The 112,825-nt window shown below is 64.6% G+C and carries 101 protein-coding genes, 3 tRNA genes and 1 pseudogene (1 of these 105 only partly in view); 48 read left to right on the forward strand and 57 right to left on the reverse strand.

The features are described from left to right. Positions 1-264 precede the first annotated feature (264 nt). The 4 genes from rlmB to C7440_RS15810 all read left to right on the forward strand — a co-directional run bounded on the left by rlmB (position 265) and on the right by C7440_RS15810 (position 3,158). Positions 265-1,020 carry a 23S rRNA (guanosine(2251)-2'-O)-methyltransferase RlmB gene (rlmB, locus tag C7440_RS15795; RefSeq protein WP_017523733.1) on the forward strand — a complete coding sequence of 252 codons (756 nt, stop codon included), beginning with the start codon at positions 265-267 and terminating at the stop codon, positions 1,018-1,020. A 20-nt stretch (positions 1,021-1,040) separates the two neighbouring features. Continuing rightward, entirely contained in the window at positions 1,041-2,276 is a 1,236-nt protein-coding gene (locus C7440_RS15800) for a cystathionine gamma-synthase family protein (protein ID WP_116519263.1), read from the forward strand. 319 nt (positions 2,277-2,595) lie between these two features. After that, positions 2,596-2,937 carry an HU family DNA-binding protein gene (locus C7440_RS15805; protein ID WP_257215377.1) on the forward strand — a complete coding sequence of 114 codons (342 nt, stop codon included), beginning with the start codon at positions 2,596-2,598 and terminating at the stop codon, positions 2,935-2,937. A gap of 145 nt (positions 2,938-3,082) precedes the next feature. Then, positions 3,083-3,158, forward strand: a tRNA-Val gene (locus C7440_RS15810). Positions 3,159-3,288: 130 nt separating this feature from the next. On the opposite strand, the gene C7440_RS15815 is transcribed toward C7440_RS15810, so the two are convergent. The 4 genes from C7440_RS15815 to C7440_RS15830 all read right to left on the reverse strand — a co-directional run bounded on the left by C7440_RS15815 (position 3,289) and on the right by C7440_RS15830 (position 7,756). After that, positions 3,289-3,807 carry a hypothetical protein gene (locus C7440_RS15815; protein WP_116519214.1) on the reverse strand — a complete coding sequence of 173 codons (519 nt, stop codon included), beginning with the start codon at positions 3,805-3,807 and terminating at the stop codon, positions 3,289-3,291. A gap of 86 nt (positions 3,808-3,893) precedes the next feature. Continuing rightward, positions 3,894-4,466, reverse strand: a complete 573-nt coding sequence (locus C7440_RS15820) for a hypothetical protein (RefSeq protein WP_017523729.1) — start codon at positions 4,464-4,466, stop codon at positions 3,894-3,896. A 237-nt stretch (positions 4,467-4,703) separates the two neighbouring features. Then, entirely contained in the window at positions 4,704-5,852 is a 1,149-nt protein-coding gene (locus C7440_RS15825) for an ABC transporter substrate-binding protein (protein ID WP_017523728.1), read from the reverse strand. 47 nt (positions 5,853-5,899) lie between these two features. Further along, on the reverse strand, positions 5,900-7,756 hold the full coding sequence (locus tag C7440_RS15830) for a feruloyl-CoA synthase (RefSeq protein WP_116519215.1): 1,857 nt from the start codon (positions 7,754-7,756) through the stop codon (positions 5,900-5,902). A 100-nt stretch (positions 7,757-7,856) separates the two neighbouring features. Here C7440_RS15830 and C7440_RS15835 point away from each other — a divergent pair, with 100 nt between their 5' ends. From C7440_RS15835 to C7440_RS15865, 7 genes are all read left to right on the forward strand, one after another. Continuing rightward, positions 7,857-8,324: a MarR family winged helix-turn-helix transcriptional regulator gene (locus C7440_RS15835; protein WP_116519216.1), complete on the forward strand. Its 468-nt coding sequence runs from the start codon at positions 7,857-7,859 to the stop codon at positions 8,322-8,324. 132 nt (positions 8,325-8,456) lie between these two features. Next, positions 8,457-9,269, forward strand: coding sequence for an energy transducer TonB (locus C7440_RS15840; protein WP_371743499.1), 813 nt, complete (start codon positions 8,457-8,459; stop codon positions 9,267-9,269). A gap of 8 nt (positions 9,270-9,277) precedes the next feature. Beyond that, on the forward strand, positions 9,278-10,312 hold the full coding sequence (locus C7440_RS15845; RefSeq protein ID WP_017523724.1) for a MotA/TolQ/ExbB proton channel family protein: 1,035 nt from the start codon (positions 9,278-9,280) through the stop codon (positions 10,310-10,312). Between the two features lie 2 nt (positions 10,313-10,314). Beyond that, a complete protein-coding gene (locus C7440_RS15850; protein WP_017523723.1) occupies positions 10,315-10,815 on the forward strand; it encodes an ExbD/TolR family protein in 501 nt (166 codons plus the stop codon). Positions 10,816-10,891: 76 nt separating this feature from the next. Next, on the forward strand, positions 10,892-11,566 hold the full coding sequence (locus C7440_RS15855) for a response regulator transcription factor (RefSeq protein WP_017523722.1): 675 nt from the start codon (positions 10,892-10,894) through the stop codon (positions 11,564-11,566). Between the two features lie 49 nt (positions 11,567-11,615). Next, entirely contained in the window at positions 11,616-12,671 is a 1,056-nt protein-coding gene (locus C7440_RS15860; RefSeq protein ID WP_017523721.1) for a sensor histidine kinase, read from the forward strand. 34 nt (positions 12,672-12,705) lie between these two features. After that, a complete protein-coding gene (locus C7440_RS15865) occupies positions 12,706-14,592 on the forward strand; it encodes a potassium transporter Kup (RefSeq protein ID WP_017523720.1) in 1,887 nt (628 codons plus the stop codon). A gap of 198 nt (positions 14,593-14,790) precedes the next feature. On the opposite strand, the gene C7440_RS15870 is transcribed toward C7440_RS15865, so the two are convergent. Continuing rightward, positions 14,791-15,279 carry a hypothetical protein gene (locus tag C7440_RS15870; RefSeq protein WP_017523719.1) on the reverse strand — a complete coding sequence of 163 codons (489 nt, stop codon included), beginning with the start codon at positions 15,277-15,279 and terminating at the stop codon, positions 14,791-14,793. Positions 15,280-15,729: 450 nt separating this feature from the next. Here C7440_RS15870 and C7440_RS15875 point away from each other — a divergent pair, with 450 nt between their 5' ends. Both C7440_RS15875 and C7440_RS15880 read left to right on the forward strand, forming a co-directional pair. Beyond that, entirely contained in the window at positions 15,730-17,826 is a 2,097-nt protein-coding gene (locus C7440_RS15875) for a TonB-dependent receptor domain-containing protein (protein WP_026067794.1), read from the forward strand. Between the two features lie 2 nt (positions 17,827-17,828). Next, positions 17,829-18,596, forward strand: coding sequence for an SAM-dependent methyltransferase (locus C7440_RS15880; protein ID WP_017523717.1), 768 nt, complete (start codon positions 17,829-17,831; stop codon positions 18,594-18,596). A 36-nt stretch (positions 18,597-18,632) separates the two neighbouring features. Here C7440_RS15880 and mnhG read toward each other — a convergent pair whose 3' ends face one another. The 11 genes from mnhG to C7440_RS15935 form a co-directional block, all read right to left on the reverse strand. Beyond that, positions 18,633-18,956, reverse strand: coding sequence for a monovalent cation/H(+) antiporter subunit G (mnhG, locus tag C7440_RS15885; protein WP_017523716.1), 324 nt, complete (start codon positions 18,954-18,956; stop codon positions 18,633-18,635). Further along, positions 18,953-19,234, reverse strand: coding sequence for a K+/H+ antiporter subunit F (locus C7440_RS15890; protein ID WP_017523715.1), 282 nt, complete (start codon positions 19,232-19,234; stop codon positions 18,953-18,955). The genes mnhG and C7440_RS15890 overlap by 4 nt, the downstream gene beginning before the upstream one ends. After that, positions 19,231-19,716: a Na+/H+ antiporter subunit E gene (locus C7440_RS15895; RefSeq protein ID WP_017523714.1), complete on the reverse strand. Its 486-nt coding sequence runs from the start codon at positions 19,714-19,716 to the stop codon at positions 19,231-19,233. The genes C7440_RS15890 and C7440_RS15895 overlap by 4 nt, the downstream gene beginning before the upstream one ends. Continuing rightward, positions 19,713-21,317, reverse strand: a complete 1,605-nt coding sequence (locus C7440_RS15900; RefSeq protein WP_218940706.1) for a monovalent cation/H+ antiporter subunit D — start codon at positions 21,315-21,317, stop codon at positions 19,713-19,715. The genes C7440_RS15895 and C7440_RS15900 overlap by 4 nt, the downstream gene beginning before the upstream one ends. Before the next feature lie 23 nt (positions 21,318-21,340). After that, positions 21,341-21,685: a Na+/H+ antiporter subunit C gene (locus C7440_RS15905; protein WP_017523712.1), complete on the reverse strand. Its 345-nt coding sequence runs from the start codon at positions 21,683-21,685 to the stop codon at positions 21,341-21,343. Then, on the reverse strand, positions 21,685-24,621 hold the full coding sequence (locus C7440_RS15910) for a monovalent cation/H+ antiporter subunit A (RefSeq protein WP_017523711.1): 2,937 nt from the start codon (positions 24,619-24,621) through the stop codon (positions 21,685-21,687). The genes C7440_RS15905 and C7440_RS15910 overlap by 1 nt, the downstream gene beginning before the upstream one ends. Positions 24,622-24,681: 60 nt before the next feature. Next, positions 24,682-25,089, reverse strand: a complete 408-nt coding sequence (locus tag C7440_RS15915) for a YbaN family protein (protein WP_116519219.1) — start codon at positions 25,087-25,089, stop codon at positions 24,682-24,684. 90 nt (positions 25,090-25,179) lie between these two features. Next, positions 25,180-26,247 carry a sulfate/molybdate ABC transporter ATP-binding protein gene (locus C7440_RS15920; RefSeq protein ID WP_026067793.1) on the reverse strand — a complete coding sequence of 356 codons (1,068 nt, stop codon included), beginning with the start codon at positions 26,245-26,247 and terminating at the stop codon, positions 25,180-25,182. Positions 26,248-26,249: 2 nt separating this feature from the next. After that, entirely contained in the window at positions 26,250-27,155 is a 906-nt protein-coding gene (gene cysW / locus C7440_RS15925; protein ID WP_017523708.1) for a sulfate ABC transporter permease subunit CysW, read from the reverse strand. Position 27,156: 1 nt separating this feature from the next. After that, positions 27,157-28,020, reverse strand: coding sequence for a sulfate ABC transporter permease subunit CysT (gene cysT, locus C7440_RS15930; protein WP_017523707.1), 864 nt, complete (start codon positions 28,018-28,020; stop codon positions 27,157-27,159). Positions 28,021-28,200: 180 nt separating this feature from the next. Then, positions 28,201-29,241: a sulfate ABC transporter substrate-binding protein gene (locus tag C7440_RS15935; RefSeq protein ID WP_116519220.1), complete on the reverse strand. Its 1,041-nt coding sequence runs from the start codon at positions 29,239-29,241 to the stop codon at positions 28,201-28,203. 216 nt (positions 29,242-29,457) lie between these two features. On the opposite strand from C7440_RS15935, the gene C7440_RS15940 reads away from it, so the two are divergent. The 3 genes from C7440_RS15940 (at position 29,458) to C7440_RS15950 (ending at position 31,009) form a co-directional block, all read left to right on the forward strand. Beyond that, entirely contained in the window at positions 29,458-29,838 is a 381-nt protein-coding gene (locus tag C7440_RS15940; RefSeq protein ID WP_017523705.1) for a DUF4870 family protein, read from the forward strand. 123 nt (positions 29,839-29,961) lie between these two features. Next, positions 29,962-30,492 carry a hypothetical protein gene (locus C7440_RS15945; RefSeq protein ID WP_116519221.1) on the forward strand — a complete coding sequence of 177 codons (531 nt, stop codon included), beginning with the start codon at positions 29,962-29,964 and terminating at the stop codon, positions 30,490-30,492. 79 nt (positions 30,493-30,571) lie between these two features. Then, entirely contained in the window at positions 30,572-31,009 is a 438-nt protein-coding gene (locus tag C7440_RS15950; RefSeq protein ID WP_017523703.1) for a nucleoside deaminase, read from the forward strand. 180 nt (positions 31,010-31,189) lie between these two features. On the opposite strand, the pseudogene C7440_RS15955 reads toward C7440_RS15950, so the two are convergent. Continuing rightward, positions 31,190-31,988, reverse strand: a pseudogene (locus C7440_RS15955) (NYN domain-containing protein); the annotation flags it as partial. A gap of 156 nt (positions 31,989-32,144) precedes the next feature. On the opposite strand from C7440_RS15955, the gene C7440_RS15960 reads away from it, so the two are divergent. Next, positions 32,145-34,085: a cytochrome c/FTR1 family iron permease gene (locus tag C7440_RS15960; protein ID WP_116519222.1), complete on the forward strand. Its 1,941-nt coding sequence runs from the start codon at positions 32,145-32,147 to the stop codon at positions 34,083-34,085. A 39-nt stretch (positions 34,086-34,124) separates the two neighbouring features. Here the strand turns inward: C7440_RS15960 and codB are convergent, their stop codons facing one another. Both codB and C7440_RS15970 read right to left on the reverse strand, forming a co-directional pair. Continuing rightward, positions 34,125-35,333, reverse strand: coding sequence for a cytosine permease (gene codB / locus C7440_RS15965; RefSeq protein WP_017523700.1), 1,209 nt, complete (start codon positions 35,331-35,333; stop codon positions 34,125-34,127). Next, complete coding sequence (locus C7440_RS15970; RefSeq protein ID WP_116519223.1) at positions 35,326-36,537, reverse strand: MFS transporter; 1,212 nt, start codon at positions 36,535-36,537, stop codon at positions 35,326-35,328. The genes codB and C7440_RS15970 overlap by 8 nt, the downstream gene beginning before the upstream one ends. A gap of 99 nt (positions 36,538-36,636) precedes the next feature. Between C7440_RS15970 and C7440_RS15975 the strand changes: the two genes are divergently transcribed. The 7 genes from C7440_RS15975 to C7440_RS16005 all read left to right on the forward strand — a co-directional run bounded on the left by C7440_RS15975 (position 36,637) and on the right by C7440_RS16005 (position 46,628). Beyond that, the gene (locus C7440_RS15975) at positions 36,637-37,761 is read left to right on the forward strand and encodes an AI-2E family transporter (RefSeq protein ID WP_017523698.1); all 1,125 of its coding nucleotides are present in this window, start codon (positions 36,637-36,639) and stop codon (positions 37,759-37,761) included. Positions 37,762-38,148: 387 nt separating this feature from the next. After that, positions 38,149-40,452 carry a TonB-dependent receptor gene (locus C7440_RS15980; RefSeq protein ID WP_017523697.1) on the forward strand — a complete coding sequence of 768 codons (2,304 nt, stop codon included), beginning with the start codon at positions 38,149-38,151 and terminating at the stop codon, positions 40,450-40,452. A gap of 109 nt (positions 40,453-40,561) precedes the next feature. After that, entirely contained in the window at positions 40,562-41,242 is a 681-nt protein-coding gene (locus C7440_RS15985) for a Fe2+-dependent dioxygenase (RefSeq protein WP_026067789.1), read from the forward strand. After that, positions 41,239-42,357 carry an alpha-hydroxy acid oxidase gene (locus C7440_RS15990; protein ID WP_040548591.1) on the forward strand — a complete coding sequence of 373 codons (1,119 nt, stop codon included), beginning with the start codon at positions 41,239-41,241 and terminating at the stop codon, positions 42,355-42,357. Before C7440_RS15985 ends, C7440_RS15990 begins: the two co-directional genes overlap by 4 nt. A gap of 85 nt (positions 42,358-42,442) precedes the next feature. Then, the gene (rlmD, locus tag C7440_RS15995; RefSeq protein ID WP_116519224.1) at positions 42,443-43,777 is read left to right on the forward strand and encodes a 23S rRNA (uracil(1939)-C(5))-methyltransferase RlmD; all 1,335 of its coding nucleotides are present in this window, start codon (positions 42,443-42,445) and stop codon (positions 43,775-43,777) included. 293 nt (positions 43,778-44,070) lie between these two features. Then, positions 44,071-45,231 carry an ABC transporter substrate-binding protein gene (locus C7440_RS16000; protein WP_017524568.1) on the forward strand — a complete coding sequence of 387 codons (1,161 nt, stop codon included), beginning with the start codon at positions 44,071-44,073 and terminating at the stop codon, positions 45,229-45,231. Then, positions 45,231-46,628 (forward strand): amidase, encoded by a 1,398-nt coding sequence (locus tag C7440_RS16005; RefSeq protein WP_116519225.1) that lies wholly within the window; start codon positions 45,231-45,233, stop codon positions 46,626-46,628. The genes C7440_RS16000 and C7440_RS16005 overlap by 1 nt, the downstream gene beginning before the upstream one ends. A 12-nt stretch (positions 46,629-46,640) precedes the next feature. Here C7440_RS16005 and C7440_RS16010 read toward each other — a convergent pair whose 3' ends face one another. The 12 genes from C7440_RS16010 to rrtA all read right to left on the reverse strand — a co-directional run bounded on the left by C7440_RS16010 (position 46,641) and on the right by rrtA (position 61,357). Then, on the reverse strand, positions 46,641-47,468 hold the full coding sequence (locus C7440_RS16010; protein ID WP_116519226.1) for an ABC transporter ATP-binding protein: 828 nt from the start codon (positions 47,466-47,468) through the stop codon (positions 46,641-46,643). Continuing rightward, positions 47,465-48,385 (reverse strand): ABC transporter ATP-binding protein, encoded by a 921-nt coding sequence (locus tag C7440_RS16015; protein WP_017524565.1) that lies wholly within the window; start codon positions 48,383-48,385, stop codon positions 47,465-47,467. Before C7440_RS16015 ends, C7440_RS16010 begins: the two co-directional genes overlap by 4 nt. Before the next feature lie 7 nt (positions 48,386-48,392). Beyond that, entirely contained in the window at positions 48,393-49,268 is an 876-nt protein-coding gene (locus C7440_RS16020; RefSeq protein ID WP_017524564.1) for an ABC transporter permease, read from the reverse strand. After that, a complete protein-coding gene (locus C7440_RS16025; RefSeq protein WP_116519227.1) occupies positions 49,261-50,265 on the reverse strand; it encodes an ABC transporter permease in 1,005 nt (334 codons plus the stop codon). Before C7440_RS16025 ends, C7440_RS16020 begins: the two co-directional genes overlap by 8 nt. 81 nt (positions 50,266-50,346) lie before the next feature. Next, complete coding sequence (locus tag C7440_RS16030; RefSeq protein ID WP_017524562.1) at positions 50,347-51,873, reverse strand: ABC transporter substrate-binding protein; 1,527 nt, start codon at positions 51,871-51,873, stop codon at positions 50,347-50,349. A gap of 130 nt (positions 51,874-52,003) precedes the next feature. Next, positions 52,004-53,554, reverse strand: a complete 1,551-nt coding sequence (locus C7440_RS16035; RefSeq protein ID WP_051019275.1) for a serine hydrolase — start codon at positions 53,552-53,554, stop codon at positions 52,004-52,006. A 60-nt stretch (positions 53,555-53,614) separates the two neighbouring features. Next, the gene (locus C7440_RS16040) at positions 53,615-54,670 is read right to left on the reverse strand and encodes a tellurite resistance/C4-dicarboxylate transporter family protein (protein WP_116519228.1); all 1,056 of its coding nucleotides are present in this window, start codon (positions 54,668-54,670) and stop codon (positions 53,615-53,617) included. A 77-nt stretch (positions 54,671-54,747) separates the two neighbouring features. Beyond that, complete coding sequence (locus tag C7440_RS16045; protein WP_165832622.1) at positions 54,748-56,739, reverse strand: clostripain-related cysteine peptidase; 1,992 nt, start codon at positions 56,737-56,739, stop codon at positions 54,748-54,750. Positions 56,740-56,954: 215 nt separating this feature from the next. Beyond that, positions 56,955-57,857 (reverse strand): patatin-like phospholipase RssA, encoded by a 903-nt coding sequence (rssA, locus tag C7440_RS16050; protein ID WP_116519230.1) that lies wholly within the window; start codon positions 57,855-57,857, stop codon positions 56,955-56,957. A 9-nt stretch (positions 57,858-57,866) separates the two neighbouring features. Next, positions 57,867-58,892, reverse strand: coding sequence for a patatin-like phospholipase family protein (locus C7440_RS16055; protein WP_116519231.1), 1,026 nt, complete (start codon positions 58,890-58,892; stop codon positions 57,867-57,869). Positions 58,893-58,937: 45 nt separating this feature from the next. After that, positions 58,938-60,782 carry a hypothetical protein gene (locus C7440_RS16060; RefSeq protein WP_116519232.1) on the reverse strand — a complete coding sequence of 615 codons (1,845 nt, stop codon included), beginning with the start codon at positions 60,780-60,782 and terminating at the stop codon, positions 58,938-58,940. After that, positions 60,779-61,357, reverse strand: coding sequence for a rhombosortase (rrtA, locus tag C7440_RS16065; RefSeq protein WP_243410950.1), 579 nt, complete (start codon positions 61,355-61,357; stop codon positions 60,779-60,781). Before rrtA ends, C7440_RS16060 begins: the two co-directional genes overlap by 4 nt. An 89-nt stretch (positions 61,358-61,446) precedes the next feature. Between rrtA and C7440_RS16070 the strand changes: the two genes are divergently transcribed. Continuing rightward, the gene (locus tag C7440_RS16070; RefSeq protein ID WP_116519234.1) at positions 61,447-61,797 is read left to right on the forward strand and encodes a two pore domain potassium channel family protein; all 351 of its coding nucleotides are present in this window, start codon (positions 61,447-61,449) and stop codon (positions 61,795-61,797) included. A 60-nt stretch (positions 61,798-61,857) separates the two neighbouring features. Here the strand turns inward: C7440_RS16070 and C7440_RS16075 are convergent. Continuing rightward, positions 61,858-61,933: transfer RNA gene (locus C7440_RS16075), tRNA-Ala, on the reverse strand. 89 nt (positions 61,934-62,022) lie between these two features. On the opposite strand from C7440_RS16075, the gene C7440_RS16080 reads away from it, so the two are divergent. Both C7440_RS16080 and argG read left to right on the forward strand, forming a co-directional pair. Further along, the gene (locus C7440_RS16080; protein WP_083851229.1) at positions 62,023-62,862 is read left to right on the forward strand and encodes a nucleotidyltransferase family protein; all 840 of its coding nucleotides are present in this window, start codon (positions 62,023-62,025) and stop codon (positions 62,860-62,862) included. 32 nt (positions 62,863-62,894) lie between these two features. After that, positions 62,895-64,229, forward strand: coding sequence for an argininosuccinate synthase (gene argG, locus C7440_RS16085; protein ID WP_116519235.1), 1,335 nt, complete (start codon positions 62,895-62,897; stop codon positions 64,227-64,229). A gap of 194 nt (positions 64,230-64,423) precedes the next feature. Here the strand turns inward: argG and argF are convergent, their stop codons facing one another. Beyond that, positions 64,424-65,359: an ornithine carbamoyltransferase gene (argF, locus tag C7440_RS16090; protein WP_017523692.1), complete on the reverse strand. Its 936-nt coding sequence runs from the start codon at positions 65,357-65,359 to the stop codon at positions 64,424-64,426. A gap of 116 nt (positions 65,360-65,475) precedes the next feature. On the opposite strand from argF, the gene C7440_RS16095 reads away from it, so the two are divergent. Next, the gene (locus C7440_RS16095) at positions 65,476-65,802 is read left to right on the forward strand and encodes a DUF3579 domain-containing protein (RefSeq protein ID WP_116519236.1); all 327 of its coding nucleotides are present in this window, start codon (positions 65,476-65,478) and stop codon (positions 65,800-65,802) included. Here the strand turns inward: C7440_RS16095 and C7440_RS16100 are convergent. From C7440_RS16100 to C7440_RS16145, 10 genes are all read right to left on the reverse strand, one after another. Next, positions 65,799-66,788, reverse strand: coding sequence for a 2-hydroxyacid dehydrogenase (locus C7440_RS16100; RefSeq protein WP_116519237.1), 990 nt, complete (start codon positions 66,786-66,788; stop codon positions 65,799-65,801). The genes C7440_RS16095 and C7440_RS16100 overlap by 4 nt on opposite strands. Positions 66,789-66,947: 159 nt before the next feature. Continuing rightward, positions 66,948-67,211 carry a 30S ribosomal protein S20 gene (rpsT, locus tag C7440_RS16105; protein WP_017523689.1) on the reverse strand — a complete coding sequence of 88 codons (264 nt, stop codon included), beginning with the start codon at positions 67,209-67,211 and terminating at the stop codon, positions 66,948-66,950. Between the two features lie 63 nt (positions 67,212-67,274). After that, on the reverse strand, positions 67,275-68,831 hold the full coding sequence (murJ, locus tag C7440_RS16110; RefSeq protein WP_116519238.1) for a murein biosynthesis integral membrane protein MurJ: 1,557 nt from the start codon (positions 68,829-68,831) through the stop codon (positions 67,275-67,277). Between the two features lie 6 nt (positions 68,832-68,837). Next, positions 68,838-69,596: a 3-hydroxyacyl-CoA dehydrogenase gene (locus C7440_RS16115; protein ID WP_017523687.1), complete on the reverse strand. Its 759-nt coding sequence runs from the start codon at positions 69,594-69,596 to the stop codon at positions 68,838-68,840. Between the two features lie 57 nt (positions 69,597-69,653). Further along, entirely contained in the window at positions 69,654-70,307 is a 654-nt protein-coding gene (gene adk / locus C7440_RS16120; protein WP_026067787.1) for an adenylate kinase, read from the reverse strand. A gap of 141 nt (positions 70,308-70,448) precedes the next feature. Further along, positions 70,449-71,213, reverse strand: a complete 765-nt coding sequence (gene kdsB / locus C7440_RS16125) for a 3-deoxy-manno-octulosonate cytidylyltransferase (protein ID WP_017523685.1) — start codon at positions 71,211-71,213, stop codon at positions 70,449-70,451. After that, on the reverse strand, positions 71,210-71,446 hold the full coding sequence (locus C7440_RS16130) for a Trm112 family protein (protein ID WP_017523684.1): 237 nt from the start codon (positions 71,444-71,446) through the stop codon (positions 71,210-71,212). The genes kdsB and C7440_RS16130 overlap by 4 nt, the downstream gene beginning before the upstream one ends. A 33-nt stretch (positions 71,447-71,479) precedes the next feature. After that, complete coding sequence (lpxK, locus tag C7440_RS16135) at positions 71,480-72,583, reverse strand: tetraacyldisaccharide 4'-kinase (protein ID WP_116519239.1); 1,104 nt, start codon at positions 72,581-72,583, stop codon at positions 71,480-71,482. Next, on the reverse strand, positions 72,580-72,987 hold the full coding sequence (locus C7440_RS16140) for an ExbD/TolR family protein (RefSeq protein ID WP_017523682.1): 408 nt from the start codon (positions 72,985-72,987) through the stop codon (positions 72,580-72,582). Before C7440_RS16140 ends, lpxK begins: the two co-directional genes overlap by 4 nt. 12 nt (positions 72,988-72,999) lie before the next feature. Continuing rightward, a complete protein-coding gene (locus C7440_RS16145) occupies positions 73,000-73,617 on the reverse strand; it encodes a MotA/TolQ/ExbB proton channel family protein (RefSeq protein ID WP_026067786.1) in 618 nt (205 codons plus the stop codon). 523 nt (positions 73,618-74,140) lie between these two features. Between C7440_RS16145 and xseA the strand changes: the two genes are divergently transcribed. From xseA to pcaF, 3 genes are all read left to right on the forward strand, one after another. Continuing rightward, the gene (gene xseA / locus C7440_RS16150) at positions 74,141-75,484 is read left to right on the forward strand and encodes an exodeoxyribonuclease VII large subunit (RefSeq protein ID WP_040548571.1); all 1,344 of its coding nucleotides are present in this window, start codon (positions 74,141-74,143) and stop codon (positions 75,482-75,484) included. 69 nt (positions 75,485-75,553) lie between these two features. Next, positions 75,554-76,132 carry a superoxide dismutase [Fe] gene (sodB, locus tag C7440_RS16155; protein WP_017523679.1) on the forward strand — a complete coding sequence of 193 codons (579 nt, stop codon included), beginning with the start codon at positions 75,554-75,556 and terminating at the stop codon, positions 76,130-76,132. 26 nt (positions 76,133-76,158) lie between these two features. Next, a complete protein-coding gene (gene pcaF, locus C7440_RS16160) occupies positions 76,159-77,364 on the forward strand; it encodes a 3-oxoadipyl-CoA thiolase (protein WP_017523678.1) in 1,206 nt (401 codons plus the stop codon). A 125-nt stretch (positions 77,365-77,489) separates the two neighbouring features. Here pcaF and C7440_RS16165 read toward each other — a convergent pair whose 3' ends face one another. Both C7440_RS16165 and C7440_RS16170 read right to left on the reverse strand, forming a co-directional pair. After that, on the reverse strand, positions 77,490-77,960 hold the full coding sequence (locus C7440_RS16165; RefSeq protein WP_017523677.1) for a DUF192 domain-containing protein: 471 nt from the start codon (positions 77,958-77,960) through the stop codon (positions 77,490-77,492). 31 nt (positions 77,961-77,991) lie between these two features. Continuing rightward, a complete protein-coding gene (locus C7440_RS16170; protein ID WP_017523676.1) occupies positions 77,992-78,237 on the reverse strand; it encodes a cold-shock protein in 246 nt (81 codons plus the stop codon). Between the two features lie 175 nt (positions 78,238-78,412). Here C7440_RS16170 and clpS point away from each other — a divergent pair, with 175 nt between their 5' ends. The 5 genes from clpS to C7440_RS16195 all read left to right on the forward strand — a co-directional run bounded on the left by clpS (position 78,413) and on the right by C7440_RS16195 (position 85,206). Continuing rightward, complete coding sequence (gene clpS, locus C7440_RS16175; RefSeq protein ID WP_017523675.1) at positions 78,413-78,736, forward strand: ATP-dependent Clp protease adapter ClpS; 324 nt, start codon at positions 78,413-78,415, stop codon at positions 78,734-78,736. 381 nt (positions 78,737-79,117) lie between these two features. After that, positions 79,118-81,436 carry an ATP-dependent Clp protease ATP-binding subunit ClpA gene (clpA, locus tag C7440_RS16180; RefSeq protein ID WP_017523674.1) on the forward strand — a complete coding sequence of 773 codons (2,319 nt, stop codon included), beginning with the start codon at positions 79,118-79,120 and terminating at the stop codon, positions 81,434-81,436. 53 nt (positions 81,437-81,489) lie between these two features. Beyond that, on the forward strand, positions 81,490-82,815 hold the full coding sequence (locus C7440_RS16185; protein ID WP_017523673.1) for a paraquat-inducible protein A: 1,326 nt from the start codon (positions 81,490-81,492) through the stop codon (positions 82,813-82,815). A gap of 14 nt (positions 82,816-82,829) precedes the next feature. Next, entirely contained in the window at positions 82,830-84,518 is a 1,689-nt protein-coding gene (locus tag C7440_RS16190; RefSeq protein ID WP_017523672.1) for a PqiB family protein, read from the forward strand. A gap of 64 nt (positions 84,519-84,582) precedes the next feature. Next, a complete protein-coding gene (locus tag C7440_RS16195; protein WP_017523671.1) occupies positions 84,583-85,206 on the forward strand; it encodes a PqiC family protein in 624 nt (207 codons plus the stop codon). Between the two features lie 29 nt (positions 85,207-85,235). Here the strand turns inward: C7440_RS16195 and dut are convergent, their stop codons facing one another. Next, on the reverse strand, positions 85,236-85,697 hold the full coding sequence (gene dut, locus C7440_RS16200) for a dUTP diphosphatase (RefSeq protein WP_017523670.1): 462 nt from the start codon (positions 85,695-85,697) through the stop codon (positions 85,236-85,238). A gap of 129 nt (positions 85,698-85,826) precedes the next feature. Continuing rightward, complete coding sequence (locus tag C7440_RS16205) at positions 85,827-86,750, reverse strand: MBL fold metallo-hydrolase (RefSeq protein ID WP_017523669.1); 924 nt, start codon at positions 86,748-86,750, stop codon at positions 85,827-85,829. Positions 86,751-86,968: 218 nt separating this feature from the next. Here C7440_RS16205 and C7440_RS16210 point away from each other — a divergent pair, with 218 nt between their 5' ends. From C7440_RS16210 to C7440_RS16230, 5 genes are read left to right on the forward strand one after another with little or no spacing between them, the layout of a single operon-like run. Next, complete coding sequence (locus C7440_RS16210; RefSeq protein WP_051019230.1) at positions 86,969-87,988, forward strand: TRAP transporter substrate-binding protein; 1,020 nt, start codon at positions 86,969-86,971, stop codon at positions 87,986-87,988. Further along, positions 87,989-88,507, forward strand: coding sequence for a TRAP transporter small permease (locus tag C7440_RS16215; protein WP_017523667.1), 519 nt, complete (start codon positions 87,989-87,991; stop codon positions 88,505-88,507). After that, positions 88,504-89,829 (forward strand): TRAP transporter large permease, encoded by a 1,326-nt coding sequence (locus C7440_RS16220; protein ID WP_017523666.1) that lies wholly within the window; start codon positions 88,504-88,506, stop codon positions 89,827-89,829. The genes C7440_RS16215 and C7440_RS16220 overlap by 4 nt, the downstream gene beginning before the upstream one ends. Before the next feature lie 12 nt (positions 89,830-89,841). After that, the gene (locus C7440_RS16225) at positions 89,842-90,036 is read left to right on the forward strand and encodes a 2-hydroxymuconate tautomerase family protein (RefSeq protein ID WP_017523665.1); all 195 of its coding nucleotides are present in this window, start codon (positions 89,842-89,844) and stop codon (positions 90,034-90,036) included. 25 nt (positions 90,037-90,061) lie between these two features. Further along, a complete protein-coding gene (locus C7440_RS16230) occupies positions 90,062-91,300 on the forward strand; it encodes a LysR family transcriptional regulator (protein ID WP_017523664.1) in 1,239 nt (412 codons plus the stop codon). 51 nt (positions 91,301-91,351) lie between these two features. Here the strand turns inward: C7440_RS16230 and coaBC are convergent, their stop codons facing one another. From coaBC to C7440_RS16250, 4 genes are read right to left on the reverse strand one after another with little or no spacing between them, the layout of a single operon-like run. Next, positions 91,352-92,554 (reverse strand): bifunctional phosphopantothenoylcysteine decarboxylase/phosphopantothenate--cysteine ligase CoaBC, encoded by a 1,203-nt coding sequence (coaBC, locus tag C7440_RS16235; RefSeq protein ID WP_017523663.1) that lies wholly within the window; start codon positions 92,552-92,554, stop codon positions 91,352-91,354. 43 nt (positions 92,555-92,597) lie between these two features. After that, positions 92,598-93,140, reverse strand: a complete 543-nt coding sequence (gene lspA, locus C7440_RS16240) for a signal peptidase II (RefSeq protein WP_017523662.1) — start codon at positions 93,138-93,140, stop codon at positions 92,598-92,600. After that, complete coding sequence (ileS, locus tag C7440_RS16245) at positions 93,133-95,967, reverse strand: isoleucine--tRNA ligase (protein WP_026067784.1); 2,835 nt, start codon at positions 95,965-95,967, stop codon at positions 93,133-93,135. Before ileS ends, lspA begins: the two co-directional genes overlap by 8 nt. After that, the gene (locus C7440_RS16250) at positions 95,957-96,922 is read right to left on the reverse strand and encodes a bifunctional riboflavin kinase/FAD synthetase (protein ID WP_017523660.1); all 966 of its coding nucleotides are present in this window, start codon (positions 96,920-96,922) and stop codon (positions 95,957-95,959) included. Before C7440_RS16250 ends, ileS begins: the two co-directional genes overlap by 11 nt. Before the next feature lie 45 nt (positions 96,923-96,967). On the opposite strand from C7440_RS16250, the gene purN reads away from it, so the two are divergent. From purN to C7440_RS16270, 4 genes are all read left to right on the forward strand, one after another. After that, complete coding sequence (gene purN / locus C7440_RS16255) at positions 96,968-97,642, forward strand: phosphoribosylglycinamide formyltransferase (protein WP_017523659.1); 675 nt, start codon at positions 96,968-96,970, stop codon at positions 97,640-97,642. A 164-nt stretch (positions 97,643-97,806) separates the two neighbouring features. Further along, positions 97,807-99,045 carry an RsmB/NOP family class I SAM-dependent RNA methyltransferase gene (locus tag C7440_RS16260; RefSeq protein ID WP_100224154.1) on the forward strand — a complete coding sequence of 413 codons (1,239 nt, stop codon included), beginning with the start codon at positions 97,807-97,809 and terminating at the stop codon, positions 99,043-99,045. Positions 99,046-99,197: 152 nt separating this feature from the next. Continuing rightward, entirely contained in the window at positions 99,198-100,409 is a 1,212-nt protein-coding gene (locus C7440_RS16265; RefSeq protein WP_017523657.1) for a DesA family fatty acid desaturase, read from the forward strand. Then, a complete protein-coding gene (locus C7440_RS16270; RefSeq protein ID WP_116519240.1) occupies positions 100,406-102,709 on the forward strand; it encodes a UvrD-helicase domain-containing protein in 2,304 nt (767 codons plus the stop codon). The genes C7440_RS16265 and C7440_RS16270 overlap by 4 nt, the downstream gene beginning before the upstream one ends. A 430-nt stretch (positions 102,710-103,139) precedes the next feature. Here the strand turns inward: C7440_RS16270 and C7440_RS16275 are convergent, their stop codons facing one another. The 6 genes from C7440_RS16275 to C7440_RS16300 form a co-directional block, all read right to left on the reverse strand. Then, positions 103,140-105,065: an ABC-F family ATP-binding cassette domain-containing protein gene (locus C7440_RS16275; RefSeq protein ID WP_116519241.1), complete on the reverse strand. Its 1,926-nt coding sequence runs from the start codon at positions 105,063-105,065 to the stop codon at positions 103,140-103,142. After that, positions 105,062-105,958 carry a 50S ribosomal protein L3 N(5)-glutamine methyltransferase gene (gene prmB / locus C7440_RS16280; protein WP_116519242.1) on the reverse strand — a complete coding sequence of 299 codons (897 nt, stop codon included), beginning with the start codon at positions 105,956-105,958 and terminating at the stop codon, positions 105,062-105,064. The genes C7440_RS16275 and prmB overlap by 4 nt, the downstream gene beginning before the upstream one ends. Next, positions 105,955-107,100 carry a succinyl-diaminopimelate desuccinylase gene (gene dapE / locus C7440_RS16285; RefSeq protein ID WP_116519243.1) on the reverse strand — a complete coding sequence of 382 codons (1,146 nt, stop codon included), beginning with the start codon at positions 107,098-107,100 and terminating at the stop codon, positions 105,955-105,957. Before dapE ends, prmB begins: the two co-directional genes overlap by 4 nt. Continuing rightward, complete coding sequence (gene dapD / locus C7440_RS16290; RefSeq protein ID WP_017525125.1) at positions 107,100-107,921, reverse strand: 2,3,4,5-tetrahydropyridine-2,6-dicarboxylate N-succinyltransferase; 822 nt, start codon at positions 107,919-107,921, stop codon at positions 107,100-107,102. The genes dapE and dapD overlap by 1 nt, the downstream gene beginning before the upstream one ends. Before the next feature lie 53 nt (positions 107,922-107,974). Continuing rightward, a complete protein-coding gene (gene dapC / locus C7440_RS16295) occupies positions 107,975-109,180 on the reverse strand; it encodes a succinyldiaminopimelate transaminase (protein ID WP_116519244.1) in 1,206 nt (401 codons plus the stop codon). Between the two features lie 39 nt (positions 109,181-109,219). Then, positions 109,220-109,304 (reverse strand) — tRNA-Leu (locus C7440_RS16300). 224 nt (positions 109,305-109,528) lie between these two features. Between C7440_RS16300 and tig the strand changes: the two genes are divergently transcribed. The 3 genes from tig to clpX all read left to right on the forward strand — a co-directional run. After that, a complete protein-coding gene (gene tig / locus C7440_RS16305; protein WP_017525127.1) occupies positions 109,529-110,842 on the forward strand; it encodes a trigger factor in 1,314 nt (437 codons plus the stop codon). Further along, entirely contained in the window at positions 110,843-111,505 is a 663-nt protein-coding gene (gene clpP, locus C7440_RS16310) for an ATP-dependent Clp endopeptidase proteolytic subunit ClpP (protein ID WP_026068069.1), read from the forward strand. Between the two features lie 92 nt (positions 111,506-111,597). Next, positions 111,598-112,825: the 5' portion of an ATP-dependent Clp protease ATP-binding subunit ClpX gene (clpX, locus tag C7440_RS16315; protein ID WP_017525129.1), read on the forward strand. Its footprint extends 77 nt past the window's final position; only the first 1,228 of its 1,305 coding nucleotides appear in the window; its start codon is at positions 111,598-111,600; its stop codon lies off the right edge, out of view.

The raw sequence follows: 112,825 nt of genomic DNA on the forward strand, positions 1-112,825 counted from the left end.
CGGGGCTGGCCGGCAAGCCTGGCTGGCCCCCGGCGCGGCCAGGCATTTCGCCTGGCGCTGGCGTTCGCCGGCATCCGGCGGCACCCGATGGCATGCGTCGGCCTCCCCTCGGCATCCCAGGGGCGCGAGGCGTGGCTGGATCATCGTTGCGCGTGGCGCATGATGCATCTGTTCCGGGCGCATTCCGTGCCGTTCGCAACAGATGCTTTCAGGCGAGGAGTAAAATTGCCTTGAGCCCCTCATTGTTTTTCCAGAAGGAACCCCATGTCCTCCCAACAGGTCCTGGCCGGCTTTCACGCCGTCACAGCGCGGCTGCGCCATGCGCCGGCCACCATCCGGCAGTTGTATGTCGAGGCCTCGCGGCGCGACAAGCGCATGCAATCGCTGATCGAGCAGGCCCAGGCGGCGCAGGTGCGCGTGCATCCGGTGCCGGCCGACAGGCTGGACGGCCTGGCGCGCGGCACGCGGCATCAGGGGGTGGTCGCCCTGGCCGATGCCAATGCGCTGGCCACCGATGTGGACGAACTGCTCGACGGCTTGGAAGAGCGGGGCGAAACGCCCCTGCTGTTGCTGCTTGACGGCGTGACCGACCCGCACAACCTGGGCGCCTGCCTGCGCACCGCCGATGCCGCCGGCGTGCATGCCGTGCTGGCTCCGCGCGATCGGGCAGTGGGGCTGGGCGCCACCGTGCAGCGCGTGGCCTGCGGCGCGGCCGACACCGTGCCCTACATCATGGTGACCAACCTGGCGCGCACCATGCGCCAGCTCAAAGAGCGCGACATCTGGCTGGTGGGCACCGACGACCAGGCCGAGGGCGGCATGCACGGCATCGACGGGCGCCGTCCCATGGCCTGGGTGATGGGCGCCGAAGGCGAGGGCATGAGGCGGCTTACGCGCGAAACCTGCGACGAGCTGGTGCGCATTCCCATGCAAGGCGCGGTGGAAAGCCTGAACGTCAGCGTGGCCAGCGCCGTATGCCTTTACGAAACAGTGCGCCAGCGCACGACAAGCAATCAATGACCAAACGACAACGCAACGCCATGGCTAACAACGGCTTTACCACCACACTCTTGCATTCCGACCGCCGGTCGACCATCGAGCACGGCGCCATCCACAAGCCCCTGCATCCTTCCTCCGAGTACGCCTATGCCGACTCGCGCGAGCTTGCGGCGGTGTTCCAGGGCAAGGCCGGTTTTACCTACGCGCGGCAGGGCACGCCCACCACGGGCGCCCTCGAGGCCAAGATTACGCAGATGGAAGAGGGCGTCAGCACCGTCAGTTTCGCAACCGGCATGGCGGCGCTCAATGCCACCTTCTTCACCTTGCTGCGCCAGGGTGATCATCTGATTTCCAGCCAGTACATCTTCGGCAACACCAACAGTCTGCTCAGCACCCTGGCCGAGCTGGGCGTGGAGGTAACCCTGGTCGACGCCACCGACGCCGCAAACGTCGAGGCGGCCCTGCGCCCCGAGACCCGCATGGTGTTCGTCGAGTCCATCGCCAACCCCGGAACGCAGGTGGCCGACCTGAAGGCCATCGGAGACTGGTGCGGCCGGCAAGGCCTGCTTTACGTCGTCGACAATACCTTGAGCACGCCCTGGCTGTGCCGCGGCAAGGACGTGGGCGCGGGCCTGGTCGTCAATTCTCTTTCCAAGTACATCGGCGGCCATGGTCATGCCCTGGGCGGAGCGGTGACCGATACCGGGCTGTACGACTGGTCGGCCTATCCCAATATTGCCGATGTCTATCGCAAGGGTTCCCCCGGCGGTTGGGGGCTGACGCAGATCAAGAAAAAGGGCCTGCGCGACATGGGGGCCACCTTGTCCGCCGATTCCGCCCATCGCATCTCGGTGGGGTCCGAAACGCTGGCCCTGCGCATGGAGCGAAGCTGCAGCAATGCGCTGGCGCTGGCCCGGGCCCTCGAGGCGCATGCCAAGGTTGCGCGGGTCAGTTATCCGGGCCTGGCCTCTCATCCCCAGCACGAGCGGGCCGGCCAGCTGTTCGGCGGACGCTATGGCGCCTTGCTTGGCGTCGAACTGATCGACGGCATCGACGTGTTCGATTTTCTGAACCGCCTGCGTGTCTTCGTGCTGGCGACGCACCTGGGCGACACGCGCACGCTCGTGCTGCCCGTGGCGCACACCATCTACTACGAGATGGGGCCCGAGCGCCGTGCGCTGATGGGCATTGCCGACAGCATGTTGCGCATTTCGGTGGGCATCGAAGACGAAGACGACATCATCGGCGATTTCTGCCAAGCGCTCGAATCAATGTAAACGCTTGGAATGCGACGACGCATCGACCAGGCGCCTAGTGTCGCTTTCGGGCTCTCCCTGGCCCGAAAGCGCTCATGCGGGCGCAGCGGCTTTCGCGCAAAAGGCATGAAGATTTTTTGTCCTGCGGCGTGGCCTGGAAATTTACATTTCTTAAACCGATTGTTTGAAAAAAAGTGAGCAATCGTGCGGGTTCTGGGCGTTTTTCCCCTTGACACCGCTTTATTTCAAAGGCTTAATACGCGTTAGCCGGTAGGCAGCGTCTTTACTGACATTCCCGCCAGTCAACAGTGGTACCTGCACGCAAACGTGCTGTATTTTTTTGGTCAAAAATGCCGGCCCAGGGCGGCTTGCCCAGGCCGGTCATAATAATTTTCAGGGGTATACCTTAATGAACAAAACCGAGCTCATCGAACATATCTCCACCAAGGCCGACCTCTCCAAGGCCGACGCCGGCCGCGCCCTCGAAGCCTTCATCGGCGCCGTCAAGACCACCCTGAAAAAGAAGGGTTCGGTCACCTTGGTCGGTTTTGGCACTTTTGCCGTTTCCGAGCGCGCCGCCCGCACCGGCCGCAACCCGCGCACCGGCGAAGCCATCAAGATCAAGAAGGCTCGCGTGCCCAAGTTCCGTCCTGGCAAGGCCCTGAAAGACGCCGTCAACTAAGCGTTTGCGTGCCTTGGGCCAGCGGGCTATAATCCTTAGGCTTTTTTGGCACGAAGTGGCCCCAAAAAGGCGAACCTGAAAGAGGTTCGCACGGCAATATCGCCGGGCAAACACGTTGTGTGTTTGCCCGATGCAGATGGCCCCGGGGTGCTTAGCTCAGTTGGTAGAGCGGCGCCCTTACAAGGCGTAGGTCACAGGTTCGACCCCTGTAGCACCCACCACAAGCTTCAAGAATCAAGGGTTTATGAGTTCATCTCATAAGCCCTTTTTTCTTGCGCGCTTGACCATGCGCGGCGCGCCTTGCGGCGGTTTCCCGCCAGCCGCGAATGGGCTTTAACCCGCCAATGGGCATTAACCCGAGACGCCCAGACGGGCCGTGCCCGAACAAAGCGTCATGCCCAGCGCAAGCCGGCCCTCGTCTCGAACCAGAAGATGGACGCAGTCGGCCTCGACTTCTGCGGTGAGGCGGCTGCGCGTTTCCTGGCCTTCGCGAGCCGGCGCCTGCGCCACGATGTGCTCGCGCCAGGTCACCTTGACCGTGGCCGCGTCGGTGCCGTGGGTAACGACGTCGCGCAGGTTCATGTCCAGCGAATAGTCGGCGATGCCTTCCTTGCCGGCGGCGCCGAACATGCCTCCCAATTGCAGTATGTCTTCCTTCTGAAGCGTCATGGCGATGCTGCCCGTATGGACGCCGTCTTTCTGGACGCGGACGTCGACCTGAAAGCTGGCGCCGTCGGCCACGTTGGTGTCGGTCCATTCGGCAATCATGCGCGGATCATAGTCGTGCATCAGTCCTTCGGCCTCTTCACAGATGCGCTGCAGATACTTTCTCACGTCCTCGGTGGACAAGCCCTGTCTTTCCTGGTTCATGATGTGCTCCTTGAAGCGTGGTCATGCATGGGCCGTGTAGCGCTGCGGCCCACGGCGGCCGTTGCGGCGCTGCGGCCTGCATGGATCTATCCGCCTTGCGCGTCGCGTTCGCCTTGCTCTACCGCTTCTTCCAGCTCTTTATCGGAGAGCAGGCGCGTGTCGGGGTCGGCGGTGTGGCCGCCCGGCGGAGAAAAGCGCAGCTTCTCCATGTAGGGCGTGGGCTTCTTGCGGCGATAGTCGGCGAACTCCTTGGCATAGTACTGGCGGGCCTGCTCGGTCGTCCTGGCGCCGGTGGCGATGTCGTGCATCAGGTTCAGGGCCAGGAAGTTGGCCTGTTCGTCGTGGCAGCGCGCCGACACCTCGCCTTCGGTGCGGTTGATGACGACACTGCCGTCGAAGGCGCAAACGTCTCGCGCCTTGTCGATCGGAAAGCGGTAATCGATGACCGATTCCACCGAGTCCAGGTGCGGCGCGGGAAAATTATGCTCATGGACCTGTCGCGAGGCGACGATGCGTTTCCAGGGGCCGGGCTTGTGCCACGTCACCTGGCTGTCGTTGACCTCATCGGGTTCGCCGTACTGGTCGACCACCAGTTGTGCGGCCTCGCGCGCGTCCTTGGGCCAGTCGGCAATGGCTGGGGATAGGGGTTTGCCTTCCATGACGTCCTCCGGTGTAGAAATAGAGAGAGCAGGCAGACGAGCCAGCAATCGGCATTCCACGCATCAGTGGAAGCCTACATGGGCAGGGTTCCACGGCCGCATCAGGGCGGCCAGGCCTCGCAAGAGGGAGAGGGGGGAGGGGAGCGGTGAAGCGGCGGGATAAAAGCGGCGCGGCCCGCGAAGCGTTTGCTTCGCGGGCCGCGGCTTCAAGCGACGTGAGGCTGCTTGCAGAGAGGCTTAGTCGGCCGCTGCGAAGGCGCCGTCCTTGATGGTAAGCATCATCTGGGCCTGCTTGTCGAAGCCGAAGTGATCGTCCTTGGTGTAGGTGATGACGCCCTGGGTGATGGGAATGCTGCCTTGCGTCTCGAGCGCGTCTTTCAGGGCGGTGCGGAACTCTTGCGTGCCCGGCTTGCCTTTTTGAAGCGCCACCGGCACCACCTTGTCGAGGATCAGGTAGGCGTCGTAGGCATGTGCCGCAAACTGGTTGCGCGAGCCCTCGCCGTTTTTCTTTTCGTAGGCGTTGACGAAGTCTACCGCGATCTTCTTGGAGGGATGGGAATCGGGCAGGCCCTCGGGCAGCACGGCCAGGCCCGAGACGACGAAGGAGCCCTCGACGGCCTTGCCGCCCAGGCGGATGAGGTCGCGCGAGGCGGCGCTGTGGGTCTGGTAGATTTTGCCCTTGTAGCCGCGGTCGACCACGGTGGTGTGCGGCATGGCGGCGCCGCTGCCCGAGGCCACGATCAGGATGGCATCGGGATTGGTGGCGATGGCCTTGAGCGCCTGCGCGGTAACGCTGGTGTCGGCGCGGGCGTAGCGTTCGGCGGTGGTGACCTTGATGCCCGCCTCGTTGGCCAGCTTGGTCAGGTCTCGCAGCCAGCTTTCGCCGTAGGCGTCGTTGTAGCCGATGAAGGCGAAACTCTTGACGCCGTGTTTTTTCATGTGGTCGATGACGCCCCCGGCCATGACGGCGGTGGATTGCGGCAGGCGGAAGGTCCAGGTGCCCTTACCCTCGGGGAACTCGGCCGGCGCGGCTGCGAGCTGCACGGTCTGGCCCTCGGCGGCGGCTTCGCCCATGGCGATGGCGGGCGTGGTGGTGCTGGAGCCGATGATGACGTCGACCTTGTCTTCGGAAATGAGGCGCTGCACGTTTTTCTGCGCCTTGGCCGGGTCGCTGCCGTCATCGAGGGTGATGAACTTGACCTTTTCGCCGCCCACTGTTTCGGGCCACAGCGCAAAGCCCGTGTTCACGGGAATGCCCAGCCCGGATGCCGGGCCTGTAAGCGACAGCACGACGCCGACGGTAAGTTCGGCCTGGGCGGCGGGCAGGGCGCCCAGGCTGAGCGAAGCGGCCAAGAGCGTTGCGCGCCAGATTTTCTTGCTTGTCATTCGATGTCTCCTAGAGGTTGCCGTGGACGTGTTTGCCGCTGGCGTTGTTATGAATGCTGGACCGGCCTGAGAACGCCGGGGTCGGTTTCGTTGTAAAGGGCGTCGACCAGCGGCGCGCGGTGGCTCAGCACGGCGCGCTGGTTGATCGAGCCCTTGTCGGTGATTTCGCCGCGGTCGAGCGAAGGGGGCTCGACCAGCACCAGGCCGCGTGCGATTCGGGTGGAGCTGCCCGTGCCAAGGCCGTGCAGGCGCGTGACGAGCTGCTGGAAAAAGCCGCGCACCGGCTGGCTGGACAGCACGGCTTCGGCCCCGGCGTTTTCGGGCAGGCCCGACAGCACCCGGCACTGCGCCAGGTTGGGAATGATCAGCACGCCGAGTTCGCGCCGGTTGTGGCCCGTGATGACGGAATCTTGCAGATAGGGCGCGCCCTCGCGCGCGACCTGGGCCCGCAGGGGGCCCACGTTGACCCAGGTGCCGGTGTCGAGCTTGAAGTCTTCGGCCACGCGTCCGTCGAACACGAAGCCTTGCCCCGGGTCGTCGGGATCGAGCCACTTGACGGCGTCGCCCGAGCAGAAGAAGCCCTCGTCGTCGAAAGCCTCGGCGGTTTTTTCGGGTTCACGCCAGTAGCCGGGCGTGACATTGGGGCCTTTGTAGCGGACTTCGACCTTGTCGCCATTGGGCACCAGCTTGAACTCCATGCCGGGCAGGGGGTGGCCTATCTGCCCGGCCAGGGCGCGCTCGTCGAGCACGAACATGGCCGAGGGAGAGGTTTCGGTCATGCCCAGGCCGGTCGTCATGACGATGCGCTCGCCGCAGGCTTTTTCGGCCGTGGCATGGAGCTTGTCCCACACGGGCTGGGCCAGCGCTGCGCCCGAGTAGAACTGCATTCTGACGCGGCTGTAATACATAGTGCGCAGGGCTTCGTCGGCCTCGAGCGCGTTGGCGATTTTTTCCCAGCCGATGGGCACGTTGAAATACACGGTGGGCGCGATTTCGCGCAGGTTGCGCAGCGTGGTTTCCATGCCCTGGTCGGTGGGCTTTCCTTCGTCGATGTACAGCGTGCCGCCGTTGTAAAGCACCATGCCCAGGTTGTGGTTGCCGCCAAAGGTGTGGTTCCAGGGCAGCCAGTCGACCAGCACGGGAGGCTCTTGGCTAAGAAAAGGCCAGGCCAGCACCATCATCTTGAGGTTGCTGCACATCATGCGCTGGGTGTTGATGACGGCCTTGGGCAGGCTGGTGGAGCCCGAGGTAAAGAGGAACTTGACGATGGTGTCGGGGCCCGTGGCGCGCTGCGCGGCATCGACGGCCGGGGTGGCGGGCGTGGCCATCAACTGGCTGAAGGGCGTGCAGGGCCGATCGATCTGTTCGGGCCGGGTAGAGGTGATTTCGATGTCGGTGCCGATGGTGGCGCGTATGGCGTCGCCATAGGTCTGGGCGTCGGAAACGAAAACCAGGCCGGGCGTGACCACCTCGAGCACGTGGCGCAGTTTCTCGTAGTCTTTGGAAACCAGGGAATAGGCGGGCGAGATGGGAGAATAGGGCACGCCCGCGAACTGGCAGCCCAGGGCGAGCAGGGCCTGCTCGATGTCGTTGCCCGAAAGCATGAGCACCGGCCGGTCGGCATCGAGCCCGCGGTCGAGCAGGGCCTGGCCGATCTGGCGCGCCGCCTGCAGGGCCTGGGCGTAGCTGATGCGGCGCCAGGGGCCGTGGCCCGGTTCACGCTGGGCTATATAGGTACGCTCGGGCGCCTGCCCGGCCCAGTGGATGAGCTTGTCGGTAAGGCGGTCGGGAAAGCCGCCCAGCGGCTCTGGCGAGCGTACATAGGTGTATCCGTTGTCGCGCGTCAGGACTTCAATGTTTTTGGGGCCCAGGGCCACACTGCGGTAACGCGGTGCTGTCTCCATGATACTTTGATGTTTTCCAATAATTCTTTGAAGATTAATATCAAGTAACCTGATATTGAGCTTATACTACACGTCGAGATACCTGCTGACAAGCCCGTCCATGATCCAGAAAAACCCTCAATTCGCACAGACCTGGCCCCAGCGGCCCAATGGCATCGCCTACCTCATAGGCCGCCTGGACCACGTGTTGAACCGCCGCATCCGCGACGTGCTGGCTCCGTGGGACGTGACCGCCGCCCAATACACGGCGCTCTCGGTATTGAACAGCCATGGGCAGCTGTCGAATGCGCAGTTGGCCGAGCGCTCCATGGTGTCGCCGCAGTCGGCCAATGAAATGGTCAAGCTCATGGAAACGCGGGGCTGGATCACCCGCGAGTCGGCGGCTTCGCACGGGCGCATCATCAATATCCGCCTTACCCGCAAGGGCGAGACCCTGCTTCGGCAGTGCGACACCGCCGTGGTGCAGGTAGAGCGGGCCTTGCTGGCCGAGCTGGACGAGGCGCAGTTCGGCGCTTTGCATGCGCAGCTTCGCCTGATGATGCGCGGCCTCAGCGGCCTGACGCTTTAGGGTTTTCGCGACCCCCGCAATCCGACGCAAAAAAGCCCGCGCATATATTGCGAATAGTTCGCATTCCTGCTATTCTCCTCGCTTACCCGGATGATTTCATCCGCGGGCGTCCTTTACCTTGTCGTTGGATTCATGTCCCGTTTTCGTGTTGAGCCTGCCCCTCGCCCCGCGCTGACCAAAGCAGCAGCGGTCACATGCGTTGCCGGGTTGCATTTTGCCGTGCTGGGTGTCATTTTGGCGGCTCCCCAGAAAACCGAACTCACGCTGCCCGAGTCGATGGAGATCCAGTTCGTCGAGATCGGTCCCGAAATCGTCGATACGGCCCCCGAAGAAGAACCTGTCGAAGAGGTCGTGCCGCCCGAGCCCGAGCCTGAAGTCATCCCAGAGCCCGAACCCGAGCCCGAGATCGAACCAGAGCCCGAGGTCGAGCCGGAACCGGAACCCGAGCCCGAGCCCGAGCCCGAGATTGAACCCGAGCCCGAACCCGAGGCCATCACGCCGCCCGAGCCGCCTCCGCCGCCTCCCAAGCCCAAACCCAAGCCCAAGCCGAAACCCAAGCCTGCGCCCAAGCCCGTCGAGGCCCCGCCCAAGCCGGTGACGCCGCCCAGCGGCGCGGCAAGCACCGTGGCCACGCCCAAGGCGCCCACGCCCGCGCCCGACAACAAGCCTCGCCACATCAGCCGCGTCGACTACCTCGGTAGCCGTCCCAACCCGGAATATCCCCGCGCTTCGCTGCGCCGGGGCGAGAAGGGCAGGGTCGTGGTACGCGTGCTGATCTCGCCGCAAGGTTCGGTCGTGAACGCGACGGTGCAGTCTTCGTCGGGCTACGAACGCCTGGACCAGTCGGCGGTGCGTGCAGCCAAAACCGCGCGGTTCAAGCCGTATACCGAAAATGGCGTTGCGTATCCCGCACTGGCCGATATCCCATTTGACTTCGTAATCTAGGAACCAGCATGTTCAACATAGTTCAAGGCGCATTGCATGTACTGGCGCAGGTCGCAGGTTCGGCCCAGGAGCCCGCGGCGGCTTCGCAGGCCGCCGGTGCCGCCTCTACCGCGGCCCCCCTGACCGACGCGGCCAACTCCGCGGCCAGCGCGGCTTCGTCCGCCGCCGATGCCGCGGGCTCGGCCGCTTCTTCCGCCATCGACGCGGCCACGGCCGCGGCTCCGGCACTGACCGACGCCGCCCACTCCGCGACCACCGCGGCCACCAGCGCGCCGCCCTTGCTGGACGCCACGGTGCAGCAGCTGGCCGACGGCGGCATCCTGCATTTCGTGGCGCAAAGCGACATGATAGGCAAGTCCCTGTTCGTGATCCTGATCCTGATGTCGCTGGTCAGCTGGTACCTGATCTTCGTGAAATCGTTCACCAACTGGCGCGTCAATCGCCATTCGGCGCGCTTCCTGCGTCACTTCTGGGCTTCCAGCTCGCTGGAGGAAGTCGAGAACGAAATCAGCACGCATGGCGCCTCCGAGCCTTTTGCGCACGTGGCCAGCCATGCCATCCATGCGCGCAATCATCACGCCAAGTACGGCGCCATGAAGCTCGAGGAAAAAGGCTCCACCGGCGCCTTCGTCACGCGCACCATCCGCAAGGTCATCGATGAAGAAACGGCCAAGCTCGAAAATGGCCTGACGGTACTGGCTTCCATCGGTTCCACGGCCCCGTTCGTGGGCCTGTTCGGCACGGTGTGGGGTGTGTACCACGCGCTCATCGGCATCGGCCTTTCCGACGGCGTTACCATCAACCGCATTGCCGGCCCGGTCGGCGAAGCACTGATCATGACAGGCCTGGGCCTGGCCGTGGCCATACCCGCCGTGCTGGCGTACAACACCTTCGTGCGCAGCAACCGCGTCTACCTGGCCCGCCTCGACGCGTTCGCCCACGACCTGTTTACATTCCTGTCGACCGGCCAGCAAGTGGCCGAGAACCGGGGCAAGATCCGCGGCCTTCCCGCCGCCGCGGCGGCTGCCCGCAAAGGTGAATAGCCATGGCCTTCGGCAGCTTCGACAACAAGAGCAACTCGCACGCCATGTCCGAGATCAACATGGTGCCGCTCATCGACGTGATGCTGGTGCTGCTGGTGATCTTCATCATCACGGCCCCGCTCATCAGCCACTCCATCAAGATCAATGTGCCGCAGGTTTCGGCCGAGCCGGTCGAGCAAGAGCCCAAGGTCATCGACCTGGCGGTCAATGAGCAGGGCCAGATGTTCTGGAACGAGCAGCCCGTGCTGCTCGAAGAACTGACCCCCCGGCTCAAGCAAGAGGCGGCCACCGATCCGCAGCCCCAGCTGCGCATCCGGGCCGATCTCAACACCCGCTACGAGATCCTGGCTGAAATCATGGGCAGCGCCCGCTTGTCGGGCCTGAAGCGCGTCGGCTTCGTCACCCGGCCCTCTGAAAACAGCGCTGCGCCGGCCGGCGAAGCTGGCGAGTCCGCCCCAGGCGCCACGGCGCCTTCGGCCGCCCCGGCCGCGCCAGACAGCTGATCGTCAGAATTGTAAAGGGCCCGGAAAAAAGCCGCCCTCCGCCAACGGGCGGCGCTGTTCGATATAGAATCACGGCATGCGAGTTCTAGTTATCGAAGACGACGCCACCCTGGGTTCCGCCTTGCAAGAATTCCTTGCCGGCCAGGGCTATGCCGTCGATTGGCTCAAAGACGGCGAGCACGTCCCGGGCGCCGTGTCGGCGCAGTCCTACGATCTGCTGCTGCTCGATCTCAACCTTCCGGGCATCAGCGGGCTCGACGTCCTTCGCCAGCTCCGGCGCGAGGGCGAACAAGTCCCGGTGCTTGTCCTTACCGCCCGCGATGCGGTCGAAGACCGCGTGGCCGGCCTCGACGCCGGCGCCGACGACTACGTCACAAAACCCTTCGAGCTGGCCGAACTGGCGGCGCGTGTGCGCGCCTTCGCGCGGCGGCGCACGGGCCAGGCCCAGCCCCAACTCGAGGCCGGCCCCCTGGTTTTCGATACAGTCAACCGTGAAGTGCGCGCCTCGGGGCGCCGGCTGGCGCTCTCGGTGCGCGAGCTGTCCGTGCTTGAAATGCTGATGGGGCGCGCCGGCCGGGTCGTAACCAAGCGCCAGATCGTGAATTCGCTTTCGGCCTGGGACGCCGACTTCAGTGAAAACGCGGTCGAAGTCTACGTATATCGTCTGCGCAAGCGCCTTGAAGGCACGGGCGCCTCCATACAGACGGTACGCGGTTTCGGCTATCTGCTCGATGTCGAAAACGCCTCCTAGCAACGCCGCCCCAACGCATCAAAGCTTGGCAAAGCGTCTGCTTCTATCCATGCCGCGCGGCTCGCTGGCGCGCCATCTCATCCTGCGGCTTCTGCCGCCGGTGCTGATTCTGGTCGCACTCGACCTGACCATCACCTGGCTCGTCACCACCCAGATCCACCTCGAGGTCTGGCTGCTGCGCGACATCTTCTGGGCCATGCTGCTCAGCCAGTTCCTTCTGGTGTTTCTGTTTGCCTGGGTACTGATCTCGGGCGTGCGCTCCAGCCTGCGCTCCATCAACCGGCTCGCCGACGACATCAAGGAACGCTCGCTCGACGACCTGCAGCCGCTGGATCCCCAGGGCCTGTCCACCGAGATCGTGCCGATCGTGGCGCGGATTAACGATCTGCTGAGCCGCCTGGACGATTCCGTGCAGGCCCAGAAGCGTTTCATCGGGCATGCCGCCCATCAGCTGCGCACGCCGCTCAGCGGCCTGAAGCTGGAATGCGAGCTGATGCTGGCTAATGAGCTGCCGGATGACGTGCGCCGCCGGGCCGAACGCATCAAGGCCGTGACCGACCGCATGATCCGCCTGGGCGAACAGCTGCTGGTGCTGGCGCGGGTGGACGAGTCGGCGCGCCCGCAAGACACTTTCGAACGCATCGACCTGGCCGAATGGGTGCGCATGAATGGCGCCGATTGGCTGCCCCGCGCACGCCAGCAGAAGGTCGAGCTGCAGCTGGCGGCTCCCGACGAGCCGGTATGGGTCGACGCCGACCCCTTGCTTCTTGCCGAGCTGCTGGGCAATCTCATCGACAACGCGCTGCGCTACGGGGGGCCGGTGCGCAATATCAGGCTGCAGGTCAATGCTACGCCGCCTGCGCTGCAGGTCGAGGATGACGGCCGGGGCATCCAGCCCGCCGACCAAGAGCGCGTCTTCGACGCTTTCTACCGTTCGCCGCAGTCCGAGGGCTCGGGTTCGGGCCTGGGGCTGGCCATCGTGCGCGAGATAGCCCAGGCCCATGGCGCATGGTGGAGCCTCGCCAGCCGGCCGCAACTGCAGGGCACGCGCATCAGCATTGTATTTCCGGGGCCGCGCATAGGCGCCAATCTGAACAGGCAGTGAACATGGCTTATCGCATCATCAAGAGGCAGGCATCATGAGCGCTTCGGCTGGCGCGCAGTCCACACGTCCGGGGGCCGCCCTGCTGATAGGCGCGCTGGGCGTGGTGTACGGAGACATCGGCACCAGCCCGCTCTATACCGTGCGCGCGGCGCTTTCCGGCCTGCCGGGGGCGGGCCGCGACGAGATCCTGGGCGTGCTCTCGCTCTTGTTCTGGATGCTGATGTTCGTGGTGTCGCTCAAGTACGTCACCATGATCTTGCGGGCCGACAACCGCGGAGAGGGCGGCACCCTGGCCCTGATGGAACTGGCCGTGCGCGGGCTGGAGGGGCGGCGGCGCTGGACGGTGGTGGTGCTGGGTCTCATCGGCGCCTGTCTTTTCTATGGCGACAGCATCATCACCCCGGCCATCTCGGTCATCTCGGCGGTCGAGGGCATAGGCGTCGTTTCCCACACGCTGGACGGCTGGGTAGTGCCTGTCGCCATGGCGCTGATCATCGGCCTTTTTGCCATACAGTCGCACGGCACCGGGGCCATGGGCAAGCTGTTCGGCCCCATCATGCTGCTGTGGTTTCTGGTGCTGGGCGTGCTGGGCGGATGGCGCATCATCCAGACGCCGCAGATATTGCACGCGCTGAACCCGTGGTGGGCAGCTTCGTTCGTGGCCCAGGCCCCCTGGACGACTTTCATCCTGCTGGGCGCCCTGGTGCTGGCCCTTACCGGGGCCGAGACGCTTTATGCCGACATGGGGCATTTCGGGCGTTCCGCCATACGGCGTGTATGGTTCGGCGTGGTGCTGCCGTCTCTGGTGCTGTGCTATTTTGGCCAGGGCGCGCTGCTGCTGGCCAATCCGGCGGCCATCAAGAACCCGTTCTTCCTCCTTGCGCCGGGCTGGGCCCTGTGGCCCCTGGTGATACTGGCCACCGCGGCAACCGTCATCGCCTCGCAGGCGGTCATTTCCGGCAGTTTTTCGGTCACCCGCCAGGCCATACAGCTTGGTTTCTGGCCCCGCATGAACATTCTCCATACGTCGGCGCGCGAAGAAGGGCAGATCTATCTTCCGCGGGTCAATATCGCGATGTGCCTGGCCGTGCTGGCCCTCATCGCCGTGGCCCAGTCGTCGCAGGCGTTGGCGGGCGCCTACGGCTTTGCCGTCACGGGCACCATGCTGATGACATCGCTGCTGGCCTTCAGGGTGCTGCCCGGCCGTTCGCGCGGGGCGCGGCGCACATTGTGGCTGGGGCTGCTGGTGTTGTTCCTGGCATTCGACGTGCTGCTGTTCACTTCGAACACCCTCAAGATCGCTGCGGGCGGCTGGGTACCGCTGGTGCTTGGCGTGTGCCTGTTCACCCTGATGCTGACCTGGAAGCAGGGCAGGCAGCGCATACACGACACGCTGGCGGGCGACCAGCCGCCCCTGCGTGAATTCATGCAGGGCATCGAGCAGTATCCGCCCACGAGGGTGGCGGGCACTGCGGTGTTCATGAGCATGATCGTCGACACGGTTCCCCCCGCGCTGCTGCACAATCTGAAGCACAACAAGGTGCTGCATGAGCAGGTCGTCTTCCTTACGGTGCACAGCGCGGGCGTGCCCTATGTGTCGTTCAGCGAAAGGTATCGCCTTGAAAGGCTCAGCCGCAGCAGCTGGCAGGTGGTGGCCCGCTGGGGGTTCAAGCAAGAGCCCAACGTGCCGCAATTGCTCGAGCAGATCGCCCAGGAGCACCCCGAGCTCGATCTGGAGCCCATGCAAACTTCCTACTACCTGTCGCGCCAGACCATCATCGTCGTTCGCAGGCTGCCGCTGCTCTTGCGCTGGCGTCGCAGCTTGTTTGCCTTCATGGCGCGCAACGCCAGCCGCAGCACGCGGTTCTACAAGATTCCCCCCAATCGTGTGGTCGAGATGGGCATGCAGATGGAACTCTAGGGCGCCGAGCCTTGGGACGGCCCGGCGGTAGAAAAGCCCCCACGCCACGCAGGCTAGCGCCTGCTCGCTGCCCCCCGAGGGGGCGTTTTTGTCGGGGGCGCCGAGCCTTGGGACGGCCCGGCGGCAAAAAAAAGCCGTCCCGCAGCGGGACGGCCTTGAGTGCGGGGTTCAGGCCAGGCCCGAACCCGCATGAGGGGGTTATTGCGTGGTGCCGGCCCGGGGCAGATTGCGCACCGATGGGTCGACAGTGACGGGCGTGATGATGTTGGTCTGGGTTTGCGTGCCGCCCGGAATGCTGATTTCGGTGGTGCGAAGTATGCCGCCCCCGGCGACGCTGCCCTGGATGGTGGTGTTGGAGCCTTCAGACATCTGCTTGATGCACGACTCGCGCATGTCGGCGGGCAGGCGTTCGCAGCGCGCGGTGGCGTTGGCCTGAATGGCTTGTTCGTTCTGGGTTATCAGGCGCTGCCGGCGGGCCTCTTGCAGGGCCGCTCCGGCCTCACGCTTGCAGGTGGCCATATCCTGGCTTGTCTGCCCGGTCCTGCAGCGTTCCATATCTTGGCGGTACTTGGCTTCGAAGTCGGCGATGGAGCCGTTGGCGGCGAAGGCGCCTGCGGAGAAGAGGCAAGCGCCCAGCGTGCAAATGGCCAGAACGTGTCGACGCGGTGTTGCAGAACGATGATTCATTATCAACTCCTTTTTTTGACTGACGCAGCCACAATGACTGGTAGGCGGGTATTGCTGGAGATCAGTATAAAAGAATGCCCCTGGCGTTTCGTAACTAAATGTTTTATTGCGGCCAGGCCAGAGGCTGGGAAACCAGCAAATTTTGTGCCGCCGGACGGCGCCAGCCTGTGCGGCGGGGCGTGGACATGCGCGGGTTCGTCGGGGAGCGGCCGAGCAGTATTGCCCGGGCCCGGCGTGTCAGGGCGTTGTTACATATCGATGGGATTGAGGCTGGTTAATACCGAAACGGGGGAAGGCGCCGAACTTCGGCGGTGCTCGAGGCGAGGGGACCGTGTTGATGGCGAGCCCGCTTTGACGGGGTGTTGTCCGATATTTAAATGTTATGTTATAACATAACAGTTTTGTGCAGAATGCATGCGCAACCCCCTTCACCCTTTCGCAGGAGCTTTCATGAGACCCACCCCCCGACCGTTGACACTGGCTTTGATCATGGCGTTCGTGTCGTCGGCCAGCGCGCAGACCGTGGTGTCCGACACGCCGCAGGAACCCGCGGCGTCCAGGACATCCGCCGCGCCCAAGGCACCCGTCGAGGGCCTGTCGCCCATCATCGTTACCGCGAATCCCCTGGGCCTGGACAGCGACAGCCTGACAGTGCCCGCCAGTGTGCTGCAGGGCGAGCGCCTGACGCTGCAAAGTCGGGGCACTCTTGGAGAGTTGCTGCAGAACGAGCCGGGCGTACACGCGGATACTTTTGGCGGCGGCGCCAGCCGGCCGGTCATAAGAGGACAGACGGCGCCGCGCGTCAAGGTGCTGAGCGATGGGTCCGAGATCGTGGACGCCTCGGGCGTTTCTCCCGACCATGTGGTCACCGCCGACACCATGCTGGCGCGCCGCGTCGAGATCCTTCGGGGGCCGTCGGCGCTGCTGTATGGGGGCGGCGCCATTGGCGGCGTCGTCAATGTGCTGGACAACAAGATACCCACCGAGATCCCTGAAAACGGCCTGAGCGGATCGGCCGAGCTACAAGGCTCCACCGCGGCAAGGGAGCGTGCCGGCGCAGTGGGATTGACGGTGGGCGAAGGCAACGTCGCCGTGCATGTGGAAGGGGCACGGCGCCGCGCCGACGATTATCGCGTGCCCGACTGGACCGACAGCCGCGTGGCCAATTCCAACGCCGACAGCACCACCGGAAGCGTGGGGCTGTCTTTCATCGGCAGCCGGGGCTATCTTGGCGCGGCCTACACGTATCGCGAAGACGATTACGGCCTGCCCGGCCACAGCCATGAATACGAGGACTGCCATCCCCACGGATCTTCCCTGCATTGCGGGGGGCACGACCACGATCATGAGCATGATCACGAACACGACCACGATCATGAAGGGCACGCGGCCACGGCCCATCTGCGCAGCGACCGGCTGGATGTGCGGGGCGAGCTGCTCGATCCGTTTGCAGGTTTTTCCTCATTGAAGTTTCGAGGCGGCTATACGGACTACCGGCACGACGAGCGCGACGATGGCGAACTGGGCACCACCTTCACCAATCGCGGCTACGACGGCCGGCTCGAGCTGCGCCACAAACCGCTGGGCGGTTGGGACGGCGTGATCGGCCTGCAGACGTCGCGCTACGATTTTGCGTCTTTCGGCGGTTCGGAAGACTTCATCCCCAAGACGCGCACGGATTCAACAGGCATATTCCTGCTTGAGAGCTACGAATGGAATGACTTGCGTTTTGAGCTGGGCGCGCGTCACGAGTGGCAGACCGTCGACCCCGACAGCGCCACGCTGTCCAAATATGACGGCAACGCCACTTCGCTGTCGGCCGGAACGACATGGAGCTTCACGCCCGGCTATGCCGCCTCGCTTTCGGTGTCGCGTTCGCAGCGCATGCCCAATGTGCAAGAACTCTTTGCCAAGGGGGTGCATTTTGCCACCCTGACGTATGAAAGAGGCAATCCCGACCTGGGCAAAGAGACCGCGCGCACCATCGACCTGGGCCTGCGCAAGACCGACGGCGACCTGCGCTTTTCGATCAATGCCTTCCTGAGCCGGATCGATGGCTACATCTACGGCAAGACACTGGACCAGTACGAAGATTTCCGACTGATCGAGTACACGCAAGGCGATGCCTCGTTCGCCGGCCTGGAGGCCGAGGTTTCCTACCGCGTGTCGCCCCATGTGTCGGTGTCCGTGTTCGGCGACTATGTGCGCGGCAAGCTGCGCGACGGCGGCGGCGACCTGCCGCGCATTCCCGCGGCCCGCGTCGGCGTGCGCAGCAACCTCGATTGGGACCGCTGGAGCGGTTTCGTGGAATACACGCAGGTGCTGCGCCAGAACCGCATTGCAAGCTATGAAGAGGCCACGTCGGGATACGGCATGCTGGGCGCCGGCGTATCGTATTCGGGTACCATGGCGGGCACCGATTATCTTCTTTACCTGAAGGGCAGCAATCTGTTGAACAAGCTGGCCTACAACCATGCCTCGTTCATTTCCCGGGCGGCGCCCATCCAGGGCCGCAGCGTCATGGCCGGGGTCAGAGTCGAATTTTGAGCATGGACAGTATCCCATTCAAGAACCTGTACGACCTTGTGCGGCACATGCACGGCGGCTTGCCCTGGGGCCGTGTGCTCGACGCCGGCACGGGGCGCGGCTCCATGTCGTGGCTGCTTGAACAAGAGACCGCCGGCTGGACGGCCGTGACGGGCGCCCAGAGCATGGCCGACGACGTCAAGCGCCTTGTCGGCGATGCCATGCGCGAGCACGATCGCCTGCTGGTCGGCAACTGGATGGACCCCGAGCTGCTGGCGGGCGAGCAGTACGACACGGTGCTTGCCGACTACCTGGTGGGCGCCATAGAGGGGTTTGCGCCATACTGGCAAGACCGCATCTTCGCCCGCCTGCGTCCCATGGTGAGGCACAGGCTTTATGTGGTGGGTCTGGAACCCTATGTGCCGTATTCACCCACGGATCCGGCCGGGCGCATAGTGTGCGAGATAGGGCGGCTGCGCGACGCCTGCCTGCTGCTGGCGGGCGACCGGCCCTATCGCGAATACCCGATGGACTGGATCTTGCGGCAGCTGCGGCTGGCGGGTTTCAAGCCGGTGGATACCCGGCGCCTTGCCATCCGCTACGGCGAAAGATTCATCAACAGCCAGCTGGACATGTGCGACCAGCGCCTGCTTCGCCTGGGCGACCGGGCGCTGGCCACCGCCATGTCCGAGCATGTGGCGCAATTGCGCCAGCGGGCGCTGGCGCTGGCAAAGGCCGAAGGGGGCTTGCGCCACGGCCACGACTACGTCATTGCGGCCGAGCCCGCCTGAATTGCCTCGCTTTGCGGGCCTGGCCGCGAAGCCGGCTCAGTCTTCGCGGACCGGCCGGCGGGCGTCGCGGCGCAGGGCTGCCTGCATCAGCAGGATGGCGGTGACGGGCGATACGATGACCAGGAACATGATGATCAGCAGCTCGTGCACCACCGGACGATGCGCCAGGGTGGATGCAACCAGCACGCTGGTCAGCACGACGCAGCCGGCGCCCATGGTGTTGCCCAGCGTAACCGCGTGCATGCGCGAATAAAAGCGCCGGAAGCGCAGCAGGCCGGCCGAGCCGATGAGCGTCATGGTGCCGCTAAGCACCAGCAGCAGCGTGCTGGGTATGGTGACCCATAATGGAAGGTCGTTCATGGTTCGATTACCTCGCCTCGCAACAAGAACTTGGCCATGGCCGTTGAACTGACAAAGCCGAAGATGCTGATGATGACGGCGATGTCGAAATACAGGCCGGTTTGATACTGCACGCCAAGCACCAGAATAATGAGCATGCCGTTGATGTACATGGTGTCGAGGGCCAGCACGCGATCCTGCGGAGTGGGGCCGCGCAGCAGCTGCACCGTGGCGATGCCCAGCGCGATCGCGAAGCAGCTCAGGGCATAGGTGCCGGCCCAGAACAGAACGGTGGTCATTCGAATATCTCCATCAGCAGGCTTTGATAGCGGTTCTGCACCAGCTCGATCCAGTGGTTCTCGTCCTTGAGGTCGAGCACGTGCAGCGTGAGCGTGTTGGTTTCGTCGGAGTAGCCCGACCAGACCGTGCCGGGCGTATACGTGATGATGCAGGCGAGCGCCGCCCTGGCATGGGGGTCGCGCAGGCTGAGCGGGATCTTCATGAAGCCGGGCGTATGCGAGTCGGCGCCCAGGATGATCAGGCGGGCCACGGCGAAGTTCGAGTGGATGATGTCGGACACGACGCGCGCGGCGAGCTTGATCATGAGAAGCGGGCGCTTGGGCCGCGAACGCACGGGCCGCAGCGCCATGGCCGCCCAGGCCAGCAGCAGCGCCAGCACGGTGCCCGTTGCCAGATGCCCCGGCGAGACCGAGTTGTTCAGCAGCAGCCAGATGACCAGCAGCACCGCCGGAAGCACCAGCCAATACAGGACATTCTTCATGGCATGCCCCCCAATGCACGCACGGGTTGATGAGACATCACCGCATCAATATAGGATTGCGGCCGGTCGAGCAGCAGCGCCGTTTCTTCGAGAAAATCCATGACCGGGCCGGCCCAGATCGCCAGCGCGATACAGCTGAGCAGCAGGAGGCTTACCGAGCCCGCCTCGCTGACCCGCAGGCGGGGGACCACGATGTCTTCGGCGGTCCAGAACAGGCGTATGCCTGTGCGGCTCAGGGCAATGATGCCGGCCAGCCCCGAAAGCAGCACGGCGGCGACCAGTGTCCAGGCAGCCAGCGAGGGCGTGTCGGTGGCCGAGGTCTGCAACGCCGCCGACAGCAGGGAAAGCTTGGCGACGAAGCCCGGCAGCGGAGGCAGGCCCGCGACCAGCAGCGCGCAGCAGAAGAAGGCCATGCCCAGAAAGGCCATGGCGGCGGGAATGGCCACGCCCACCACATCGTCCGAGCGGTCGGGCGATTCGGGGTCGTCGAGATCGAAGGCTTCCAGGCTGACGGCCAGCACGTCGGCGCCGAAGCTACGGGTGCGTTCGATCATTTCTATCAGCATGTAGAAGGCGCCCAGGGCCAGGACCGAGGTAAGCAGGTAGAACAGCGCCGGACCGGTAAGCGCGACACCCGGCATGCCCAATGCCGCCAGCAGCGTGCCCGAAGACATGATGACGCAATAGCCGATGAGCCGCTCGGCCTGCTGGGTGGCCAGGATGCCGATCGCGCCGAAGATGAGGGTGGCCACGCCCAGGGGGAACATCCATTCTCCGCCGAAGGCGGCGGGCGCCCCCGTGGGCAGCAGCAGCGAGCCCAGTCGCAGCAGGGCGTATATGCCCACCTTTGTCATGATGGAGAACACGGCGGCGACCGGGGCGCAGGCATGCCCATAGGCGTTGGGAAGCCAGAAGTTGAGCGGCCAGGCGGCGGCCTTGGTCAGGAAGGCGATGCCCAGGATGGCCGCGGCCGCCTCGAACAGGCGCCGGTCGGCGCCGGTAAGCTGGCCCGCGCGGATGGCCAGGTCGGCCATGTTGAGCGTGCCGGTCACCCCGTAGATAAGAGCGATGCCGATCAGCAGCAGGAAGGAAGCAGCCAGGTTGGTGGCAATGTAGTGCAGGCCGGCCGTAACCCGCATTTCGCCCGTGCCATGCAGCATGAGCCCGTACGAAGCGCCCAGCAGCACTTCGAAGAACACGAACAGGTTGAACAGGTCGCCGGTCAGGAAGGCGCCGTTCAGGCCCATCAGCAGCAACTGGAACAGCGGCAGGAAGTGCACCCCGGCACGCTCCCAGCGGGCCGTTGAGTAAATGAGGGCCGCCAGTCCGAGTATGGAGCACAGCAGCAGCATGACCGCCGCCAGGCGATCGGCCACCAGCACGATGCCGAACGGGGCCGGCCAGTCGCCCACCAGGTACACGGCGATGTTCTGCGGCCAAAGATCGGGCATGTGCCCGGTTGTCATCAGAAGCAGCTGATAGGCCACGAAGATCTGGAACAGCACCGAGGCAAAGGACAGCGCCAGGCGGGTTTTGCGGCGGGATTCTTTGAGCAGGACCAGCAGTGCGCCCGCCATCAGCGGCGTCGCGATGGGAAGCATGGGCAGATGTTGCAGCCAGCCGTTCACAGATCGGCCTCCCTGCCATCGACGTGGTCATTGCCCGCGAAGCCCCGTGATGCCAGCAGCACCGCCAGGAACAGCGCCGTGGTGGCGAAGCCGATGACGATGGCGGTAAGGACCAGGGCCTGGGGCACCGGGTCGGTGTACAGCAGGGGGTCGATTTCGCCGGACTTGTCGATGACGGGCGCGGCGCTGACGCGCAGCCTGCCCATCGAGAAAATGAAGAGGTTCACCGCATAGGCCAGCAGGGAAAATCCGATAATGACCTGGAACGTGCGCGGGCGCAGGACCAGCCAGACCCCCGAGCCGGTCAGCACGCCGATGGCGATGGCAAGAATGATTTCCACTAGCTTGCTCCAGAACTTGAGGTTGCGGCGCCTGCCGCCCCGGCGTGCGGCACCTTGCGGCGAAAGCGCAGCGACTGGTGGGCCAGGGCGACCAGCATCAGCACTGTTGCGCCGATCACCAGCATGTACACGCCCAGGTCGAAGAACAGTACGCTGGACAGGTGCACCGTGCCGATCATGGGCAGGTCGAAGTCTCCGACGAGGGCCGACAGGAAAGGCCGCGACACGGCCCAGGCCGAGAGCGCCGCGCAGCCGGCGACCAGCAGGCCCAGCGCGATCCACTTCTGGGGCCGTATGCTTTGCCTGGATTCGACCCAGACCACGCCGCCCACGATGTACTGCAGGATGATGGCGGTGGCCATGATGAGGCCGCCGACAAAGCCGCCGCCGGGAAGATTGTGGCCGCGAAGCAGGAAGAACAGCGACACCAGTACGGCCATGGGCAGCAGCAGCCTGGCCAGGACGGCGGGTGCCTGCATATTGCCGCGGGGCAGGTCGGCTTCGGGATCGGGCTCGGGCTCGACATGGTCGAGCGATGGGTTGTTGGCGCCCTGCTGGCGTCGCAGCGGGCCGTCCTTGATGCTTTCGGGCGGCGGACGGAAGCGGCGCATCAGGGCGAAGACGGTCAGCGCGACGATGCCCAGCACGGTGATCTCGCCCAGCGTATCGAAGCCCCGGAAGTCAACCAGTATGACGTTGACGACGTTGGAGCCGTGTCCTTCGGGCAAGGCATTGAGCAGGAAGAAATCAGAAATGCCCTGGCCGGAGGGGCGTGTCATGACGGCATAGGCCAGTGCCGCCATGCCCGCGCCCGCCGCCACGGCGACGGCCAGGTCGCGGCCGCGCCGAACGACCGTGCGGGCGTTGAGCGGGGCGCTGCCGTCGTCGGCTTCGATGCGGGGCGGCAGCCAGCGCAGGCCCAGCAGGATCAGCACCACGGTGACCACCTCGACGGCGAGCTGGGTAAGGGCCAGGTCGGGAGCCGAGAACCAGGCGAAGGTGAGCGCCGTGGCAAGGCCCGCGCCGCCCGACAGGGCCAGCGTGGCCAGGCGGTGGAACTTGGCCTGCCGCGCCGCGCCGATGGCGCAGGCCGACCCGGCCAGCCACAGCGTGATGAAGAACAGGTTGGCTTCGGTGCCCAGTTCGGGCTGCAGCCATCCGCCGCGCATGAGCGGCAGCAGGGCCACGACAAAGGTGCCCGCGGTAATGACCAGCAATTGCCGTTGCAGGCCCGGCGAGTAGAGCAGGTTGAGCAGCGTGGCCGACAGCGAGTCGATGCCTTCCATCAGCAGCTCGAAGCTGCGGCGTCCGTCGAAACGGTAGATGAGGGGCGCGCGTCCCGGCTTGACGTAGTTCTGGTGGCGCAGCAGATGCATGAGCAGGATGCCGCCCGCCAGTGCCGTAAGGCTCATGGCCAGCGGCAGGTTGAAGCCGTGCCAGATTTTCAGGTCGTAATGCGGCGTGGCGTCGCCCAGTATGGAGAATGTGGCCGACTCAAGCAGCGGGCCCAGGGTGTACATGGGCAGCATCCCCACGACCAGACAGGTAAGCACCAGCAGGCCGCTGGGCACCAGCATCCAGAAGGGCGGCTCGTGCGGCGAGCGCGGCAGGTCGGTGGCCTTGGGGCCATAGAACACTTCGAGCACGAAGCGCAGCGAATAGGCGACGCTGAAGGCGCTGGCCACCACCGCCATCAGCGGCAGCCCCGATTCGATGACGGGCCCGTGGCTGGCCAGCACGGTTTCGGCGAAGAACATTTCTTTGGACAGGAAGCCATTGAGCAGCGGCACGCCGGCCATGGAAGCCGCGGCCACCACGGCCAGCGTGGCCGTAATGGGCATGGCCTTGCGCAGGCCTGAAAGGCGCCCCATGTCGCGCGTGCCGGTTTCGTGGTCGACGATGCCCGCGGCCATGAAGAGCGACGCCTTGAAGGTGGCGTGGTTCATCATGTGGAAGATGGCGGCGACCAGGCCCAGGCGGCTGTTGAGCCCCAGCAGCAGGGTGATGAGGCCCAGGTGGCTGATGGTGGAATAGGCCAGCACGCCTTTCATGTCTTGCTGGAATATGGCCGCATAAGCCCCAAGCACCAGGGTGCACAGCCCCGCGCCGCCGATGATGTAGAACCATTCGTCGGTGCCCGCCAGCACCGGCCAGAAGCGGGCCAGCAGGAACACGCCGGCCTTGACCATGGTGGCTGAATGCAGATAGGCCGACACGGGCGTGGGCGCGGCCATGGCGTTGGGCAGCCAGAAGTGGAAGGGGAACTGGGCGCTTTTGGTCAAGGCGCCCAGCGCGATCAGCACCAGTATGGTGGTGTACCAGGGGTGCTGGCGCACCATGTCGCCCGAGGCCAGGACGATGTCGAGGTCGTAGCTGCCCACGACGTGGCCCAGCATCAGCACGCCCGCCAGCAGACAGAGCCCGCCCGCGCCCGTGACCGTAAGCGACATGCGCGCGCCGCGCCGCGCATCGAGGCGGTGGTTCCAGTAGGCGATGAGCATGAAGGACGTGAGGCTGGTGAGCTCCCAGAACACGACCAGCTGCACCAGGTTGCCGGACATGACGACGCCCAGCATCGAGCCCATGAACAGCAGGAAGAAGGAGAAGAAGCGCGGTACGGGGTCTTGCGGCGACAGGTAGTAGCGCGCGTACAGGACGATGAGGGCGCCCATCAGGGTGATGAGCATGCCGAACAGCCATGCGTAGCCGTCCATGCGCAGGTTGAAATCTATGGGCAGCCCGCCCGGGATCCAGGGGGTGGAGAACTGGACGACCTGGCCTTCGGCGATGGCCGGGTAGTGCAAGGCCGTGAGGACGGCGCACGCGAGGGCGATGGCGCCCGAAAGCCAGGCCTCTATATTACGCGCATTGGAAGGCAGCGCGACGGCGATCAGGCTGCCTATGAACGGCAATATGAGGATGAGGATCAGCGACATTCGGCTTGGGGCGGGTTGAAGGAAAAGACCGCTCTAATGATACGATATTTTTCTATGTGTTCAGCGCGGTGTTTGATCATTGATTTGCCGTGAGCCGCTTGGGCCCGGCCTTTGCAGGGTCTTCAGGCCCAGGGCCAGGTAGGCGGTCACCCCGATGCCCATCAATGCCAGCGGTATTCGCAGTGCCAGCGAGGGCAGCATGTATATGGAATACGACAGCGAGACCCACATCACGGCGATGGCGGTGAGCTTCACGCGCAAGGTGACGCCCTTGCGCTCCTGGAAGTCGAGCAGGTAGCGGCCGAAGACGCGATTGCCGGTCAGCCAGCGGTACATGCGTTCAGAGCCGCGCATGAAGCAGGCCGCGGCCAGCAGCAGGAAGGGCGTGGTGGGTACCAGCGGTATGGCGGCGCCTATTACGGCCAGGGCCAGCGCGATGCAGCCGACAACGTTGAAAAATATCTTCATGCCGCCCGGTGGGGAAGTGTTTTGTGTTTAGGCTGGGTGTTTGCCTTTCATCCCGTACTTTATCAGGCGGATTGCTTCAGGAATACTTCCTCAGGCGGCCTGCTCCAGGAAAACTTCCATGCGGCGCGGCTTGAGCAGCAGGCGGTCGCCGGTCTTGGGGGCCAGCGCGCGGTAGGCCTCGCTGGGTATGAGCGCCTGCAGCAGGCCCGTGCCGTCTTCGCGCTGGAACTCCAGCTGGGCGAGCGGGCCGATGGCGTTGGCGTGCAGCAGGCGCGCCACGATGCCTTCTTCGCCGGGGCGGTAGGGCGTTACGTCGAGCTCGTGCGGGCGCACATAGCCGACTCCGGGCAGGTCGTGCACCTGCTGGTGTTCGGGGGCCCGCAGAGAGATGGGGCCGGCGTGCAGCACGCCCTGGTGGACGCGGCCTGCAAACAGGTTGACGTCGCCCAGGAAGCCGTAGACGAAGGGCGAGGCGGGGTTTTCGTAGACTTCGGCGGGCGGGCCCACTTGTTCTACGCGGCCCTTGTTGATGACGACGACCTGGTCGGCCACTTCCAGCGCTTCTTCCTGGTCGTGGGTGACGAAGATGCTGGTGACGTGCAGTTCGTCATGCAGGCGGCGCAGCCAGCGGCGCAGCTCTTTGCGCACCTTGGCGTCCAGCGCGCCGAAAGGCTCGTCCAGCAGCAGCACGCGGGGCTCGACGGCCAGGGCGCGGGCCAGCGCGATGCGCTGGCGCTGGCCGCCCGAAAGGCTCGAGGGATAGTGGTCGGCCAGCCAGTCGAGCTGCACGAGCTCGAGCAGGTGCTTGACGCGCTCGCGGATCTTGGCCGCCGGCAGGCGCTGACTGCGAGGCTTGATGCGCAGGCCGAAGGCGATGTTGTCGAACACGGTCATGTGGCGGAAAAGGGCGTAGTGCTGGAACACGAAGCCCACTTGCCGCTGGCGCACGTGCTGGTGCGAAGCGTCTTCGCCCTCGAGCAGCACCCGGCCGCTGTCGGCCTGGGCCAGGCCGGCGATGATGCGCAGCAGGGTGGTCTTGCCGCAGCCCGACGGCCCCAGCAGGGCGGTCAGTGCGCCTTGCGGAAAGCTGAGCGAGACGTCGTCCAGGGCGACGAAGTCGCCAAAGCGCTTCTTGATGTTGAGGACTTCGATACTCACGGTCATGACTCCTGTCGTAATTGCGGCAGCGCCGCCTGGCCGTCGCGCCATTCGATATAGGACTTGAGCGCCAGGGTGGCCAGGGCAAGCAGGGCCAGCAGCGAAGCGACGGCGAAGGCGGCGGCGAAGTTGTATTCGTTATAAAGAATTTCCACGTGCAGGGGCATGGTGTTGGTTTCGCCGCGTATGTGGCCCGACACCACCGACACGGCGCCGAACTCGCCCATGGCGCGTGCATTGCACAGAATGACGCCGTACAGCAGGCCCCACTTGATGTTGGGCAGGGTGACATGGCGAAAGGTCTGCCAGCCCGAGGCGCCCAGTACGACGGCGGCCTCCTCTTCTTCCGTTCCCTGCGACTGCATCAGGGGAATGAGCTCGCGGGCAATGAAGGGGAAGGTGACGAAGACGGTGGCCAGCACGATGCCGGGCACGGCGAACAGGATGCGGATGTCGTGTTCCTGCAGCCAGGGCCCGAGCCAGCCGTGGGCGCCGAACAGCAGCACGAAGATCAGGCCCGATATCACCGGCGAGACGGAAAAGGGCAGGTCTATCAGGGTGATCAGCAGGCTTTTGCAGCGAAACTCGAACTTGGCGATGAACCAGGCGGCGCAGACGCCGAAGACCAGGTTCAAGGGCACGGCGATGGCGGCGGTCAGCAGGGTGAGCCGTATGGCCGACAGCGCGTCGGGCTCGACGATTGCCGCCAGGTAGGCGTCCCAGCCCTTGCGCAGGGCCTCGGCAAAGACGGCCGCCAGCGGCATGAACAGGAACAGGGCCAGGAAGGCCAGCGCGATGGTGATGAGCAGACGGCGTACCCAGCGGGGCTCTGCCAGCGCCGATGGAGCCTGGTCGAGGCGGCCGGCAACGGGCCGGAGCGCCGGCAGTGCGGTGGTCGAGCTGCTCATGTCAGGCCTCCGGCGCCAGGCTGCGCCGGCGCGTCCAGGCTTGCAGCAGGTTGATGGCCAGCAGCACGGCGAACGCCGTCAGCAGCATGACCATGGCGATGGCCGTGGCGCCCGCATAGTCGTATTGTTCAAGCTGGGTGACGATGAGCAGCGGCGTGATCTCGGACACCATCGGCATGTTGCCGGCGATGAAGATCACCGAGCCGTACTCGCCCGAGGCGCGCGCGAACGCCAGCGCAAAACCGGTAAGCAGGGCGGGCAGTATGGCCGGAAGGATGACGCGCAGGAACACCTGCAGGCGGTTGGCCCCCAGGCTGGCGGCGGCCTCTTCGAACTCGCGGTCGGCTTCCTGCAGCACGGGCTGCACGGTGCGCACGACAAAGGGCAGGCCGATGAAGGTCATGGCCACTATCACGCCCAGGGGCGTGAACGCCACCTTGAGGCCCAGGGGCTCGAGCTGCGAGCCTATCCAGCCATTGGGAGCATAGAGCGCGGTAAGCGCGATGCCGGCCACGGCGGTGGGCAGGGCGAAGGGCAGGTCGACCAGGGCGTCGATCAGCTTCTTGCCGGCGAAGTCGTAGCGTTCAAGCACCCACGCCACCAGCGTGCCAAAGACGACGTTGAGCGCTGCGGCCAGCAGCGCCGCGCCGAAGGTCAGGCGGTAAGAGGCCATGACGCGGTCGCTGGTGGCGGCCTTGACGAAGCCTTCCCACGACATCGTGAAGGTATTCAGGAAGATCGCCGAAAGCGGAATCAGGACGATGAGGCACAGGTAGAACAGGGTGAAGCCGCCGGTAAGCCCGAATCCGGGCAGCACCCGGCCTGGGCGCCGGTCTCTGAAACTGAAGGGTAAGGCGATCTGCATGGACGATGATTGAAAATAAAGCGCGACGCTCAATATGGTTGCATTGCCGCGCCGCGGAAGGAACGATTAACTTCGCATGTACAAAGACGCGATAGGCATAAACACCAGGGCAGGGGTGCGCCCGCGGCCCACGACGCGTGTGTCGGCATCGCGTCCCCGGGCCGCCCGGCGCCCCGGAAATTACTTGCCCGGCTGGTAGATCTGGTCGAACACGCCGCCGTCGGCAAAGTGCTTGGCCTGCGCTTCTTCCCAGCTTCCGGCCACGTCGGCAATGGTGAACAGTTCCACGGCGGGATACTGGCTGGCGTACTTGGCGGCGACCTCCTTCGAGGTAGGACGGAAATAGTTCTTGCCGGCGATGTCCTGGCCGACGTCGCTGTACAGGTACTCGAGGTAGGCGTTGGCGACTTCGCGCGTGCCGCGGCGGTCCACGGTCTTGTCGACCACGGCAACCGGCGGTTCGGCCAGGATGCTGATCGGAGGCGCGACGATCTCGACCTTGTCGGGGCCCAGTTCATTCAGGGCCAGCAGCGCCTCGTTCTCCCAGGCCAGCAGGACGTCGCCTATGCCCCGTTCAACGAAAGTGATGGTCGATCCGCGCGCGCCGGAATCGAGCACGGGCACCTGGCGGAACAGCTTGCCCACGAAGTCGCGCGCCGCGGCTTCGTCGCCGCCCGATTTCTTCAGGGCATGGCCCCAGGCGGCCAGGTAGTTCCAGCGGGCTCCGCCCGAGGTCTTGGGGTTGGGCGTGATGACGGAGATGCCCGGCTTGAGCAGGTCGTCCCAGTTTTGGATATGCTTGGGATTGCCCTTGCGCACCAGGAATACGATGGTCGAGGTATAGGGCGAGCTGTTGTGCGGAAGGCGTTTTTGCCAATCTTTGTCGATCAGTCCGCGCTGTGCGATGGCGTCGATGTCGGGGGCCAGCGCCAACGTGACGACGTCGGCGGCAATGCCGTCTATGACAGTGCGCGCCTGCTTGCCGGAGCCGCCATGCGATTGCTTGACCTGCACGGTATCGCCCGTTTTCTCCTGCCAATGCCTGGCGAAGGCTGCGTTGAATTCCTGGTACAGCTCGCGAGTGGGGTCGTACGAGACGTTCAGCAGCGAGACTTCCGCGCCCTGGGCGGGTAGCGCAGCGGCCAGGGAAAGCGCTGCCGCCTGAACAAGGCGGCGCAGAGCGAGGGAAAGGCGGGGCGGGTTCGAGGCTTTGTCGTTCATGGTGCTTTCATGCCGGAGCTAGAGTTGAATGAACGTCCAGCTTATGGGCAGGGCCTGCGAAAGTGAACGAATGCTTTCTTACTTGCAAAGACCGGAACGGCATATACAGAGAAAAGACAAGACGGCGCGCTCTTGCCTTGCTAGCATTACGCCTTGCGGCATGCGTCCGCTATCGATCAACGTACGCGCTGACAAAAGCGCGGGGGAAACGTACACATGAACGACAACGACACACAGCTTGCGCAGGCCGCCGACTCCAGCCAGGGCGGCCCCGGCAAGGACTCGCTCAAGACAGTGGCCATGGTGGTCTACGCGCTCGAGGCCGTGGGCTATTTCGTCGGCATCACTGCCGTGGTGGGTGTCATCATCGCCCACATAAAAATCGGCGAAGCGCGCGGCACCTGGCTCGAATCGCATTTCCGCTGGCAGATCCGCACCTTCTGGTATTCATTGTTGTGGGGCATCGTGGGCGTCGTGCTGCTGGCCGTCATGATCGGCTATCTCGTCCTGCTGGGCGTGCTGGTCTGGAGCATCTATCGCGTTGCCAAGGGCTGGCTGCGGTTGATCGACGGCAAGGCCATGTATACGGCGACCTGACGCGCCGGACATTGCCCGTCGCCGGGCCGGGCTCCCTGGCACCGTTTCCGCCCTGGGGGCGGCGGCTCGGGTCACCGGCACGGCAATTGCTGCCTGTGCGCGTCTCCCCCTTCGGAGGTGCCCATGAGCTGGCAGGCATTGTTTGGCGAGCGCGCCACCACCAAGATCGCGGCCATCTACGACACGCGCGACGCGGCTTCCGGCGCCGCGGACGTACTAAGCAGCAAGGCGGGGCTGGCGCCCTCGCAGTGGATGCTGGTGGCGCCGCACGAGCAGGGCTTTGCGCGCAAGCTCGAGCCCGAGACGCAGGGCATTGCGCGCACAGGCATACGGGCGCACCTCATCCTGGGCGCCCTCGGTCTGCTGGCCGGCGTCGCGTTGTGGGTCCTGCTGTACGGCCTGGCCATTCCCTTCATCGTGTCTTCGCCTTGGGCCAGCGCCGCCGTGATCATCAGTTTTGCTACCATAGCGGGCATGATGACAGGTGGCCTCGTCATGGCGCGCCCCGACCACCAGATCGTCATTCTCAAGGTCAGGCAAGCGGCCGAGCAGGGCAGGTGGTCGCTGGTGCTGCATCCGCGCAATCCCAGGCAGTGCGACGCATTGATGAAGGAATTGTCGGAAGCGGGCACCGAGGTCGTGCGCACCGTCTAGGCGGCGCAGGCTTGCGCAATACTGTTCTTGGGCAGGTCGAATCAACACCAGGGCGCGGCTCAATCACCAGGAACGCGCAATGGATGCCTTTCTTCAAGCCGCCATCGATGAAGCCCGCCAGGGCCTTGCCGAAGGCGGCATCCCCATCGGTTCGGTCATCGTCCATCAGGGCCGCATCATCGGACGCGGGCATAATCGCCGCGTGCAGCAGGGCAGCGCCATCCTGCATGGCGAGATGGACGCCTTTGAAAATGCGGGCCGCCAGCCGGCCAGCGTCTATCGCGAGTCGGTGCTGTACACCACTTTGTCGCCTTGCCCGATGTGCACGGGAGCCATTCTGCTTTATGGCATTCCCAAGGTGATCGTGGGCGAAAACCAGACGTTCATGGGCGACGAAGCCCTGTTGCGCGAACGCGGGGTGCAGGTCGAGGTGCTGCAAGACGCCGATTGCATCGCCATGATGCGCGGCTTCATACGCGACAAGCCAGAACTCTGGAACGAGGACATCGGCGTCTAGGGCCGGTATTTCCGTCCTGCAGCCGGGCACGGCCGCGGCAGCCCTAAGAAATGCCCTCGGCTTTGGCCGGCTTCTTGCGCGCTGTTTTACGCGCAGGCGGCGATGGCTGGGCGGCGTCGGCGCTCTTGGGCGCCTTGGCGCTTTTGCGGGGCTTGTTCGCGGGCTTGGCCGGGGCGGGCGGCCTGGAAACATAGGCGCCCGATTTTTCGTCGCGCCCTACGTCGAGCAGGCCCTGGGCCTGCGCTTCGTCGAGCACGCTGCCAAAGGCCTTGAACCCGTAGTACGACTCGTTGAAGTCGGGCCTGCGCCGCTTGATGGCCTGCTTAAGGGTCGAGGCCCAGATCTTGTCGCTGTCGCCGCGCTCTGAAAGCAGTGCCTCGAAGGTGTCGACCACGATGGCGATGGCCTGGTCGCGCCGGCTTTGCTGCTTGTCTTCGGACGATTGCGGGGTCTTGGCTACTGCTTCAGGCGCTACGCCGGCGGGCTTGCGGGCCGAGCGGGTCTGGCGTACCAGGTCGTCGTAGAAGATGAATTCGTCGCAGTTGGCTATGAGCAGGTCGGAGGTCGACTGCTTGACCCCCACGCCTATGACCTGCTTGGCGTTCTCGCGCAGCTTGGACACCAGGGGCGAGAAGTCGGAGTCGCCGCTGATGATGACGAAGGTGTCGACGTGGGCCTTGGTATAACAGAGGTCAAGGGCGTCGACCACCAGGCGGATGTCGGCCGAGTTCTTGCCCGACTGGCGCACGTGCGGAATTTCGATGAGCTCGAAGCTGGCTTCGTGCATGGCCGACTTGAAGCTTTTATAGCGCTCCCAGTCGCAGTAGGCCTTCTTGACGACGATGTTGCCCTTGAGCAGCAGCCGCTCGAGCACCAGCTGTATGTCGAACTTTTCATACTGGGCGTCGCGCACGCCCAGGGCCACGTTTTCGAAATCACAGAAAAGCGCCAGGCTGGCGCTGTCGTTTTGGTGGGCCATGCGGTTGCTCCGGCGTGGATGTGCGAATTGCAGCCATGATACCGTTTTCAGTGTACTGTCGGGCAGGGCGGCCGCCGTTCAGCCTGCCGTTAGTTGGTTCGCGTATAGTAATGGCGGGAATAAGTCTCGTTTACGCAATAAATTTCACGGAGCATCATGATTCTGGCCGGGTTTGGGGTAAAGGCGGTACGCGTTCTTGCGTGCCTGATGATGGTTTTTGCCGGCGCATCGGCATATGCGCAATCCGGCGGGCAGGGCGCCGACGCACGCCAGTTGTGGCAGTTGCTCGACTATGTCGCGGTCGATTACAGCGGTGCCGTGCAGGGTGGCGAAGTCATCAGCGAAGGCGAGTATTCCGAAATGCTCGAGTTCACCCAGACGGCGGCGGCGCGCCTGCAGGCTTTGCCCCCCACCGAGTCCAAGGATGAGATCGCCTCTCTGGTGCAAAACCTGGGGCAGGCGGTGCGGGACAAGGCCGACGCGGCTCAAGTGGCCGAAATCGCCCACCAGGCCAATGCCTTGCTGCTCAAGGCCTATCCCATGCCCGTGGCGCCCGATCATGTTCCCGACCTGCAGGTGGGTGCGCGCTTGTATGCGACGCACTGCGCTTCCTGCCACGGCGTGGGCGGCGATGCGGACGGCATTGCCGCGGCGGGGCTCGACCCGGCCCCCATCGCCTTCACCGATGCCGATCGCGCGGCGTCGCGCAGCGTGCTGGCGCTGTATCAGGTCATCTCCCAGGGCGTCGAGGGTACGTCCATGGCCTCCTTCGCCGCGCTTTCCGACGACGAGCGCTGGGCCTTGGCGTTTTTTGCGGGCGGCATGGCCTATGACGACGCCATGCGCGAGCGGGGCCGCGACATCTGGAACAACGACCCCAAGGCCAAGGCGCTGTATCAAGATCTGGCCGCCGTCGCCACGACGAGCCAGGCCGAGGCCGCACGCACGCTCGATGCCGATGCGGCCCGCGACCTGACCGCCTTCCTGCGTGCCGAGCCTGCCGTGGTCGCCGCCGCGGAGCAGTCGGGTGTTTCTCTGGCCCGGCAGCGCCTGGCCGAAAGTCTCGCGGCCTTGCGCGCGGGCGAACATGCCGCGGCGTCGTCGCTGGCCCTTTCGGCCTATCTCGACGGATTCGAGCCGATCGAACCCATGCTCCGCGCGCGCAATGCCAGCCTGCTGACTGAAGTAGAAGACGCCATGCTGGCCTATCGGTCGGCCGTCGGAAGCCGCGATGTCGCCGCCGCCGAGCAGGTGGCGGGCCGCCTGGATGGCCTGTTCGCCCGCGTGGACGGCGAGATGGGCCAGTCTCAGGCGGCGCCGCTTACCACCTTCCTGGGCGCGCTGACGATATTGCTGCGCGAAGGCCTGGAAGCCCTTCTCATCGTCATCGGCATCATCGCTTTCCTGAAGAAGGCCGAGCGCCCCGACGCCCTGAAGGCAGTGCATGCCGGCTGGGTGCTGGCTTTGGTGGCGGGCGCTCTCACCTGGGTGGCGGCCACCTACCTCGTTACCATCAGCGGGGCCAGCCGAGAACTGACCGAGGGCCTGGGTTCGTTGCTGGCAGCCGTGGTGTTGCTGGGCGTCGGGCTGTGGATGCACCAGAAAAGCGCGGCCGGCCGCTGGCAGGAATACCTGCACCGGAAGGTGTCGGGCGCGATGAGCCACCGCTCGGCCTGGGGCCTGTTCGCCCTGGCCTTCATCGCGGTGTACCGCGAAGTGTTCGAAACCGTGCTGTTCTACTCGGCCCTGGCCACCGACGGCAACGGCGGCGCCTTGCTGGCGGGCTTTGCCGTTGCGGTTGCGCTGCTGGCCATCGTCGCCTGGATATTGCTGCGCACCAGCGCCCGCATGCCGATAGGCAAGTTTTTCTCGCTGACCTCCATCCTGGTTGCCCTGCTGGCCATCGTGCTTGCGGGCAAGGGGGTGTCGGCCCTGCAGGAGGCCGGCTGGATAGACGTTCTGCCCGTGGCCGCGCCGCGCATCGAGATACTGGGCGTGTATCCCACCCTGCAGACGCTGGCTGCGCAGGCCATCGTGCTGGCCATCATCGTGGTGTGCTTCGCCCTTCAGCGGCGCAAGGGGGCGGGCAGGGCATGACAGCGCAAGGCGCCGGACGGCGGCCTGGAACGACGATGCTCAGCGGCGCAGGCGCGTCAGCAGGGGGTAGGAAAGCAGGGCGCCCAGCACGGCATTGACGGGCACGATGCCGGGCAGCCAGCGGCCGCAGGCAAGGCCCACCGCCACGGCCGCGATGGCCGCGGGGTTGAGCGCCACGACGTCCGTGGCCGGATAGTGCCGGTAGCGCCCGCGGTTTACCAGGTAGTCGGCAATGATCACGCCGCCTATGGGCGGAATGGCGGCCGACAAAAAGCTTAGCCAGCCCACGAAGTGGTGGTACAGCCACATGGCCGCAAGGGTGCCGGCAAGGCCGTTGAACACCGCCAGCACCCGGCTCGACAGGCCCGTGATGTTTGCAAAGCCCAGGCCCGAGGCATACAGCGCATTGTCGTTGGTGGTCCAGATGTTCAGGCCCAGCACCACGATGGCGGGCCAGATCAGGCCCTGCATCATCATCACGTCGCTGATGTCGGCCTGGCCCGTTGCGGCGGCGCCGGCCGCGCCGAAGATGAACATCAGCGAATTGCCGGCGAAAAAGGCCACCAGGCACACCACCACGGCCATCATGGCGCTGCGGCCGAACCGGACGAAATCGGCGGTAAGCGTGCCGGCGCTGATGAACGACCCCACCACCAGGGCGATGGCGGCCTCCAGCGGCATGGGGTCGCTTGCGACGCCGGCGCGCAATGCGTCCAGCCCTCCGGCCTGTTCAACGGCCAGCCACACCGAATAGCTTCCCAGCAGCGCGATGGCGGGTACGGCGACCACGGACAGCGCGGTCAGCCCCGCGATGCCGAAGTACACGGTAAGGGTCATGAGAATGCCCGAGATTGCAATGAGCAAGTGGGTGTCCCAGCCCGTGGCCTTGGCCACCGGAATGGCGAACATGGCCACGCCCACGCCGAACCAGCCCACTTGTGTGCCGCCCAGCAGCAGCGAGGGCAGCCACGAACCTTTGACGCCGAATGAATAATGGGCAAGCAAATGGGTGGACAGGCCGGTGCGCGCGCCGATGTATCCGAGCGCGGCCGTGTAGATGCCCAATATGAGATTGCCCGCCACGACGGCCTGGAAGAATTCGTCGAACGAGAGCCCCGCGCCAAGTGTTCCTCCGGCCCACATGCTGGCCGAGAAGAAGGTCAGGCCCAGCATGACGGCGCTAAGCGCCAGCGTGTTTCGGCGTGCCGAAGCCGGCACGGGGCGCCGGCTGAAGTTGGCGTCATCCATGCGGGCGCTCCTGGGCCTTGCGATGGCGCTTTATGGAGCGTGCCAGCCATAGGCCCAGGAGCGGAAGCGCCGCCACGCTGGGCAGGAAGGCCAGGCGGGTGCCCAGGCTTTCGAGCAAGAGGGCGATGATGCTGACGCCTATGGACTGGCCCAGGAACAGGCTGCAGGCAAATAAGGATACGGCGGTGCCGCGCGCCAGGGGAGCCATTTGCGTGGCGTTGGCCTGCAGGGTGTTGTGGATGAGGTAAAAGCCGAAGCCGGCGATCGCGCAGGCGGGCATCGCCCATCCCCATGAGGGCGCGAAGGCCAGGAGGCCGTACGCGGCGGCCATCAGGATGCTGCCGCATACCACCATGCTCTGTTCCCCCAGCCGTGTCACGATGCGGCGGGCAAACAGGGTGTAGCCCAGGCCGCCCAGGCCGTACAGCACCACTACGCCTCCGGCCATGCTCAGCGACAGGCCGAAATGCTTGTACAGGTGCACCGGGATGAAGACGAAGGCGCCATAGGCGAAGCAGCCCTCTATCAGGGCCGCAATCAGTATGCGGCGGGCCCAGGGGGTGCGCAGCACCAGCATTAGCTGGGCGGCATAGCTTTTGTTTTCCTTGCGGCTTGCCGCACTGGGCGCGGGAGGCAGGTCGCGCACCATGAGCGCCGTGGCCGCGCCGAACAGCAGGACCAGCAGCACAAAGGCGGCGCGCCAGCCCAGCGTGTCGGCAAACACGCCGCCCGCCCATTGGCCGGCGATCATGCCCAAAATGGTGGCCGGCAGGAACTTGGCCAGCTCTTGCTGCCTGCGCGTGTAGGGTACCGAGTCGCCGATATAGGCCATGCTAAGGGGAATGATGCCGCCCGCCGTGGCGCCCGCCAGAAAGCGCAGCCCGATCAGCACCGAGAGGTCGGGCGAGAAGACCAGGGCCAGGTTCAGAACGGCCGAAACCGCCACGGCCAGGCAAATTACACGTTGTTTGCCGTAGCGATCGCCCAAGGGCCCGTAGACCAGTTGGAAGACGCCATAGGCAATGGCGAACATCGAGACCGCCCCGGCTGCGGCGCCGATATCCGCGCCGAAGTAATGGGCCAGTTCGGGTAGCAGCGTGTCGCAAAGCCGCATGCTGGCCATGCTTGCAAACCCTGCGCAGGCGACCAGCCAGAAGTAGCGTCTATAGGAGGCGGATGCGGTTTGGTCTTGAGGATCGGACACCGCCGGATCTCCTGTATTCGCGGACAAGGCGTAGTGTATCGCTATATGTCCGGCCGGTTTTTGGTTTAACCTTACGGCAATCCTAACGCCTCCCTCATCATGCAACCCATCCTGCCCGCCTATCTCATCACACGCTGGCTGCTCGTGCTCGTCATTCTTGCCGGGCTTTATTTTCTTCGTGGTTTCCTGGTTCCCGTCCTGGCCGCCCTGATCATATGCCTGGCCAGCTGGCCCCTGTACCAGCGCCTGCTGCGCCGCTGCGGAGGGCGCGACGCGCTTGCCGCCAGCCTGGCCCTGGGCATAGTCATCCTGGTCCTCATCATTCCGCTGTCCTTGGCGCTGAGCTTTGCCGTGCAAGAGGCCAGCAGCTTCATACGCTGGGCGCTGGCGGCCAACCGCGACGGCGTGCCCGTGCCGCTCTGGCTGCTCGAACTGCCCCTGGCGGGTGAATGGCTCGCCCGTCACTGGGTCACCTACCTGGGCGAGCCTCATGCGCTGGGCGAGCTGGTCGAGATGGTCAGCGGCGAGCATCTGGGCAACATCTACCGCATGCTTCTGTCGGCCACCGGCGACGTCTTCCGCCTTCTGCTCACCGTCATCTTCATGCTCATCGTGCTGTTTTTCGTCTACAAGGACGGCGCGCGCATCCGCACCCAGCTCGACGTCGTTGGCGAGCGTGTGCTGCCCGGCCGCTGGCAGCGCTTCTCGCGCATGGTGCCGGCCACCATCAACTCCACCGTGACCGGCATGGGGCTGATCGCCTTGGGCGAGGGCGTGGTGCTGGGTGTGGCCTATTGGGTGGCCGGTGTGCCGTCGCCGGTATTGCTCGGCGTGGTCACGGGTTTCATGGCCCTGATCCCGGGCGGCGCGCCGCTGTCCTTTACGCTAGTGTCGCTGTATCTGGTCGGCTCGGGCAATGCCATGGCCGGCCTGGGCCTCTTCCTGTGGGGCACGGTCGAACTGTTCATCGTCGACAAGACCCTGCGTCCCCGCCTGGTGGGCGGTCCGGTCAAGCTGCCTTTCCTGCCCACTTTCTTCGGCCTGGTGGGGGGAGTGCAGACCATGGGCTTCGTGGGCCTGTTCATCGGCCCCGTGCTGATGGCGCTGCTGGTCGCCATCTGGCGCGAATGGACACTCGAAGAGCGCGAGGAAGTTCCCGAACTGGCCGACGCGGGGCAGGAAGCCCCCACGGCCACGCTGCGCGCGGAAGAAGCCGGCCGCTAAGCCGTCAACGAGCGTCTTCCGGGACGCGCCCGTCCGTGGCCTTGATGGTCGCAGACTATACGGCCGGCACCCGACGGGCGTGCAACAGGGGCCTGGCTCATCCACCGTCCGTTCCGAGCGTGGGGCATGCATGCCCTCCGGCGGATTCGTGTCTTGGTTATTTCTGTCCGCGAAATGCAGTGTGCTCTTCGTCGCGTATCTGTGTTGAAGCAGTATTGAATGTCGGTTTTCTGCGACGAAGTAGCCGTTTTTCTTCAAGTGCGCCGGATTTTTGCCTTACAAAGCTGACATTTAGTTGACTATGTTATTAAGAATGATTACTGTTCATGATCGCGGGGCACGCGCCCATGGGGCGTGGATTTTCATATCAATAACAGGAAACCATTCATGGTCAAGAACTCTCAGCACTCTTCCCAACGTTTCAACCTGCTGTATCTGGCCGTATGCGGTGCGCTGGCGGTGCCCGCAACGGCGGCGGCCCAGGACAGCGGGGTATCGCAGCTGGCTCCGGTCCAGGTTCAGGGCACGGCGCCGGCATTCAAGCCCGAGGCCGTGCAGTCGGTCAAGTTCACGGCGCCGCTGGTAGACACGCCGCAAACCATCAATATCGTTCCCTCCGAGGTCCTTCGGCAGCAGAACGCGCAGTCCCTGCAAGAGGTGCTGAGCAATGTGCCGGGCGTTACGTTTTCTTCCGGCGAAGGCGGCGCCGGATGGGGCGACATGATGACGATACGCGGTTTCTCGGCCGAGCAAAGCATCACGGTCGACGGCGTACGCGAAAGCGCCCTCAGCACCCGCACCGACACATTCAACCTCGAGCAGGCCGAAGTCTTCAAGGGCACCGGTTCGATCGAGTCAGGGGTGGCCGCCGTGGGCGGTTCGGTGAACCTGGTTACCAAGACCCCCCGGCTGGACAGCTTCTACAACTTCCATGCCGGCGTGGGCACCGACCATTACCGGCGCACCACGGCCGACCTGAACCACCAGGTGGGCGATACCAGCGCATTCCGCCTGAACGCCATGTGGCACGAGAACGACGTGGCCAAGCGCGGTGGCTCCGACTACGAACGCTGGGGCATTGCGCCATCTTTCAGTTGGGGCCTTGGCACCGATACCCGCATCACCGCCATGTATATGTACCAGAAGGACGACAACACCCCCGACTGGGGCGTGCCGGTCAATCGCAGCGGCCATCGCATGAACGGCATCTCGCGCGAGTACTGGGGCCAGTTCGACAATGTCGATACCGAACAGACCGAGCACAGCAGCGCCACTTTGCGCGTCGAGCACGATTTCAATGCCAAGACCTCTATCCGCAACCAGACGCGCTGGTCCGAAACCAAGCGGTTCACTTTGCTGAACACGGGTGGCCGGATGCTGAACGCGGTCGGCGCGACCGAAGCCGGACAGCTCATTCCCGCACCCGGCAGCAGCAATTATTGGGGCTACGACAGTGCCGGCAACGAGGTCTATCCCACCGGCTACCTGGCCGTGAACCGCCTGCGGGGCAACGTCAATTCCTACAAGGGCAGGATCTTCGCCAACCAGACGGACCTGAACCTGGATTTCCACACCGGCAGCGTGCGCCATCAGATGGTGACCGGGGTGGAGTTCTACGAAGAAAGCTACCGCAAGGATCCTCGCAGCTACAGCGTTCCCAGCTTCATCCCCGACCGACAGGCCCTGGTCATCGACGTCAGGAACCCGATCACCCATTACGACGGGCCGTGGACGACCCTGGATTACACCGACGAAAGCGGCGCCAAGGTCACCAATTGGGGCTTGTACGTCTATGACCAGATTTCGCTGAACGAAAACTGGGAAATCGCAGCCGGCGTGCGCTACGATAAATTCAAGGTCAAATGGTACGACAGCGACGGCAGCCGCCTTGCCGATGAGCAAAGCGACGGTGTATGGAGCGGTCGCCTGGGTGTGGTCTACAAGCCGGTGCGCAACGGCAGCATCTATCTTTCATACAGCCAGGCATCCCAGCCTTCCGCCGCCGCAGCGGCTTCGCGTAGCGGCGGCGGCAGTGCCGACGCCAATTACTCACCTGGCAAGGCGAAGACCTGGGAACTGGGCACCAAATGGGACGTGCTAGAGAACAAGCTGGCGCTTACCGCGGCTGTGTTCCAGGTCGAGCGCAGCAACCCCTCCGATACCGACGAACTGGGCCAACCCACCCAGCGCAGCGGCAAAGAGCGTGTGCGCGGAATCGAACTCGGCGTTGCAGGAAACCTGACGCCCAAGTGGTCGGTATACGGGGGATGGGCCTTGTTGCGCAGCAAGATCCTCGAGGACGAAGCAGACCCCATGCAAGAGGGCGGCAAGATGAAGAACGTGCCCGACATGACTTTCAATCTCTGGAGCAACTACTCGTTCGATCATCAATGGGATGCCGGCGTGGGTGCCCAGTACATTGGCAAGCGCCGCTTCACGGCGGGCAACTACACCTCGGCAAGGGCGCCCGGAGGGCAGCAGCCCAACGACGTCTACATGCCCAGCTACTGGGTGTTCAACGCCGCCGTGGGATACAAGGTGAATAAGAACTTTGCCCTGCGCCTGAACGTCAACAATATTTTCGACAAGTTCTACTTGCAGCGCACTACAAGCAGCTCCGACGGCTTCCAGTTGTATGGCGTGCCCGGTGCGGGCCGCACCGTCATGCTCAGCGCCGACGCAACGTTCTAGTTTTTCGGAACCGAAGTTGTCGATGAAATCGGCCGCGCAACAGCGGCCGGCCCTGAAAAACCGCTATATTTATAGCGGTTTTTCTTTATCTTCTACAAAGGTGGCCTCCATGATGCTTAAGATTCCCGACGTGCTGACGCCCGAGCAGTTGGGCCAGTGCCGTCAGGCGCTCGAGCAGGCCGAGTGGGCCGATGGCCGCGAGACGGCCGGCTATGTGGCGGCCGAAGCCAAAAGCAACAGGCAGTTGCCGCTCGACCATCCGGTTGGGCGGCAGATTGGCGAGCTCATCCTCAATCGCCTCAGCAATAATCCCGCCTTCATCGCGGGGGCCCTTCCGCAGCGTGTGCTGCCGCCGCGCTTCAATCGCTACGAGGGCGGCGGCCAATACGGCGATCACATCGACAATGCCATCTTCGGCGTGCCCGGCTCGCCGCAGCGCGTGCGCAGCGACATTTCGGCGACCCTGTTCTTCAGCGAACCTGGCGAATACGAGGGTGGCGAGCTCATCGTGCAAGACAGCTATGGCGCTCACACTGTCAAGCTGCCGGCCGGGCACATGGTGGTCTACCCCGGTTCCAGCCTGCATCGGGTTGCGCCGGTTACGCGGGGCGTGCGCCTTGCCGCCTTCTTCTGGATACAAAGCCTGGTGCGTGAAGACCACCGCCGCGCCATGTTGCTCGAGCTCGACAATGCGATACAGAGCGTGGCCAGGTCGCAGCCGGGACACGAATCCCTGCCTCGCCTCACGGGGGTGTACCACAACCTCATCCGCGAGTGGTCGGATACATGAACAAACCTTTGCCGCCCCTGGCACAGATTCCGCCGCAGATCGCCGCGGTGGCCGATTACGAGCCCTATGCCCGGCAACGCATGACAGAGGCCGCCTGGGCCTACCTGGATGGCGCGTCGGGCGACGAGCTGACATGCGCCGAGAACCGCGCCGCGTTCGGCCGCATTCGCCTGCGGCAGCGTGTGCTGGCCGACATGCGCCAGGCCCACACCCGGGTCGAGCTGCTGGGTCATGTCTGGCAGCATCCCATCATGCTGGCCCCGGTGGCCTTTCAGAAACTGGCTCATCCCCAGGGCGAGCAGGCCTCTTGCCTGGCCGCCTGCGCAATGGGCGCGGGCATGGTGGTGGGCACGCAGGCCAGTGTATCGCTGGAAGCGCTGGCGGGCGTGGCTGCAAGCGCCAATGCGCCGCTGTGGTTCCAGCTATATATACAGCCCGACCGCGATTTCACCCTGGCGCTTGTCCGGCGCGCCGAACAGGCGGGGTACAAGGCCCTGGTGCTGACGGTCGACGCACCGGTCAACGGCGTGCGCAACCGCGAACAGAGGACGGGTTTTGCCTTGCCCGCCGGCATACAGGCGGTAAACCTGCAGGGCATGAAGCCTGTTGCGGCACATACGGCCCAGGCGGGTGCCAGTCCCTTGTTCGGCGATGGCCTGTTGAACGAGGCGCCTCGCTGGACCGACCTGCGCTGGCTGGTCGACTCCACGAGCCTGCCGGTCGTGGTCAAGGGCATCATGGACCCGGACGACGCCAGGCTTGCCCTGGAACATGGCGCGGCAGGCATCATTGTCTCCAACCATGGCGGCCGTACGCTCGACGGCCTGCCCGCCACCATAGAGGTCTTGCCCGAGGTGGCCAATGCCGTGGGTGATCGGGTCCCCGTGTTGCTCGACGGCGGCATACGTCGGGGCACCGACGTGTTCAAGGCGCTGGCGCTGGGCGCGCGTGCCGTGCTCGTCGGACGCCCCTATGTTCACGGCCTGGCGGCGGCAGGGGCGGCGGGCGTGGTGCATGTGCTGCACATGCTGCGCACCGAACTCGAGATCGCCATGGCGCTGGCGGGCACCCCCACGCTGGCCGACATCGATCGCTCGGCGCTGTGGCAGTCATGAACTTCGCGGCGCAGGCCATGCCCTCGGGGCCGCGAACCCGATCTTCTCGTAGCGGCAGGCCGTCCACGGGCGGGCCTCTGAAGCCATGACCGACGCGGTCGAGCTGGACATCCAGTCCCTGGACGGGCGGGCGCGCGGAGTCGCCCTGCGCGAGGGCAAGCGATTCTTCATCGAAGGCGCGTTGCCGGGCGAGCGGGTACGGGCGGCCATAGAGCGCGACGAGCCTAATTACGCGGTGGGCGGTGTCCGGACCGTGCTGCGGGCGTCTTCCCAGCGGGTCGCGCCGCGCTGTCCGCATTTCGGCGTTTGCGGCGGATGCGTGCTGCAGCACGCCGATGCGGCGGCCCAGATTGCGTTCAAGCAGCGTGAACTGGAAGAGGCGTTGCGGCGCGGCGGCTTGACGCCGGCGTGCATGCTGCCGCCGTTGCATGGGCCCGATTGGGCCTATCGGCACAGGGCGCGCCTGGCCCTGCGCTTCATCCCCGCGCGGGGCGGGGTGCTGTTGGGTTTTCATGAGCGCAAGAGCAGTTTCGTGGCCGACATTCGCGTGTGCCATGTCTTGCCCGCGGCCGTCTCCGATCTGCTCGAGCCCTTGCATGGACTGGTGGCGGGTTTGTCCATTCCGCATAGAATCCCGCAGATCGAGGTCGCGGCGGGGGACGACGGGGCCGTCGTACTGGTGCTGCGCCATCTGCTTCCGCTTGGCGATGACGATCTCGACCAGCTGCGTCTGTTCGCCGCCCGGCACGGCGTAGCGTGGTGGCTGCAACCCGGCGGGCCGGAGACGGCCGCTCCGCTCGATGCGGCGATGGGGGGTGGCGACGGCGCGATGCGGGACGAACTGGTTTACGGCCTGCCGCGCTTCGGCCTGGCCATGCGGTTTCGGCCCACCGATTTCATACAGTCGAATCTTGCCGCCAACCGCGCGCTGGTGTCGCGGGCGCTCGACCTGCTCGAGGCGGGGCCGGACGACCGGGTGCTGGACCTGTTCTGCGGCCTGGGCAATTTCACCTTGCCGCTCGCCACCGAGGCAAAAGAGGTGCTTGGCGTCGAAGGCAGCGCCGGGCTGCTCGAGCGGGCTCGGCGGGCCGCCGCCGACAACGGCCTTCTGGCGCGGACCCGCTTTGCCTGCGTCGATCTGTTCAAGGTCGATGCCGGCTGGCTGCGAGCACAGGGCCGCTTCGACCTGATGCTGCTGGATCCGCCGCGCGAGGGCGCCCGCGCCGTGGCCGAGGCGCTGGCCGCACTTGCCCCGGCAGAAAGGCCCCGCCGTATCGTGTATGTCTCGTGCAACCCCTCTACGCTGGCGCGCGACGCGGCCATCATGGCGCACCGGGGCGGCTACCGCCTGAAGGCCTGTGGCGTGGTCAATATGTTTCCCCATACGGCCCATGTCGAATCGGTCAGCGTGCTGGAGTAGCCGCTTCAGTCTCACCGACTACGGGTTTCAAGGATATAGCCCCGCATTGCATGCAATGAAGGCGCTTCGTTGCAAGCCGGAAACGGGCTTCGCCAAATCGACAACGGTCGATACAGCTTATAAACCTCCATATTTTTCTTATAAGGCCCTTTTTTCATGCGGCTTTTGAAACCTTTTGTCTTGTCTTGAGCGTGATGCTGGAATAAATTTTCCATAGCTAGGGAGAAACGCTTATTGTGGGTCGCATTTCTCGTTGCATACAATTGCCGGACCTCAACACAGGAAGTACATTCATGTCATTGCTCAAACATTGCAAGTTGGCCCTTATTGCCGGCGCCCTGGCGGCAGCCTCGGGCGTTCACGCCGAAGAAGTCGTCAAGGTAGGCTTGATCACCGCGCTTACGGGCCCCTTCGCAGAATTTGGCCAGCAGATGCAGGCGGGCGTCAAAGCCTACCAGGCCATGCACGGCGACACGGTCGCCGGAAAGCGGGTCGAGGTCATCTTCAAGGACACGGGCGGCGCCAACCCCGAGGTGGCCAAGCGCCATGCCCAGGAACTGGTGGTGCGTGAAAAGGCCGACTTCCTGGCGGGATTCGTGTTTACCCCCAGCGCATTGGCCGCGGCGCCCGTCGCCACCCAGGCCAAGGTGCCCATGGTGGTCATGAACGCGGCCGGCGAGAACCTGCCTTCGCGCTCGCCCTATATGGTGCGCACTTCGTTTGAGGTCACCACCACCGTGCCGCCCATCGCCAAGTGGGCCTATCGCGAAGGGGCGCGCACCGCCTATGTCATCGCGGCCGACTACGCGCCGGGCCTGGACGCCGAAAAAGCCTTCATCAAGGCGTTCGAAGCCGAGGGCGGCAAGATCGTGGGCACGGTCCGCACCCCCATCGTCACGGTCGATTTCTCGCCCTACATCATGCGCGTCAAAGACGCCAAGCCCGACGTGGTGTTCGCCTTCGTCAACGGCGGCGACGTGGCGCCCGCCCTTCTCAAAGAGTTCCGCGCCCGCAAGCTCGAGGCCGACGGCATCAAGCTGATCGGCACCGGCGACATCGTCGACGAGCCCATTGTCGACGTCATCGGCGAAAATGGCGTGGGCGTGGTCACCGTCTATCCTTATTCCATGCATCACGATTCCGATCTCAACCGCCAGTTCGTCGAGCAGTTCCAAAAGCTGCGCGGCAAGAACGCGCGTCCGGCCATCATGGCCACGGCCGCCTACGACGGCATGGCCGCCATCTACGAGGCACTCAAGAAAACCCAGGGCGATACCGACGGCGCCAAGCTCATCGAGGCCTTCAAGGGGCTCGAGCTTGAAAGCCCGCGCGGCCACATGCGCATCGATCCCGAAACGCGCGACGTGGTGCAGAACCAGTACATCCGCCGTTTCGAAAAAGTCGACGGCGCATACGCCAACGTAGAGTTCGAGACCTTCGAGGCCGGCAAGTAATGGGCGGGGTCGATCCCGTGGCGGCTCGCAGCGAATTGCTCGGCCTGGGCTGCGCCCAGCTGGCGCGGGCATTTCGCGACGAGGTCTGCACGCCCGTAGACGTGCTTCAGGCCCTCAGGTCGGCCATCGAAGAGGGCGATTCAACCATTAACGCATTCTGCCATCTCGATTGGGAACATGCGTTCGAGGCCGCGCGCGAGTCCGCCCTGCGCTATCAGGCGGGCACGCCGCTGGGTCCGCTCGATGGCGTGCCGGTGTCGGTCAAAGACCTTTCCGATGTACGCGGCTGGCCCACGCGCCGGGGCTCCCTCGTGTTGGCCGATGCCGGGCCCGCTGCCGACGATGCGCCGGGCGTGGCGCCCCTGCGGCGGGGCGGGGCCGTGCTGTTCGGCAAAACCACCACCACCGAGTTCGGCTGGACCATACGTTCCGATAACCCCCTGCACGGCCTTACGCGCAACCCGCTTGATCCGGCGCGCTCGGCGGGCGGCTCCAGCAGCGGCGCCGCCGCGCACGTGGCGGCGGGCTGGGGCCCGCTGGCTCTGGGCAGCGACGCGGGCGGTTCAGTGCGCCTTCCCGCCTCTTACTGCGGGCTGGTGGGCTTCAAGCCTACGTTCGGTGCCATACCCATGGTGCCGTCCAGCGCTTTCGCCGATTTTGCCCATCTGGGGCCGCTGGCCCGTTCGGTCGAAGACTGCCGCATTGCCATGGAAGTACTGGCGCATGCCGATCCGGTCGACCTGGCGTCCACCTTTCCGCGCAGGCAGGGTGAATCGAATCGCCCCTTGCGGTTCGGATGGTCGTTGCTGCTGGGTTCCAGTATTGAACCCAGCAAAGAAGTCGCCGCCGCCTTCCATTCCAGCCTCGATCTGCTGCGCGCCGCCGGCCACGAAGTCCATGAAGTCGATGCGCGTTCGCAAGATTGCGCCGACGCCATGTGGCAGATATGGCGCTCGCGCATGGTCGAGTCTTTTATGGACTGGCCGGAATCACAGCGGCTCAAGCTGGGCCTGGGCCTGCAGCAGCTGTATGGCGAGGGCAAGGCCATGAGCATCGCCGACCTGTCCGCGGCGCGCAACCGCCTGCGCACGATGCAGGTCGACCTGGGCCGCGTGTTCAACGACGTCGACATCCTGCTTACGCCCATGGCTCCGGGCCCCGCGCCCATCGCGCTCGAGCCCGGGCAGGCCAACCAGGCCCCGGCCCAGAACTGGTTCCAGCAAAGCGGTGGTTATACCTACCCCTTCAACATCACGGGCCAGCCGGCGCTTAGCCTGCCGATGGGCCGCTGTTCGCAGGGCCTGCCTCTGGGGTTGCAGATTGTCGGGCACAAGTTTCACGATGCCCGGGTTCTTGAAACAGGGGCCAGGCTCGAGGCCTTGCTGCGGTCGGCGTAGCGCTTTACAGCGTTATGCCGGGGCCACGGCGGCCCGGTCGAACCACGAGTCGTCGACCTCGGGCAGGGGAATGGCGTCGATAAGCTGCCGGGTTACCGCGCTTTGCGGCGAGTCGAACACCTGATCGCATGGCCCGGCTTCGACAATGGAGCCGCGGTCGAGCACGATGACCGCATCGCACAGGCTGCGTATCACAGACAAGTCGTGGCTGATGAAGGCGATGGTCAGGTTCATGTCGGCGGCCAGCTCTTTCAGCAGGGCCAGCACCCGGGCCTGCGACGACACGTCCAGCCCCGAGACGACCTCGTCGGCCAGGATGAAGGCGGGCTCCAGCGCGACGGCCCGGGCAATGCCAACGCGCTGGCGCTGGCCGCCAGACAGCTCGTGCGGATAGCGCCTGGCGAAATCGCCCGGCAGCCCGACACGTTCAAGCGCTTCGTGGGCGCGGCGCCGGGCATTGCCGACGCCATAGCGCTCCAGCGGCGTAGCCACGATATGGCCGACGGTATGGCGCAGGTTCAGCGACGACAGAGGGTCCTGGAAGATCATCTGCAGGTCGCGGCGCAGCGGTTTGAGCGCCGGTTCGTCCAGCCTGCCGATGTCCTGTCCCTTGAACACCACGCGCCCCGACGTGGGGGTCAGCAGCCGAACCAGCACGCGCCCCAGCGTGGTCTTGCCCGAACCGCTTTCACCCACGATGCCCGTGATGGCGCCTTGGGCAAGATCGAAGGAGACGTGCTTGAGGATCTCGATGCGGCGCGCGCGCCCCAGCAGGGGCTTGCGCGACATGTCGGGCAGGGTCAGGCCCAGGTCGGAAATCTGGAAAAGCGGCGCGCTCATGCGGCTGTCCTTGTGGCGCCGGCGGTATTGGCATCGCCCCGAGCCACTTCTTGCCGGAGCCGGGCCACGAGCTCGTCGGGAACCGGACGCAGGGGCTCGTGCGGATGTGTGTAGCGCGGTGTGGCGGCGATGAGCGCGCGCGTGTAGGGATGGCCGGGCTGGGCCAGCAACTGCGCCGTGGGGGCGTCTTCCATCACCTTGCCGTCGAACAGTACCGTGACGGTCTGGCTGACCTTGGCCACTACGCCCATGTCGTGGGTAACGAACAGCACCGCCGTGCCGGTCTCGGCCTGCAGTTCACGTATGAGCTGCAGGATCTGCTTCTGCACCGTGACGTCGAGGGCGGTGGTGGGTTCGTCGGCGACGATCAGGCTGGGGCGCGGCGCGAACGCGGCGGCGATCAGCACGCGCTGGCGCATGCCGCCCGACAGTTCGTGGGGATAGGCGGCCATTACCCGGGCGGGGTCGCGTATGTACACCCGATCAAGCAGTTCCAGCGCCCGGGCGTGCGCATCGCGAGAACTCCATCCCAGGCGGCGTACCAGGCGGTCGGTGATCTGCCCGCCGATGCGCCGCGAAGGGTTCAGGGCGGTAAGAGGGTCTTGGGGAATGAGCGAGGCCACGCTCGCCACGGTCTGGCGGCGGGCAGCAGGGCTGAGTGCTTCCAGCGATGCGCCCTGTAGCCTGATGCTGCCCGAGGCCTGCTCTATGCCGCGCGGCAGCACGCCCAGCACCGCCTTGCCTATCATGCTTTTTCCGGCGCCGCTTTCACCGACCAGTGCGCGCACTTCGCCGGGCTGCACCGTAAGCGAGACGGCCCGCAGCAGGGCGGGGCCGCCGCGCACCGCGACGTTCAGTCCTTCCACCTGCAGGGTGGGGGCGGAAGCGTCGACAGGGGGATTGTGGTGTCGGCTCATGGCTGCCTCATCGCATAAGCGGGTCGAACCGCGCCTTCAGGCCCTCGCCCAGCTGGCTGAATGCGAGGACCGTAAGAAACAGCACCACCAGCGGAGCGGCCAGGACCCACCAGCTGAAGTGGATGGAAGCGCGGCCCTCGGCGATCATGCCGCCCCAGGTGGGCATGTCGGAAGAAATCGACAGGTTCACGAAGCTGAGTATGGCTTCGACGATGACGGCCACGCCCATTTCAAGAGCCAGCAGGGCCACGATGGTGGGCAGCACGTTGGGCAGCACTTCGCCCGCCAGGATGGCCAGGCGCGAAGCGCCGCCGATGCGGGCCGAATGCACGTAGTCCATGCGCGACTGCACCAGGGTTTCGGCGCGCACCACGCGCGCGAAGCGCGTCCAGTCGATGATGGCGATGGCAAGAATGACGGAAGTAAGGCCTGTACCCAGCACGGCCACCAGCAGTATGGAAAACAGCACCGGCGGAAAAGCCATCCAGACGTCGACCAGGCGCGAGACGATGCGGTCGACCCAGCCTCCGAAGTAGCCGGCCAGCAGGCCCAGCACCGAGCCGGCCAGGCAGGCGGCGCTGGCCGCGATCAGCGCGACGGTGAGGGCGATGCGCGCGCCGAAGATCAGGCGCGAGAGCACATCGCGGCCCAGGCTGTCGGTGCCCAGCAGAAAGCCCGGCTCGGCGCCGCTCAGGCCCATGGGCGGCAGGCGCTCGAGCATGAGGTCTTGCGCCAGCGGGTCGTGCGGTGCGATAAGAGGGGCGAACACGGCCGCCACGACCAACAGCAGCAGCCATGCGGCGGACAGCCACAGGCGCAGGTTGCGCCGCCGGGCGCGGGCGCGCGGTTGGGTGTGCGAGCCGGAGACGGTGGCTTCAGCCATGGCGCAGCCTCGGATTCAGGAAGGTGTAGGCCAGGTCGACCGCCAGGTTGATCAATATGAACAGGCCCGCGAAGGTGAGCACGATGCCCTGGATGAGGGGCAGGTCGCGGTTGATGACGGCGTCGATGGCCATGTTGCCCAGGCCTTCGTAGGCGAAAAGCCGTTCGACGATGACGGTGCCGCCGATGAGGAAGGTGAACTGCACCCCGATGAGGGTGAGCGTGGGCAGGGCGGCGTTGCGCAGGGCCTCGCGCAGGATGACCTGGGTTTCGGTAAAGCCGCGCACCCGGGCCAGCACCGCATAGTCGAGCTCGAGCACCTCTTTGAGCCCTTGCTTGAGCAACTGCGAGATGATGGCCGCCAGCGGAAGCGCCAGCGCCAGGGCCGGCATGATCATGTGGGCCAGCAGGTCGGCCACCAGGTCCCAGCGCAGGCGCAGCAGGCCCTCGATCAGGTAGAACTGGGTGACGAAGGGCAGGTCGAGGTGCGGCGAGACGCGTCCTGAAATATGCAGCACCGGCCACATTACGCCGAACACCAGAATAAGCAGCAGGCCCCACAGGAAGTCGGGTATTGAAAGCGTGATGCCATTGAAAAGGTCGACGCCGGCCTCCTGGCCGCGGCCGCGTTCGCGCGCACCCAGGACGGCGGTGGCGCCACCCAGCGCGACAGCGATAAGCAGCGCCAGCAGCGAGAGCTCGAGGGTGGCGGGCAGGCGGTCAAGCACCAGTTCGGAAACGGGCTGGCGCAGCGTGATGGAGGTACCGAAGTCGCCCTGCAGCGCATTGCCGGCCCAGATGACGAACTGCTGGAACAGGGATTTGTCCAGCCCGTACATGGCCGTAAGCTGCGCGATGTCGTCTTGGGTGGCGCCCGGCGGCAGCATCATGGCGATGGGATTGCCCGGCGCCACGCGTATCAGCACGAACACGACGATGGCCACGCCGATCAGCGTCAGCACCATCGAGGCAAGCCTGGCAAGAATGGGTTTCAGCATTGATGCTACGTTGTGTTGCGGCGGGGCGGCCCTGTGCCGGCCGCCCCGGAAGTGGGCGAAGGGAAGGAGGCGCTGGGTAGCTTAGGCCGGTTTCATCATGGCGGGAGTGACGTCGCCCGTGGCCGCCGGGGGTACGATGACCTTGTCGGAATGGATGACGGGCATGACATATTGCAGCAGCGGAATGACGTAGCCCTGCTCCATAATGTAGGCGTCGACATCGCGCCAGCCCTTGATGCGCTTGGCCTCGTCGGTTTCGCCCCACAGGGGCATGATTTTCTCGTCGAGGTCGTCGGTGTCCCAGACCGAGTGCGGCGAGGGGCCGAACATGGCATGGCCGGTAGAGGTGGTGGGATCGCCGATGGCATTGCCCCAGTTGTAGAAGGCGGCGGGCGCAAGCTGGTCGGCCGCGCGCAGTTCGAAGTGCTTGGCGATTTCGTAGATTTCGATGTCGGCCTGGATGCCCACCTTGCGCCACATGCCCACGATGGCCTGGATCATTTCGTAGTCTTTGGGCTTGTAGCCGCGCGTGGTCTGGATCTTGAAGCGCACCGGCTTGTCGGTGGAATAGCCCGAGGCGGCAAGCAGCTGCTTGGCTTTTTCAGGGTCGTACTCGAACTTGAGGCTGGGGTCGAAGGCGTCGTATTCGGGCGCTTCGAGCGTGGACAGCGCCACGCCGTAGCCGCGCAGCAGGCGGTCGATGATAAGTTGCTTGTCGATGGCGTGATGGGCCGCCAGGCGCACGTTCTTGTCTTCCATCGGGCCGATGTCGTTCAGGAAGATCATGCCGACGTCGGCCACGGGGAAGGCCTCGCCCTTGAGGCCCGGCTTGGCCTTCAGGCGGTCGTATTCTTCGTAGGGAATTTCAAGCGTAACGTGCGAGTTGCCCGATTCGACCTCGGCCACGCGGCTGGCGGCGTCGGGCACGAACTTGATGGTGACCACGTCGTAGGCGGGCTTGCCGCGCCAGTAGTCTTTGTTGGCCACCAGGCGCACGTAGGCGCCGCGTTCATAGTGGTCGATTTTATAGGGGCCGGTGCCGATGGGCGCTTTTTCGAAGCCCTCGGGGCCCACTTTTTCGAAATAGGCCTTGGGAAGCACGTAGCCGGTAAGAAAGGCCATCCATTTGAAGACGGTGGGCTCGTATTCGAGCACGTCGCCGGTAATGGTATTGCCGTCGATCTTGTAGTTGCCGAACTTGCCCCACACGAACTGGCCCGGGTTGCCCGATTTGGGATCGGCCGCGCGCTCGAGCGAAAAGACCACGTCTTCGGGGCCGAAGCTGGAGCCGTCATGCCACTTGACGCCTTCGCGCACTGTCATGTGGATGTGCTTTTTGTCGTCGCTGAAGCCCCATTTGGTAAGCAGGCCGGGCGTGAAGCTGAGGTCGGGCTCTTGCTGGATGTAGCGGTCGAACACCGTAAGGTAGATGGGCTGGAGCTTGGGATTGACCCCCGAGGCACCGGTGGTGGGATCCCAGTTGGGCACACCGGTGTTGTACGCGATGATGAGGTTGTCGATGGATTGCGCAAAGGCCGGCGCGCCAAGCATGGAGAGCGCTGCCAGGCTGATGCCGGTTTGAATGAACTCGCGTCGGGTCTGGGCCATGATTCTTGTCTCTTTGATGTTGTAAGGTTTTTTGCGGGTGCGCTTACGCCATGCACCGAACCCCATCTTAAGAATAAAAGCTTGAAGCTTAAAGTGGTGTTAACCCGGTAAGCAAAAGCCCGGCTGCGGGCTAGCGCCGCGACAGCGTGCCCAGGCCGGTTTCTTCGTACAGCTCTATCGCCAGGCTGTCCGCCACGCCGCCCGGGCCGATGGCAAAGTCGACGGCAGAGCGCGAGCCGGCGGGCGCGATTTCACCGTCGGGCTCGAACACGAACACATTGCCGTCCCAATGTTGCAGAGAGAGCACTTTGGGAACCGGGCCCAGCAACAGGACGAGCTCGTCGCCGCGCTGCTCGACCCTGGCATCGCCGTAATAGTCGTTGCCATAGGCACCGGCATAGGCATGGGCGGGCAGGGCCGGCGCCGGGCTGTCGGGAAATGCCTGGCCGGCCAGCCGTCCGAAGGGCTTGGTCATGTCGGTAAATGAGGGTTCCACCAAGGCATACCAGTCGCGGCTTACATGGCCCAGTTGAACCAGATCGAGATATGAAAGGCAAAGCGCCTCGGCCGCGCCCACGGGGAGGGCGTTGGTCAGGACCACGATGCCGGTGTCGGCGGCGGGCAGCAGATAGAAGCTGGTGCCCGCGCCCATCAGGAAGGCGCCTGAATGGCTTTGCTGGACATGGCCGGCCTGCGAGGTGGAGACATTGAAGCCGTATCCATAGTAGCCGGCCGCCCGGCCTTCGGAAGCCGGCGAGGTCATGACCTGCGGACTGATGGCGGGCAACAGGGCGTCGGCCGGAATCAGCTGCCGGCCTTCGTACTTGCCTTCGTGCAGGACCAGGTTCATCCAGCGGGCCAGGTCGAGCACGTTCGAGCTGACGCCCCCCGCCGGCGTCTGCGCGTCGGGCTGGCGTATCGGCCCGGGCTCGAAACCGCCGTCGCTGGCACGGATGTGCGGATAGGCGCGATTGCCGCGGGCGATGAAGTCGGCATAGCGCGAACTGGTCGCGGCCATGCCCAAGGGAGCATAGATGGTTTCCCGGGACAGGTCTTCCCAATCGACGCCCGCGGCCGTGGCCACGGCCTGGGCCGCGGTGGTAATGCCGAAGTTGGTGTAGGCATAGCGGCTGCGCAAGGGTGCCGACGGCAGGAAGCGCAGGCGCTCCATGACTTCTTGGCGTGTATAGCCCAGCTCTTCGAGGTCGTCGCCCGCATGTTCGGGCAGGCCCGACTGATGAGAATAGAAGTCGCCCACGGTAAGTTGGGCGATGGTCTTGGGGTCGTTCAGCGAAAACCAGGGCAGGTCGCGCACGATGGGGGTGTCCCACGAGACCCGTTCCTTGCCCACCTGGGTGGCGACCACGGTGGCGCCGATCGACTTGGACACCGAGGCGAGTTGGAACACGGTCTCGGGGTCGATGGGCGTGGACTCGCCTACCTTGCGTACGCCAAAGCCCTTGGCGTACACGGTTTTGCCTTGGTGCACGACAGCGACCGCCAAGCCGGGAATGCCCGAGCGCTCCATGATCTGGGCGGCCAGGTCGTCGAGTTGCGCCACGGCAGCCGGGACACGCTCGGGCGGAATTTCGGCGTGCGACGAAGAGCCGCCGCCGCAAGATGCCAATGCCGCCAAAGTTGCGGCGCAAAGCAGGGCTCGACAAAACCTGGGCGTGTGCATGGTGTCTCCATTGTTGTTGCGGCATTTTACCGTTTGTTGGAGACTATTTTTTTGGTTTTTTTAGACTGTCGGCTTCTTTCGCAGGCGCCGGCCCATATCGTGCGTCAGCCCCACAAAGGCCACCAGCCAGGCGGCCATGGCCGCATACAGAAAGCAGATGGGCAGCAGGGCAAGAAAATCGAGCTCCAGCACCCGGATCAGGCTGTGCGTGCTGGCGGCATACATGCCGAAAGGAAACACTACCCCCCAATAGAGCGGGTCGTAGCGAATGGGAAAGCGCATGATTACGTGGCGCCAGAAACCCAGCACCAGCAGCAATGGAATCCACCACGTGCCGGCGGCCCAGAAGAACAGGGTCAGTCCCTTGATGAAGGGCAGAATGGGCGCCAGAAGCGGAGACGTCGGCGCGATGGCGATCAACTGGGTGCCGGCCAGGGTGGAAATGGCCATGGCCCCCATGTTGATCCAGTATGACGGAGACAGGTCGGCGGGTGAAAAGCGCAGGAACAGGTAGCGGAAAAAAATCAGCGCCATGATCAATACATAAAGCATGCCGCCGCACAGCCACATCGACAGGGCGATGAAATCCAGGGGCGCAGCGTCGATGGGCCCGCCATGGCCGGCCAGCGCGCCGCCCAGCACGGCGATCGATTGCGTGGCCACCACCGCCAGCAGCCAGCTTCCGCTCAGGCCGCTGTCCAGCCCGGGCTTGTCGGCACGTATGGTCAGGGCGGCGAAAATTGCATAAATAAGCACAGCCCACAGGGTGGCGGCCAGGCCCCATAGAATCCAGCCCGCCTGGTAGTTTCCGTACAGCATCACGAATTGTTCGCCCACGATGCCGCTGCCGGCCACCATGGTGAAATAGCCCGGCGCGCGCATGTGGTCGGCCATGTCGCGCAGGAAGTGCCCGGAATGCTTCGCCAGGCGCAGCAGGGTCAGCGCCCACAGCACGGCAAAAAAAAGAATGTTCAGCTTGAACAGGAAGTGCGCCACCCGGGGCAGGGAGAGCATGGCGGCGGCAAGGGATACGATGCCTGTCGCCATGACCAGGCCGAAAGAGGCCGGTGACATGGAAGCAAGGCCCCGGTCGGGGGCCTGTTGCGGTGTATTCATTGTGCTCGGCTGCCAGGCCGCCGGGCGAGCGGGCCGTTGGGCGGCGATCGGACCGGCAGCCTGGCAGTTTGAAGTTTCTACATCGTCATTTTGCCTTGATAATCGACGATGCCAAAACTGAAGCCGCAATCGCTGCCGCACAGTTCGTGCGAAGTCGCGGGCTGCAGCTGCCACCATTGGTCTTGCGGCGTATCGTCGTCGCCGGCGTCGAAGCCGATGATGGTTCGGCTGAGATCGGGCAGCCATTCACCGTCGGTCAGGACGAGGGGATGGAACTTCTGTCCCTGCTTCAGAACGCTGGGGTCGGCCCGGCTGGCAAGGGGGCTGGAGCCGTTGCCAGCCAGGAAGCCCACGACGCGATAGGTCTTGGCGGCGGTGGCGTCGTCTTCGTTGTATTCCACCAGCAGCACGCCCGACTCGCCGTTGATGCGGCCGCCGGGTTCGTTGTCCTCGTCTTCATCGACTGCAAAGACGGGAACGGTGTACATGGCATAGCCGGCGGCCATGCGGGGCGTGTCGTCGGGCAGGACGCTGACCAGGACAGAGTCGCCCACGGCGCTGGGCAGGCGGAACCAGCCGTCGTAGGGACGCGCGGCGAGGTACGCTTTGTCGTCTTGCCCGACGCCGGCGGGCACCGACCCGTCCAGGGGCTTGACGGCAAGGTGCTGGGGAATGTTCGGGTTCTCGTTGTTCCACAGATTGGCGTATTCGAGCGCCGCGAAGCCAGGATTGTTCAGCTGGGCGTAGGCCGTATCGCCCGTTTTTTCAAGCGTACCCAGCGAAGGCTTCGGCAGGTCGGGGCTGGCGGCCAGTTCGATATAGCGCCTGACCAGGTCTTTCAGGCCTTGCGGAATGTCCAGCGCCGAATGAAGCCGGAGATGGGCGGCGCCGTACTCGGGCTGCGCGCTGACCAGCGGCATGTACAGTGTCTGGCCGCTTGCGGCATGGAGTTCCTTGCCATGCCTGTTGTAGACAATGGCTTCGTTCATTGCGTTTTGAACGGCCTCGACCTGTTCCGGCGTATAGTCGAACATGCCCACCGGAGCCTTGGTGACAAAGTCGGTCAGGTCCACCAGGTCGAACATATTGCCAAACATCCACGAGGTCTGGAAGTCGTGCGTGACGCGGCGTACATAAGCCAGGTCGGCCCAGGCGCTGTACTGCTGCGCGGCGGTGCCGGTGTTGAGCTTTTCGACGATGGCGCGCGCGATCACGTCCACGCTTTCAATGAGTGCGGCCGATTTGCTCAGGTCGGTGACGGACAGCGTGGCGAAGTTCGACTGCAAACTGGCGGTCTTGGCCATGTAGGCATCGGCAATGACCTTGCCGGCGCTGACCGCGGTGCTGCCGCTGTCGCCGACCACGTGGTTCAGGTAAGAGGTCCAGTCCCAGCCCGGGCCCGGCTCGATTTCTTGCGAGGCCACCAGATAATGCGCATAGGGGCTAAGCATGTAGGCCACTTCGGCGCTGGCCATCAGGCAGGCGTCGAAGCCGACCAGATCGAATGTGGCGCCGGTGGATTGCTTGGCGCCTTCAAGGGCCTGGACGATCTGGGGCATGGACATGGTGCCCGTGCCGGGAAAGTTTCTATCGCCGCCGAAGCCCCCCAGGGGGCCGCCGCCATGGTTCCAGAATACGAGGTGGTAGGACTTGGCCGGATAGGCTTCGACCCCCCATTCGATGAATTTTTGCAGGTTGTCCGGATCGGTCATGCGCTGCACGCCCTCGTCGGCGATCACCTCCATGCTGCCCTTGAGAACCTTCTGGCGTTTTACCGTGCGCCACCCGTCTTTGTCGGCGCCGCCGGTTTCCACGATGATGTTGACGTCCTGGCTGGACCCGACCTTCATCATTTCCTCGAGGTTGCCCGTGGCCATGTCGGCTTCGTCCTCCAGGTCGGACCCCACCACGTATACCAGCACGGTGGCCCGCGCCTGGTCGTCCGATTTGGACGAGTCGCCGCTGCCGCCACAGGCGGTCAACAGCAGCATCAGGGCCAGCAGGGGCAGCAGCAGCCAGCGAGACCACGGGCTGGGCGGATGGATATGGACGGTTGATTTGTAATGCATGGCTTCTCCTGTGTGTTCAGGCGCGTTGGGCGCGAGGGCGCCTATAGCCTGCCTGCCGGCGTTAAGCGGCAAGTACTTTGTCATATATTGACACGCATTGCAAAATTTACTTTGTAACAAGCCGGCCGGGCTTACCGGCGGAACAAATTGCCCAAGCACGGGCGCGACGCCTGCAGCACAGCCGGGGCCGGTGAATGATCGGACTTATGGAGATTTCAAGGGCGGCCAAGCAGGTCGTTGATTTCCGGCAGCATCGAACGCGCCGCGCGTTCACCTTCCTCGATGGCTTGCGCCGCACGGTGATAGTCCATCAATGCGAACTTGGCCAGGCGCGGCCGTATCAGCACGTCGGCCGGTTCGCCGGCCAGCCGGCTGCGGGTGATGCGCACCTGCATGATGTTCAGGCTGATGCTCAGCACATCGAAAATGGACGGCATTTCCGTCGAGCTGGAAGGCCCGCTTTTCAGCTGGCCCAGGCCCAGCGGCAGCTTTTCCCAGACTGCCGAGAACCGGCTTGGCGGCGGCTCGGCGGGCGCCTCTTCGGCCTCGAAGCGCCTGCCGATCAGGTCGGAGTTCAGGTCGACCGCAATGACGACGTCCGCGCCCATGGCCCGGCACAGCGACACCGGAACGGGATTGACCAGCGCTCCGTCGACCAGCAGGCGCCCGTCGAGCTGGGCGGGGGTGAAAAGCCCGGGCAGGGCGGCGGATGCGCGCACGGCTGCCACCATGGAGCCTTCACGCAGCCATACTTCCCGGCCTGTCACGAGTTCCGTCGCAATGGCGCCGAACGGCTTGGGCAGGGTGGCGATGTCCTGGTCGTTGAAATGCGTGCGGATGAAGGAAAAGAGCTTTTCCCCCGCGATCAGGCCGCCGTTGACGGTGAAGTCGAGCAGGCCGACCACGCTTTGCCATGTCAGGCTTCGAACCCAGGCCTCCATGGGTTCCAGTTGCCCACCCGCATAGGCCGCGCCCACCAGCGATCCGATAGAAGTGCCGCAGACAATGTCTGGGGAGATGCCGGCCTCTTCCAGCACGCGAATGACGCCGATGTGCGACCAGCCGCGCGCTGATCCGCTGCCCAGGGCCAGTCCGATTGTTGGGGGTAGGCGTGGCATGGTCTTCTCCTACAGGAATGTTTCCCTGATGTTCAGGGTGGATTTCTTGCCCAGGTCCTTGAAGTGTTCGGCCAGCCAGCTTTCGGCGCGCTGCCGGCCTATTTCCTTCAGGTGGTCGATGAAATCGCGCTCGGCGTTGAGCTTGCTGGTGGCCCCGAGCACTTTCAGGCTGTCGGGGTCTCCGATCATGTGCATGCGCATGTTCTTATAGCGCGACGCATAGGGTTCCTTCAAGGCGCCTTCGTCGAGCAGGCGCTTGACGAAGGCGATGGCGCGCATCTCGTGCATCAGCGACGAGTTGAAGGCGATCTCGTCCAGGCGGTTGCTGATGTCGGGGACGTTGCGGGGCACTTCGTCACGCTCCAGCGGGGTGATCTGCACCAGCACGACGTCTGCCGCTTCGGCTTTGTAGATAAGCGGCCAGATCGAGGGGTTGCCCATGTAGCCGCCGTCCCAATAGGCGTCCCCGTCGATCTCGATCGCCTGGTACAGGTGTGGAAGGCATGCCGATGCCAGCAGGGCGTCTATGGACAGGTCGCTCTTGTCGAAAATGCGTGCCCGTCCGCTGCGTACGTTGGTTGCGGCGATAAACAACCGCATGTCCTTGCAACTGCGCACCGCGTCGATGTCCAGCTGCTGCTGCAGCACGTCGCGCAGCGGATGGATGTTCAGAGGGTTGCTTTGGTAGGGGGACACGAACTGGCTGAACAGGTTTGCCCATTGATAGCTGGGAGAGCTGTCGAAGTTCCAGTTTCCCATCAGATGGTCGGCCCATGTCCGGCGTATGGGGCTGAAGCCGGCGTATCCGCTGACCGTCAGCCAGAAGTCGTCAAGCGCCGCACGGGCGCCCGCCGCGCCATCACGGACGTAGCCGTTGACGAGCACTGCGGCGTTCAGGGCCCCCGCGCTGGTGCCGCTGATCGCGTCGATGACGATGCGCTCGTCTTCCAGCAATCGGTCGAGCACGCCCCAGGTAAAGGCGCCGTGCGAGCCTCCGCCTTGCAGCGCCAGGCTGATGGATCGGGTGTTTGCCATGAGTCAGTCCTATGTATCCGGCCAACCCGATTTTGACACGAGTTTTCAGCCCGCCGCGGAGCGGGGCGCCATGAAGCGCCTCGATCGCCATATCAAGCCCAAGCCAAGCAGCCAGAGAACCCCCGCCGCGCCTCCTCCGGAGCTCTCCGGTGGGGCGGGCGGCGGTGGCACGAACAATGCGGCGTACCAGGCAATGCCCAGGTTGTCGGCTCCTTGCGATCTCTTGTCGTAATGGCTGTCGGACGTGAATATATGGCGCCCGGTGTTCTTGTCGTAAAAGCGGTACACGGGGTCGAGCCCGGGCCACGCCCTGTCGAAGGCGCCAAACGCGCGGCCTTCCAAGCTCCAGTCGGGATCTTGGTCCAGCACGGCCTGTTCCGCGGGATCAAGCGTGTACAGGCGGTCGCCGCTGGCCGAAGTGTAGGCAAGCACCGGGCTGACGCCGGCCCGGTCGGTTTCATTGGCGAAGGCGACCTGTTCGAGTTCGTGGCTTTGCCCGCCCACCAGTTGATTGGCCCATTGCGAGTCGCTGGTCAGGATGTCGGGTTGGTCCTTCGCACGCAGGCGAAATACCACCGGCAGGTCACTGTCCAGGTCGTAGCCGGCGAGCGACTGGCTGGCGTGGCTGACCGTGCGCGGCTGATCAAGGCTATGGGCGATGGGAAACACCTGGGGCCGGGCGGGCATGGTGTATGTGGTGTCCGGCTGAGGCGTGCGCCCGGGGCCGCCGGGGTTGTAGATGTCGCTGTAGCCGGCCACGCCTGAAGTGGGTATTTCAACCGACTGCAGCAGGCGCACAGCGGCCGCATCGCCCTTGATCACAATGTCGAAATAATTGTCGTGGTCTTCGGAGTAATAGGCTCGGTCGGGCACGCCTTCCGTCGGTGCTCCCACCTCGGCCAGACCGACGATCTCGATTTTCCCGGCGCCCAGATCATAGATTTTGCCCGCCTTGTCCAGGACGATGGGATTTCCGCCGGAATCGAGTGCGTGCAGCCGGAAGAAGGTCTCGAAGTCTGTCGGCAGAAAACCGCTTACGCCGTCGGGCGAGAACCCGCCCGAGGTGAACAGGCGCAGCCGGTACTGGGCGTTGCCGCCGTACAGCGAATAGGCGTCGTTTGGGAACGCATTGCTGAGCGCGGGCGGCGGAAAGTCTCCGGCGGGTGAAAAACGGCTTAGCTTGGCGCCCACCAGAGCCGGTCCTGCCACGTAGGGGTTGCTGCTGGGCGCCGACAGCCCTGTCAAGGACACCGGCCCCTCCGGGCCGACCGCCATCAAGGGCGAGTTTCCTTCGACGAAAGAGACCACCATCGGATAAACCGCGCCCACAGCGTCGGGGGACAGGCGATTGCCGAACTTGCCGAATACCACGATGACGTGGCGCTCATTGTGGTCATAGTTGGGGTTGAGCGCGGCTGCCTGCGGCGTAACGATTTCGCCCGTGTTCAGCGTTATGGCGATGTTGTCGGGAGAGACGGAGCCGGGCAGCAGGGGCCAACTGACTTCGATGGGCATGGCGTCGGCGAACTGCGGAGTGGCGCCAAAGCCCGCCACTGCCGAGCCAAGTACACCGGCGGCGCTGGTCAGATTGCGCAGCGGCGGTATTGGATCCAGCTGCGCCCAATCAAGATTCACCCCGGCTCCGGCTGCAATGGCGCGGGGCAGGTCGTCGGCGCCAAGCAGGTCGGGAACCCCGATAATGTTCTCGAAGCCGTAGTTGGCCGCGAGTATTTCGGGCTTGTCGGTCCAGAGGTCGGCGTTGATCAGCACGGGGCGCTGCAACTGGATGTAGGCGGGCGTTTGTTTTGCCGGATCGGCTATCGCGTGGGCGCTGCACAGCGGCAAAGCCAGCAGGGCGGCGACAAACGTTTTGGATAAGACAGGCTTCATTGGTGTTTTTCCTGTTGGGACAGCGTCGTGACGAGGGCGCCGGCAAAGCCTAGCCCGAACCCGTAGACGTGCGCAATGCTGATAATGCGTCCGCCTATCATGGTTTGTTCCGCCGTCGAGGGGCCGACGCCCCATTGCCAGAGCATCCAGCCGGCAGTGGCCAGCAAGGCCAGGGCCGCCAGCCGGTCGCCGCGCCAGGCCTGGGGCAAGAGCCCCAACACGAACAACCCGTACAGCACGCCGGAAAGGCCCACATAGGCCGATACCTCGGGCGAGCACCACCACAATAGCGCCCCCACACCCAAGGCCAGGCCCGCCGTCTTCAGCCAGACATGGCGATTGAAGAGTTGCGGCGCCAGGGCGCAGCACAGCAGCACGCCCAGCGCGTTGAGTGCGGCATGTGCCCAGCCAAGATGTACGAAGTGCGCGCAGAACAGTCGCCACCACTCGCCGTGCTCTATCGCCTGGCGGCTGAAACGCAAGGCGTCGCGCGCAGCGCCGCCGCCCGCCTGCAGCAGAAGCAGCGCGGCAGCCAGCGTCAGGGCGCGAGTCCAATGGTGGGCAAGTGTATGCATGTAAGGGGGCATATGGATGGATTCGCAAATGTATCTTATGATCGGCGGGCATGTCGACCACGAAAACAACGCGCCGCGCCTAGAGCATCATGTACGAATCAAAGAACCAGCCCTTGCTGCCTCGCATGCGGTTTCTGCGCCGCACCGCCGTGCATGTGCTGTACGCACTGGCGATCATGGCGGCCACCGTCGTGATCGGCGTAGCCGCCCATGTCTCGCTCGAACCCGTGCATTGGCACGAAGCGCTGCTCAACACCGCCCTTATCGTTGGGGGCATAGGCCCATACATCGTGCCTGAAACCGCTGCAGGCAAGTTGTTCTTTGCCCTGTACAGCATGTTCGTAGGCCTGGTGTTCGTGGGAACAATGGGCATCATTCTTGCGCCGCTTGTTCATCGCATCGTGCATCGATTCCATCTGGATGAGGAGGACGGCGATTAAGGCGCAAGGGTTCAACACGCAAAAAGGCCCATCGTTGCCGATGGGCCCTTGCCTTGAATCTGGTGGAGACGAGGAGGATCGAACTCCCGACCTTCGCATTGCGAACGCGACGCTCTCCCAGCTGAGCTACGTCCCCGAAAGCTGGCTATTTTAGCAAAACATCGGCCGCTGTGTGGGCGCCGCGGGCAGAAATATCCGTTGAGGCTTTGCGGGTATGCTTGTCCTATGCCGAACGACTTTGATCCAGAGCCGATGAACCCCAGCGCCGACCCCCCCGCAATGCATTCCGGGCGTGCTTCCAGCCTGCATGACGAGGCGGACGCCTCGGATTCCTCCAGCCTGCGAAACCCGCCTGTTGCCGTGGCCGTCCTCGCGGCGGGCCTCAGCCGCCGCATGGGCGCGCTCAACAAGCTCGTGCAGGAGGTCGATGGCCAGCCCATGGTGCGTCAGGTGGCCATGCAGGCGCTGTCTTCAGGCTGCGACAGGGTGTTCGTGGTGCTGGGCCACGAGGCCGAGGCGGTGTGCGCGGCGCTGTCGGGCCTGGACGTCGAGTTCATCCACAACCCCGATTACCGCGAGGGGCTGGCCGCCTCGGTGCGCGCCGCCGCGCGGGCGGCCCGGCCGGGCGAGGCGCTGATGATCTGCCTGGGCGACATGCCGCAAGTAGGCGCGGCGGTCGTCGACCGGCTCATCGAAGCCTATCGCGCCGATGCCGGTGGCAATGTCCATGGCAACGCCGGCGCCGATCCGAGCGATGCGGATCCCGGCACGCATCCGCCGCCTGGCACAGGGAGCCGAACGACGTCCCGCAGGGTGGGGTTGCCCCCCGCGGCGGCCTACCAGCCCGAATTCGAAGGCCGGCGCGGCAACCCGGTGCTTTGGGCGCCCCAGGCCCTTGCTTCGCTCATGACTCTGCGGGGCGACGAGGGCGCCCGTGCGCTGCTCAAACGCCTGGGTGGGCAGGTGGTGGCCGTACCGGTGCGGGGCGACGGCATCTTCATGGACATCGATACGCCGCAAGCCTTGCAGGCTGCGCGCGAACAAGAGAAGTTTCCGCGTACGTAGTAGAATTTCGTATTCAGATTTTGGCGCACGCAATGACTACCATACTTGAGAACGTTCCGGTCGGCCAGAAGGTCGGCATCGCATTTTCGGGCGGCCTGGATACCAGTGCCGCTTTGCTTTGGATGCGCAACAAGGGCTCGGTTCCCTATGCTTACACGGCCAACCTGGGCCAGCCCGACGAACCCGACTACGATGCCATTCCGCGCAAGGCGCTTCAGTACGGCGCCGAAAACGCCCGCCTCATCGACTGCCGCCAGCAATTGGTGGCCGAAGGCATCGCCGCCTTGCAGTGCGGCGCTTTCCATGTTTCCACCGCCGGCGTCACCTATTTCAACACCACGCCCATCGGGCGCGCGGTAACGGGCACCATGCTGGTGGCCGCCATGAAAGAAGACGACGTCCATATCTGGGGTGACGGCAGCACCTACAAGGGCAACGACATCGAGCGCTTCTATCGCTATGGCCTGCTTACCAACCCGGGCCTGCAGATCTACAAGCCCTGGCTCGACCAGACCTTCATCGACGAGCTGGGCGGCCGCGCCGAAATGTCCGAATACATGCGCGAGCACGGTTTCGACTACAAGATGTCGGCCGAAAAAGCCTACTCCACCGACTCCAACATGCTGGGCGCCACCCACGAGGCCAAAGATCTCGAGCACCTGAATTCCGGCATCCGCATCGTGCAGCCCATCATGGGCGTGGCCTTCTGGCGCGACGACGTGCAGGTCAAGGCCGAGGAAGTCACGGTGCGCTTCGAGGAAGGGCGCCCTGTTGCACTGAACGGCCAGGAATACAGCGACAGCGTCGAGCTCATGCTCGAGGCCAACCGCATCGGCGGGCGCCACGGCTTGGGCATGAGCGACCAGATCGAGAACCGCATCATCGAGGCCAAGAGCCGCGGCATCTACGAGGCTCCGGGCCTGGCCCTGCTGTACATCGCCTACGAGCGCCTGGTCACGGGCATACACAACGAAGACACCATCGAGCAATACCGCGTAAACGGCCTCAAGCTGGGCCGCCTGCTGTACCAGGGCCGCTGGTTCGATCCGCAGGCCATCATGCTGCGCGAATCCGCCCAGCGCTGGGTGGCGCGCGCCGTCACCGGCGAAGTCACGCTCGAACTGCGTCGCGGCAACGACTATTCCCTGCTCAATACCGAGTCGCCCAACCTTACCTACCATCCCGAGCGTCTTACCATGGAAAAGGGCGATTCCGTGTTCTCGCCGCGCGACCGCATCGGCCAGCTCACCATGCGCAACCTCGACATCACCGACACGCGCGACAAGCTCTTCACCTACACCCAGGCCGGCCTGCTGTCGGGCAAGGGTTCGGCGCTGCCGCAGCTGAAGGACGACAGCGAGAAATAGGCCTTTCAGAGTCAGGCCCGCCCAGCCGAGCGGGGCCGATGCACGAAAGGGCATCAAGGTAAAAAAATAGCCGCTACGAAGCGGCTATTTTTTCAGGGGTAATTGCGATAGCAAGGCGGCATCATGGCGGAGCCTGTGCAGGCGATACTCAGTCGCCATGCCTGGAAAGCCCTGGGGGGGGCGGTACGAGAAGCCTACAAATGCCCCAGCAGCAGGAACTCCATCAGCGCCTTCTGCACGTGCATGCGGTTCTCGGCTTCGTCCCAGACGACGCTTTGCGGGCCGTCGATGACGTCGGCGCTGACCTCTTCGCCGCGGTGGGCGGGCAGGCAGTGCATGAAGAGGGCGGCGGGGTCGGCCGCAGCCATCATCTCGGCGTCGACGCACCAGTTGGCAAAGGCCTTGCGGCGCGCCTCGTTTTCATCTTCGTAGCCCATGCTGGTCCAGACGTCGGTGGTGACCAGGTGGGCGCCACGGCAGGCCTCTATGGGGTCGTCGAACTGGCGCAGCACTTGCGCGGACGGCTGGCCGATGCGGGCGGCCTCGAGCTGGTAGCCCTTGGGGGCCGAGACGTGCAGCGTAAAGCCCAGTATCTCGGCGGCCTGCAGCCACGTATAAGCCATGTTGTTGGCATCGCCTATCCAGGCGACCGTCTTGCCCTGGATGGGGCCCTGGTGCTCGATGAAGGTGAAGATGTCGGCCAGGATCTGGCAGGGATGGAATTCGTTGGTAAGCCCGTTGATGACCGGCACGCGCGAGTGGGCGGCAAAGCGTTCGATGCGTGTCTGCTCGAAGGTGCGGATCATCACCAGGTCGACCATGCGCGAGATGACGCGCGCGGTGTCTTCGATGGGTTCAGAGCGGCCCAGCTGCGAATCGCCGGTGGTAAGGTGGATGACCGAGCCGCCCATCTGGTACATGCCGGCCTCGAACGAAACCCGGGTGCGCGTGCTGGCTTTTTCAAAGACCATGGCCAGGTTGCGGTCGTGCAGGGGGCGATGCGGTTCGTAGCGCTTGAACTTGTCCTTGATGAGCTTTGCCCGGTCGAACAGGTACAGGATTTCTTCTTTGGTAAAGTCGCGAAACTGAAGAAAATGCCGCAGGGGGCCTGTTTGCTGTTGCTGGGACATATTAAGCCTTGGGTCAAAGACGACTATTGTAGCTATCATATACAATCTTCGCGCAGCGCCGAAATTTCATGGTCGGCGCGGCGCAAGGATGTTCTCTTTAGTTTTGCAGGTTCGAGATGCCGGAAGATCAACAGCAGGGCGTGGTCAAGCAATTCATCATTCATGGCGTTACCCGCTCGGGACAACGCTTTCGGCCCAGCGACTGGGCCGAGCGCCTGGCAGGGGTCATGTCCCCGTTTCGTCCGGGGGGCTCGGGCGGCGGCCCGCTCAGCTACTCTCCCTATGTCGTGCCCACGGTCGTCGAGGGGTTGCGCTGCGTCGTCGTAGACCATCGCTTGCGCCAGCTCGAACCCCTGGCCTGGAACTTTGTCGAAGAGTTCGCCCGCGACAACGACTTGCGAACATCAGAAAGGGAAATCCCAACACGAATGCGCCCGGGCTAACCGGGCTTTTTTATTGCCGCGGCTTGCGGCACAGGGGTCAGCACCTTGCCGCTGCGCGCATACGATTCCGCGTTCTCGACCACCAGGTTGACCATGGCTTGCCGCGTCTCGAGGGTGGCGCTGGCAATGTGGGGCATCAGCACCACGTTGTCCAGGGCCTTCAAGGCTTCGGGCACGTGGGGTTCGGACTCGAATACGTCAAGCCCTGCGGCGGCGATGGTGCCGTGGGCAAGCGCTTCGATCAGGGCTTTTTCGTCTACGACCGAGCCGCGCGCCACGTTGATCAGCACGCCTTCGGGGCCCAGGGATTCGAGCACGCGTTGGTTGATCAGGTGCCGGGTTTCAGGGCCGCCCACGGTGGCCACCACGAGGATGTCGCACCAGTCGGCCAGAGCGAGCAGATCGCTTTCGTAGGTCCAGGCCACGTCGTTTCGGGGCCGGCGGTTGTGGTAGCGCAGGTCCATCTCGAAACCTGAGGCGCGCTGGGCTACGGCCAAGCCCACGCGGCCAAGCCCCACAATGCCCAGACGCTTGCCCGTGACCCGCCTGCCCAGGGGCAGGGTGGCCAACTGGCTTTCCCATTTGCCTTCGCGCACAAAACGCTCGGCGTGGCCCATGCCGCGCAGGGTGGAAAGAATCAGGCCCCAGGTAAGGTCGGCAACGCAATCGTTGAGGACGTCGGGCGTGTTGCTGACCTGGATGCCGTGCGCATGCGCATGCCCGATGTCTATGCTGTCGTAGCCCACGCCAAGGCTGCAGATGGCCTTGAGATTGGGAAGCTGGTCGATCAGCGCGGCCCGGGCGGCATGGAAGGCGCTGGTAAGCAAGACTTCGACCTCTTCGCCGTGGTCGCGCATCAGTTGGTTCGGGTCGTCGGCTTCCCACAGTTTGAGGCAGTGGTAGCGCTTTTCCAGGCGTTGCTGGGCATCGGGCAGGACTTTGGGCAGGGCAAGAAGCTGCAGCAGTGTGGGCTTGGTATCGGGCATGGGCGGTTGGCTGACGAGTGCAGGGACTGGGGGCTATTGCTTCGTCGAAAACTATAACCCGAAAGCACAGGGCCGGCCGGCGCAAAAAAAACAGGACGCCGATGCGTCCTGTTCTATGGGGGCTGGCCCCGAGCCGATTAAACCGAAAGCTGCGTGGCTTTAGGCCAGTGCCTTGACGGCGGCAGCCAAGCGGCTTTTGTGGCGGGCAGCCTTGTTTTTGTGGATGATTTTCTTGTCGGCCACGCGGTCGATGACGCTGGTGGCTTTTTGCAGGACTTCGGTAGCCACGGCTTTGTCGCCGGCTTCGATGGCCTGGCGCACGCGCTTGATCGATGTGCGAAGCATCGAGCGCATGCTGGAATTATGCTTGTTGCGCGCAACCGATTGGCGGGCGCGCTTGCGTGCTTGGGCGGTATTAGCCATAGGTGTTTTGTGGGTCTGTGTTAGCTGCTGCTAGGTTTAATCGGCAAAGACAGCTAGTCTACCTTATAAACCCCTTTTTGTAAAGTGCCTGGGCCTGAACCCGCAAACGAACAACACGCCGAAATACACCGCGGCAGCCGCCACGAGCACGCCGGCCAGCATCAGCGCGCGCTCGCCCCCGTGTACCGAAGGTCCGACCCAGTCGATGCGGCTGTTGGCCAGCCACAGCAGGCCGCTCAGGGCGGCCATGGCGGGCGCGCAGCGCGCCCCGAAGGCGGTCCAGCCCCGCGAGGGGCGATAGACACCGCGCCGGCGCAGCAGCACCAGCAGCATCAGGGCGTTGAAAGTGGCGCCCAGCCCGATGGAAAGCGCCAGGCCCGCATGCTGGAACAGCGGCACGAAGATGAGGTTCATCGCCTGGGTCAGTACCAGCACGACGATGGCGATGCGCACCGGCGTGCGGATGTCCTGCTTGGCATAGAAGCCCGGCGCCAGGATTTTGATCGCCAGCAGGCCCAGCAGGCCGACGGCGTAGGCCATGACCGCCAGCCGTGTCTGCTGCACGTCCGCGGCGCCGAAGGCCCCGTAATTGAACAGCGTGGCGACCAGGCCTTCGGAAAGCAGGGCCATGCCCAGGGCCGCCGGCAGCCCCAGCAGGACGACCAGACGCAGGCCCCAGTCGAGCAGGGCGTTGTAGCCTTCATGGTCGTCACGCGCGTGCGCGGCCGACAGGCTGGGCAGCAGGACGGTGCCCAGGGCGATGCCCAGCAGGGCGGTGGGAAACTCCATCAGCCGGTCGGCGAACGACAGCCAGGTGACGCTGCCCGAAGCCAGCCAGGTGGCGATATTGGTGTTGATGAGCAGCGAGATCTGCGCCACCGAGACGCCCAGGGTGGCCGGCACCATCAGGCGCGCGATGCGGCGCACGGTGGAGTCGCGCCAGGCCTGGCGCACATCGAGCGACATGCGCGGGCGCAGCCCCAGCCGCGAAAGGGCTGCCCATTGCACCGCCAGCTGGGCGATGCCCCCGAGCATCACGCCCGCCGCCAGCGCATAGATGGGCACGTCGAAATAGGGCACCAGGAACAGGCAGGCGCCTATCATGCTGAGGTTGAGCAGCACGGGCGTGAAGGCCGGTACGGCGAAACGGCTCCAGGTGTTGAGCACGCCCGAGGCGAAGGCCACCAGCGACATGCACAAAATATAAGGGAACATCAGCCGCGTCATCCATACGGCGGCGTCGAAGGCTGTTTGCCTGGATTCGGCCAGCAGCCCGCTGGCCATGGCCGTTACCACCCAGGGCGCGGCGATGATGCCGGCCGCCGTGACGCCCATCAGTATCACGGTCAGCAGCAGGGCCACGCGGTCGAGCAGCACCTTGACCGTTTCGGGCGTGCCCTGGTTGCGCGCTTCGCCCAGTATGGGTACGAAGGCTTGCGAGAAGGCGCCCTCGGCGAAGAGCCGGCGCAGCAAGTTGGGAATGCGGAATGCGACCCAGAAAGCGTCGGTCAGGGGGCCCGCCCCGAAAGAACTGGCGATGAGTATGTCGCGGAACAGGCCCGTGATGCGTGAGCACAAGGTAAGGCCGCTGACCGTGGCGGCCGACCGGAGCAGGCTCATGGGTGCTTACTTGGGTGCCATGCGGATGGCGCCGTCCAGGCGGATGGTCTCGCCGTTGAGCATTTCGTTCGTGATGATGCTGTGGACCAGCTTGGCATAGTCTTCCGGACGGCCCAGGCGCGAGGGGAAGGGGATGCTGGCGGCGAGCGAGTCCTGCACTTCCTGGGGCATGCCGAACACCATGGGCGTGCCGAAAATGCCCGGCGCGATGGTGACGCAGCGTATGCCCACCTTGGACAGGTCCCGCGCGATGGGCAGCGTCATGCCCGCCACGCCGGCCTTGGAGGCCGAGTATGCCGCCTGGCCGATCTGGCCGTCGTAGGCGGCCACCGAGGCGGTGTTGATCAGCACGCCGCGCTCGCCGGTGGATTCGGGCTGGTTTTCGCCCATGGCGGCCGCCGCAAGGCGGACCATGTTGAAGGTGCCCACCAGGTTGATCATGACGACTTTCTGGAAGAGTTCCAGGGCGTGGGGGCCGTTCTTGCCCACTGTGCGCGAGGCCGGCGCAACGCCGGCGCAGCTGACCAGGCCGAACAGGGGGCCCAGCTTCTTGGCGGCCTCGACGGCGGCAACGCCGTCGGCTTCCTGGGTGACGTCGCAGTGCACATAAGTCTGGCCCAGCTCGGCGGCCAGCTGCTTGCCGGCTTCATCTTGCACGTCGGCCAGCACCACCTTGGCGCCCTCGGCGACCAGCATGCGGGCCGTGCCCGCGCCCAGGCCCGATGCGGCGCCCGTGACGACGAATACTTTGTTCTTTATCTCCATGATTTTCCTCTAGGTGGGACGGGTGTCGTGCCCGCCCCGGCTGCTATGGCGTGCTTCTTACTTGAGCGCGTCGGCGATGCGCTGGCGGATTTCCTCGAGCGAACCCACGCCCGACACTTGGCGGAAGGCCGGGGCGTTGTCGTCGCCGCTTTGGGCCCAGCCGGAATAGTAGTCGACCAGCGGGCGTGTCTGCTGCTGATACACCGACAAGCGGTGGCGCACGGTTTCCTCGCGGTCATCGTCGCGCTGCACCAGCGCTTCGCCGGTAAGGTCGTCGACGTCGGGCGTTTTGGGAGGGTTGAACGTAACGTGGTAGCTGCGGCCGCTGGCGGGGTGCACGCGGCGTCCGCTCATGCGCTCGATGATGTTCTCGTCGGGCACGACGATCTCGACGACGAAGTCCAGGGCGATGTTGGCTTCTTTCAGGGCGTCCGCCTGCGGGATGGTGCGGGGGAAGCCGTCGAACAGATAGCCGTTTTCACAGTCGGGCTGCTCGAGGCGGTCGCGCACCAGGCCGATGATGATGTCGTCGGAGACGAGTCCGCCGGTATCCATGATTTTCTTTGCTTCGAGCCCCAGCGGGGTCTGGGCCTTGACGGCGGCGCGCAGCATGTCGCCCGTAGAGATTTGGGGAATGCCGAATTTCTCGGTGATGAACGCGGCCTGCGTTCCCTTACCAGCGCCGGGTGGGCCGAGCAGGATCAATCGCATGAATACCTCCCTGAGTATGCTTTCCAAATTCTTGCTGATGCGGCAATGCAGCAAATTTTACAACGCCGGTCTGATGTCGTGTGCCGGCCGGCTCGCCGCCCTGATGAAATCGCCAGGCACGGCATTGGTTTCGAGGACGATTTATAACCGATTTATGAATATGCCGCGCACGCGCTCCAGGTCGGCTTCTGTGTCGACGCCGGCCGCCGGATGGCTGTCGACGGCCATGACGGCAATGCGGTAGCCGTTCTCCATGGCGCGCAATTGCTCGAGCGATTCGAACTTTTCGAGGGCGCCGATGGCAAGGCCCGGGAAGCGTTTGAGGAAGCCCGCGCGATAGGCGTACAGGCCGATATGTTGCAGCGCAGGAAGACCGGCCGCCAGGCGTTGCCGGCCGTCGGCCAGGGCATCCCGTGCCCAGGGGATAGGAGCGCGCGAAAAATAGAGCGCTTCGCCCCGGGCGTCGCATACGACCTTGACCACATTGGGATTGAACAGGGCCTGCGCATCGCCGATCGGGGCCGCGCAAGTGGCAATGGCCGCTTCGGGGCTGCGCGCAAGAAGCTGCGCCACCGCATCGACGAGCGCCGGCTCGATCAGGGGTTCGTCGCCTTGCACATTGACGACCACGGCTTCGTCGTCCAGGCCCAGATGCTCGGCCACTTCGGCCAGCCGGTCGGTGCCGGTGGGGTGGTCGGGGCGGGTCATGAGGGCCTGGAAGCCGTGCGCCGCCACCGCGTCGCGGATGCGCGTGTCGTCGGTGGCCACGACGACCTGGCGCGCGCCCGAAAGCGCCGCGCGCTCGGCGGTGCGCACCACCATGGGCTTGCCGGCGATGTCCAGCAGCGGCTTGCCGGGCAGGCGGGTCGAGGCCGCGCGCGCCGGTATGACGGCAACGAAGCTCACGCTTTGGAGTCCGGCTCGGCGGCTTGCTCGGGCCGGGCCTGATCGGCGCCGGCGGCAGGCGGCGGGGCGCTGTTCAGCGAGCGCGCCTCGCTTTCAAGCATGACGGGGATGCCGTCGCGGATGGGAAAAGCCAGTTTGTCGGCGTGGCAGGCAAGTTCCTGAGCCTGGCGGTCGTATTGCAGGCGGCCCTTGCACAATGGGCAGACAAGGATGTCGAGCAGATGGGATTCCACGTGCGCTCCGGGTATTCGTTCGAATATTGAAGTTTAATGCCTTTGGGCCGCGGCTTGGGCAAGCCGCTCCGACAGGCGATCCAGCCACGAGGGATCGGAGAAATTCGCCTCGACATGAACCACCCAGACGCGTGGGTCGGCAAAGCGGCCGCACTTGACGGCGTCCTTGGCGGTGATGGCGATGATTTCTTCGGGCAGGGAACCAAAGGGCGATTTTTCGTAGGCATCGTGGTCGGGCAGCGCCACGGTGGTGCGCAGCCGCAGGCCGGCCTCGAGCAGCGTGTCGAAAAAACGCTGGGGCTGGCCGATGGCTGCGACGGCTGCCATCGGGCGGTCGCGGTGACGGGCCACCCAGTCGCTCCAGCCCAGGGTGGCGCCGCTGCCCAACTGCTCGGCGCGGGTCGGCTCAAGGCGCATGCCGATACGCTCGGGGCCGCCGGCCTCCGATTTCGACGCCGTTGTAGGCCGGCCGTACGCGGCACCGGATGTTTGTGGCGACGCATGTCCGCCGGCGGCGCGCGGCCCGCCGTTTTCCACAATAAAGGCCACCTCGTCCAGCTTGGAGGCGGGTTCGCGCAGCGGGCCGGCCGGCAGCAGCCTGCCGTTGCCGACGCCGCGGGCGTCCTGCACCACGATTTCCACATCCCGGCTCAGCGCCAGGTGCTGCAGCCCATCGTCGGAAATCACGACGTCCACAGCGGGAAATTGCCGGGCCAGGGCTTCGCGGGCCAGGCTGCGTTGCGGATGCACTGCAATGGGAGCGCCGGTGGCGCGGGCGATCAGCGCGGGTTCGTCGCCGAATTCGGCCGCATCGAGCGCGCCCTGGCCCGTGCGCGGAGCAGGCCCCAGGCTGACGCCGTAGCCTCGGCTGACGATGCCGGGCGTCCAGCCCAGCGCGCGCAACCTGTGCGCCACGGCGATGACGACCGGAGTCTTGCCGGTGCCGCCCACCACCAGATTGCCCACCACCACGGTGGGCAGTGTGGAACGAGGCGCGGGGCGCGACCGAGCCCGGCGCCGGCGCGCGCGTACGACCAGGCCGGTGATCCATGCCAGGGGCAGCAGCGCTGTGCTGGCCGGCCCCTTGTCCTGCCACATGGCATGAATGCGCGCCGCGATGCCGCTCGCGGGTTTCATGGCGGGCTCTGGACCGCGAAGTTGATGCGCCCAACCCCGGCCTGCTGTGCGGCTTCGAGTATGCGCATGACCGATTCATGCGGGCTCTGGGCGTCGGCATTGATGACCAGCGCCTGTTCTGGCGACTGGCGCGCCTGGCGCAGCGCGTTGGCGATCTCGGCCGTGCTGCCCTCGCCGATCAGTTGTCCCTGCAGCGCGTAAAGGCCCTCGCGGCTTACCGCGATGTTCAGCGCCTGGAGTTCGGGCGCCTGGGCCTGGGCTTGCGGCAGCTTGATCTCGAACTGCTGCATGCGATTGAACGAGGTGGTGGCGGCCAGAAAGATCAGAATGACCAGCAGCACGTCGATAAGGGGAATCAGGTTGATGTCCGGTTCGTCGTCCCAGGATCTGCGTCGGAAATTCATGGCGTCGTCGCCTCAGGGCAGGGGCCGGTCGGCATCGTTGGCCAGGACACGGTTGAGTATGCCGGCCTGCCGCTCCATCTGGTGCAGGTAGTGTTCCACGCGCGAACGGAAATAGCGATGGAAGATCAGCGCCGGAATGGCGATGAGTATGCCGAAGCCCGTGTTGTAGAGTGCGATGGAGATGCCCCGGGCCAGCTGGGCGGGGTCGCCGCCCGCCGGCGTATAAGAACCGAAAATCTCTATCATGCCCACCACCGTGCCGAAGAGGCCCATCAGGGGCGCTACCACGGCGATGGTGGACAAGGCTGGAATGTAGCGGTTGAGTTCTTGCGCCACGTCGCGGCCGGCCTCTTCGATGGCAGCCGTTCGATAGTCGCTGGATTCGCCGCGCACTGCCACGACCTCGGCCAGTATGCGCCCAAGCGGCGAGCTGTCCGCCAGGCGCTCGAGGGTTTCCCGGCCGCCGCCGCCGCGCCGGGCCACGTCGACCACGCGGTCAAGCAGCCCCTGCGGCACGATGCGCTGGCGGCGCAGGGCGAGAAACCGTTCGATGATCAGCGCCAGGCCCAGCACCGAAGTGACTATCAGCAGCCAGATGGGCCAGCCGGCCTCGTCAATCATTTGCAGCAAGATGGGTTCTCCGCCGTATCGTCGTGGATGTCATGCTGGGCATTTTACGGTGCGGCCGCGCAAAATGGCGAAAGGCGGAATGAAGCCGGGTGAACGCAGGCGAAGCGCCGGGGGAGCCCGGCGCCCGACAGGCCGCGGTCCAGCAGGAAAGCCCGAGACGGCTGTGCGAGCCCCCGCAAGTATTGCGGAGCCTGGCGTCCAGGGACAAAATCGGCATGGGGCAAGGCTTTCGACAGGGTATCCACAGAAACTGTGGATAATTCTGTGTATAAAGGCTGCGACAAGCGCATTCCCCCGGGCCTGGAGGTTCAGTGGGCATTTTCCGTTCGCCAGGCCACATAAAATATTATTGTTTTAAATCAGTTACTTAAGACTCTAAATTAAAGCTTGGTTTTACGAGTTCCTTCAATTTGATTGATATTTCAATGATTTGACGAACGCAGCGGGCTTGTGGAAAGCCGGGTAAGGGCCGGGACGCCGGCATGGGGTTTGCTATAGTCCTTCTTTTTTAACCTGGGCTGCCATGTTCTCGTCCCCGCCTCCCCTGAACGATGCTGTACTCACGGTGGCTCAGCTGAACCGTCAGGTCGGCAATTTGCTCGAGGGGCACTTCAGCCAGGTCTGGGTACGGGGCGAGATCTCCAATTTCACCCGCGCGGCCTCGGGGCACTGGTACTTCACCCTCAAGGACGAAGCGGCTGCGGTAAAGGCCGTCATGTTTCGCAGCAGGGCCCAGGCCGTCGGCTTTACGCCCCGGCCCGGCGAGCGTTTCGAGCTCAGGGCCAGCGTCACGCTGTATCAGGCCCGCGGCGATTACCAGCTTCAGGTCGAGGCCATGCGGCGAGCGGGCCAGGGCGACCTGCACGAAGCCTTCCTGGCCCTGAAGGCCAGGCTGGGCGACGAGGGCCTGTTCGACCCGCAGCGCAAGCGCTCCATCCCGACCCTGCCCAGGGCGGTGGGTGTCGTCACCTCGCTGGCCGCCGCCGCGCTGCGCGACGTCTTGTCGGCGATGGCACGGCGCGCGCCTCATGTGCGCGTCATCGTCTATCCGGCTCCGGTGCAGGGGGCCGACTCGGCGGGCCGGCTTTGCCAGGCGTTGTCCCAGGCGATTGCACGCAACGAGGTCGAGACCCTGCTGCTGGTGCGCGGCGGAGGCAGCCTCGAAGACCTCTGGAGCTTCAACGACGAAGCGCTGGCGCGCGTCATCGCGGCCAGTCCCATTCCCGTCATCAGCGGAGTCGGCCACGAAACCGACTTCACCATTGCCGATTTCGTGGCCGATTTGCGCGCCCCCACACCCACGGCGGCGGCCGAGCTGTGCTGCCTGCCGCGTCAGGCCTGCCTCGAACGCGTCGACGCCGCAATGCAGTCCATGGCCTTGCACCAGCGGCGCTGGTTCGAACGCGCCGCGCTCAGGCTCGACCGCGCGGTGGGCATGCTGGTTTCGCCGCAAGAGCGGCTGGAGCGCCAGAACGAAAGACTGCAGTCGCTGAAATTGCGCCTGGTCCGCGCGGCCGCCGACCAGCAGCGTGCCCGGGCCACCCGGCTGGAAAGGGCGCAGGCCGGGCTTGCGCATCGCCGGCCCGACCTGGCCGGCTTGCGGGCAGGCCTGCGCGCGCAAGAGAACCGCCTTGCGGCCTGCGCGCCGCATTTGCTGGCCTCGCGCCGGCTGCGCCTGGAATCGGCCCTGCAGACGCTCGAGGCGCTGAACCCGCGCAAGATCCTGAACCGGGGCTATGCCATCGTGCGCGACCAGAGCGGGGCGTTGGTAAAAAATGCGTTAGACTTGAACAAGGGCGACCGCCTGGCCATCGAGCTGGGGCAGGGCGGGGCGGACGTCGAAGTAATCAGACCCATACAAAAATAATCCAAGCCCATACAATAATGGGCGGCATCTCGTTTTTCTTAGTCAACAAGCTTTTTAAGGATACAGAACATGGCTTTTGAGCTTCCTCCCCTTCCTTACGCGATCGATGCGCTGGCTCCCACGATCTCCAAAGAGACTCTGGAATTCCACTACGGCAAGCATCATCAGGCCTATGTCACCAACCTGAACAACCTCATCGCCGGCACCGAATTCGAATCCGCCTCGCTTGAAGACATCATCAAGAAATCGTCCGGCGGCGTGTTCAACAATTCAGCCCAGGTCTGGAACCACACTTTCTACTGGAACAGCCTGTCGCCCAATGGCGGCGGCGAACCCTCCGGCAAGCTGGCCGAGGCCATCAATGCCAAGTGGGGCAGCGTCGCGGCGTTCAAAGAAGCCTTCAATAAATCGGCCGCCGGCAACTTCGGTTCGGGCTGGACCTGGCTGGTCAAGAAGCCCGACGGCTCGCTCGACATCGTCAACACCAGCAATGCCGCCACGCCTCTCACCACCTCCGACGTGCCGCTGCTTACCTGTGACGTCTGGGAACACGCGTACTACATCGATTACCGTAACGCGCGTCCCAAATACCTCGAAAACTTCTGGAACCTGGCCAACTGGGATTTCGCCGCCAAGAACCTCGGTTAAGTCATAGCTGTACAGGCCTTCTCATCATGACCACACATGCTTTCATTTGCGATGCTATTCGCACCCCTTTCGGCCGCTACGGCGGCTCCTTGTCGCCGGTGCGCGCCGACGACCTGGGCGCAGTGCCCATCAAGGCACTGATCCAGCGCAACCCCGATGTCGACTTCAGCCTGCTTGACGACGCCCTGTACGGCTGCGCCAACCAGGCCGGCGAAGACAACCGCAACGTCGCCCGCATGGCGGTGCTGCTTGCCGGCCTGCCGGTCAGCGTGCCCGGCGCCACCATAAACCGGCTCTGCGGTTCGGGGCTCGACGCGGTGGGCAGCGCCGCCCGCGCCATCCGTTCGGGTGACGCGCGCTTCGTGCTGGCCGGGGGGGTCGAAAGCATGAGCCGCGCTCCCTTCGTGATGGGCAAGGCCGACTCCGCCTTTTCCCGCAAGGCTTCCATCGAAGACACCACCATCGGCTGGCGCTTCGTGAACAAGCTCATGAAGGAAAAATACGGCATCGACTCCATGCCCGAAACGGCCGAGAACGTGGCCGATCAGTTCAAGGTGTCGCGCGAAGACCAAGACCTTTTCGCCCTGGCCAGCCAGACCAAGGCGGCCGCCGCCCAGCAGGGCGGGCTGTTGCGCGAAGAGATCACCCCGGTCACCATCCCGCAGCGCAAGGGCGACCCCGTCGTGGTCGATACCGACGAACACCCGCGCCAGACCAGCCTCGAGGCCCTGGCCAAGCTCAAGCCCATCGTGCGGCCCGACGGCACCATCACGGCAGGCAATGCGTCGGGCGTCAACGACGGCGCCTGCGCCTTGCTCATCGCCTCCGAAGAAATGGCCAGGCAGCAGGGGCTTACCCCCCGCGCCCGCATCGTGGCCATGGCCACCGCAGGCGTCGAGCCGCGCATCATGGGCATAGGCCCCGCGCCGGCCTCTGAAAAAGCCCTGGCCCTGGCCGGCCTTACCATCGACCAGATCGACGTCATCGAGCTCAATGAAGCCTTTGCCTCGCAAGGCCTGGCCGTGCTGCGCATGCTGGGCGTAAAAGACGACGATCCGCGCGTCAATCCCCTTGGCGGCGCCATTGCCCTGGGCCATCCCCTGGGCGCCAGCGGGGCTCGCCTGGCCACCACCGCGGTCTACCAGCTGCAACGCACCGGCGGCCGCTACGCGCTATGCACCATGTGCATCGGCGTCGGACAGGGCATCGCAGTCATCCTCGAGCGCGTGTAATACGCAGCGCTCAGCCCGCCACAGCGGGCATGCAAGCCAAAGCGCGGCCGAAAGGCCGCGCTTTTTTGCTTAAGACAACCCTTTTGCTTGAGGCAGCTACTTCAGCTTGAGGCAGCCGCTTTTGCTTAAGGCAGCCCCTTTACTTGCTCTCCCGCCTTGATCCCATACTGAAGAAACCACCCCTGCGGCATCTCCAGCGCGTAGCGCATGGGCCCGGCAGGGCAGTGGTTGGCCTCGCTGTAGGGCTGCATGTCGCGCATATTGATGATGCGGCCCTGTGCATCGATGAAGGCGATCGTCAATGGCAGCGGGGTGTTCTTCATCCAGAAGCACTGTGTCGTCTCTTCTTCGAACACGAACAGCATCCCGTGATCGGGGGGCAGCGATTTGCGGAACATTAGCCCCCGGTTGCGGTTTTCGGGGGTTGCCGCGATTTCCGCATGTACCGTGGCGGCGCCAAGCGCAAGACTGGTTGTGGGCAGCAGCCTGGCTTGTGCCGGCGCCAGCGATGGCACTACACTGGCTGCAAGACAAATGGCGGCGCAGGCGAAAAAAAAGAGGCCGAAAGGCCTCTTTGCAATGAGGTGCTTGTACATCGATTGTTGTGTTTTTTGAGTCGTGGGCGCGTTAAGAGGCAGACGTGATGTTGAGGGCTTGCTTGCCCTTGGGCCCCTGAGCGATTTCGAATGCGACCTTTTGCCCTTCTTTCAGGGTTTTGAAGCCGTTCATTTGAATGGAGGAAAAGTGTGCAAAGAGATCTTCTCCGCCGTTGTCCGGAGTAATGAAGCCAAAACCTTTAGCGTCGTTGAACCATTTGACGGTTCCGGTCAGCTTTTGGGTATCCTCAGCGGAGGGGGTGCTTAGTTCAGACATGCGTACTGCCTCTCGACTATAGTGTGGGGTTGAAACTCGACAGCAAAGGACCTTATCCTTTGGCCCGTTGGATTCTGGGGATGCCATCAAACAGCTGTAACACTCAGAATAATAGGATAATGCGCAACATGGCGTGCCATAGTCAACTATGGTAATTACTTAGATTGAAGCGATCATGGCAATCGACACGGACATCCACCAAGACACGGTTCTCGACCGCCAGCAAAGCAAGCTGGCGCCGCCTCCCATGTACCAGGTGGTGATGCTCAACGACGACTACACTCCCATGGAGTTCGTCGTCAACGTCCTGCGCCGCGTGTTCGGCAAATCAGAAGAAGAAGCCGCCCACATCATGCTCAAGGTCCACCACGAAGGCCGGGGCGTCTGTGGCGTATACCCGCGCGACATCGCCGCCACCCGCATCGAGATGGTCATGCAGCTGGCCCAGGCCCGCCAGCACCCGCTTCAGTGCATCATGGAACCCGCCCCCGAGGCCTGATCCCGCCCGCTGCCCGAGGCCGCACTTTATTTAGCTGCCCAACGCCGCGCTTTATTTAGGGGCAGTCCGGTTCAGGGTTTAGGGGCAGTCCGGTTCAGGGCCTGCCCGGCGGCAGGGCCTTCCGGCGGCATGTCGCGGCTTGCCGGCCCGCCATTTGCTAGATGCCATGGGCCACACGAACCATGTGGCGTCAAGGGTACAGCCGGGCGGCTCCGATGAATCCGTTTTTCATCAACACCGACTACGGGTATAGTTAGAACTAAGCGGCCGCCTTTGCACGGAACCCCTGACGCCGGCCAAGGTCTGATATATGGGTAGGCCTTTAGTCATAGAAATCGTATCGTCGAATGCTTGTCCGCTTCGTAATGCAATGGAGGAAGCGTGATCTCTGAAGAACTTGAAGTCAGTCTGCACATGGCCTTTGTCGAGGCCCGCACCGCCAGACACGAATTTATTACCGTAGAGCATCTGCTGCTTTCCCTGCTCGACAACGCAGCCGCTATTGAAGTGCTGCGCGCCTGCTCGGCAAATATCGATGCCTTGCGCCAAGACTTGCGTAAATTCATCGCCGAGAACACCCCCGTATTCCCGGGCGAAGATGAAGTCGACACCCAGCCCACGCTGGGCTTTCAGCGCGTCATCCAGCGCGCCATCATGCACGTGTCCTCCGGCAATTCCAACAAGAACACGGTCACCGGCGCCAATGTGCTGGTGGCCATGTACGGCGAGAAAGACTCCCATGCGGTCTACTACTTGCTGCAGCAGGGGGTAACCCGGCTAGACGTCGTCAACTTTTTGTCGCATGGTATTACCAAGACACCCGAGGAGCCCGCCGCCGAACCGGCCAAGCAATCGGCCCCCGAGTCCGAACACAAACCCGACCAGCAGAAATCGCCATTGGAACTCTACTCCACTGATCTCAATGCCGAAGCACGCCAGGGGCGCATCGACCCTCTCATCGGGCGCGAGCTCGAGGTCGAGCGCGTCATTCAGGTTTTATGCCGTCGGCGCAAGAACAACCCCTTGCTCGTGGGCGAGGCCGGCGTGGGCAAGACCGCCATCGCCGAGGGCCTGGCCTGGCGCATAGTCAAGGGCGACGTCCCCGACATCCTCGCCGACGCCGAGGTCTACGCGCTCGACATGGGCGCATTGCTGGCCGGCACCAAGTACCGGGGTGATTTCGAACAGCGTCTCAAGGCGGTGCTCAAGTCGCTCAAAGACAACCGCAACGCCATCCTGTTCATCGATGAAATCCACACGCTCATCGGGGCGGGTTCGGCTTCGGGCGGCACGCTCGACGCATCCAACCTGCTCAAGCCGGCGCTGTCGTCCGGCCAGCTCAAGTGCCTGGGCGCCACCACCTATAACGAGTACCGGGGCATCTTCGAAAAAGACCACGCCTTGTCGCGCCGCTTCCAGAAGATCGACGTGGCCGAGCCCACTGTGCAGCAAACCATACAAATCCTGCGCGGCCTGAAGGGCCATTTCGAGTCGCATCACGGCGTGCGCTATTCATCCGCGGCCATCACGGCGGCGGCCGAACTTGCCGCGCGCCACATCAACGACCGCTTCCTGCCCGACAAGGCCATCGACGTCATCGACGAGGCGGGTGCGGCCCAGCGCCTGCTGCCGCGTTCGCGCCAGAAGAAAGTCATCGGCAAAAGCGAAATCGAGGCCACCGTCGCCAAGATCGCGCGCATTCCGCCGCAAAGCGTCTCCAGCGACGACCGCAACAAGCTGGCCACGCTCGAGCGCGACCTCAAAACCGTGGTCTTCGGCCAAGACAACGCTATTGAGGCCCTTGCCGCGTCGATCAAGATGGCCCGTTCGGGTCTGGGTCGCCCCGACAAGCCCATCGGCTCCTTCCTCTTCTCGGGCCCCACCGGCGTGGGCAAGACCGAAGTCGCGCGCCAGCTGGCCTTCACCCTGGGTGTCGAGCTGCTGCGCTTCGACATGTCCGAGTACATGGAGCGCCATGCCGTGTCGCGCCTCATCGGCGCGCCGCCGGGCTATGTGGGCTTCGACCAGGGCGGGCTGCTTACCGAGGCCATCAGCAAACAGCCGCACTGCGTGCTGCTGCTCGACGAAATCGAAAAAGCGCACCCCGACGTCTACAACATCCTGCTGCAGGTCATGGACCACGGCACGCTTACCGACAACAACGGCCGCAAGGCCGATTTCCGCAACGTCATCGTCATCATGACGACCAATGCGGGGGCCGAGGCGCTGAACCGTACCACCATAGGCTTCGCGGCGCCGGCCAAGACCGGCGACGAAATGGCCGACATCAAGCGCATGTTCACGCCCGAGTTCCGCAACCGGCTCGACGCCATCATCGGCTTTACGCCGCTGTCGCGCGAGGTCATCCTGCGGGTGGTCGACAAGTTCCTCATGCAGCTCGAAGACCAGCTCCACGAAAAGCGCGTCGAGGTCTCCTTTTCGCAGGCCCTGCGCGACCATCTGGCCAAAGAGGGGTTCGATCCGCTCATGGGGGCCCGTCCCATGCAGCGTCTCATTCAAGACACCATCCGCCGGGCGCTGGCCGACGAATTGCTCTTCGGAAGACTGGCCGACGGGGGCCATGTCGAAGTCGATCTCGACGAGCAGGGCAAGGTCAGGCTCGACATCAGCGACAAAGAAAAACCGCCCAAGCTCAAGCACCGGCCTCCCGTCGATTCGGAAGCCGAGCTCATTGACTAGGCGGCGCAACCGGCAAACAGGCTCCCTTTGCGGGGCCGATGGCGGGGCCTGAAATGTCGGCCCCGCCTTTGCTTGCCTGCCGTCATTGCGATCGCCTCCATGTACGCCAGCCCATCGAGGCGGGTGCCATTGCCTCGTGCACGCGCTGCGGCTATGTGCTTTACCGGCAAAGCGGGCTTACGCTGCATCAATGGACGGCGCTGGCCGTGGCGGCCGCCGTCATCTTCGCCATTGCCAACTACTTTCCCATCGCCGAGCTCAGCATACAGGGCGTCAGCGTGCGCGCCACCTTGCCCTACGCCCTGTGGATCACCTGGCAGCAGGGACACGCAAGCGTGGCGCTTGCCACGGCCCTGTTCGCCTTTGCCTTTCCCCTGGGACAGATCCTGTTCCTGTTCTGGGCGCTGCGCGCCATAGCCACCGCCAGGCTGCCGGCTGATTTCAAGTACGGCATGCGCATGCTCGATGCGCTTGCTCCCTGGAGCATGCTGCCCGTGCTCTTGCTGGGCATATTGGTGGCCATGGTCAAGCTGCTCGACCTGGCCTCGGTCACATTCGGCCCCGGCTTGTGGGCCTTTGCCGTTTCGTCGTTCATGCTCACCGCCCTCGGAAGGGTCTCGGCGCAGCGCCTATGGCGCTATGCCGAAGACGACGGCCTGGTCGAGCGCTCGGGGCTGGGGCTGGCCGCGGGCGAGCCCCATGCCTCTTGCCACGCCTGCGGCTTCGTGCAAAGTGCGCCGGCGCCTGGCGGGCACGAGCCATGCCGGCGCTGCGGGGCGCGCGTGCATCGGCGCAAGCCAGAGTCTTTTTCGCGCGCCTGGGCGTTCGTGATCGCGGCGGCCGTCTTGTACATACCGGCCAATGTCCTGCCGGTAATGATCATCCACACGCCCACGGGCGCGTCGCCCCACACCATATTGAGCGGGGTCATCGAGTTTTGGCGCCTGGGCTCGTGGGATCTCGCTCTGATCGTCTTTGTGGCCAGCGTCGTGGTGCCCCTGACCAAGCTCCTGGCACTCTCGGTACTGATGCTGCGCCGGCGCCGCTGGCGCGGACGCATCATCCAGCGCCAGCGCACACGGCTTTACGAGCTGGTCGAGTTCGTGGGGCAATGGTCGATGCTCGACGTTTTCGTCGTCGTGCTTCTGTCGGCCATGGCCAACTTTCCGGGCTTCTCGCAAATCACCGCCGGAGGCGGCGCCGTGGCCTTCGGCGCCGTGGTGATCCTCACGATTTTTGCGGCAATGAGCTATGATCCCCGGCTGGGCTGGGATGCCGACCCTGAAGAGGCCGGCGAGCTGTCGCCCCAGGCCGTGAACGACCCATCCGCGCCGCCCCCCGATCCTGCCGGAGCGGCGCCCGGAATACAACAATACTAACTGAAGGACCGCAGATGAGCAGCGATCAGCACCGTTCCGAGGCTGGCCCCGAGGGCGCAGGCAAGCCGCCCTCCGGCACGGCTCAAGGCCCGGCGGGCCACGCCCCGGCGCCCAACGTCAAGCCGCGGCGCAAGGCCGGTATTTCCTGGATATGGCTGGTGCCCCTGGTGGCGGTCGTGGTCGGATTGTCGCTGCTGGTGCGCGGATGGATGAGCGTCGGTCCCACCATCACCATCAGTTTCGAATCCGCCGAAGGACTCGAGGTCGGCCAGACCAAGATCCGCTACAAGGACGTGGTGGTGGGCGTGGTCAAGGACATCCGCATCTCGCAGGACCGCTCCACGGTGCTGGTCAAGGCGCAGCTCAATCGCGACGGGTCGCGCTACTACACCCAGGAATCGGCGCGCTACTGGGTGGTGCGCCCCCGGCTTGGCATCAGCGGGGTTTCGGGCCTGGGCACCTTGCTGTCGGGCGCCTACATCAGCGTCGATGCCCCGAAGGATGCCGCCAGCGGCGACGTGGTTACCACGTTCAAGGGGCTGGAAATCCCGCCCGAAATCACTTCCAGCCGCGAAGGGCGCAGGGTAACGCTTCTTACCAGAGATCTGGGCACGCTCGACATCGGTTCGCCCGTTTACTTCCGCCGCATCAAGGTGGGCCAGGTCATCGGCTACAACCTGGCCGAAGACGGCCGGATGGTCAGTGTGCAGGTCTTCATCGATGCACCCAACGATCGCTTCATTACCGAAGACACGCGCTTCTGGAACATCAGCGGCATCAATATGTCGCTGGGCGCCTCGGGCGTCGAAGTCAAGACGGGCTCGCTGGTGTCGGTCATTGCCGGAGGCATTGCCTTTGCATCGATCAACCCCTTCAACACGGCTCCGGCCCCGGAAGACGCGACGTTCACGCTTGCAGACAATGAAAGTGAAGCCATGGCCGAGCCCGATGGGCCCCCGTTCCGCATAGACATGATCTTCCGCCAGTCGGTCCGCGGCCTCAAGCTGGGCGCGCCGGTCGATTTCCGTGGCATGCAGCTGGGCGAGGTCTACGACATCGACCTAGAGTTCGACGAAAAGGAAAAACGCTTCCACGTGCTGGTGAAGGCGCACCTGTATCCCCTGCGCTTCGGGGGCGCCTACGATCGGCTGTCCGACGAGCAGAAGGCGGCCAGCTACCCGGCCAACGCGCTGCTCGGCCCCCTCGTCAAGCACGGCCTGCGCGCGCAGATCAAGGCCGCCAACCTGCTGACGGGTCAGCAATACATCGCCCTCGATTTCGTGCGCGATGCCGAGCCGGCCGAAATCGACCCGCAAGCCAATCCCATGGTCCTGCCCACCGTTACGGGCAGCTTCGACAAGCTGCAGGAGCAATTGAGCAATGTGGTGGCCAAGCTCGATGCGGTGCCGTTCGACGGCATAGGAAAAGAGCTCCATGCCAGCCTGGCCTCCCTGCATCGCCTGCTCGACGGCATGGACGGCCTGGGACCGCAGCTGGGCGGCACGCTGAAGGCGGCGCGGCAGTCCCTGCAGAAGGTCGAACGCATGCTGGACGACGATTCGCCCATGAACACCGGTCTGGAAGACGCCCTGCGCGAACTGGGCAATGCGGCCAAGTCGCTGCGGGCTCTGGGCGACTATCTGCAGACGCATCCCTCCGCATTGCTGCGTGGGCGGCCGGCCGACGTGCTGCCCACCCCTTAGGGCCTGTTAACGCTAAAGCACAGCCGCAGGGCCGGCAACGGCCAGGCCGGCTAGGAGACATCACATGAAACGCCTATTCATTCCGGCATTCCTGGCTCTGGCCCTAGCGGCGGCCGGCTGCGCTTCGGCGCCCCAAAGCCGCTACTACAGCCTGATGGGCACCGACAAGCCCGCATCGGCCGCGGCACGCACCGACTTTGCCATCAGCCTTTCGGCGGTGGATATCCCCGAGCAGGTCGATCGGCCGCAGATCGTGCTCAGCCGGGAAGGCGATGCTCAGGTGACGCTGCTGAACGAGTCGCAGTGGGCCGCGCCGCTCGCCGACGAAATACGCAACGCCTTGTCGCACGATCTCTCGCGCCGCCTGGGCGTACTCGACGTTTCGCCGCGTGCGGCGCCCGAGGCCCTGCCCCTATGGGCGCTGGGCGTGACGGTGCAGCGCTTTGAGTCGATCTATGGACGCCACGCGGTGCTCGAGGCCACCTGGCGGCAGGAGCCCCGCCAGGGCGCCTCGGGGCCCGCGACCGTCTGCCGGGCCCAGATCAATGTCCCGGTTCAAGAGGGTGTGTCGGCGCTGGTGGCGGGCCATCAGCAGGCCCTGGATCTCCTGGCGGGGCTGATGGCCGACAAGCTGTCGGGCAGGGCCCTGCAAGCGGGGCAGGGCGTTACTTTGAAGGGTTGCGCCTAGGGTTCTTCTTGCTAGTAGGCCCGGGCGTTTCAGTTGCGGCCGGTGCTGCCGAAGCCGCCCTCGCCCCGCTCGGTTTCGATCGAGAAGCGCTCGACATACTGCAGGCCCACCTGGACCACGGGCTGGAACATCAGTTGCGCGATGCGTTCGCCGGGTTCGATCACATAGGGCGCCTCGCCGTCGTTGGCCAGTATCACCCCGATCTCGCCATGGTAGTCGGCATCGATGACGCCGATGCCCTGCGCAACCCTGACCCCGTGCTTAAGTGACAGCCCGGAGCGGGAAGCAACGATAGCCACCAGGCCGGGGTCCATCATGTTGATGGCCAGGCCCGACTTGACCAGTACCCGCCCGCCGGGCTGCAGCGTGATGGGCGCCTCGATGCAGGCCCGCAGGTCCATGGCGGCGGCGCCTTCGGTGGCATAAGAGGGCAGGGGCACCTCTGCGCCTAGCAGGGGGTTGACGATGCGGGCTTCAATGCGTCTGAACACGGGCGGGGATCCTTTGCTGGTTGGACCGGCCATGCCGTGGCGCAGCGCGATGCGCGTCTGCGGGCCGGCCGGCGAAAAAACGTCCCCAGGATTGTATACCCCGTCCGGATGCGCCGGGCCGGGCGCCGTTCAGCGACCCCATTTGGGCAGGTAGGACGGCGCGCAGCTATTGCCGGTGGACTCGATTCTGCAAAGAAAGGGGTCGGCAAAATGCGTGGGCAACAGCAGGATGTCGTTGCGGGCGCAGTCGTCCAGTACGGCAAGCCGCGTCTGCAGGGCCATGCTGCGGTCGTCGTCGAAAATGGAATACAGCTCGGGAAAGGGCAGTTGCACCGGATGGTGGATGACGTCGCCGCAGAACAGGGCGTGCTCTCCGTGCCCCCGAAGCCGTATCTTGACGTGGCCCGGCGTGTGTCCCGGGGCGGCCTCGACTGTCAGGAGATCGTCGACGGTATAGCCTTCGTCGATCAATTCCATCTGGCCGGCCTCCTCGACGGGCAGCACGCTGTCCGAAAATACGAACTGCTCGGATTCGCGGGGTACATGGCCGGGGAGGCGTTCGTCCCAGCGTTCGAACTCGCGACGGGTGAACAGGTAGCGCGCATTGGGAAACGTGGGCACCCAGCGGCCGTTTTCAAGGCGCGTGTTCCAGCCCACATGATCTGAGTGCAAGTGGGTGCACATGACGAAGTCGATGTCTTCGGGTGCGGCGCCGGCGGCCGCCAGGCGCTCGAGCCAGGGCTCGTTGCGCATGTGGAAGCGCGGGTTGGTGGGCCGTTGCTTGTGATTGCCGATACAGCTGTCGATAAGTATGGTGTGGTGGCGCGTGCGCACCAGCCAGCTGTGGATGCTGGTGCGGATGCGGTCTTCGGCCGGATCGTAGAAATGCGGCACCAGCCACGACTCGTGCTGCCGCCACATCTCGGGCCGGAAGTCGGGAAACATGAAGGTGCTGATGAAGCCGGGACCGTGGTAGTCCTGGATGCGGGTAACCTCGGCCTCGCCGAAGCGCAGGCCCTTGCCCGCGTGGTTGATGTCCAGTATGCCAGTCATATGCAAGACCTCCTTCGTTTCCACGAGTGTGCCACCGCCCGCTTCGCTTTGTAATAGTCAGGCCATGGGTTATAAAGTTTTTCGGCACCTATAAAAGTATTTTGAGATCGACGGCGGCTGGGTTGTCGCGCCAGAATAAGGCAGCTTCAACGTAGCAAGCGCAGCAAAACCGACATCCACCATGAGCCCCGTGCTCATACCCATGCAAGGAGTTTGCCATGAGACCTTTGCTTGCCTCGATGTTTGCCATCCTGATTTCCGTGCCGGCGGCCCATGCACAGCCGGTCGTGCTCAAGGTGGCGCATTTTCTGCCCGTCGCCTCGGCCGCCCACAGCAAGATGATCGTCCCCTGGTGCGACAAGATCGAGTCCGAATCCCAGGGGCAACTCAAGTGCCAGATCTACCCGGCCATGCAATTGGGCGGCAATCCGTCGCAGCTGTTTGGCCAGGCCCGCGACGGCATTGCCGACATCGTCTGGACGCTACCCGGGTATACGCCGGGCCGTTTTCCGATTTCCGAAGTGTTCGAGCTGCCTTTCGTGGCCACCACGCACCAGGCGTCTTCGCGGGCACTGTGGGATTTCACCCAGCAATACGCCAAGTCCGAGTTTGCCGGCGTCAAGCCCATTGCCACCTGGGTCAACGGCCCCAACTACCTGCACATGCGCAACAAGCAGGTCAAGACCATGGAAGATTTGAGGGGCATGAAGATCCGCGCTCCGTCCCGGCTGAGCAACGAGCTGCTGACCAAGCTGGGGGCCAGTGCCATGGGCATGCCGCTTCCGCAGGCCGTCGAAAGCTATTCGAAGGGCGTCATCGACGCGGCCCTGCTGCCCTGGGAGGTCATACCCGGGGTCAAGCTGCACGAGCTTTCGCAATATCACGCCGAAACGGCCGGCCCGCGCATGCTGGCCACGTCGACCATGATCTTCGTCATGAACCAGAAGAAATACGACAGCCTGCCCGACGAGCTCAAGAAAGTCATCGACGCCAACAGCGGCTCTGACACCTCGGCCTGGGTGGCTGCGCGCTTCGAAGAGGCCGACAAGGCGGGCCGCAAGGCGGCGGTCGATCGCGGCAACACCGTGTACGAAATCAGCGAAGACGAAATGAAGCGCTGGACCGAGGCAACGAGTTCCATACGCCAGGAATGGATCGATGCGGTGGGCAAGAAGGGCGCCGATGGCCAGGCTTTGTACGACGCTGCCATTTCACTGGTCGATAAATACTCCAGGTAAATGAGCAACGACGACACACTCCTTGCCGAACACGCGCCGCCCGGCCCGGCGCGGCGCCTGCTCGAAATCATATGCGGCGTCCTTGCCGCGGTGGGCGTGGCCTTGTTCCTCGTCGAGGCCGTGTTGTCGGCGGCCAGCATCGTGGGACGCACTTTCCTGCGCAATGCCGTCCCGGGCGACTACGAACTCGTTCGCATGCTTTCGGCGGTGGGCATTGCCATGTGCCTGCCGTATTGCGAGATCAAGCGGGGCCACGTCCTGGTCGATTTCTTCACGCTCAAGGCGCCGCCGGCGTTCAAGCGCTTTCTTGACGCCGCGGCGTCGATATTGATGGCGGCGGTGGCCTTCCTGCTGGCCTGGCGCACGGGGGTGGGCATGCTCGAGATCCGCCAGTACCAGGAAACCAGCATGGTGCTTGGCCTTCCGGTGTGGTGGACCTACGTGCCGCTGGCCCCCACCTTCGCGCTGCTGGGCCTGGCCGCCCTGTCCAATATGCTGCAATGGCGGGAGCCGTCATGAGCGGGGTGCAGATCGGGCTGCTGATGGGCGTGTTCATGCTGGCCATGCTGGCCTTGCGCATCCACGTCGGCATCTCCATGTTCGTGGCCGGGGCGGTGGGCTACTTCTGGATCTCGGGCTGGGACGCGCTTGTCGCCACGCTCAAGCACGCATCGTATGCTCGCTTTTCCATGTACGATCTTTCGGTCGTACCGCTGTTCCTGCTGATGGGCCAGTTCGCCACCTACGGGGGCTTGTCCAGGGCGCTGTTCAGGGCCGCCAACGCTTTCATAGGCCATTGGCGCGGCGGCATGGCCATGGCCGGCGTGGGCGCCTGCGCCGGCTTCGGCGCGATCTGCGGCTCGTCGCTTGCCACGGCGGCCACCATGACGCAGGTCGTCCTGCCCGAGCTTCGGCGCCACGGGTATTCGCCGGGCCTTTCGGGCGGCGCCATCGCCGCCGGCGGAACCCTGGGCATTCTCATTCCGCCCTCGGTGCCGCTCATCATCTATGCCATCCTCGCCGAACAGAACATCGCCAAGATGTTCATGGCGGCATTGGTTCCCGGCGTGCTCGCAGCATTGGGGTATATGGTCGTGGTGGGGCTGGTGGTGCGCATTCGCGCCGACGCCGCCGGCCCGCTGGTGCCCAGGCATAGCTGGGCCGAGCGCGGACGCACCTTGCTGGCCACCTGGCCGGTAATCGTCATCTTCGTCGCCGTGCTGGGCGGTATCTACAGCGGCCTGTTCACCGCCACCGAAGCCGCCGCCATAGGCGTCCTGGCCACTGGCGTGGTCGCCTGGAGGTCGGGCGGGCTGAAAGACGGCGGGCTGGCGGCCTGCATCGCAGGCACGGCTTCGGGCACGGGCATGATCTTCCTCATCCTGATCGGCGCCGACATGCTCAGCTCGCTGATGGCCGTCAGCCAGATCTCGAACGTAACAGCCCAGTGGGTGCAGGGCCTGGGCCTGGGGCCGTTCGGCGTGCTGATCGCCATTCTGCTCATATACATCCTTCTGGGCTGCGTCATGGACAGCCTCTCCATGATCGTCATCACCATTCCCATATTGCTGCCCGTCGTGCTGGGGCTGGATTACTGGGGGCTGGGCGCCGATGAAAAAAGCATCTGGTTCGGCGTGCTGGCCATGGTGGTCATGGAAATGGGCCTCATCACGCCGCCGGTCGGCATGAACGTCTACGTCATCAATGGCGTGGCCCGCGACCTGCCCCTGGGAACGATATTTCGAGGCGTGATTCCCTTCCTGTTGTCAGACTTCATACGTCTGGCGTTTCTGGTGGGGTTCCCCATGTTGACGCTGGCGCTGGTGCGCTGGCTAGGTTGAAAGGATCTGCATATGCCCATCGCCCGTCTGTCCATCATGCAAGGCCGCAGCGAAGAAGAAATCGCGGAACTCATCGATGCCGTGACCGAGGCCATCCACCAAAGCCTGCATGCGCCCCGAGCCAACATACGCGTCCTGGTCGACGAGGTGCCGCGCAGCCATTGGGGCATCAGTGGCAAGACGGCCCTCGAGCTGGGCCAGACATGAACCTTTGTCCGGCTTGCGGCGCGGCATGATCCTTCATCCCAAGCATCTCAAGGCCTTCGCCGCGGTATGCCACGAAGGCAGCATGAAGCGGGCGGGCGAAAGCCTGCGCAGGTCGCGCTCGGCCGTATCCTATTCCATCGAAGAACTCGAGCGCGACGTCGGCGGCAAGCTTTTCGAAAGGCACGAGCGCGGCATGTTGCCGACCGAGATCGGCACGGTGCTGCTGCGGCGTGTCGAGGGCGCTTTCGCTGAAATGGGGCGCGCGCGCCAGATGCTCGAGGACATGGCGGAAGTGCAGGGCGTCAAGCTGCTGAACGCGCCGATATTCGCCTTGTCGGTGGGCAAGAGGCGCCTGGACGTCCTGCTTGCCTTTGCCGAACTCCGGCACATGGGCGCCGTCGCCGCCAGGCTGGGCATTTCGCAGCCGGCGGTAAGCCTGGCGGTGCACGATCTGGACGTCAGCACCGGCCTGCCCCTGTTCCAGCGCGCCGACGGCGTAATGCGCCTGACCGCGGCCGGCGAGGCCCTGCTGCTGCACCTGAAGCGCGCCCTGGCCGAACTGCGCCACGCCGGCGCCGAGATCGCCATGCTCGGCGGCAAGATCGAGGGCCGGGTCACCGTCGGTGCGCTGCCTTTCGGCGGCGCGCTGATCCTGCCCGTTTCCATCGCCCGCCTGCTGGCCAAGTATCCCAATCTGCACATAGGCACCGTCGAAGGCTCGTTCGAGACCCTGGCGGCCGGCCTTTGGTGCGGCGACATCGACCTGCTGGTGGGGGCCTTGCAGCCGGTGGGGCAGTACACCACCCTGGTGTCCGAGAAACTGTTCGACGACTGGATCGCGATCATTGCGCGTTCGGGCCACCCCCTTGCGCAGCACCCTGGGGTTACCTTGCGCGACGTGCTGGATGCGCGTTGGGTGCTGCCCGGAGAGGGTACGCCCACCCGCAGCGCCCTGACCGCCGTGCTCGATGCCGACGGCCTGCCTCATCCGCGCGTAACAGTCGAGACCTCCGATCCGTCCACCATCAGGGGGCTGCTGCTCGAGAGCGACCTCGTCACGGCGGCGGCGCAGCGCATTTTCCACCACGACATCCAGACGGGGGCGCTGGTGAGGCTGCCCTTGGTGTCGGGGGCCGTACACCGCTCCATCGGCATCTTCCGCAGGGCGCCCGAACGCTCGTCGCCGGGCGCATGCCTGTTGATGGAAGAGCTCAGGGCGGTGGGCAGGACCCACGCCGAATGGTCCGGCCCGCCCGTGGGCTGATGCGTGGGCTTCGGTGCCGCCGCGCGCCCAAGGGCGCCTGGAGGCAGCGCGTCAGGCTTTGCGGGGCAGGCGGGCGGCGATGGCCTTGATCAGGCGGCGCGCGGCGTCGGTCTTGCTCAGCTTGGGCAGTTCCTCGATGCCCTGGTCGTCGAAGAGCACGAAGGTGGTGGTGTCGCCGCCCATCGAGTCCTGCGCCAGATTGCCCACCAGCAAGGGGACGCCCTTGCGTTGCCGCTTGGCCTGGGCGTGCTCGTGCAGGTTCTCGGTTTCGGCCGCGAAGCCGACGCACCAGGGGCCGTCGGGCAGGCGCGCCACTTCGGCCAGAATGTCCGGGTTGGGCGCAAATTGCAGGGCGGGCGGCTGGTTCGAGGCGTTCTTCTTCAGCTTGTTGCCGCTGGCATTGGCAACGTGCCAGTCGGCCACGGCGGCCACCGCAATGAACAGGTCGGCGTCGCGCGCGCCGGCCATGACCGCCGCGTGCATGTCGGCGGCGCTTTCGACGTCTACGCGCCGCACGCCATGCGGCGCGGGCAGGGCGGTGGGCCCTGAGACCAGCACGACCTGCGCGCCCGCCTCGTGGGCGGCGCGGGCGATGGCATAGCCCGTCTTGCCCGACGAACGGTTGGTGATGACGCGTACCGGGTCGATTTTTTCGCTGGTGGGGCCGGCGGTGATGACGACCCGCCGGCCGGCCAGCAGCTTGGGTTGGGTAAAGGCGACCAGTTCCTGCAGCAACTGGTCGGGCTCGAGCATGCGGCCGTCGCCGACTTCGCCGCAGGCCTGTTCGCCGGTTCCCGGGCCCAGAACGAGCACGCCGTCCTGGCGCAATTGCCGCACATTGCGCTGTGTGGCCGGATGCTCCCACATTTCGCGGTTCATGGCGGGCGCCACCAGCAGCGGGCATCCGCCGCGCGCCAGGCACAGCGTCGACAGCAGGTCGTCGGCCAGCCCATGGGCCAGCTTGGCCAGGAAGTCGGCGCTGGCCGGGGCGATGACGACGGCGCGTGCGCCCCGCGTCAGGTTGATGTGGGCCATGCTGTTGGGCACGCGGCTGTCCCAGGCGTTGACGTACACGGGGCGCCCCGACAAGGCCTGCATGGTGGTGGCGGTGATGAAGTGCGTGGCCGCTTCGGTCATGACAACGTCGACGGTGGCGCCGTGGTCCTGCATGCGGCGCAGCAGTTCGGCGCTTTTGTAGCAGGCGATGCCGCCTGTCAGGCCCAGCACGAAGCGTTGTTGGTCGAGGTCGGGCATGGTCTCTTCCTGAAGCGGGTTGAGCTTTGGCGGCCGCGTGGGATCAGGCCGCCGGCTTGGCCCTGCGCCGCCGTTCGCGCCGGATGCGCAAGATTTCGTCGAGAATGAGCAGGGCTGCGCCGCATGTGATGGCGATATCGGCGACATTGAAAGCCGGAAAATGCCAGCCGGCCCAATGGAACAGCAGGAAATCGACGACGTGGCCGTGCATGATGCGGTCGATCAGGTTGCCGATGGCTCCGCCCAGTATGCAGGCAAGCGAAGCGCAGAAAAGCGTTTGCCCCGGATGGCGCCGAAGCAGTTGCAGGATGAGGCCGACGGCGCCCAATGCAATGGCGGTAAACAGCCAGCGCTGCCAGCCCTGGCCGTCGGCCAGAAAGCTGAATGCCGCGCCGGGGTTGTACAGCAGCGTGAAATCAAAGAACGGCAGTACGGACCAGCGTTCCGCGTAGGCCATGTTGCTGTCGAAATAGCTTTTGGTCAACTGATCGAGCACGATGATCAGAACGGCGCCCGCCATCCACATCCAGAAGCGCGGTGGAAAGAAGGGCGGGCGGGCCGCTGTGTTGCCGTGCTGCTCAGGCATGGCGGCGCGCCTCGCCGGTCGAGAACAGATTGCTGACGCAGCGGCCGCACAGGGTGGGATGCTGCTCGTCATGGCCGACGTCTTCGCGGTGGTGCCAGCAGCGCTCGCACTTGGCGTGGGCGGTGGCGGCGACCTCTATGCGCAGCTCGCCTTCGGCGCGATGCGCCTGGGCGCGCGACACGATGAGCACGAAGCGGAGGTCGTCCTGCAGCGAGGCCAGCAGTTCGTAATCGTCGCCGTCGGCGTGCAGGTCGACTTCGGCATCGAGCGAAGAGCCGATCTGCCCGGCGGTGCGAACGTCTTCGATGCGCCGCATGACGTCGGCCCGTATGGCCCGCAGGCGGGTCCATTTTTCCGTCAGCACCGCGGCGTCGACCTGGTCGGGCAGCGCATGGAAGAGTTCGGTGAAGATGGTGGTGCCCTTGCCCTGATGCAGGTCCTTCCAGGCCTCTTCGGCCGTGAAGGAAAGAATGGGCGCCATGAGCTTCAACAGGGCATGGGTAATGTGGAAGATCGCCGTCTGCGCCGAGCGCCGGGCCACGCTGTCGGGCGCGGTAGTGTATAGCCGGTCTTTCAGCACGTCGAGATAGAAGGCGCCCAGGTCTTCGGAACAGAAGACCTGCAGCCGCGCCACTGCGGGATGGAACTCGTAGCGCTTGTAGTTCTCGAGCGTTTCCGCCTGCATGGCGGCCGTCATGGCCAGGGCGTAGCGGTCGAGCTCGAACATGTCGTCAAGCGCCACGGCGTCGCGCGCGTGATCGAAGTCGCTGAGGTTGCCCAGCAGGAACTTGAGCGTGTTGCGGATGCGGCGATAGCCTTCGACCACCCGCTTGAGGATTTCATCGGAGATGGACAGCTCGCCGGAATAATCGGTGGCGGCGGTCCACAGTCGCAGGATCTCGGCGCCCAGCGAGTCGGACACTTTCTGGGGCGCCACCACGTTACCCACCGACTTGCTCATCTTGCGTCCGGCGCCGTCGACCACGAAGCCGTGGGTAAGCAGGGCCTTGTAGGGCGGGCGGCCGTACAGCATGCAGCTTGTCAGCAGCGACGAATGAAACCAGCCCCGGTGCTGGTCGGAGCCTTCAAGATAGAGGTCGGCCGGCCATTTCAGCAGGTCGCCGTGCGAACCCTTGAATTCATTGTCTTGCCCGCCCAGTACCGTGGCATGGGTGGTGCCCGAGTCGAACCACACGTCGAGCGTGTCGCGGTTCTTTTCATACTGCTCTGCCTCGTCTCCCAGCAGGTCGCGCGGGTCGAGCGATTGCCAGGCCTCGATGCCGTCTTGCTCGACCCGCCGGGCCACTTGTTCGAGCAGCTCGGGGGTGTGGGGATGCAGCTCGCCGGTTTCCTTGTGCACGAAGAAGGCCATGGGCACGCCCCACTGGCGCTGGCGGGACAGCGTCCAGTCGGGCCGGTTGGCGATCATGGCGTGCAGCCTGGCCCGGCCCCAGGCCGGATAGAATTGCGTTTGTTCCACGCCTTCGAGGGCGGCTTCGCGCAAGGTCCTGCCTTCTTTGGGCTGGCGGTCCATGCCGGCGAACCACTGGCTGGTGGCGCGGTAGATGACCGGGGTCTTGTGCCGCCAGCAGTGCATATAGCTGTGCGACAGCGTGCTGACCTGCAGCAGCGAGCCGGCGTCGTCGAGCGCCTTGACGATCTCGGGGTTGGCCTTCCAGATGAACTGGCCGCCGAACAGGGGCAGGCTCGAGGCATAGACGCCGTCGCCCATGACAGGGTTGATGATGTCTTCGTCGCGTAGGCCGTGGGCCTTGCACGACAGGAAGTCGTCGACGCCGTAGGCGGGCGAAGAGTGCACCACGCCCGTGCCGGCGTCCAGCGACACGTAGTCGGCCAGGTAGACGGGAGCCGTGCGCCGGTAGCCGGCGTCCGCTTCGTAAAGGGGGTGGCGGAATTCAAGATTGGCCAGGGCCGCGCCCTTGGCGGTGGCGATGACCTCGCCCTGGAGCCCCCATGATTCCAGGCAGCTTTCAACCAGCTCTTTGGCCAGCAGCAGCACCTGTCCCGTGGCGCGGGGCTGGGCCAGGCGGACCAGGGCGTAGTCGATTTCAGGATGTACGTTCAGGGCCTGGTTGGCCGGCAGCGTCCAGGGTGTGGTGGTCCAGATTACGACGGCGCCCTCTTGGGCTTCGGGCAGGCCGAAGGCATGGGCCACCTTGGCCGGATCGTCGAAGCGGAAGGCCACGTATACGGCCGGGTCCTTGCGGTCGGCGTACTCGACCTCGGCCTCGGCCAGCGCCGACCTGCAATCGAAGCACCAGTTGACGGGCTTGAGGCCGCGGAAGACGAAGCCTTTTTCCATGATGCGGGCCAGTACGCGAAGCTCGTTGGCTTCGTTGGCGTGGTTCATGGTCAGGTAGGGCCGGTCCCAGTCGCCGAGCACGCCCAGGCGCTTGAAGTCGGCCTTCTGGCGTTCGATCTGCTCGAGCGCGTAGGCGCGGGCCTTGGCCTGCACCTCGGCCACCGGCAGGTGCTTGCCGTATTTTTTCTCGATCTGGATCTCGATGGGCATGCCGTGGCAGTCCCATCCGGGGACGTACTGCGCGTCGAAGCCGGCCATGTTGCGGCTTTTGACGATGATGTCCTTGAGGATCTTGTTGACGGCGTGGCCGATGTGGATGTCGCCGTTGGCGTAGGGGGGACCGTCGTGCAGCACGAACTTGGGGCGTCCCTGGCTGGCCTGGCGTATGGCCTCGTACACTTTGTTTTCTTCCCATTCGGCGACCCAGCGCGGTTCGCGCTTGGCGAGGTCGCCCCGCATCGGAAAGGGGGTCTCGGGCAGATTTAAAGTATTTCTATAGTCCATGGAGCGCGAAATAATCTCGAGCGCTTTGCGCATCGTTGTCGATGGCGGCGATCATAGTCGGAAGGTCGGGGAATTTTTCTTCGTCCCTGAGATACTGCAGGAACTCGATTTGCGTGAGTTTACCGTATGCATCCACGCGCCGGTCCAGCAGATGGACCTCGAGCATGATGCGCCCGGTGTCGGAAATGGTGGGCCTGACGCCCAGGCTGGCCACCCCGTTCAGCGGCTGCTCGTCCAGCCCGTGGGCCCGCACCACGTACACCCCCGAACGTGCGGCGCACAGGGAGGGCACGCGGATGTTCAGGGTGGGGTAGCCCAGCGTGCGCCCCAGCTTCTGGCCATGTATGACATGGCCGCTTATCCGGTAGGTATGGCCCAGCAGGCGCTCGGCGCGCTCCAGGTTGCCCACCGCCAGCGCGGTGCGTACCTCGGAACTTGAAATGCGGTAGCCGTGTTCGTCCACCACGTCGGACAGGGTTTCCACCTCGAAGCCGTGGCGCTGGCCGGCCCGGCGCAGCAGGGCCACATCGCCCATGCGCTTGTGCCCGTAGCGGAAGTCTTCGCCCACCAGCAGCCAGCGTGTCTGCAGGCCCTGCACCAGCAGCTTCTCGATGAAGTCCTCGGCCGGCATGTCGGCCAATTGCTGGTTGAAGCGCTGCAGCACCAGCTGGCGGATCTGCAGCCTTTGCATGGCCCAGGCTTTGTCCCGCAGACTGCTGATCTGCGTGGGCACGAGTTCGGGGCGCTGGCCGCGCTGCGCGAAGAAGGCGCGCGGGTGCGGCTGGAAAGTCATGACCGTGGGGGCGATGTCGCGCTGTGCGGCTTCATGGACGACGCGCCTGAGTATGGTCTGGTGGCCGCGGTGGACGCCGTCGAAATTGCCGATGGTCACGGCGCTGGCGCCCCGGGTATCGTGGCGCGGAAGGTGGCGGTAGATGCTGAAAGAGGGTTTCACACCGAGAGTTTACAATTTTATGTTGAGCTTCTTCTGGAAAATACCTTGCCCGAATCAAATTCTTGCCGCTGCCGCTTCGTCGTGCTCGTTTCGGGCCGCGGCAGCAATATGCGGGCCATTGTCCAGGCCTTGCGCGACAGGGTGCTGCCCGCCGAGGTATGCGCGGTCGTGTCCAGTTCGCCGGATGCCGCCGCCCTTGACTGGGCACGCGAGCAGGGCATTGCGACCGTGGTCGTCCCGCATCGAAACTACGCATCGCGCGAGCTGTTCGACCAGGCGCTGGCGCAGGCCATCGAGGCATACCGGCCCGACTACGTGTTGCTGGCCGGCTTCATGAGGGTACTGACCACGGGCTTCGTCGAACGTTTCAACGGGCGCCTGGTCAACATCCATCCCTCGCTGCTGCCCTCGTTCCCGGGCCTGCATACCCATCAGCAGGCCCTGGCCATGGGTGTACAGTGGCATGGCTGCACCGTGCATTTCGTGACGCCCGTGCTCGACCACGGGCCCATCATCGCCCAGGGCGTGGTGCCGGTACTGGCCGGAGACACGCCCGCCGACCTGGCCGAGCGCCTGTTGTGCCTGGAGCACCAGGTCTATGGCGAAGTGGCCCGCTGGCTGGCCGAGGGGCGGGTCACGCTCGACGCCATGCAGCGGGTGCAGGTGCGGGGCGTGGCCAGCCGTTCTTTCATCCGCCCGTCCGATAACGGCGGATGCTGACTTCAAAGGTAGACATGAGCAATTCCAACAAGACCCGGCGCGGCGCGCCGGCGAAGACCCGGGCGGCGGGCACGCGTACAGGGGCGGCGGCGCGCGCAAGGCCGGCGACCTCCCAGGAAAGGTTTCACGCCGTCGCGGCGACCCGCATCCAGCAGGTGCAAGAGGTGCTGGGCGAGATGCTGCAGTGGCAATATCCGGCCGACGCCGTGCTGTCCCGCTGGCTGCGGGCCCACCCCAAGCTGGGCGCTCGAGACCGCGTCGAGCTGGCCGACGGCGTCTTCGACGTGCTGAGGCATTTGCGCCGCTACCGCCAGTTCGCGGAAAGCGGCACGGGGCCGGCATCGCGCCGCCTTGCCATCCTGGGCCTGAGCACGATATTCGAGCCCGCCAAGCTGCAACTGGCCCTCAACGCCGACGAACAGGCCTGGCTCGAGCACGTGCGCGGCCTCGATGAGCGCGGCCTGGCGCCGGCCGTGCGCTGGAGCCTGCCCGACTGGCTGGCCGAGCGCCTGGGGCAGCTCGAGGGCTCCGAGGCACTGATCCAGGCCCTGAACCAGCCTGCGCCGCTCGATTTGCGCGTCAATTCGCTCAAGGCCGAGCGCGATGCCATGCTGCAGGCGCTGGCCGAAGGGCCGGCCGCCCGCTTCGCGCCCCAGGCCACGCCTTATTCGCCCTGGGGCATACGCCTTCAGGGCCGGCCGCCGGTCAACCGCTGGCCCATGTTCGAGCGGGGCGAAATCGAGGTCCAGGACGAAGGCAGCCAGATACTTACCGCCCTGGTGGCCCCCAAGCGCGGCGAAATGATCATCGACTACTGCGCCGGGGCGGGCGGCAAGACCCTGCTGCTGGGCGCGATGATGCGCTCCACCGGGCGCCTGTACGCCTTCGACGTCTCGAACGCGCGGCTGGCGCGGGCCAAGCCCCGCTTTGCCCGCAGCGGGCTGTCCAACATCGTTCCGGTGGTGATAGACGCCGACAACGACCAGCGGGTAAAGAGGCTGCGGGGCAAGGCGCACCGGGTGCTTGTGGACGCGCCCTGCAGCGGCCTGGGCACGCTGCGGCGCAATCCCGACCTGAAATGGCGCCAGCATCCCGGTTCGCTGGACGAACTGCGGGCGCTTCAGGCGCGCATTTTGCGCCAGGCTTCAGAGTGCGTAATGCCCGGCGGCAGGCTGGTCTATGCCACCTGCAGCGTGCTGCCCGAAGAAAACCAGCGGCAGGTCGAGGCCTTTTTGGCCGCAAACCCTGATTTCGAGCTGCTGGACGCGGGCGAAATCATCAAGGACCGTTGCAAGAACCTGACGGTTGAAGGGCCTTATCTGTCGATGCGTCCCGACCTGCATGGCACCGACGGATTCTTCGCGGCCGCCATGCAGCGCGCGCCAGCGGGGCGTGGCGCCTGAAACCAAGGAGTTTCAGTCGGTTTCCGAAGGGCATGTCCTTGATTTTCCTCAAAAACTATTTTGAAACTTTGCTGTCAGAATAACGGCATCTACGCTAGAATCTACTGGATATTCAACTAGGTGGCTTTAATAAAGCCTTCTCAAGCAGGTATATGGACACATTTCTTTCTTTCCTGGCCGGCGGCTTGCTGCAGTATTCGTGGTGGCAGGTCGTGCTCGTCACGTTGGCGCTTACCCACGTTACCATCCTGGGCGTAACGATCTTCCTGCATCGCAGCCAGACGCACCGGGGGCTTGATCTTCACCCGGCCGTCATGCATTTCTTCCGCTTCTGGCTGTGGATGACAACCGGCATGGTCACGAAAGAATGGGTGGCCATCCATCGCAAGCACCACGCCAAATGCGAGCGCGAAGGCGACCCGCATTCTCCCATGATCTACGGCATAGGCAAGGTGTTCTTCCGCGGCGCCGAACTGTACCGCCAAGAGGCCGCCAACGCCGAAACGCTCAAGCGCTACGGCAACGGCACGCCCGACGACTGGCTCGAGCGCAACCTGTATACGCGCCACAGCATGCTGGGCATCCTCATCATGCTGGGCCTCGACCTTGCCCTGTTCGGCGTGCTGGGCCTTACCGTCTGGGCCGTCCAGATGGCCTGGATCCCCTTCTGGGCCGCCGGCGTGGTCAACGGCCTGGGCCACTTCGTGGGCTATCGCAACTACGCCAGTCCCGACACCAGCACCAATGTGTTCCCTTGGGGCATCATCATCGGCGGCGAAGAACTGCACAACAACCACCACGCCTACGGCACGTCGGCCAAGTTCTCGGCCAAGTGGTGGGAATTCGACATCGGCTGGGGCTATATCAAGGTGCTCAGCTTCTTCCGCCTGGCCACGGTGCGCCGTGTCGCGCCCAAGCTCAAACTAGAGCCCGCTGCCCAGTCCATCAGCCTGCAAACGCTCGAGGGCGTCATTCTGCACCGCTACGAGATTCTCGCGCGCTACACCGACGTCATCAAGCAAGCGGCTGCCGAAGAGCTCGCCAAGCTCAAGCCCATGCGCAAAAAGGGCAGCCCCGATTGCCGCTGGCGCCAGCTTAGCCGCATCCGCCGTACGCTTGGCAGCACCGACGCCGACGCGCTCGAACCCGCCCAGCGCGCCGAGCTCGACAACGTCCTGGCCCAGAACCAGTCGCTTTCCACCCTGGTGCAAATGCGCGCCGAACTGACCCGCCTCTGGGAAAGCTCCAGCGCCACCAGCGAACAGCTGCTTGGCGACCTGCAAGCCTGGTGCCAGCGTGCGCAGCAAAGCGGCATCGAAGGACTCGAGCAGTTCTCTTATCGCCTGCGCCGCTACGCGGCATGATCGACCAGCTCAATACCGAACAAAAAGCCGCCGTCACACTTCCTCCACAGCACGCGCTGGTCCTGGCCGGCGCGGGCAGCGGCAAGACCCGTGTGCTCACCACACGCATGGCCTGGCTCATTCAAACGGGCCAGGCCAGCCTCTATGGCCTGCTGGCGGTCACCTTCACCAACAAGTCGGCGCGCGAGATGCTCACGCGCCTTTCCAGCCTGCTGCCGCTCGACACCCGCGGCTTGTGGGTGGGCACTTTTCACGGCCTGTGCAACCGCATGCTGCGCGCGCATCATCGCGACGCGGGCCTGCCCCAGACCTTCCAGATCCTCGACATGGCCGACCAGCTTTCGGCCATCAAGCGCCTGATCAAGGGCGCGGGCATCGACGACGACAAGTTCCCCCCGCGCGACGTGCAGCGCTTCATCAACAGCGCTAAAGAAGAGGGGCTGCGCCCCGACGCCGTGCAGGCCGACGACCCCTACCGACGCCGCATGGTCGAGATCTACGGCCTGTACCAGGCCCAGTGCGAGCGCGAGGGCGTGGTCGACTTCGCCGAGTTGCTGTTGCGCGCCTTCGAGCTGCTGCAGCGCAACGGCCCTATACGCGAACACTACCAGCGCCGCTTCCGCCACATTCTGGTGGACGAGTTCCAAGACACCAACATGCTGCAGTACCGCTGGCTGCAATTGCTTGCGGGCGGTGGGGCGTGCATGTTCGCCGTGGGCGACGACGACCAGTCCATCTATGCCTTTCGCGGCGCCAACGTGGGCAATATGTCCGATTTCGAGCGCGACTATGCGCGCGGCGCCGTCATCAGGCTAGAGCAGAACTACCGCTCGTACGGGCACATTCTTGATTCGGCCAACGCCCTCATTGCGCACAACAGCGCCCGCCTGGGCAAGAACCTCTGGACGGCCCAGGGCGAGGGCGAGCCCGTGCGGGTCACCGAGCAGCCCTCCGACCTGATGGAGGCGCAATGGATCGTCGACGAGGTCAAGGCCCTGATCAACGACGGCAGGCTGCGCCGCGAAATCGCCATTCTGTATCGCAGCAATGCGCAATCCCGCGTCATCGAACATGCGCTGTTTTCGGCCGGCATCCCCTACAAGGTGTATGGCGGCCTGCGCTTTTTCGAGCGCCAGGAGATCAAGCACGCGCTGGCGTACATGCGTCTCATGGACAACCCGCACGACGACACCTCGTGGCTGCGCGTCGTCAATTTCCCGGCGCGCGGCATAGGCGCCCGCACACTCGAGCAGCTTGCCGATACCGCTCGCCAGCACGGCACCAGCCTATACGGAGCCGTGGCCTTCATGTCGGGCAAGGGCGGAAGCAAACTGCTTCAGTTCGCCGACATGGTCACCAGCATGGCGCACGAGGCGCAGGCCGTGAGCCTGCCCGAACTCATCGAGCACGTCGTGCATCACAGCGGGCTGCGAGCGCACTATCAGGCCGAGAAGGAAGGCGCCGAACGTCTCGAGAACCTGCAGGAACTCGTCAACGCGGCGGCCGTGTTCGTGGCCGAGGAAAATGTCGAGGGCCTTCCGGCGGGCCTGGCCATCGAGCGCCCGGTATCGGCCTTGCCCGACGTAGAGCTTGCCGAAGACGCCGCCGGCGCCCCGTCGACCGAATTCTCCATGTCGCCGCTGGCGGCCTTCCTGTCGCATGCCTCCCTCGAGGCGGGCGACAACCAGGCCCAGGCGGGCCAGGACGCCGTCCAGCTCATGACCGTGCACGCGGCCAAGGGGCTTGAGTTCGATTCCGTCTTCATCACGGGCATCGAAGAGGGCCTGTTCCCACATGAGAACAGCCTGCTGGACTCCTCCGGCCTGGAAGAAGAACGCCGCCTGATGTATGTGGCGATTACGCGGGCCCGCGAGCGGCTTTACCTTACTCTGGCCCAAAGCCGCATGCTGCATGGCCAGACGCGCTATGCAATGCGCTCGCGCTTCCTCGACGAAATCCCCGAAGAACACCTGAAATGGCTCACGCCGCGCGAGGCCAGGGCCTTGCCGGCCGAGGGCTGGAACCAGGCCTCAGGCGCCTGGCGCCGTTCTGACGCATACGGCCGTCCGGCCACAGGCACGGCTTCTCCGCGTGCGCCACGCAGTGTCACTACGGGCGTTACCGTGGGCGAGCGGCACTACCGAATCGGACAAGGGGTGCGGCACGCGAAGTTCGGTGAGGGCACGATTATCGGCCTGAGCGGAATGGGGCAGGATTCGCAGGCGCAGATTCAGTTTCGGGATGCGGGTACCAAGACGTTGGCTTTGGGGATTGCCAAGCTGGATGTGATTGCCGGATAGAGCTGCATCAGAAGAAATCCAACTCTTCAATCCAAGAAGCCTGAATACCGCAAATTGAGACACCAAGAGGCGTGATGCGGGGTAAGTATTTTGGGCGACGTTGAGCAAGCCGAGCACCCTATCATTTTTGGGGATGCAAGCCCGCAACTGTTCGAGCGCGACGGGTGTGTACAGCCCGGGGGGCTGTACACTGCGCGAGTTTTGCGGGCGCCCCAAAAATGATAGGGTGCGAGGGCAGCCGGCAAAGCCGGCCGAAGCTCTCCGGCGCCCAAAATACTTACCCCGCAGCGCGCCGGCTTAAATACTCAAAGGCGACCTTCCGATCCACAGCGCACAGGATCAATAACTCAAAAAACTGCATTCCGATCCGCAGCGCACCGATTCACAAACCCAGAAACGGGCGCCCAGCTCCAACACCGTAGTAGAGATCCTAGACCAAGCCTTCCAACTCTTCCTGCAGCAACAGCCACTCCTCCTCAAGCGCATCCATCCGCTTGCTGAGCTCACCATGCTCGGCCAGCACCGCCAGCCGTTCATCACGTCGCGCATCCGAATAGAACTCCGGATCGGCGATCAGCGCGTCAAGTTCGTCCAAGCGCTTGCGGTCCCGTTCCATGCGTGTTTCCAGCTTCCTGATCGAAGCCTCGATCGGCTTGCGCAATGTCGACAGGCGCTGGCGTTCCTCCGCTTCCTGGCGGCGCTGCGCCTTGCGGTCCACCGGCGCGTCGGCCGCCGAGGCAGCCTGGCTGCGCGCCTCTTCGCGCAAGTTGGCCGTGCGCTCATTCAGCCATGAACGATAGTCCTCCAGATCGCCGTCGAACTCCAGCACCGAGCCGTCCGCCACGATCCAGAAGCTGTCCACCGTCGTGCGCAGCAGGTGGCGGTCGTGCGACACCAGCAGCACGCTGCCCTCGAACTCCGCCAGCGCCGTCGCCAGCGCCTCGCGCGTGTCCACGTCCAGGTGGTTGCTGGGTTCATCCAGCAGCAGCAGATTGGGCTTTTGCCAGACGATCAGCGACAGCGCCAGGCGGGCCTTCTCGCCGCCCGACATTGGGGCCACCAGGCTGTTCACCGTATCGCCGCTGAAACCGAAGCCGCCCAGATAATTGCGCAACTCTTGTTCGCGCACCTGGGGCGCCAGGCGGGCCAAGTGCTGCAGCGGCGTTTCGTCCAGGCGCAGCATATCCAGCTGCTGCTGCGCGAAGTAGCCAATGTTCAGGCCCTTAGAGGCCTTGAGCTCGCCCGCCAGCGCCGGCAATTCCCCCGCCAGCGTCTTGATCAGCGTACTCTTGCCCGCGCCGTTCACGCCCAGCACGCCGATCCGGCTCGAAGCGCGCAGCATCAGCGTAACGTCCTGAAGCACCGGCTTTTCAGTGCTGCCATTGTCGGCCGCATAGCCCACCGCCACCTTGTGCAAGGTAAGCAGGGGGTCGGGCACATTGCCCGGATCGGGAATGCGGATGTCGATGCCGGCCTCGGCGTGCAGCGGCGCCAGCGTTTCCATCCGGGCCAGGGCCTTGACCCGGCTTTGCGCTTGCTTCGCCTTGGTGGCCTTGGCCTTGAAGCGGTCGATGAAGCTTTGCAGCCGGGCCGTTTCGCGTGTCTGGCGTTCCCAGGCGATGTGGGTCTGGCGCAGGCGCTCGGCGCGCTGCGTCAGGAAATCTTCATAGCCGCCCCGGTAGCGCACCAGCTTGCCGTGGTCAAAATGAAGTATCGAGCGCGCCACCGCGTCCAGGAACTCGGTGTCGTGCGAGATCAGCAGCACCGTGCCCTGGTAGGCCCCCAGCCAGCGCTCGAGCCACAGCATGGCGTCCAGGTCGAGGTGGTTGGTGGGTTCGTCAAGCAGCAGCAGTTCTGAGGGCGCCATCAGCGCGCGCGCCAGCGCAAGGCGCATCTGCCAGCCGCCTGAGAATTCGCCCACCGGGCGCATCCACTCATGCGGGGCGAAGCCCAGGCCCGCCAGAAGCTGCTCGGCCCGTGAAGGCGCGCTCCAGGCATCGGCCTCGACCAGCGCCGCCTCGAGTTCAGCGATGCGGTGGCCGTCGCTGTCGGGGCTTGCCGCGCGTTCCGCCTGCAGGCGACGCAAATGCGTATCGCCGTCGATGACGAATTCGCGGGCCGGCCTGTCGAGCGCGGTGATTTCCTGTTCGACGCTGGCGATGCGCCAGCTGTCGGGAACGGAGAGGGTGCCCGCGTCCAGGTCTATGCGGCCTTGAAGCAGGGCGAACAGAGTGGACTTGCCCGCGCCGTTCTTGCCCACGAAGCCCAGGCGCTCGCCCGGGTTGACGACGAAGTCGGCGTCCTGCAGCAATACCTTGGTGCCGCGGCGAAGGGTCAGGCCATTTGCGCGTATCACGACGCCAGCTGCTCCCGCGTCAGCATCAGGATCTGGTCTTCGGTATTGGCCGTGCTGAGCCAGACGGGCTCGAGTTCGGGAAAGGCGTTGACGAAGTTTTCATATTCATTGCCGATCTCGAGCACCAGAACACCCCCTTCGTCCAGGAAGCGCGGCGCATCGCGCAGCAGCCTGCGCACGATCTCCATGCCGTCGTCGCCGCCCGCCAGCGCCATCGTGGGCTCGTGGCGGTACTCGGGCGGCAGCGATTCCATCGAATGGTCGTTGACGTAGGGCGGGTTGCAGACGATCAGCTGGTACAGGCACTGCGGCAATTGGTCGAACAGGTCGCTGCGATGCGTGGCGACCCTGCCGTCCAGGCCGAATTGCTCGATGTTGAGGTCGGCGACCTCGAGGGCGTGCTCGGAAAGATCCACCGCGTCGACCTGGGCGTTCGGAAAGGCCAGGGCGGCAAGTATGGCCAGGCAGCCCGAGCCCGTGCACAGGTCGAGCACGTAGTCGACCTCGTCGGGGTCGGCGATCCAGGGCTGCAGCGCCTCGACGAGCAGCTCGGAGATGGGCGAGCGGGGCACGATCACACGAGGGTCCACCGCGAAGCGATGGCCCTGAAGCCAGGCTTCGCCCGTCAGGTAGGCCGCGGGTACGCGCTCGTCGAGGCGCCGTTCGACGATCTCGAGGCAGCGCTTTTTTTCTTCAGTGGTAAGGCGGGCGTCCAGGAAAGGCTCGAGCGTGTCCAACGGCAGGTGCAGCACGTGCAGCAGCAGGTACACGGCCTCGTCCCAGGCATTGTCGCTGCCATGGCCGAACGACAGCTGCGCGGCGTTGAAGCGGCTGACGGCATAGCGCAGCAGGTCGCGCAGGGTGTGCAGTTCGTTCAGGGCGGCGTTGTTCATGCAGCGTCTCCGTCGTTCAGCAGCAGGTTCTCGAGCGTACGGCGGTAAATGTTCTTCAAGGGTTCCAGTGCGTCGATGCGTATGTGTTCGTTGGTTTGGTGAATGCTGGCATTGATCGGCCCGAACTCTACCACTTGCGGGCAGATCTTGGCGATGAAGCGTCCGTCGGAGGTTCCGCCCGTGGTCGAGAGTTCAGCCTCGACGCCGGTTTCGGCCTGTATGGCCCGGCCGATCGCCTGGCACAGTTCGCCCTGCGGGGTAAGAAAGGGTTCGCCGCTTAGCGTCCATGCCAGATCGTACTCCAGCTTGTGGGCGTCCAGCAGGGCGTGCACCCGGCTCTTCAGCGTTTCGGGCGTGCTTTCGGTGGAGAAGCGGAAGTTGAAGTCGGCCACGGCTTCGCCCGGCACCACGTTGCTTGCCCCGGTTCCGGCGTGCAGATTGGACACCTGGAAGGTGGTGGCCGGAAAGTACGGGTTGCCGGTGTCCCATTCCTGGCTTGTCAGCTCGGCCAGCGCGGGCGCCAGCAGATGGACGGCGTTGCGGGCCAGATGGGGGTAGGCCACGTGCCCTTGGCGGCCGCGCACGGTAAGGCGTCCGGACAGCGATCCGCGCCTTCCGTTCTTTACCGTGTCGCCCAGCGTCGACACCGAAGTGGGCTCGCCGACGATGCAGTAATCGGGGGTCTCGCCGCGCGCGCTCAGCACCTCGCACACTTTCACCGTGCCGTTGACCGAGGGGCCTTCCTCGTCGGAGGTGATCAGCAGCGCGATCGAGCCGCGATGGCCGGGATGCGCGGCGACGAATTCTTCGGCCGCCACGGCAAAGGCCGCGATCGAGCTTTTCATGTCGGCCGCGCCGCGCCCGTACAGCAGGCCGTCGCGCTCGGTGGGCCGGAAGGGGTCACTGTCCCATTTTTCGATCGGCCCGGTGGGTACCACGTCGGTGTGGCCGGCGAACACCAGCAGCGGCGCCGCGCTTCCGCGCCGCAGCCACAGGTTGGCGACCTCGCCGAAAGGCATGGCCTTGGCCTCGAAGCCGCTTGCCTGCAGCCGCTGGGCCAGCAAGGCCTGGCAGCCGGCGTCGTCGGGCGTGACCGAAGGCCGGCTGATCAGCTCTTCGGCCAGGTTGCGTACGGCGGACATCAGGCCCTCAGCAGTTCGTTGACGCTGGTCTTGGAGCGGGTCTGGGCGTCGACGCGCTTGACGATCACGGCGCAGGCCAGGCTGTGCGAGCCGTCGGCGGCGGGCAGCGAGCCGGGAACCACCACCGAGCCGGCCGGCACCCGGCCGTAGCTGATTGCGCCGGTGGCGCGATCGTATATGCGCGTGCTTTGCGACAGATACACGCCCATTGCCAGCACGGAGTTCTCTTCCACGATCACGCCTTCCACGATTTCAGAACGCGCGCCGATGAAGCAGTTGTCTTCGATGATGGTGGGGTTGGCCTGCAGCGGCTCGAGCACGCCGCCGATGCCCACGCCGCCCGACAGGTGCACATTGCGGCCGATCTGCGCGCAGGAGCCGACGGTGGCCCAGGTGTCGACCATGGTGCCTTCGCCCACGTAGGCGCCGATGTTCACATAGGAAGGCATCAGCACCACGTTGCGGCCTATGTAGGCGCCGCGCCGGGCCGTGGCGGGGGGCACCACGCGAAAGCCGCCCTGGGCGAAGTCCTGCGCACTGTAGCCGGCGAACTTCAGGTCGACCTTGTCATAGAACTGCAGCGGCGCCTGGCCCATGGGACGGTTGTCCTGCAGACGGAAAGACAGCAGCACCGCCTTCTTGATCCATTGGTGCGTAACCCATTCTCCGGCGATTTTCTCGGCCACGCGCAGGCTGCCTGCGTCGAGGGCCTGCAGCGTCTTGTCGACGGCCTCGTGCAGGCGGGAGTCGGCGCTTGCGGGATCGACGGCGTTGCGTTCGTCCCAGGCTCGTTCAATGATGTCTTGCAGTTCTGTCGTCATTGTTTCTAGTGTGCGGTAGAGGTTGAAAAGAGCCCGGCCGTCCTACAGGGGTTTCAGCGGGGCGGTGTGTATTCCCGCAGGAAGCGGGCCATGCGCTGCGCGGCTTCCACGCAGTCGTGTTCGGGGGCGACCAGAGCGATGCGGATGCGCCCCGCGCCGGGGTTGATGCCGTGCGCTTCGCGCGCCAGATAGCTGCCAGGCAGCACGGTAACGGCGGTGGCCGCGTGCAGTTCGCGGGTAAGGTCTTCGTCGCTGCCCGGCGTGCCCGCCCATAGATAAAAGCCCGCGTCCGGCATCTCTACGTCGAGCACGGGTTTCAGGATAGGGTAGACCGCTTCGAACTTGTTGCGATACAGGCGCCGGTTTTCGGCCACGTGGGCCTCGTCGTTCCAGGCCGCGACGCTGGCCCGGGAAACGACCGGGCTCATGGCGCTGCCATGGTAGGTGCGGTACAGCAGGAACTGGCGGACCAGGGCGGCATCGCCGGCCACGAAGCCCGAACGCATGCCCGGCACGTTCGAACGCTTGGACAGGCTCGAAAAACACAGCAGCCTGCGGAAATCGTCGCGCCCCAGCTGATGTGCCGCCTGCAGCGCGCCCAACGGAGGAGCGGCTTCGTCGAAATAGATTTCCGAATAGCACTCATCGGCGGCAATGACAAAGCCGTATTCGTCGGAAAGGCGGAACAGCGTCTGCCAGCTTTCAAGCGGCAGCACATTGCCCGCGGGGTTGCCGGGCGAGCAGATGAACAGCAGCTGTGTGTGGCGCCATACCTCGGGCGGAACCGACTGCCAGTCGTAGCCGAAGTTGAGCTCGGGCTGCGAGTTGATGAAATAGGGCCGGGCGCCGGCGATCAGGGCTGCGCCTTCGTAGATCTGGTAGAAAGGGTTGGGACAGATCGCCAGGGCGCCGGGCACCGGGTCGATGACGGTTTGCGCGACGGCAAACAGGGCCTCGCGCGAACCCAGCACCGGCAGCACCTGGGTGTCGGGGTCGGGCGCCGGAATGCCGTAGCGCCGGGCGATCCAGCCTGAAATGGCCTCGCGCAAGGCGGGCTCGCCCTTTGTGGGAGGGTAGGCCGAAAGGCCGTCCATGGCGTTGCGCATGGCGTCGATGGCCACCTGGGGCGCGGGGTGCCGCGGCTCGCCGATCGAAAGGCTGATGGGAGAAAGGTTCGGTGCTGTGGGGCCGGCCTGGGCAAGCAATTGCCGCAGCCGTTCGAACGGGTAGGGATTGAGGGCGCCTAGGCGAGGGTTCATTTGTGCCGCGTTAGAGGTTGCGGGGCAGGGCTGCCTTGATGGTGCGAACGGAGAGACTCGAACTCTCACACCTTTCGGCGCCAGAACCTAAATCTGGTGCGTCTACCAATTCCGCCACGTTCGCACTTAGGCAAGCCCAGCATTATAGCGTGTTTTCGCCAGACCTCCGGGGCGCCAGGCGCGGGGCAAACCCGATGCCGGCTGCGGCGGGCCCACATGGCATAGTGCCTTTTGGTGCCGGGCCGCCCCGGGGCAAAGGCGCCTGGTCAAGCTGCTTTTTTGAGCGCCGGGAGTTTCCGGTAAAATATCCTGTTCATCTATCCATTTACCAACTTATATAGGTTCCCAATGCAGCAGCCCGTGGTTGAAACTCTGTCTGGCCTGGAGCGTCGTATCGATATCGTCGTTTCGGTTGCCGATGTCGAAAAAGAAGTCCAGTCGCAGCTCAAGCGTGTTGCGCGCACCGCCAAGATTCAGGGCTTTCGTCCGGGCAAGGCGCCTCTGTCCATGATCGAGCGCAGCCACGGCCCCGGCATCCGCTACGACGTCATCAACGCCGAGGTCGGCCGGGCGCTCGACAAGGCCATTGGCGACGCCAGCCTGCGCATTGCCGGCACCCCCGATCTCGAGCCCAAGACCGAAGGCGTCGAAGAAGGCTACATGGGCTTCTCGGCCACCTTCGAGGTATATCCCGAAGTCACCGCGCCCGATCTCTCCGCATTGCAGGTCACGCGCAGCGCGGTGCAGGTCGGCGACGCCGAAGTACAGCGCACCATCGACATCCTGCGCAAGCAGCGGGCCATCTACGAGCCCCGCGACGATCGCGCCGCCCAGGACGACGACCGCGTCACGCTCGACTTCGCCGGCACCATCGACGGCGTCGCCTTCGACGGCGGCTCGGCCGAGGACTTCCCCTTCGTGCTGGGCCAGGGCCGCATGCTGCCTGAGTTCGAAACCGCCGTGCGCGGCCTGAAGGCGGGCGACACCGCCACCTTCCCGCTCGAGTTCCCGGCCGACTACGGCGGCAAGGAAGTCGCCGGCAAAACGGCCGAGTTCAAGATCACCATCAAGCAGGTGGCCGAGCCCGTGCTGCCTGAGGTCGATGCCGAGTTCGCCAAGTCGCTGGGCCAGGCCGAAGGCGACGTCGAAAAACTGCTGCAAGACGTGCGCGCCAACATCGAGCGCGAAGTCAAGGCCCGCGCCCATGCCCGCACCAAGGGCAGCGTCATGGACGCCCTGGTCGCCGCCTGCTCGTTCGACGTGCCCAAGGCCCTGGTCCAGAACGACACCCAGAACCGTGTCGCCGCTGCGCGCGAAGAGCTCAAGCAGCGCGGCGTGCCCAACGCCGACAGCCTGCCGATTCCTCCCGAGACCTTCTCGGCCGAATCCGAGCGCCGTGTGCGCCTGGGCCTGCTGGTGTCCGAACTGGTCAACAGCGCCGAACTGCGCGCCAAGCCCGAGCAGGTTCGCGCCCGCATCGAAGAGCTTGCCCAGAACTACGAGCAGCCTGCCCAGGTCGTGGCGTATTATTTGTCCGACCGCGAGCGCCGCGCCGAGATCGAGGCCCTGGTGCTCGAAGACAACGTCGTCGAGCATGTCCTGTCCAAGGCGCAGGTCACCGACGAAACCGTCGATTTCGACGAACTTATGGGGACTGCATAAATGCAGCGATTCACTGATTTCTACGCGTCGATGTACGGCGGCGACTCGGTCGTTCCGACCGGGCTGGGCTATGTGCCCATCGTCGTCGAGCAATCGGGCCGCGGCGAACGCTCCTACGACATCTACTCGCGCTTGCTGCGCGAGCGTGTCATTTTCTTTGTCGGGCCGGTCAACGACCAGTCGGCCAACCTCGTGGTGGCGCAACTGCTCTTCCTCGAATCCGAAAACCCCGACAAAGACATCTCGCTGTACATCAACTCGCCTGGCGGGTCGGTGTATGCGGGCATGGCCATCTACGACACCATGCAGTTCGTCAAACCCGACGTCTCCACGCTGTGCACCGGGCTTGCCGCCAGCATGGGCGCCTTCCTGCTGTCGGCCGGCACAAAGGGCAAGCGCTACACCCTGCCCAATTCGCGCATCATGATCCATCAGCCATCGGGCGGCGCGCAGGGCCAGGCTTCCGACATCCAGATCCAGGCACGCGAAATCCTCAGCCTGCGCGAGCGGCTCAACGCCATCCTGGCGGCCAATACCGGGCAGCCGGTCGAGCGCATCGCCGAGGACACCGAGCGCGACAATTTCATGTCGGCCGAAGATGCAGTATCGTATGGGTTGGTGGATAAAGTTCTGGTCTCACGCTCCGACTCCGCCGAGGCGTAGGCCAGCCGGTCGGCGGGTCCGTTTCGGTATTCGCCGATTATTATCGACAGGCGGCCTCGGCGGGCCGTGCTGTCATAGGAACTGATAGTTTTATGCCCGAGAAAAAAGGATCGGCAGACGAAAAAGTGTTGCATTGTTCGTTTTGCAATAAAAGTCAGCACGAGGTGCGCAAGCTGATCGCGGGGCCCTCCGTGTTCATTTGCGACGAGTGCATCGATCTTTGTACCGACATCATCCTGGAAGAAACCCAGGAAGCCGCGCGCGATGCCATTCGCAACGAGCTGCCCACGCCGCGCGAGATCAAGTCGTTTCTAGACGGCTACGTCATTGGTCAAGACATACCCAAGCGCAATCTGGCCGTGGCGGTGTACAACCACTACAAGCGCATCCGGTACGGCGAGGTCAAGGGCGACGACGTCGAGCTGTCCAAGAGCAACATCCTGCTGATCGGGCCCACGGGCTCGGGTAAGACGCTGCTGGCGCAGACCCTTGCACGCATGCTCGACGTGCCTTTCGTCATGGCCGACGCTACGACGCTTACCGAAGCCGGCTACGTTGGCGAAGACGTCGAGAACATCGTCCAGAAGCTGCTGCAAAATTGCAACTACGATGTCGAGAAGGCGCAGCGCGCCATCATCTACATCGACGAGATCGACAAGATCTCCCGCAAGTCCGACAACCCCTCCATTACGCGCGACGTGTCGGGCGAGGGCGTGCAGCAGGCCCTGCTCAAGCTCATCGAGGGCACGGTGGCCTCGGTGCCGCCGCAGGGCGGACGCAAGCACCCCAACCAGGATTTCGTCCAGGTCGACACCACCAACATTCTGTTCATCGTCGGTGGCGCGTTCGACGGCCTTGAAAAGGTCATACGCGACCGCACCGAAAAGTCCGGCATCGGCTTTTCGGCCTCGGTGCGCGCCAAGACCGAGCGCGGCGTCGGCGAGCTCTTCTCCGAGGTCGAACCCGAAGACCTCATCAAGTTCGGCCTCATCCCCGAACTGGTGGGCCGGCTTCCCGTCGTGGCCACCCTGCAGGAACTCGACGAAAACACCCTCGTGCGCATCCTTACCGAGCCCAAGAACTCCCTCATCAAGCAGTTTCAGAAACTGTTTGAAATGGAAGACACCGAGCTCGAGGTCCGTCCCCAGGCGCTCAGCGCCATCGCGCAAAAGGCCATCAAGCGCCGCACGGGCGCGCGGGGCCTGCGCTCCATTGTCGAGCAGGCGCTGCTGGGCACCATGTACGAACTTCCGTCGCTTGAAAATGTCAAACGGGTGGTACTGGACGAGAACGCCGTGCAGGGCACCGGAACCCCCTTGC

Origin of the sequence: Pusillimonas noertemannii, assembly GCF_003096595.1 — a bacterium.
Lineage (GTDB): Bacteria > Pseudomonadota > Gammaproteobacteria > Burkholderiales > Burkholderiaceae_B > Pusillimonas > Pusillimonas noertemannii.

What these genes read in the sequence shown, in the direction of transcription:
- rlmB (WP_017523733.1), top strand. Translation starts at nt 265, where the DNA reads ATGTCCTCCCAACAGGTCCTGGCCGGCTTTCACGCCGTCACAGCGCGG.
- C7440_RS15800 (WP_116519263.1), top strand. Translation starts at nt 1,041, where the DNA reads ATGGCTAACAACGGCTTTACCACCACACTCTTGCATTCCGACCGCCGG.
- C7440_RS15815 (WP_116519214.1), bottom strand. Translation starts at nt 3,807, where the DNA reads ATGAACCAGGAAAGACAGGGCTTGTCCACCGAGGACGTGAGAAAGTAT.
- C7440_RS15820 (WP_017523729.1), bottom strand. Translation starts at nt 4,466, where the DNA reads ATGGAAGGCAAACCCCTATCCCCAGCCATTGCCGACTGGCCCAAGGAC.
- C7440_RS15825 (WP_017523728.1), bottom strand. Translation starts at nt 5,852, where the DNA reads ATGACAAGCAAGAAAATCTGGCGCGCAACGCTCTTGGCCGCTTCGCTC.
- C7440_RS15830 (WP_116519215.1), bottom strand. Translation starts at nt 7,756, where the DNA reads ATGGAGACAGCACCGCGTTACCGCAGTGTGGCCCTGGGCCCCAAAAAC.
- C7440_RS15835 (WP_116519216.1), top strand. Translation starts at nt 7,857, where the DNA reads ATGATCCAGAAAAACCCTCAATTCGCACAGACCTGGCCCCAGCGGCCC.
- C7440_RS15840 (WP_371743499.1), top strand. Translation starts at nt 8,457, where the DNA reads ATGTCCCGTTTTCGTGTTGAGCCTGCCCCTCGCCCCGCGCTGACCAAA.
- C7440_RS15845 (WP_017523724.1), top strand. Translation starts at nt 9,278, where the DNA reads ATGTTCAACATAGTTCAAGGCGCATTGCATGTACTGGCGCAGGTCGCA.
- C7440_RS15850 (WP_017523723.1), top strand. Translation starts at nt 10,315, where the DNA reads ATGGCCTTCGGCAGCTTCGACAACAAGAGCAACTCGCACGCCATGTCC.
- C7440_RS15855 (WP_017523722.1), top strand. Translation starts at nt 10,892, where the DNA reads ATGCGAGTTCTAGTTATCGAAGACGACGCCACCCTGGGTTCCGCCTTG.
- C7440_RS15860 (WP_017523721.1), top strand. Translation starts at nt 11,616, where the DNA reads ATGCCGCGCGGCTCGCTGGCGCGCCATCTCATCCTGCGGCTTCTGCCG.
- C7440_RS15865 (WP_017523720.1), top strand. Translation starts at nt 12,706, where the DNA reads ATGAGCGCTTCGGCTGGCGCGCAGTCCACACGTCCGGGGGCCGCCCTG.
- C7440_RS15870 (WP_017523719.1), bottom strand. Translation starts at nt 15,279, where the DNA reads ATGAATCATCGTTCTGCAACACCGCGTCGACACGTTCTGGCCATTTGC.
- C7440_RS15875 (WP_026067794.1), top strand. Translation starts at nt 15,730, where the DNA reads ATGAGACCCACCCCCCGACCGTTGACACTGGCTTTGATCATGGCGTTC.
- C7440_RS15880 (WP_017523717.1), top strand. Translation starts at nt 17,829, where the DNA reads ATGGACAGTATCCCATTCAAGAACCTGTACGACCTTGTGCGGCACATG.
- mnhG (WP_017523716.1), bottom strand. Translation starts at nt 18,956, where the DNA reads ATGAACGACCTTCCATTATGGGTCACCATACCCAGCACGCTGCTGCTG.
- C7440_RS15890 (WP_017523715.1), bottom strand. Translation starts at nt 19,234, where the DNA reads ATGACCACCGTTCTGTTCTGGGCCGGCACCTATGCCCTGAGCTGCTTC.
- C7440_RS15895 (WP_017523714.1), bottom strand. Translation starts at nt 19,716, where the DNA reads ATGAAGAATGTCCTGTATTGGCTGGTGCTTCCGGCGGTGCTGCTGGTC.
- C7440_RS15900 (WP_218940706.1), bottom strand. Translation starts at nt 21,317, where the DNA reads ATGCTTCCCATCGCGACGCCGCTGATGGCGGGCGCACTGCTGGTCCTG.
- C7440_RS15910 (WP_017523711.1), bottom strand. Translation starts at nt 24,621, where the DNA reads ATGTCGCTGATCCTCATCCTCATATTGCCGTTCATAGGCAGCCTGATC.
- C7440_RS15915 (WP_116519219.1), bottom strand. Translation starts at nt 25,089, where the DNA reads ATGAAGATATTTTTCAACGTTGTCGGCTGCATCGCGCTGGCCCTGGCC.
- cysW (WP_017523708.1), bottom strand. Translation starts at nt 27,155, where the DNA reads ATGAGCAGCTCGACCACCGCACTGCCGGCGCTCCGGCCCGTTGCCGGC.
- cysT (WP_017523707.1), bottom strand. Translation starts at nt 28,020, where the DNA reads ATGCAGATCGCCTTACCCTTCAGTTTCAGAGACCGGCGCCCAGGCCGG.
- C7440_RS15935 (WP_116519220.1), bottom strand. Translation starts at nt 29,241, where the DNA reads ATGAACGACAAAGCCTCGAACCCGCCCCGCCTTTCCCTCGCTCTGCGC.
- C7440_RS15940 (WP_017523705.1), top strand. Translation starts at nt 29,458, where the DNA reads ATGAACGACAACGACACACAGCTTGCGCAGGCCGCCGACTCCAGCCAG.
- C7440_RS15945 (WP_116519221.1), top strand. Translation starts at nt 29,962, where the DNA reads ATGAGCTGGCAGGCATTGTTTGGCGAGCGCGCCACCACCAAGATCGCG.
- C7440_RS15950 (WP_017523703.1), top strand. Translation starts at nt 30,572, where the DNA reads ATGGATGCCTTTCTTCAAGCCGCCATCGATGAAGCCCGCCAGGGCCTT.
- C7440_RS15960 (WP_116519222.1), top strand. Translation starts at nt 32,145, where the DNA reads ATGATTCTGGCCGGGTTTGGGGTAAAGGCGGTACGCGTTCTTGCGTGC.
- codB (WP_017523700.1), bottom strand. Translation starts at nt 35,333, where the DNA reads ATGGATGACGCCAACTTCAGCCGGCGCCCCGTGCCGGCTTCGGCACGC.
- C7440_RS15975 (WP_017523698.1), top strand. Translation starts at nt 36,637, where the DNA reads ATGCAACCCATCCTGCCCGCCTATCTCATCACACGCTGGCTGCTCGTG.
- C7440_RS15980 (WP_017523697.1), top strand. Translation starts at nt 38,149, where the DNA reads ATGGTCAAGAACTCTCAGCACTCTTCCCAACGTTTCAACCTGCTGTAT.
- C7440_RS15985 (WP_026067789.1), top strand. Translation starts at nt 40,562, where the DNA reads ATGATGCTTAAGATTCCCGACGTGCTGACGCCCGAGCAGTTGGGCCAG.
- C7440_RS15990 (WP_040548591.1), top strand. Translation starts at nt 41,239, where the DNA reads ATGAACAAACCTTTGCCGCCCCTGGCACAGATTCCGCCGCAGATCGCC.
- rlmD (WP_116519224.1), top strand. Translation starts at nt 42,443, where the DNA reads ATGACCGACGCGGTCGAGCTGGACATCCAGTCCCTGGACGGGCGGGCG.
- C7440_RS16000 (WP_017524568.1), top strand. Translation starts at nt 44,071, where the DNA reads ATGTCATTGCTCAAACATTGCAAGTTGGCCCTTATTGCCGGCGCCCTG.
- C7440_RS16005 (WP_116519225.1), top strand. Translation starts at nt 45,231, where the DNA reads ATGGGCGGGGTCGATCCCGTGGCGGCTCGCAGCGAATTGCTCGGCCTG.
- C7440_RS16010 (WP_116519226.1), bottom strand. Translation starts at nt 47,468, where the DNA reads ATGAGCGCGCCGCTTTTCCAGATTTCCGACCTGGGCCTGACCCTGCCC.
- C7440_RS16015 (WP_017524565.1), bottom strand. Translation starts at nt 48,385, where the DNA reads ATGAGCCGACACCACAATCCCCCTGTCGACGCTTCCGCCCCCACCCTG.
- C7440_RS16020 (WP_017524564.1), bottom strand. Translation starts at nt 49,268, where the DNA reads ATGGCTGAAGCCACCGTCTCCGGCTCGCACACCCAACCGCGCGCCCGC.
- C7440_RS16025 (WP_116519227.1), bottom strand. Translation starts at nt 50,265, where the DNA reads ATGCTGAAACCCATTCTTGCCAGGCTTGCCTCGATGGTGCTGACGCTG.
- C7440_RS16030 (WP_017524562.1), bottom strand. Translation starts at nt 51,873, where the DNA reads ATGGCCCAGACCCGACGCGAGTTCATTCAAACCGGCATCAGCCTGGCA.
- C7440_RS16035 (WP_051019275.1), bottom strand. Translation starts at nt 53,554, where the DNA reads ATGCACACGCCCAGGTTTTGTCGAGCCCTGCTTTGCGCCGCAACTTTG.
- C7440_RS16040 (WP_116519228.1), bottom strand. Translation starts at nt 54,670, where the DNA reads ATGAATACACCGCAACAGGCCCCCGACCGGGGCCTTGCTTCCATGTCA.
- C7440_RS16045 (WP_165832622.1), bottom strand. Translation starts at nt 56,739, where the DNA reads ATGCATTACAAATCAACCGTCCATATCCATCCGCCCAGCCCGTGGTCT.
- rssA (WP_116519230.1), bottom strand. Translation starts at nt 57,857, where the DNA reads ATGCCACGCCTACCCCCAACAATCGGACTGGCCCTGGGCAGCGGATCA.
- C7440_RS16055 (WP_116519231.1), bottom strand. Translation starts at nt 58,892, where the DNA reads ATGGCAAACACCCGATCCATCAGCCTGGCGCTGCAAGGCGGAGGCTCG.
- C7440_RS16060 (WP_116519232.1), bottom strand. Translation starts at nt 60,782, where the DNA reads ATGAAGCCTGTCTTATCCAAAACGTTTGTCGCCGCCCTGCTGGCTTTG.
- rrtA (WP_243410950.1), bottom strand. Translation starts at nt 61,357, where the DNA reads ATGCATACACTTGCCCACCATTGGACTCGCGCCCTGACGCTGGCTGCC.
- C7440_RS16070 (WP_116519234.1), top strand. Translation starts at nt 61,447, where the DNA reads ATGTACGAATCAAAGAACCAGCCCTTGCTGCCTCGCATGCGGTTTCTG.
- C7440_RS16080 (WP_083851229.1), top strand. Translation starts at nt 62,023, where the DNA reads ATGCCGAACGACTTTGATCCAGAGCCGATGAACCCCAGCGCCGACCCC.
- argG (WP_116519235.1), top strand. Translation starts at nt 62,895, where the DNA reads ATGACTACCATACTTGAGAACGTTCCGGTCGGCCAGAAGGTCGGCATC.
- argF (WP_017523692.1), bottom strand. Translation starts at nt 65,359, where the DNA reads ATGTCCCAGCAACAGCAAACAGGCCCCCTGCGGCATTTTCTTCAGTTT.
- C7440_RS16095 (WP_116519236.1), top strand. Translation starts at nt 65,476, where the DNA reads ATGCCGGAAGATCAACAGCAGGGCGTGGTCAAGCAATTCATCATTCAT.
- C7440_RS16100 (WP_116519237.1), bottom strand. Translation starts at nt 66,788, where the DNA reads ATGCCCGATACCAAGCCCACACTGCTGCAGCTTCTTGCCCTGCCCAAA.
- rpsT (WP_017523689.1), bottom strand. Translation starts at nt 67,211, where the DNA reads ATGGCTAATACCGCCCAAGCACGCAAGCGCGCCCGCCAATCGGTTGCG.
- murJ (WP_116519238.1), bottom strand. Translation starts at nt 68,831, where the DNA reads ATGAGCCTGCTCCGGTCGGCCGCCACGGTCAGCGGCCTTACCTTGTGC.
- C7440_RS16115 (WP_017523687.1), bottom strand. Translation starts at nt 69,596, where the DNA reads ATGGAGATAAAGAACAAAGTATTCGTCGTCACGGGCGCCGCATCGGGC.
- adk (WP_026067787.1), bottom strand. Translation starts at nt 70,307, where the DNA reads ATGCGATTGATCCTGCTCGGCCCACCCGGCGCTGGTAAGGGAACGCAG.
- lpxK (WP_116519239.1), bottom strand. Translation starts at nt 72,583, where the DNA reads ATGAAACCCGCGAGCGGCATCGCGGCGCGCATTCATGCCATGTGGCAG.
- C7440_RS16140 (WP_017523682.1), bottom strand. Translation starts at nt 72,987, where the DNA reads ATGAATTTCCGACGCAGATCCTGGGACGACGAACCGGACATCAACCTG.
- xseA (WP_040548571.1), top strand. Translation starts at nt 74,141, where the DNA reads ATGTTCTCGTCCCCGCCTCCCCTGAACGATGCTGTACTCACGGTGGCT.
- sodB (WP_017523679.1), top strand. Translation starts at nt 75,554, where the DNA reads ATGGCTTTTGAGCTTCCTCCCCTTCCTTACGCGATCGATGCGCTGGCT.
- pcaF (WP_017523678.1), top strand. Translation starts at nt 76,159, where the DNA reads ATGACCACACATGCTTTCATTTGCGATGCTATTCGCACCCCTTTCGGC.
- C7440_RS16165 (WP_017523677.1), bottom strand. Translation starts at nt 77,960, where the DNA reads ATGTACAAGCACCTCATTGCAAAGAGGCCTTTCGGCCTCTTTTTTTTC.
- C7440_RS16170 (WP_017523676.1), bottom strand. Translation starts at nt 78,237, where the DNA reads ATGTCTGAACTAAGCACCCCCTCCGCTGAGGATACCCAAAAGCTGACC.
- clpS (WP_017523675.1), top strand. Translation starts at nt 78,413, where the DNA reads ATGGCAATCGACACGGACATCCACCAAGACACGGTTCTCGACCGCCAG.
- C7440_RS16185 (WP_017523673.1), top strand. Translation starts at nt 81,490, where the DNA reads ATGTCGGCCCCGCCTTTGCTTGCCTGCCGTCATTGCGATCGCCTCCAT.
- C7440_RS16190 (WP_017523672.1), top strand. Translation starts at nt 82,830, where the DNA reads ATGAGCAGCGATCAGCACCGTTCCGAGGCTGGCCCCGAGGGCGCAGGC.
- C7440_RS16195 (WP_017523671.1), top strand. Translation starts at nt 84,583, where the DNA reads ATGAAACGCCTATTCATTCCGGCATTCCTGGCTCTGGCCCTAGCGGCG.
- C7440_RS16205 (WP_017523669.1), bottom strand. Translation starts at nt 86,750, where the DNA reads ATGACTGGCATACTGGACATCAACCACGCGGGCAAGGGCCTGCGCTTC.
- C7440_RS16210 (WP_051019230.1), top strand. Translation starts at nt 86,969, where the DNA reads ATGAGACCTTTGCTTGCCTCGATGTTTGCCATCCTGATTTCCGTGCCG.
- C7440_RS16215 (WP_017523667.1), top strand. Translation starts at nt 87,989, where the DNA reads ATGAGCAACGACGACACACTCCTTGCCGAACACGCGCCGCCCGGCCCG.
- C7440_RS16220 (WP_017523666.1), top strand. Translation starts at nt 88,504, where the DNA reads ATGAGCGGGGTGCAGATCGGGCTGCTGATGGGCGTGTTCATGCTGGCC.
- C7440_RS16225 (WP_017523665.1), top strand. Translation starts at nt 89,842, where the DNA reads ATGCCCATCGCCCGTCTGTCCATCATGCAAGGCCGCAGCGAAGAAGAA.
- C7440_RS16230 (WP_017523664.1), top strand. Translation starts at nt 90,062, where the DNA reads ATGATCCTTCATCCCAAGCATCTCAAGGCCTTCGCCGCGGTATGCCAC.
- coaBC (WP_017523663.1), bottom strand. Translation starts at nt 92,554, where the DNA reads ATGCCCGACCTCGACCAACAACGCTTCGTGCTGGGCCTGACAGGCGGC.
- lspA (WP_017523662.1), bottom strand. Translation starts at nt 93,140, where the DNA reads ATGCCTGAGCAGCACGGCAACACAGCGGCCCGCCCGCCCTTCTTTCCA.
- ileS (WP_026067784.1), bottom strand. Translation starts at nt 95,967, where the DNA reads ATGGACTATAGAAATACTTTAAATCTGCCCGAGACCCCCTTTCCGATG.
- C7440_RS16265 (WP_017523657.1), top strand. Translation starts at nt 99,198, where the DNA reads ATGGACACATTTCTTTCTTTCCTGGCCGGCGGCTTGCTGCAGTATTCG.
- C7440_RS16270 (WP_116519240.1), top strand. Translation starts at nt 100,406, where the DNA reads ATGATCGACCAGCTCAATACCGAACAAAAAGCCGCCGTCACACTTCCT.
- prmB (WP_116519242.1), bottom strand. Translation starts at nt 105,958, where the DNA reads ATGAACAACGCCGCCCTGAACGAACTGCACACCCTGCGCGACCTGCTG.
- dapE (WP_116519243.1), bottom strand. Translation starts at nt 107,100, where the DNA reads ATGTCCGCCGTACGCAACCTGGCCGAAGAGCTGATCAGCCGGCCTTCG.
- dapD (WP_017525125.1), bottom strand. Translation starts at nt 107,921, where the DNA reads ATGACGACAGAACTGCAAGACATCATTGAACGAGCCTGGGACGAACGC.
- dapC (WP_116519244.1), bottom strand. Translation starts at nt 109,180, where the DNA reads ATGAACCCTCGCCTAGGCGCCCTCAATCCCTACCCGTTCGAACGGCTG.
- tig (WP_017525127.1), top strand. Translation starts at nt 109,529, where the DNA reads ATGCAGCAGCCCGTGGTTGAAACTCTGTCTGGCCTGGAGCGTCGTATC.
- clpP (WP_026068069.1), top strand. Translation starts at nt 110,843, where the DNA reads ATGCAGCGATTCACTGATTTCTACGCGTCGATGTACGGCGGCGACTCG.